Source organism: Pseudomonas sp. HP_01 (genome assembly GCF_055284355.1).
Window position 1 is genome coordinate 1 of sequence record NZ_JBTOPV010000012.1, and the last position, 115,343, is coordinate 115,343.

A 115,343-nucleotide genomic window follows, 5' to 3' on the forward strand; every position below is an offset into this window, starting at 1 on the left:
CCGTTCTGGGGGGGGGGGCCCGTGTTTGCGTCGTTGGGCACGCTGTTTCGGGGCCCCCACCTCCGCGGTGGGGGGCAAGCGCGCTCCTACAGGGCTCAGTTCAGGGTGATGCCGGGCGTCAGGCTGGCTGGCAGTGCCAAGGTTTCGGTCTCCAGCGAGGCCACCGGGTACGCGCAATAGTCCGCGGCGTAATAGGCGCTGGCACGATGGTTACCCGAGGCGCCGACACCGCCGAACGGTGCGGTACTCGCCGCGCCGGTCAATTGCTTGTTCCAGTTGACGATGCCCGCGCGGCTCTGCAGCCAGAACTGCTGATAGCGCGCCTGGGAATCCGACAACAACCCTGCTGCCAGCCCGTACTGAGTGGCATTGGCCTCTTCGATCGCGGCGTCGAAATCGGCGTAGCGAATCACCTGCAACAGCGGGCCGAACAATTCCTCATCCTCGCGATCAGCCACGTCGCTGACGTCGATGATGCCTGGAGTCAGCAGCGCCGATTGCGCAGTTGGCTGGGTCATTTCGAGCAAGGCCACTGCGCCGTTGGCCAGCATGACTTCCTGGGCATCGATCAGTGCTTGCGCAGCGGCAAGGGAAATCACCGAGCCCATGAACGGCGCGGGCTGTTGATCAAAGGCGCCGACCTGAATGGTGGAAGTCACCTCAACCAGCCGTGCGAGGAAGGCATCGCCCCACGCTCCTTCCGGCACCAGCAGGCGGCGGGCGCAGGTGCAGCGCTGGCCGGCAGAAATAAAGGCTGACTGAATCACGGTGTAGACCGCGGCATCGACGTCGGCGATCTGATCAACCACCAGCGGGTTATTGCCGCCCATTTCCAGCGCAAGAATCTTGTCCGGGCGACCAGCGAACTGTTGATGCAGGGAATTGCCGGTGCGGCTGGAACCGGTGAAGAACAGCCCATCGATGCCTGAATGGCCGGCCAGCGCGATGCCGGTGTCACGCGCGCCTTGCAGCAGATTGAGCACGCCCGCCGGCAGACCGGCTTCGATCCAGCATTGCACGGTCAGTTCGGCGACTTTGGGTGTCAATTCGCTAGGCTTGAACACCACGGTGTTGCCCGCCAGCAGCGCCGGTACGATGTGGCCGTTAGGCAAGTGACCCGGGAAATTGTAAGGACCGAACACCGCCACCACGCCATGGGGCTTGTGTCGCAGCACAGCGGTGGCGTCACCCAGGGGGCCGCTCTTCTCGCCGGTCCGCTCGCGGTAGCTCTGAATCGAGATCGCGACCTTGTTGGCCATGCTGGTCACTTCAGTCGCCGATTCCCACAGCGGCTTGCCGGTCTCCTCACCGATGCAACGGGCGATCTCATCGGCGCGGCGCTTCAGCGCAGCGGCGAACGCTTCGAGCACGGCAATGCGCTCGTCCAGACTGCGCGTCGCCCAGGCGGGAAACGCCTGACGGGCCGATTTGACCGCCGCGTCGACCTGTTCAGCCGTTGCGCTTTTGCCGGACCAGATCACCTGCTGGCTCACCGGATTCAGGGACTCGAATGCGTCGCCCTGCCCGTCCTGCCAGGCACCGGCAATGTACAAAGTGTTCATCAAATACTCTCCCGGGCAGGCGACAGTTGCACAGCGCGAACTTGATCACCGGCGCTGAGGCGCAAGCGCTTGGCCGTCTGCGGGTCGACCACCAGGGTGCCGGCGGCAAGACGCGCAGGCGCAGCGGTCACGCGGCAGTCTTCGCGCTTGCGGTTGTGAATAAGGAATGGCGTCGCATCGTCACCCGGCGTCCCGACCGCCAGCACCAGCGCCTGGCTGTCACGGACTGCGCGGATCTTGCTGGTTTCGCACTCGATGGCCGGGCCGGCGTCGAAAATGTCGACGTAACCCTGGTAACTGAAGCCTTCGGCCTTGAGCATCGCCAGCGCCGGTTCGGTGCTGACGTGTACGCGGCCGATGACTTCGCGCGCGGCCTCCGAAAGGAAGCAGCTGTACAGCGGAAACTTCGGCATCAGCTCGGCAATAAAAGCGCGGTTACCAACACCGGTGAGGTAGTCGGCCTGACTGAATTCCATTTTGAAGAAGTGTCGGCCCAGGCTTTCCCAGAACGGCGAATGACCCTGCTCGTCGGAGATGCCGCGCATTTCAGCGATGGTCTTGGTGCCGAACAGCTCCGGGAATTCGGCGATGAACAGCATCCGCGCCTTGGACAGCAAGCGGCCGTTGAGGCCGTTGCGGTAGTCGGCGTGGAGGAACAGCGAACACAGCTCGGAGTTGCCGGTGAGGTCGTTGGCCAGAAACAGTGTCGGGATCTCCCGGTAGATATTCAGCTCTTGGGAGGCGCTGACCGTCAGGCCGACTCGGTAGTTGTACCAGGGCTCGCGCAAACCCACTGCGCCGGCTACCGCAGAAATGCCCACGACTTTCTCGTCGTCATCCTCGAGCACGAACAGGTAATCAGCATCGCCCCGCCCGGCATCGCCACGGAAGGTCTTCTCGGCCCAGCCGACCCGGTGCGCCAGACGCTCTTCATTGGCCGGCAATGTGGTCAGACCTGCGCCGGTGCTGCGCGCCAGCTCGATCAGCGCCGGAAGGTCACTGCTGCGTACGGGACGAACGATCATGCTTTCTCCTCAAGCCGGTGATTCTACAATCCCCGGTGAACTCGCTAACCTGCTTTACGGCATCGGCCTGCCACTGCAGCACCGGTCGCCGTCGACTCATCTCGCCAAACGTGACCGGGCTGTCAGACCGCGACGATGCGCACGCTGGCGCCTTCGCCGACGCCCAGCGCTTCGGCCGCAGTCAGACTCAAAGCGACCGGCTTGCCGGGCACCCAGTCCAGCTCCAGCATCACGGCGCGGTAATCCTGCAACTGGCCATTGGAAACCAGATAAGGCCGCCCGCCCTTGACCGCATCACCGGTGCTGACCGTGTCGACCTTGACCGGCACGACGCGGCTCTGGGCGATGGAGCGAATGCCCGACACTCGCGCGTGCAGGGTCGGCCCGCCGTCGAAGATGTCGATGTAATGATCGGTCTCGAAGCCTTCGCGCATCAGGATGTCGAAGGTGATCTGCGCACGCGGATGGACCTGACCCATGGCTTCCTGCGCTTCGTCCGGCAGCAACGGCACATAGATCGGGTAATGGGGCATCAGCTCGGCAAGAAAGGTCCGGCTTTTCAGACCGCACAGGCGCTCGGCTTCGGCATAGTTGATGTCGAAGAAGTTGCGCCCGATGGCGTCCCAGAACGGTGAGTCGCCGTGGTCGTCGCTGTAGCCGACGATCTCGGTGACCACTGAATCGGCGAAGCGCTCCGGATGGCTGGCGACGAACAGCAGGCGGCCGCGAGAGTTGAGTTCCGACCACAGCGTGCCGACCAGTTCGGGCAGCACGTAGAAGCTGGTCAGCAGGCTGTTGCCCGTGAGGTCGTGGCACTGCGAAAGCACGTGAATCTTGTTGTGGATCTTCAGCTCGCGGGAGGCGTGGACGAAGGTTTCGTTGCGAAAGCTGTAGAACGGCTCGGAATAGCCCGCCGAGGCGACGATCCCGGAACAGCCCACCAGACGACCTGCTTCCGTGTCTTCGAGGACAAAGAAGTAGGTCTCTTCACCGTTGAAACTGACTTCCGCCGAGAACGACGCTTCGGACGCGGCAATCTTGTCACCCAGACGTCCAGCATCATCCGGCAGGGACGTGACACCAATCGGGCTGTCTGCCGCGAGTCGTTGAACCTCGCTCAGATCCGCCATTTGCGCGGGGCGCATCACCAGCATGGTGTCACTCCTTGAGAAAAAAATCGGGCCGGTTTAACGGCAATAAAAAAGGTCTGTCTGGCTACAACTCGTAGGAGTGAGCTTGCTCGCGATAGCGGTGGTCCAGCGAAACATCTGCATCTGACACAACGCTATCGCGAGCAAGCTCACTCCTACAGGGAAGGCGTACGCCAATCAGCCAAAGGGTGTGTCCCGGTAGACCGAAGGACTTACGCCCCGGTCAGCTTGGCCACCGCCCGTTCGAAACGGTTCAGGCCTTCCTCGATGTCGGCGTCTTCCACCACCAGACTCGGCGCGAAACGCACCACATCGGGACCGGCCTGAAGCACCATCACGCCTTCCTGCTCGGCGGCGTTGAAGAAGTCTTTGGCCTTGCCTTTCCAGGCCTCGGTCAACACACAACCGATCAGCAGACCCATGCCGCGCACCTGGCTGAACACGCCGTACTGGTGACCGATCTTCTCCAGACGGGCCTTGAACAGTTCATGTTTGGCCTTCACGCCGGCCAGCACTTCCGGCGTGTTGACCACGTCAATGACCGCTTCGCCCACTGCGCACGCCAGCGGGTTGCCGCCGTAGGTGGTGCCGTGAACGCCAACGGCCAGGTGCTTGGCGAGTTTTTCGGTGGTCAGCATGGCCGCCATCGGGAAGCCGCCGCCGATGCTTTTCGCGCTGGAGAGGATGTCCGGCGTCACGCCGTAATGCATGTACGCGAACAGATGACCGCTGCGGCCCATGCCGCTCTGCACTTCGTCGAAGACCAGCAGCGCTTTGTGGTCGTCGCACAATTTGCGCGCGCCTTGCAGGTATTCCAGTTCAGCAGGCAGTACACCGCCCTCGCCCTGGATCGGCTCCAGTACCACCGCGCAGGTCTTGTCCGAGACGGCGGCTTTCAGCGCGTCCAGGTCGTTGAAAGGGACGTGGGTAATGCCGGTGATTTTCGGGCCGAAGCCATCGGAGTACTTCGGCTGACCGCCGACGCTCACGGTGAACAGGGTGCGACCGTGGAAGCTGTTCAGGGCCGCGACGATTTCGTACTTGTCCGGGCCGTAAAGATCGTGGGCTACACGGCGGGCCAGTTTGAACGCGGCTTCGTTGGCTTCGGCGCCGGAGTTACAGAAGAACACGCGGTCGGCGAAAGTGGCATCGACCAGCTTCTTGGCGAGGCGCAACGCTGGTTCGTTGGTGAAGACGTTGGAGACATGCCACAGCTTGTTGGCCTGTTCGGTCAGCGCGCCGACCAGCGCAGGGTGCGCGTGGCCCAGCACGTTGACCGCGATGCCGCCTGAGAAATCAACCAGTTCGCGACCCGACTGGTCCCACACGCGAGAACCCTGACCGCGCACGGGGATAAACGCCGCCGGAGCATAGTTGGGAACCATCACCTGGTCGAAATCGGCACGTTGCACCGGTACTTGCTCAACGGACATCGGAGTCTCCTGAAGAGGGAACGCCTGCCTGGGACAGGCGAGCGATGGAAGGATTGTAAGGACTGATTCGGGCCGGACCTTGCCGCCAAGCGACAACTTCTTATAGCGCCAAACCGGCTTTTTACGGGGTTTTCGGCAATGCGACAAATTGCGTCACAAAGGCGCAGTTTAAACACTGCAGACCTGTAGGAGCGCGCTTGCCCGCGAAAGATTGATCAGGCGATAAAGATGCAGTGGGTGAACCAACGCCTTCGTGGGCAAGCGTGCCTCTACACATGAAGGTCGCAAAGCGGATTCACCCGCGCTCGGCCGGTACCGATGACAATTCGAACGGGCTGCTGCTGCGACGCTGGTTGCGGTCTTCGCGAGGGGTGGCGCCGAAGAAGTTGCGGTAGGCGCTGGAGAAATGCGGCCCCGAAGAGAACCCGCAGGACAGGCCGATCTGAATGATCGACTTGCTGGTCTGCATCAACATCTGCCGGGCCTTGTTCAGGCGCAGTTCGAGGTAGTACTGGCTCGGCACACGATTGAGGTACTGCTTGAAGATGCGCTCCAGCTGACGGCGCGACACGCACACGTGCTGGGCGATTTCGTCGGTGGTCAGCGGTTCTTCGATGTTGGCTTCCATCAACAGCACCGCCTGGGTCAGCTTGGGGTGGCTGGAACCCAGACGGTTCTGCAGCGGAATCCGCTGGCGCTCGCCGCCTTCACGGATGCGCTCCACCACCAGTTCTTCCGACACCGCGCCGGCCAGTTCGGCGCCGTGATCACGGGCCAGCACGGCCAGCAACAGATCCAGCACCGACATCCCGCCGCAAGCGGTCAGGCGATCGCGATCCCAATCGAACAGATGACTGGTGGCGATGACCTTGGGAAAGCGCTCGGCAAAATCGTCCTGCCAGCGCCAGTGCACCGCGGCACGGTAACCGTCGAGCAAGCCCAATTGCGCCAGCGGATAGACGCCCGCCGACAACCCACCGATCACGCAACCGGCGCGGACCAGTTGCTTGAGCGCGCCACCGAGGGCCGAGGACATGGGCGCCGGCGGCTCGTCGGCCAGCAGAAACAGCTTCTGAAACCCTTCCAGACGACCGACCCACGGCTCGCCCGGCAACTGCCAACCGGCGCCGTCAACGGGGGGTTCGGCCTGCAGAAACGACAGTTCGTAAACCACTTCGGGGTGAACGCGCTGAGCTACACGCAGGGCTTCCTCCGCCAGCGCCAGGGTCAAGGCTTTGGTGCCGGGCCAGATGAGAAATCCGATTCGATGGGCAGTCATGGCGTGCAATCCGAAACGTGTCGCTAAAAGGGGTCGCACGCCTGGCATGCGATGGGATTCTGTAACCGTCAGTCAATGGCTGCGGTCTGGATGACGCGCAGCATGAACCGTTCTGAAGCAAAACGCACCGCTCTCACGTGGCGGGCTGGCTACTTCAAACTGCCGGACAGGAACTGCTGCAAACGCTCGGATTTCGGATTGACCAGCACTTCACGGGGGTTGCCGGACTCCTCGACTAGGCCCTTGTGCAGGAAGATCAGCTGGTTCGACACTTCACGGGCGAAGCCCATTTCGTGGGTGACCACCACCATGGTCCGGCCTTCCTGGGCCAGCGCCTGCATGACTTTCAGCACGTCGCCGACCAGCTCGGGGTCCAGGGCGGACGTCGGTTCGTCGAACAGCATGACCTCCGGCTCCACCGCCAGCGCCCGGGCAATCGCCACGCGCTGCTGTTCGCCGCCGGACATATGCCCTGGATAAGCGTCCTTGCGGTGATAGACGCCGACCTTGTTCAGATAATGTTCGGCCTTTTCCAGCGCTTCCTTCTTCGGCACGCCGAGGACGTGCACGGGCGCTTCGATGATGTTTTCCATCGCGGTCATGTGCGACCACAGGTTGAAGTGCTGAAACACCATCGACAGGCGCGAACGCATGCGTTGCAACTGTTTCGGGTCAGCCGCCTTCAAGCCGCCGTTCTTGTTGGAGACCAGCTTGAGTTCTTCGTTGTTGAGCAGGATGCGGCCGGATTTCGGCTGCTCAAGCAAGTTGATGCAGCGCAGGAAGGTACTTTTACCCGAGCCGCTTGAGCCGATGATGCTAATGACATCGCCGGCCCTTGCGGTCAGCGAAACGCCTTTGAGCACTTCGTGACTGCCGTAGCACTTGTGCAGGTCCTGGACTTCCAGTTTGTTCATGATGTCGGTTCTCACAAGTAATCAGTCACTGAGCAGGCGGCCGCTGCGCAACGGTGTGCGGCCGGCCACTTTGGCCATCCAGAAACCCGGCTGGGCGTAACGCAGTTTTTCGATGGCGAACAGCACGCCGGCCGTACCGGCACACACGGTGGTGGCGCGATCAGTCAACGGGTCGATGACTTCGAACAGCGGTTCGCCGGGCTCGACCCACGCTCCCGCCGGACGTAAAAACGTCAGCACGCCGGGATGGGGTGCATAAATCATTTCGGTGCCTTCGAACGGCATGCCTTCGCAGGCTTCATGGCCGGGTTGCGGCCACTCGCCACCGATCAGGCCCTGCTCGGCCAGAAACGCCAGAATGCCTTCAGCGTAAGCCTCGGCTTCAGCCTTGCCGGTGTTGGTCTGGCCGCCCAGTTCCAGGGTGGTCGCCAGGCACGCCAGCGGAATCTGCGCGTCCGGAAACTGCTTGGACAAACGCAACCACGGCAGTGAACAGGCTTCGTCGAACGAACTGCCGCCGGAGTCTTCGGCCAGCAGCGCAACGGTTACGCCGAGATGCGCCGACAACGAACGCCATTGCGGCCAGTGCTGGGGCAAGGCGTACATGTGCAGCGAAGCGTCGGTGTCGCAATGCAGGTCCAGCACCACGTCGGCGTTGCAGGCATGACTGAGCAATACGCGCTGCATGCCGGCCAGTTCGCTGCCGGCAGGTGGCAATTGCTCGAGCACGTCGGCCATGGCCTGACGTATCAGTTTGACGTTGGCATGGGGGTCGTCGCCGAGCTTGCCCGCCAGCGCCAGGGCGACTGGCTCGCTCAACTCGGTGAAGTCACGATTGAAATTCTTGCCGCTGCCGTACTCGAAACGGCCCTGGTGGTTGCCCTGCAGCAACTGGCCCAGCCCGATCGGGTTGGCGACCGGCACCAGCTCGATGACGCCCTTGAGCAGACCCTGTTCTTCCAGCTGGGTCAGACGCTTCTTCAATTCCCAGGCGGTGCGCATGCCCGGCAACTCATCGGCGTGCAGGCTGGCCTGAATGTAGGCCTTGCGCTCGCCGTGGCCGAAACGGAACACGCTCAAAGTGCGCTGGGTGCCGAGGTTGCCCCACGGCAGAGGGTGATCGATGCGCTGCATATCAGTGCTTCCTCGGGGCGAGGTAACTGAGCCAGCGGCGCTCGGCCAGCTTGAACAGTTTCACCAGAATGAACGTCAGGCACAGGTAGAAAACGCCTGCGGTGATGTAGGCCTCGAACGGCAGGTAGAACTGCGCGTTGACCGCGCGCGCTGCACCGGTGATGTCCATCAACGTGACAATGGACGCCAGACTGGTGGTCTGCAGCATCATGATCACTTCGTTGCTGTACTGCGGCAGCGCACGGCGCAGGGCCGAAGGCAACAGGATCCGGCGGTACATCTTGGCTTTGGACATGCCCATCGCCCGCGCCGCTTCTATCTCGCCCGGCGGCGTGGATTTCAGGCTGCCGGCGATGATTTCAGCGGTGTAGGCGCTGGTGTTGATGGCGAAGGCCAGGCAAGCGCAGAAGGTCGCGCTCGACAGCCACGGCCACAGAATGCTTTCGCGCACCGCTTCGAATTGCGCCAGCCCGTAGTAGATCAGGAACAACTGCACCAGCATCGGCGTGCCGCGAATGACGTAGGTGTAGCTCCACGCCAGCAGATTGACCCAGGCGATTTTCGACACGCGCATCAGGCCCAGCGGCAGCGCCGCGAGCAGACCGAAAAACAGCGACAGCGCGAGCAGTTTGAGGGTAATCAGCAAGCCGCCGAAATACAGCGGCAGGCTTTCCCAGACGACGTTGTAATCGAAAATCATAGGTCTGCCACCCTTACGCCGGCCGAGTAACGTTTTTCGATGTAGCGCAGCACCAGCAGCGAGACACTGGTGATGACCAGGTACATGGCCGCGACTGCGAGGAAGAAAGTGAAGGGTTCGCGGGTGGCATCGGCCGCCTGCTTGGCCTTGAACATCATGTCCTGCAGACCGACCACGGAAATCAGCGCGGTGGCCTTGGTCAGTACCAGCCAGTTATTGGTGAACCCGGGGATCGCCAGACGAATCATCTGCGGCACCAGAATGCGGAAGAACACCCGACCACTGCTCATGCCGTAGGCCATGCCCGCCTCGGCCTGCCCTTTGGGGATGGCCATGAACGCGCCGCGGAAGGTCTCCGACAGGTACGCGCCAAAAATGAAACCCAGCGTGCCGATGCCGGCCACCAGCGGGTTCAGGTCGATGTAATCGTCATGACCGAGCAACGGCGCAATGCGGTTGATCAGGTCCTGGCCACCGTAGAAAATCAGCAGAATCAGCACCAGATCGGGAATGCCACGGATCACGGTGGAATACAGATCGCCCAGCCATGCCAGCCAGCGCACCGGCGACAGCCGCAATGCCACGCCGATCAGGCCGAGCACGATCGCCAGCGCCATGGAGCACAGAGCGAGCTGCAAGGTCAGCCATGCACCGTCGAGGATGACGGCTCCGTAACCTTTCAACATGTTGTTTGGCCCTCAAGCGCGGGATAGAAAAATGGCGCAATCAGTCGGTGCGGTGACCGGCTGCTTGCGCCATTGACGGCTTCAAACCACGTTACTTGCCGTAGATGTCGAAGTCGAAGTACTTGTCTTGAATGGCTTTGTATTTGCCGTTGGCACGGATGGCCGCGATGGCAGCGTTGAGCTTGTCCAGGTCAGCCTTGTCGCCTTTGCGCACGGCAATGCCGACGCCGTCGCCGAAGTAGTTGACGTCGGTGAAGGCCGGGCCGACGAACGCGTAGCCTTTGCCAGATTCGGTGTTCAGGAAGCCGTCCTGCAGCAAGGTAGCGTCAGCCACGGTGCCATCGAGACGACCGGCGCCGATGTCCAGGTAGACTTCGTTCTGCGAGCTGTACGGCTTGATTTCAGCACCCAGCGGGGCCAGGACTTCGCGGGCGAAACGCTCGTGGATCGAGCCACGCTGCACGCCGATGTTCTTGCCCTTGAGTTCGGTCAGGCCGTCGCTGACGACGGTGCCCTGCTTCATGACCAGACGGGCCGGGGTGTTGTAGTACTTGTTGGTGAAGTCGACGGACTTCTTGCGGTCTTCGGTGATGGACATCGAGGACAGGATGGCGTCGATCTTGCGCACTTTCAGCGCAGGGATCAGGCCGTCGAATTCCTGCTCGACCCACACGCACTTGACCTTCATCTCTTCGCACAGGGCGTTGCCGATGTCGTAGTCGAAGCCGACGATGCTGCCGTCCGGTGCCTTGGAGGCAAACGGAGGGTATGCCGCTTCGATGCCGATCTTCATGGGCTTTTCATCGGCGAATACGGGCTGTGCCAATACGGTCAGTGCCAGCGCACCCAGCAGCATGAGCTTTTTCATTTCTTGGAACTCCATCGGTATAACGCGACAAATGGCAGTGAGCGAGACGCTCAATGAACAGGAGGAATCAGAAATTGCGACGCGAGGTGCCGGCGGGTCTCTGGACCCGACAAGCCTTCGGCGAGTGGTCGGCATTTTAGCGGCAGGCTGAAAGTCGATATTTCTTCAATGCGACAACTAGTTACAGAAGCGCATGAAATCGTGATCAGGCCAATTGACATCCAAAAAGCTTTATGAAAGTGCCAGAGTTGGCAAACCTATCAACGAAGCAAATAACGCGCCCATTATTGGCAAAGCCTTATGATCCGGCAAGTCCAGCGTGGGAGCAGGTTGATTCGGGGCGATGAAATGCTTTGTTTTCGGGTGGAAAGGCCCCACGGCGGGGCGCCAGGTTACGAGAGCGGATGTGCGGTAACAAATCGATATTTCCCGATTCTCGTGGACGCCTAACGGCTTGAGATCAAGAGCGTCTGCCTGGGGGCAGACTGTTTCGCCTTCGGCGAGTTACTTTTAAAAAGCACTAAAAGTAACCAAAAGTGCCTGCTCCTGGTTTGGCCCTCCTTCGTCGGGTTCCCTCACTTCGACGACGCTCCGTGGGCCCGCGCCGAACGGGCATCCATGCCCTGACGGCGCTCTCGCCGCATCCATTCGGCTCTACCCACTGCGCGTCGTCTGCGTTCGGCCTGCACCCAAGTCGCGATTGGCGGTGTTTGGAATGTTTGTGTACGAAGATCAAAAGCAGATCAAAGGCTTCCCGGCTGAAGCCGGTCTACGGGGTACGCGGTGTGTCAGTTGATCGTTCCCCCGCTCCGCGTGGGAATGCATCCCTTGACGCTCCGCGTCACCTATCCAAGCCTAAATGCGCATCGTCTTCGGGACGCGGAGCGTCCGGGGCTGCGTTACCACGCGGAGCGTGGGAACGATCAGAAAAGGTATCGCATGCGTCCAGTGGGACTGGCCTCGACTGTAGGACCGGCTTCAGCCGGGAAGGCGTCGGTGTGTACACCCATAAATTGATGATTAACGAAATGGCCTCTTCCCGGCTAAAGCCGGTCCCACTAACGGCACCGAGTACACCCTTTGGGACCGGCTTTAGCCGGGAAGCTTTTGCTTTTGCCGTAGATCTGCTTTTTGATCTTCATACGCAGGCAGTCCAGACGACACAAATCGCGACTTTGGTGCAGGCTGAACGCAGGTCTCGCGGAGTGGGCCGAGCCGCAGGGATGCGTCGAGAGCGCCGTCAGGACAGGGATGTCCGTTCGGCGCGGGCCCACGGAGCGGGACCGGAGTGAGGGTATTCCGACGAAGGAGGAACCAAACCAAGAGCAAGCACCCTTGGTTACTTGGGGTGCTTTTCCAAGTAACTCGCCGAAGGCGAAACGTCTGCCCTTAGGCAGACGCTTTTGATCTTACAAAGCACGAAGGTCAGGCCGCAGTCATGGTCTTGTGCGTCTCCACCAGATGCGCCACCACACTCGGGTCAGCCAGCGTCGAGATATCGCCCAGCGCGTCGTACTCCCCCGTGGCGATCTTGCGCAAGATGCGTCGCATGATCTTCCCGGAACGAGTCTTCGGCAGACCCGGCGCCCACTGAATCACATCCGGCGAAGCGATCGGGCCGATCTCCTTGCGTACCCAGTTGCGTAATTCGATGCGCAACGCCTCGTCCGGCACCTCACCGCCATTGAGCGTGACGTAAACATAGATGCCCTGCCCTTTCAGATCGTGAGGCACACCCACGACAGCCGCTTCGGCGACTTTCGGATGCGCCACCATCGCGCTCTCGATCTCGGCGGTGCCCATGCGGTGGCCGGACACGTTGAGCACGTCATCGACGCGACCGGTGATCCAGTAGTAACCGTCTTCGTCGCGACGGGCGCCGTCACCGGTGAAATACATGCCGCGGAAGGTCTTGAAGTAAGTGTCGACGAAACGATCGTGGTCGCCGTACAGGCTGCGGGACTGACCCGGCCACGAGTCGAGAATCACCAGATTGCCTTCTGCCGCGCCTTCGATGAGGTTGCCCAAGTTATCCACAAGGGCCGGGATCACACCGAAGAACGGACGCGTCGCCGAACCCGGCTTCAGCGCGATCGCACCTGGCAGCGGGCTGATCAGAATCCCGCCGGTTTCGGTCTGCCACCATGTGTCCACAATCGGGCAATTCTTGTTGCCGACGGTGTTGTAGTACCAGTTCCAGGCTTCCGGGTTGATCGGCTCGCCGACTGAACCCAACAGACGCAGGCTCGAACCATCAGCACCTTCTACAGCTTTGGTGCCCTCGGCCATCATCGCGCGGATGGCGGTCGGTGCGGTGTAGAGGATATTGACCTTGTGCTTGTCGACGATTTTTGACACGCGGGTGATGTCCGGGTAGTTCGGCACGCCTTCGAATAGCAGCGTGGTCGCGCCATTGGCCAGCGGACCGTAGACGATGTAGCTGTGGCCGGTGACCCAGCCGACGTCGGCGGTGCACCAGTACACTTCGCCCGGACGGTAGTCGAACACGCGTTCGTGGGTCAGGGCGGCGTACAGCAGATAACCCGCCGTAGTGTGCAACACGCCCTTGGGCTTGCCGGTGGAGCCGGAGGTGTAAAGGATGAACAGCGATTCTTCGGCGCCCATTTCTTTCGGCGCGCAGGTGCTCGATGCCACGTCCAGCAGCGAGTGGTACCAGATGTCGCGGTGACGGTTCCACTCGATTTCGCCGCCGGTACGCCTGGCGACGATGACCTTCTGTACGCTCGCCGTTTCCGGGTTGGTCAGCGCACGGTCGACGTTGGCCTTCATCGGTGTTTTCTTGCCGCCACGCAGCCCTTCGTCCGCAGTGATCACCACTTTCGATTTGCAGTCGATGATGCGACCGGCCAGCGCTTCAGGCGAGAAACCGCCAAACACCACCGAGTGAATCGCACCGATGCGCGCGCAGGCCAGCATGGCCACCACGGCTTCGGGGATCATCGGCATATAGATAGTCACGACGTCGCCGCGATGGACATCCTGGCCGCGCAGCGCGTTGGCGAACTTGCAGACTTCTTCGTGCAGTTCACGGTAGGTGATGTTGCGGCTCTCGGAAGGATCGTCGCCTTCCCAGATGATCGCGATCGAATCGCCACGCTCGGCCAGATGGCGGTCGAGGCAGTTGTAGGAAACGTTCAAGGTGCCGTCGGCGAACCACTTGATGTCGACGCGGTGATCGTCGAAGGAGGTCTGTTTGACGGTGGTGAATGGCTTGATCCAGTCAAGGCGCTGAGCTTGTTCGCGCCAGAAGCCATCGGGATTGACCACCGACTGCTGGTACATCGCCTTGTAGGTCGCCTCGTCAGTCAGCGTATTGGCTGCCACTTCAGGGCGGACGGGGTACAGGGAAGCCGCACTCATCTTTCTTACCTCGGTGGAAATGTTGTTGTTTTATGACCCTGTTGTATCCGCCGATGGCTGCAAAGGCCATTCGACGATGGTCTTACCGCCCCCGAGCATAGCGCCGAAAGCAGGTGAAGTGCCCGGCTTCAGGCAAATCTTCATGTCCCGGCTACGACTAAAGAATCCACAGAGCGCGTGCCACCCACTCCACGCAGGGTGATTGTTGCCGTTTTGCTCAACAGACTTTATCAAAATGGTTTCTATATGAATTCAGAACAGGGGCATAGAATCCGTTCCGCCAACACGGCACATGATTGATAAATAACAGCTCCCCACACTGGACTGTCAATCAACTAAACCCACCCGGTCATTATCCGCTTCGCCCAGAGCCCCATAAGGGTCCTGTGAACCCTGCCGACCGCAGTTTCTGCGCCGCAGTGTCAATGAAGCAACTTAGAGGAACTCAGTAATGAAAGCTGCACTGGTTGTAATGGCTCTTTGTGGTTTCAGCGCCATGGCAATGGCAGAAGAATCCGGCGCTAAAGTGGCCGCCCAGCAACAGCGTGTCGAGGAATACACCTACTCCACCAAGCTGGATATCGCGAAAGTCATTTCGGTGGACGACGTGCCGAACGTCTGCCAGGTCGTCCCGCAGCACATGACCTACGAAGACTCCCAGGGCAAACGCCATGTGCTTGAGTATCAGGTCATGGGCAACGGTTGCAGCAACGGCTGATCGAGGTCCCACTGTTCATCGCCTCGCGAACCCTTTCCGCGAGGCGGTGAACGTTATCGTGCCTGCGCATTTTAAATGTTGCTTTCAATAACTATGTAATACCCGGCACCTCTTGAAATAACGAACGTCTCCTGACACCGGTTGCCAGTTATCACTGGGAACAGAACGTTCGACAGTTAATCAGGAAGTGCAATACATGAGTTCCCACCCTTATCACGAAACATCCACATTGATTCACCCGAGACTGCAACGTCTCAAGGCTGAAGATATAGTCCGGGTCAACGAGATTACCGGCCCCCAATCCATCGCGGTATCTTTGGGTGATGTATTCAAAGAATACCTGGCGGCTGATGCGGTCGTTGAGAAGACGCTGCGCGACAGGGATTTCCTCACTCTGATTCATCGCGTGCTCGGCTCCGCCGACGTGGAACGCTATATCAGCGGCATGCTGTACGAAGGCGATGTAAACACTGCCATTGACCCGCACACCCGAGTGGCGTTTTTCCAGACAGTGTGTCGCCTGGCCATTGAGCACGAGCGACCGGGCACACTGGATGCCGCGCTGACCGAGATTCACCAAAGCGCTTGCGCCTACAAAACGTTTTCCCTGGCCGATCGATTGTGGAGGTCGTTGCCGACACTTCGCCGTGTCGGCGCTTTGTGGGCAGCGGCATTCCTGCTGTATGACGACCTGGGCCATGGCGTCCCGGCGCCCGAGACAGTGCCTTTACCCCCACCCCTCGACCTGCACGGTTATCAAGACCTGAACGCAGTGGTCAGTCACCTCTTGGTTGATCAACCTGGGGACTCCCTTTGCATCAAGCTCCTGAAACTGCTGCCCATGGACCTGCTCACCATCAGCAGCGGTCAATTTCGCCCTGCCAGCCTCCGGGAAATCGCGGCGGGCGCCGATATGATCCCGGGCAGAGACGACAGAATGGCATTTTTCCCGGGTGCGATCCTGACCCACCCTGTGGATATTGCGCTCGATGCACTGTTGAACTGCGCGCCGTTTGCCGCCTTGCAGAACCGTCTGGTAGAAGCGCTGGAATGGTACAACCCTGAAGACAAGCACCTGGCGTCGCATTCGATGGCGCGGCAGCTGGCGATCCAGGCGTTGATCGACTGCATTTACCCGATCCATCAAAGGCGCATCGGTTACCTGCTTGATTTCCACCTGTTCGCCGAGGACAACGCCGACTGTTCGCTGTATGACATTCGCATCAATCTGGTCGACAGTCTGCGCAACACCCTGGGATGCCGGAACGCCGACGCGCAGATCATCATGCAATTGCTGGCGACGCGCTTTGCCCCGGAACTGCTGCTGACCGATGCACCCGATGACTTTCGCTACCAACCCGACCTGCGCTGGGCCAATCTTCGCCACGCCATGACACTGGACCGTGCCGCCCCGGGATCACGGACGTTCGCGCAGTGGGAGGCGCTGCCCGCACAGTTCGCGGCTGAGGCCAGGACTGAGGAAGCAAGGCTTCACGTTGCAACGACCCGACTTGACGCCATGATCGTGTGGAATCTGTACGAGAACCACATCGTCGAACAACCCCGTTACTCTGCCGACGACATCGCGCGCATGACCCGATACTTCGAGTCCGCCTGTGAGCGACAGGCACTCAACAATCCTCCCGATCGCCTCAATGATGCGCGACGATTGCTGATAGAAGCGGGCATCGAGCCCGATGCCATGATCAGGGGCTATGCCAACATCACCGAGCTGGAGGCTTACCTGGACAATGGTGCGGCGCATCGGCCTTCACGCCCTCCGGCGAAACCGCTTCCAGACCCCACGCTGCAGTTCCATCAGGCGTTTGATCGCTATTTGATTGAGGCACGACAGACGTACACGCACTTGATGACGCTGTTTCTGGACGAATTGCCGACGCTTCATCGCAACCGTCTGCTAAGCGCCGATATCGTCTGTTACGCGGTGGTATGGCGACATTACGTTGGCCCGATGGTGGGCGGAGTGCCCTCGGTCGGCAGCAGCCCTGCGGATGATTGGGAGGATTGCCGAGGCGGGCACGGCGGCCTGGTGCATGTCGTCCATGAAGGGCAGCACTGGGTGTACGAGCTGTTCCCAGAGCACTTCGGGTTTGAATGCACTGTCGTCGATCCCGGCAGGGTGATGCCGCTTGAAGATCCAAACCTGGCCGCCGAAGCATTGAACCTGTTGATGGCTCCCGACCATGAGCGCTACAACGGCGCCCCCCTGCCCTATGAAAAGTCCATCCTGTCGAAAGCGGTGCCGCTGATCCGTCGTCCCGGCACCGATAACCAGACCCACCTGGTGCAGGGCTTCGTCGACCAGATCTTCCTGCACCACAGCCAGGAATTGCGCGAAGCCTGCAAAGGCACGACCCGGCAGGAAACCTGGAAACGGCAACGCGAGTCGACCTCCGATGCGATGTATGCCTGGAAGCTGATCAAATCGGTGATCCCCATCGTCGGGTGCTTTGACGTCACTACCGGTGGCGACGCCGCCTCCTGCGTTGTCGACGTAGCCGGAGAGATCGGCACGGTCATGACCATCGCCGGACGCACACTCAAACCGCTGATCAAGCTGGGAAACAAACAGCGTGTCTGGTCGCCTCGTCCGCCTTCGCCGACCAGTCCCCGTCAGCAAAACGCGAAGTGGTTTCCCGGACAGGCCGTGGAACGCGCACGTTTCGAGCGCAGGGTGCATGCCGCCGGTGTCACCCTGGTCACTGGCAAGTTCTCCCAGCGCAATGGCATGTTCCAGCGCCTCTCCAACAGTGAAGCAACGCCTGATCCAGCCCTGATGTGGGCGAAGGTGGATAACGTCGACCAGGTCCTGGTACGAAACATCTCTGTCGATCAAACCCCGGACTACCGCTGGTGCAATCCCCGCGATCAAAAACCCTATGGCCCTCGACTCAGCCGCCATCCGGCTGCATGGACGGATGAAACACCGGTGTTTACCACCACCCAGAAGCACTTGCTGCCGGGCCAGTTTCCAGGCGCCGTGCACCTGAACGAAGTAGACGGGCATGGTTATGATCTGTCGGTGGCCGGAGGCCGAAACATCCATGTGGCGCGCCGGGGTCAATCAATGACTGATCTGATCATCGACGACGTCAGCTACCGCTTCGACGCTGACGGGCCATCCGGCATGCTGCGAAAAGTGGAATTGGAGGCACCCGCCGCGAGGCTCGGCCGACTGGATGAAGCGTCCTCTCACTGCGTAATCCGTCGCAGCCCGATGCAAGGGAGCTGTTCCGGCGCTGTGGTTCTGATCTCGACCACGCGCCCGGCAATGGACACGGCGCTTGAGCCACTCACGTTCGGTGAGCAGGCGAGCCATGCGTTCATGACCCGACGGTTCAGACCTGTATTGCGGTTTACGCCGATACGCGGACAAGCCACCCCGCAAAGGACTCACCTGCTGGTGGACGATGGCAAGGTCAGCACCTGGGTCAACGAAACGCTACCGGGACGAGGCGCACCGACTGTACCGATGACGGGGCACGACACACTTTCACCCCTGACCTCGGACGCCGCCGTTCACTTGGGTATCACCCTGCCGCTGCACTACCGGCCAACAGTTCAGGGCAGATTGATGAGGGACCGGATCCTCGGGCTGCCTGATGACCTTGATGACAACTGGCGCGTACGTATTAACCACGAGCTGCCGGTGGTGCAGCTCGATTCGATCTGCAAAACGGTCAACGACCAGCGTGAACTGCGTGCAATCCGGCTGACCCTCGAAGACGGTCAGTACTTGGCCGTTGAAGCCGACACTGGCCAGTTCTACAAAGCCAGGGAGCTGCCGGAGGCCGCGCAATTGACGTTTGCACGCATGACATCGGACGCGGATATCGAGGCGTACCTGACCTCCAGCGAGAGTTACCGCCTGGGCTCGGGGCGACGCACCCTCGGTCAGGACATGGATAACATCGCCCGCATGCTGTTTGAACTGGAGAGCCCCGGGGTCGACATGCAACGCGTCTATCGCCCCTACCGTCCCATCATGGAAAACCATGCCCGCAACATCCTCACGCGGGAAACGGCGCTGGAAAACTTCGTCACGCTGACCAAAAGCAGCATCGCCAACTTCAAACCCCTCGGCGAAGCTGACCCACTGACGCGTCTGCATGTTTCAGGCGTGCTCAATTCATTGTTGCCCGCGTCGGCGTCCAAACATGCCTGGACCCCGGTATCCGCTGCCGACGTTGGCTTGGAGACGACGGGCGAAAATATCCGCAGACACCTGAACACGACCAATCTGGCATTTCTGCTGGCTGAAACGGCGGACAGTAGGCGCCACGTGTATTACGCGCTGGCGGGGGGCAAGCGGGGCAGGAAACTGACGCTGCGTGTTCCCGAAACCGGTGAAGGCAGCTCCATGACGTTCATCGATGCGCGGGAACGCATGAGCAGCCAGCCGCCGAATCCGTCATTCACCAGCTTGCCGGTCCTGCGCACCGCACAAAAACTCAAGATTCGCGAGCATGATCGCTACCTCGACGCCGAACGCCTGATCGCCACGGCGTTCACGCAAGACATGCCGGCGGGAGCAGCCGTGACCAGGATGCATTTCTTCACGCTGATGGACACCTGCAATTCCTGCGGAGGATTCGTCCTGCCACGCCTGAAACTGGACTATCCGCAGGCAGACTTTTCCGTCAGCTACATCCTGCCCTACACCCCGCCAAGCTGATGGCCGAGCGTCAGCAGCGGGGTTGGTCGACAAACGTGAGCGGGCGCGCCGGGGACTCATGAGTCGCCGCTTCTGACGGATGAATACGCGCCTACGGTAGCTCGGGTTTCAGACCAAGACCGTAGTGACGTAGTTTGTTGGCGATTGTGGTGTGGGAAACGCCCAGACGTTTGCCCAGCAAGCGGCTGCTCGGGTGCTCCTCATGGAGCCGCTCGAGCAGCGCTTTTTCGAAGCGTCCGACGATGTCTTCCAGACTCCCGTCCAGCGAAAAACCACCCAAAGGCTGACGCCCGCCGTATTCGGGGAAGCGGATGTGCTGAGCCTTGATCCGCCCGCCCTCGCACAACGAAACCGCCTGAAACAAGACGTTCTCCAACTGCCGGACATTGCCAGGCCAATGGTACTGGCGCAGCCGGTCCAGCACCTCGGGACCGACTTTAGGAAGCGCACAGCCGATTTGCCGGCTGGCCTGATCCAGGAAGTGCTCGACCAGCGGCGCGAGACCGTCCAGACAGTCGCGCAGGGGTGGAATGTGCAGCGATAGCACGTTGAGCCGGTGGTAGAGGTCCTGGCGGAATTCACCCCGGGCGCAGAGTTCGGACAAGTCCACTTGCGTCGCGCAGATGATGCGCACGTCCAGATACACCTCTTCGTCGCTGCCTACCCGTCGAAAGCAGCCTTCTTGCAAATAGCGCAGCAGTTTAGCCTGCAACCGCGTACTCATTTCCGCGACGCCATCGAGAAACAGCGTGCCACCCGAGGTCAGTTCCAGCAGCCCCAACTTGCCTTCGGCGCGCGCACCCTCGAACGCGCCGGGGCCGTAGCCGAACAGCTCGGTCTCGGCCATGGATTCGGAAAACCCTGCGCAGTTGAGCGCCATCATGGGCGACTGGCCGCGCGGGCTGGCCAGGTGACAGGCCCGCGCCAGCAACTCCTTGCCAGTGCCGGTTTCGCCTTCGATCAGCAACGGCGCATCCAGTGGGGCCATGCGCCGGGCCTCCCGAACCACCGCCGCCATGACCTTCGAGCTCTGAAAAATACTGTCGAAACCGCGCAGCTCTTGCTTGCGCACGTTATAGATGTGCTCGCCGACCCGGTCGGCCCGGTGCAGTGTCAGCACGGCACCGGCCATGGCTTCGCTGTCTTCGTGCTCGGATTGCAGGGGTGCGATGTCCGCGAGAAAAATGTCGCCCTTCACTTTCACGCGCATGCCGTTGATGCGCGAGCGGTTGGCCCGCACCAGTTGCGGCAGGTCGAAGTCCTCGGCGTAACGGGACAGCGGGATGCCAGGCACCTCATCGACCCGCACGCCCAGCAACTGCGCCGCAGCGCGGTTCGCCGCCACGATGGAGCCGCCCATGTCGATGGACAGCACCGGGAATTCAAGGGCGCCAAGCAAGGCATTGAGCTCCATATGCCGACGTTCGCTGGGCATCAATCCCACACGCTTGACGCCGAACACCCCGGCGATGGTTTCGAATTTCGGCACCAGCGCCTGGAATTGCAGGTTGATCAGGTTTGGGCAGCGCAGGTAGATGGCGTCGCCATGCTCACCGCCCACTTCGCCACCGGAGACGTTGACGCCGTAGGCCACCAGCAGTTCGAGGATGTCGCGCAGGATGCCGACGCGGTTCTGACAATGGACTTTGATACGCATGGTTGGCTCGTGGACGTGGCATCGATTTCGGGGTGGCCCGAGTTTATCGTCAAGAATACGTTACAGCGCAAGGGCCTTTTGAAGCCATGCGCAGGATGTATTGAGGTTAAGCGCCTTAACCGTCACGATTTCTTTACGAATTGCGATACGCTGCTGCCCGGACTTCACGCTGGCACTGCCTACTGGAGACGCTAAATACGCTATCAATAGCTCCATCGGATTTATCCCCATATCGCTTCGCTCCCTATAAGAACAATCCATCAGGAGAGGCCCATGAGTACGCAGTATGTCGCCCGCGAGCCGGACGCCACGGGATTCATTGATTACACCGACGCCGAGCACAGCATCTGGAACACCCTCATCACCCGCCAGCTCAAAGTGGTCGAAGGCCGTGCGTGCCAGGAGTATCTGGATGGCATCGAGCAGCTCGCGCTGCCCCACGACCGTATTCCGCAGCTCGGTGAGATCAACCGCGTGCTGGGCGCAACCACCGGTTGGCAAGTCGAGCGCGTGCCGGCGCTGATCCCCTTTCAAACCTTCTTCGAGCTCTTGGCGAGCAAGCGATTTCCGGTCGCCACGTTTATTCGCAGTGAAGAAGAACTCGACTACCTGCAAGAGCCCGACATCTTTCACGAGGTTTTCGGACACTGCCCGTTACTGACCAACCCCTGGTTTGCAGAATTTACCCACACCTACGGCAAGCTTGGTCTGGCAGCCAGCAAAGAACAGCGCGTGTACCTTGCACGGCTGTACTGGATGACCATCGAATTCGGCCTGGTCGACACGCCCCAAGGGCGCAAGATCTACGGCGGCGGCATCCTCTCTTCGCCGAAGGAAACCGTTTACAGTGTGTCTTCAACCCCTGAACATCTGCCCTTCGACCCGGTTGAGGCCATGCGCACGCCCTATCGCATCGACATTCTGCAGCCGCTGTATTTCGTGCTGCCGGACCTCAAGCGTTTGTTCGACCTTGCCCATGAAGACATCATGGGCATGGCGCGCACGGCGGGTGAACTGGGCCTGCACGCGCCCAAGTTCCCCTTGAAAACAAAAGCCGCGTAAAACAAAAGCCGCCTGAAACAAAAGCGGCCTGATACATAAGCCGCCCGAACCCGATCAAGGAATCTCCAATGACCGCTCTCAACCAATCCCAGTGCGAAGCCTGCCGCGCCGACGCCCCGCAAGTCAGCGACGCCGAGCTGCCGGACTTGCTCAAGCAGATCCCGGACTGGAACATCGAGGTGCGTGACGGCGTCATGCAGCTGGAAAAAGTCTTTCTGTTCAAGAATTTCAAATTTGCGCTGGCGTTTACCAACGCGGTCGGCGAAATTGCCGAGGCCGAAGGTCACCACCCGGGTCTGCTGACCGAATGGGGCAAAGTGACCGTGACCTGGTGGAGCCATTCCATCAAGGGGCTGCACCGCAACGATTTCATCATGGCCTCCCGCACAGACGAGGTGGCCAAAAGCGCCGAGGGCCGTAAGTAAAATGCATTTCTCACAGATTCAGCGCGTACCGGACGATCCCATCCTGGGCCTGATTCAGGCCTACGCCAAAGACCCGAATCCGAACAAGTTCGACCTGGGCGTGGGCGTCTATAAAGATGCGCAGGGCCTGACCACCATTCCCCGCGCAGTGAAAATCGCCGAGCAACGGCTGGTCGACTCGCAGCCCACCAAGAGTTACATCGGTGGCCATGGCGAACCGCGTTTCGGCACGCTGATCTGTGAACTGGTCATGGGCGCCGATTCCCCGCTGATCGCCAGCAAACGCGTCAGCGCCACCCAGACACCCGGCGGTACCGGCGCGCTGCGATTAAGCGCCGACTTCATCGCCAATTGCCTGCCGGGCAAGGGCATCTGGCTGAGCGATCCGACCTGGCCAATTCACGAAACCATCTACGCCGCGGCGGGCTTGAAGGTCAGTCACTATCCCTACGTGGGCAGCGACAACAAGCTCAACGTGCCTGCCATGCTGGAGACGTTGAAGACCATTCCCGAGGGCGATGTTGTCCTGCTGCATGCGTGCTGCCACAACCCGACCGGGTTTGACCTGTCCCGTGATGACTGGCACGCAGTGCTGGAAATCGTGAAGCAACGCAACCTGCTGCCGCTGATTGACTTCGCGTATCAGGGTTTTGGCGACGGTCTCGATCAGGACGCCTGGGCAGTTCGCCTGTTTGCCAGCCAACTGCCTGAGCTGCTCATCACCAGTTCCTGCTCGAAAAACTTCGGGCTGTACCGCGAGCGCACCGGCGCCTTGCTGGTTTGTGCTGACACCACCGAGAAGCTGATGGATGTGCGCAGTCAGCTTTCCGCGACCGCTCGTAATCTGTGGTCGAACCCGCCGGACCATGGTGCCGCCGTGGTCGCCGAGATCCTGGGCGATCCTGAACTGAAAGCCCTGTGGGCTGAAGAAGTGGAAGAGATGCGCAGCCGCATTGCGCAACTTCGGGTCGGGCTGGTCGAGGCACTGACACCGCTGGGTCTGGGTGAACGTTTCGCCCACATCGGCGTGCAGCGCGGCATGTTTTCCTACACCGGCATGGACGACGATCAGGTAGCGCGTCTGCGTAACGAGCACAGCGTCTACATGGTGGCGGCGGGTCGAGCCAACGTCGCGGGAATCGACGCCATGCGACTGGATGAACTGGCAGCGGCGTTTGCGGCGGTTTGCAAGGACTGAGTCGCTCACCGGCCCGACGCTTTTCAAGGGCCGCGCGCATGTTGTAGGCACCCATCCCCACTACATGACCAGCGGCCCGCATTTAAAAGTCTGATTGTCATTTGTACTGCTGTATCCTCCCTGAGCGTTCTAGGACGCGCTGTTCAATTCAGCCGCAACACACTTGTGAGGAGCGACGATATGCATGAAATCCCGAACTTCCCCTTCCCAAGCCAGAATCAGCAAAGTGCAGCAGCCCGCCAGGAACTCGGTCAGCCGATCGAAATGAAAGCCAGCGGTAAACGCAACGACAGCAGCAAAGCCCAAAGCCCGCGCTGAAGGCCTGTTTAGCCACTGATTTTTCAGCCGCTAAATTTTCAGCCCCTACGGAAGAGCGTCTTCAAGGTGTATTTCCATAAGGGCTGAATCATTTGCGACAGGCTTCACCTCTGCTTGCCCCCTACATCAGCTCCGCCCATCCGCTACTCCCATGAAGTGCCGTGCCTCGATATCATGTGCCCTCGGCCGGACTCGAGCGTCTACGCTTCAACCCGATTGCCCCCTCGCTATTCTTTTCCGTCGTAACCGTGGATCTATGCCCATGCCAGACGCTTCGAGCGCTGCCCCTCAACGTCCTATGGCTGTCACGCTGCAGGTTGTTTCCATTGTCCTTTTCACCTTCATCGGCTACCTGAACATCGGTATCCCGCTGGCCGTATTGCCTGGCTATGTGCACACCGACCTTGGCTTCGGCGCCGTGGCTGCCGGGCTGGTGATCAGCGTGCAATACCTCGCGACACTCCTCAGCCGGCCCTTCGCCGGGCGCTTCATCGACACCCGAGGCCCGAAGAAAGCGGTGATCGTCGGCCTGTTCGGCTGCGGGTTGAGCGGCGTGTTCATGCTCTTCGCCGACTGGCTCGACGCCTGGCCGATGGTCAGCCTGATCAGCTTGTTCGTGGGGCGGCTGGTGCTCGGCAGCGCGGAAAGCCTGGTTGGCTCGGGCTCGATCGGCTGGGGCATCGGCCGCGTCGGCGCTGCCAATACGGCCAAAGTGATTTCATGGAACGGCATCGCCAGCTATGGCGCCTTGGCCATCGGCGCGCCGGTGGGGGTGTTGCTGGTCAATGCGTTGGGCCTGTGGAGCATGGGCGTCAGCATCATGCTGCTGGCGGCGCTGGGGATTTCCCTGGCCTGGAAGAAAACACCGGCACCGCTGGTGCACGGCGAGCGCTTGCCCTTCCTCCACGTGCTCGGTCGTGTACTGCCCCACGGCACCGGACTGGCGCTGGGTTCGATCGGCTTCGGCACCATCGCGACGTTCATCACGCTGTATTACGCCAGCCACACCTGGCCGAATGCAGTGCTGTGCCTGAGCCTGTTCGGCGCCTGTTTCATCGGCGCACGCCTGCTGTTCGGCAACCTGATCAATCGCATCGGCGGCTTCCGCGTGGCGATTGCCTGCCTGTCAGTGGAGACGCTGGGGCTGCTGCTGCTGTGGCTGGCGCCCAACCCGAATCTGGCATTGGCCGGGGCGGCGCTGACTGGATTCGGCTTCTCGCTGGTGTTCCCGGCGCTGGGCGTTGAGGCGGTGAATCTGGTGCCCCCGGCCAGCCGCGGTGCGGCCGTGGGGGCTTATTCTCTGTTCATTGACCTGTCCCTGGGGATTACCGGGCCGGTGGCCGGCGCCGTGGCGGCAGGCTTTGGCTTTGCGTCAATCTTCCTGTTTGCCGCGCTGGCGTCACTGAGCGGCCTGGGGCTGAGCGTGTATCTGTACAAGCATGCGAACGCGATGCGAGAAAAACCGGCTGCGCTGTGACGCGGCATTGACTGCGGTAGAGCCCCCGTCGCGCAGTTATTAATACAATCCCTGCGCGATTATCGCTGCCACAGCTCATCTGTCGGCAGATGCACCTGCGGTGCAGACATGTTTGACGAGAGCCGGCTTGCTGGCGACTTGATTGGGGCAGCGAAATTGCGTTGCCTGATCTGACGCGTTCGCCAGCAAGCCGGCTCCTACAGTGGGTCGGCGTCAAACCCCGAGTCCAAGGTGGATGCAAATCCGTAGGAGCCGGCTTGCTGGCGAATGCGGCGGGTCTGCAACGGTAGTGTGGTTTGAGCCGCCGCATTCGCGGGCAAGCGCGCTCCTACAGTGGGTCGGCGTCTGATTCCATGTTTGGGGTGCATGCAAATCGGAGCCGGCTTGCTGGCGAACGCGGTGGGTCTGCAACGGCAGTGTGGTTTGAGCCGCCGCATTCGCGGGCAAGCGCGCTCCTACAGTGGGTCGGCGTCTGATTCCATGTTTGGTGTGCATGCAAATCGGAGCCGGCTTGCTGGCGAACGCGATGGGTCTGCAACGGCAGTGTTGTTTGAGCCGCCGCATTCGCGGGCAAGCGCGCTCCTACAGTGGGTCGGCGTCTGATTCCATGTTTGGGGTGCATGCAAATCGGAGCCGGCTTGCTGGCGAACGGGGTGGGTCTGCAACGGCAGTGTGGTTTGAGCCGACGCATTCGCGGGCAAGCGCGCTCCTACAGTGGGTCGGCGTCTAATTCCATTTCTGGGATGAATGCAAATCCGTAGGAGCCGGCTTGCTGGCGAGCGCGGTGGGTCTGCGACGGCAGTGTTGTTTGAACCGGCGCATTCGCGGGCAAGCGCGCTCCTACAATGGGTCGGCGTCTGATTCCCTTTCTGGGATGAATGCAAATCCGCAGGCGCCGGCTTGCTGGCGAGCGCGGTGGGTCTGCAACGGTAGTGTGGTTTGAGCCGCCGCATTCGCGGGCAAGCGCGCTCCTACAGTGGGTCGGCGTCTGATTCCATGTTTGGGGTGCATGCAAATCCGTAGGAGCTGGCTTGCTGGCGAACGCGGTGGGTCTGCAACGGCTAGTACCCCCCCACACGATGATCAAAAATCGACCTTGCCCCGCCCTGCCTTGATCGACCCGCGCTTGGTTTTTGATTCCAGCCGGCGGGTCTTCGAGCCGAGGGTCGGCTTGGTCGGCCGGCGCTTCTTCTCGACCTTCCCCGCACTGATGATCAGCTCGCTCAAGCGTTCCAGCGCATCCGCACGGTTCTGTTCCTGCGTCCGGTATTGCTGCGCCTTGATGACCAGCACACCGTCGCTGGTGATGCGGCTGTCACGCAACGCCAGCAGGCGTTCCTTGTAGAACGGCGGCAGCGACGAGGCGTTGATGTCGAAGCGCAGGTGCATGGCGCTGGACACCTTGTTGACGTTCTGACCACCCGCCCCCTGGGCACGGATGGCGGTGAGCTCGACGTCGCTGTCCGGCAGGTGGATGTTGTTGGAGATGATCAGCATGGCAATCTGTGTCCTGGTTCGAAGCCGCCGCGACGTCACCGGCGGCTCTCGCCTTATTTGATGATCGACGTCCGCTGGGCCATAGACTCGCTATTGGCCCGGCGCTTGTTCTTGATCACATAAAACGCCCACATCGCCGCCAGCCAGACCGGGATCGCGTACACCGAAATCCGGATGCCCGGAATCATCAGCATGATCGCCAGAATCAGCACCACAAACGCCAGGCAGACGTAGTTGCCGTACGGGTACCACAGCGCCTTGAACAGCGGCTCCTGGCCGACCCGGTTCAGGTGCTGCCGGAACTTGAGGTGCGAATAGCTGATCATCGCCCAGTTGATCACCAGGGTGGCGACCACCAGCGACATCAGCAGCTCAAGGGCGTTTTGCGGCATCAGGTAGTTGAGCAGCACGGCAATCAGCGTCACCGCCGCCGACACCAGAATAGCCCGCACCGGAACGCCGCGACTGTCGACCCGCGCCAGTGACTGCGGCGCATCCCCCTGCTCGGCCATGCCAAAGAGCATGCGCGCGTTGCAATAGGTGCCGCTGTTGTAGACCGACAAGGCCGCCGTCAGCACAACGAAATTGAGAATGTGAGCCGCCGTCGTGCTGCCCAGCATCGAGAACACATGCACGAACGGGCTGCCGCTGTAGGCATCGCCGGACGCGTTGAGGTCAATCAGCAAGGCATCCCACGGCGTCAGCGACAGCAGCACCACCAGCGAGCCGATGTAGAAAATCAGAATCCGGTAGATGACCTGGTTGATCGCCTTCGGAATGATGGTCCGCGGCTGATCGGCCTCGGCTGCGGTGAAACCGAGCATCTCAAGGCCGCCGAACGAGAACATGATGAACGCCAGCGCCATGACCAGCCCGCTGACACCATGGGGGAAAAACCCGCCCCGATCCCACAGGTTGCTCACCGACGCTTGCGGGCCACCCTCGCCGCTGACCAGCAGATAACTGCCCAGGGCAATCATCCCCAGAATCGCCACGACCTTGATGATCGCGAACCAGAACTCAGCCTCGCCGAAGACTTTCACGTTGGCCAGGTTGATGACGTTGATCATCACGAAGAACACCGCTGCCGACGCCCAGGCCGGGACTTCAGGCCACCAGTACTGAATGTATTTGCCCACGGCGGTCAGTTCGGACATGCCCACCAGAATGTACAGGACCCAGCAGTTCCAGCCCGACAGAAAGCCGGCAAAGCCGCCCCAGTAGTTGTGGGCGAAATGGCTGAACGATCCGGCCACCGGCTCTTCGACGATCATTTCGCCCAGCTGGCGCATGATCATGAAGGCGATGAAGCCGCAGACGGCGTAGCCAAGGATCATCGACGGGCCAGCGGACTTCAGCACCCCTGCCGAGCCCAGGAACAGCCCCGTGCCGATCGCGCCACCGAGGGCGATCAACTGGATGTGACGGTTCTTCAGACCACGCTTCAAGTCACCCGAATGGGACATGTTTTCACTCATTGGCAAACCACCTTGGCGCGCTTGTCTGTGACGGAATCGAACCCGACGCGCTCATGACGCGGCGGAGGGAAACGGAGTGGGTAACCCCGAGGGCTTGGCGTCCATACGCCGGCGGATCACAGAAAAAAACGGGCGCGCATTGTACACCGCTCACATGTCGTTTGGCGGCGAAAGAATTCCCGGCTGAAGCCGGTCCCACAGGATGTGCATGACGCTTCTGTAGGACCGGCTTCAGCCGGGAAGCTGTCGCCACCTCCAGACCCGACACAATTCTGTCGCAAAAATAATTCTCCGAAATCGAAAGCTCCCTAACGTTGTTTTCGCTGCAAGTTTCAATAAGTCCGGCGAAATGCCAGCATTTTCCGGTCGATTTTTACTTTGCAACAGTCTGACTATTGCACTAGTTTTTTAGGTGCTTGCTGGCCACGAAGGTCAGTGTGCTTCCATGACGAGGACCCAGGGCTCAGGCCTTTCGTCCTCGCTGCATTCGGCAAGTACGTCATTCTCAGGAGATTCACCTATGCAAACAGTTGAACTGGCTCTGGAAGAAGAACTGCAATTGGACGATTGGTTTGAAGCACCGACTCATGATGCCGCTGTGGAAATGATGCAGGCTGACGCCGTTGTGCCGTTTGGCACCGCGATGTGGCCGTTCTAAAACAGCTGAAGGGCGAGCGTGGCTAACGCGTTCGCCCTCTTGTTTTAAGCATTCGCAGTGGAGCGCACTATGGATAACAGCAGCGCCATCGAACATTTCCTGTATTACCTGCAACGCCACCCCGCCGTTACCGGCATGACCACTCCCCAAGTACTACTGGCCCCTACACCGGAATACCGCAGCATCGTCGACGGCATTATCGAAAGCTCGACGGCGCGGGATTTCTTCCGGTTCAGCACTCTGCCGCTGGACACGTCCCCTATAAACGAACTGACAGAAGCCATCACCGATTCCGATCTCTTCGTCCTGTTCTACGATTCCTCAACGCTGCCCAATCCTCGCGCGGAAGGACCGCCGTTCATTCGCCAGTTGCAGGAGGTGATGTCGGCGCAGTGGAAGAAGTCTTTGCTGTTCAAGGATTACGGCGACTATTTCTACGACACGTTCAGCGTTGAGCCCGAGCGTATCGCGCAGCTGAATGCTGCACTCATCGACACCATGAACCAGGGCGAAACCCTCAGCTTCAGCGACGCCCACGGCTCCTACTTCGAGGCCCCACTGCGCGAACTGAAGAAGTGGACCAACATCAACGGCGTCGGCAACTACGACCTGGCACCCGGTGAGATCGCCACCCACAGCGAATCCATCAACGGCCATGTAAGGTTCATCGGCACGTTTCTCAGTACCATTCCTTTCGCACGCAAGTACGGAATCATCGAGTCGCCACTGGAATTGTGGATCGAGAATTCCGTTGTGACGCGCATTGCCACTGACATACCGGGGCTGGAGCACGACTTCAACAAATACCTGGACGCGAATCCCTCGAACCGGCGCATCGAAGAACTGGGGATCGGCACCAACGAAGGTGTCAGTCAGCTGTACGCGCGCAACGCAGGTTTCGAAGAGCGCCATTGCGGACTGCATCTGGGCTTGGGCGGCGGTGCCAAGGGCAGCCATCACATGGACCTGATTTTCAACGGCGGATCACTGGCCGTGGACAAGCGCGTGGTGTTTGACGGTAACGCCTACGTCGTCTGACCCGTAATCGCGCACAAAAAAACGCCAGTCTCTCGACTGGCGTTTTTCGTAGTGCAGACCGCTTTCACCGCTTCACAACGTTACTCTGGCTTGCGACGACCAAAGCCTGGACGCTGACCGGAGCCGCTTGGCGGACCGCGACGTTTGCCGGAGGGGGTCTTGTCGTCCACCAGACCGATGCCGGGACGCGAAGGCTTCGGCTTGGCCGGACGCTTGTTCATGTCGCTTGGACGTTCCGCGACCGGCGTGCCGCGACCGTTTTCGCCACGGGCGCCGTCGCCACGTGGATTGCCGCCACGGGCAGTGTCGCCACGGCCACCAATGGCCGGGCGCGGAGTGCGCGCCGGACGGCCGCTTTCCGCAGGCTTGCGCGCCGGGCGCTCGCCGTCAGCCAGACGCGGCTCGCGGGCTGGACGATCCGGGGACACCGCATCCTTGGCTGGACGAACCTGACGCACACGCTCGCCCTTGCCCAACGGACGGGAGGACTGGCGCTGCAAACGCTCCAGTTTGTCCTTGGTCTTGGCATTCATCTGCGGCATCGCGACCGGCGTCAGGCCGACCTCGGCGCTGAGGATGTCGACTTCCTGCTGACTCATTTCGCGCCAGCGACCCATCGGCAGGTCGGAATTGAGGAACACCGGACCGAAACGCACGCGCTTCAGGCGGCTGACCACCAGGCCCTGGGATTCCCACAACCGGCGAACTTCACGGTTGCGGCCTTCCATGACCACGCAGTGGTACCAGTGGTTGAAACCTTCGCCACCCGGCGCCTGCTGAATGTCGGTGAAACGCGCCGGGCCGTCTTCCAGCACCACGCCAGCCTTCAGCCGCGCCAGCATGTCGTCGTCGACTTCGCCACGGACGCGCACGGCGTACTCGCGGTCCATTTCGAACGAGGGGTGCATCAGGCGGTTGGCCAGTTCACCGTCGGTGGTGAACATCAGCAAGCCAGTGGTGTTGATGTCCAGACGACCGATGTTGATCCAGCGGCCTTCTTTCGGGCGCGGCAGGCGATCAAATACGGTCGGACGGCCTTCAGGGTCGTCACGGGTGCAGATTTCACCGTCCGGCTTGTTGTACATGACGACGCGGCGAACGGTTTCGGCGGCTTCTTCGCGGCGGATCACGCGACCGTCGACCGTGATGGCGTCGTGCAGATCGACGCGTTGACCGAGAGTGGCCTGAACGCCGTTAACCTTGATGCGGCCTTCGCCGATCCAGGCTTCAACGTCGCGACGGGAACCGACGCCAATGCGCGCCAGCACCTTCTGCAGTTTTTCGCCTGCTGGGCCGATCTCTTTGTCTTGCTTGTCTTGTTCACTCATCTGGGCACCTCCCGGTGTGTCGAATCAGGGCATGCGCGAGTGGGCATGGCCTGTGGCCCGGCTCTCTGGACGAAAGCGGCTCCGAATCAGAACAATTCTGAGGCGGAACGGGCAGAAAACTGAAATCCCTGGCGCGTGTGGATCGCCAAAAGGTCGCGAATCATACGCGCCTGACGCGCGTTGCGCATCAGAGACTAGATGAAAAAATCAGGCTGACTTCTTTTTCCGCCGACTGGCGCCCTTCAGCTTGATCAACCGCAAGGCCGACTCGGCGAGCACCGAGCGCTTTTCGTCCTTCTCCATCTTCTTCCAGGATTTGATCTCGCGCTTGCTGCGACCACAGCCCAGGCAAATATCATCGTCGAACTTGCAGAGGCTGATGCAGGGATTCTTGGTGCTCATGGGTTCGCCTGAATGAGGAATTGGGCGCTGCGCATCGTCCTGCCACAGCGTTCGTCACCGCGGATCTTCATCGTCCTGCGGCGGTTCTTCCAATTCAGACTCTTTATCGGCCTCATCGAGCAATAAATCGTCGAAGTCTGTTTTCAGGCCCTGCTCCATCGTATCCAGCTCGGCCAGCAGGCTGCGGAAACTGGTTTCATCCCGGGGCGCCTCAGGCTCTGCGTCGGGATCAACTTCCAGGCTGGCGTCGGCCAACGCCTGCAAGTGCGCGGGCACCGGCGCGTCGTCGAATTCCAGCACTGGCTCGCTTTCCATCTCGCGCAGGTCGGCCAGTGGCGGCAGTTCGTCGAGGTTCTTCAGGTTGAAGTGGTCAAGAAAGGCTTTGGTGGTGGCGAACATCGCGGGCTTGCCGGGCACGTCGCGGTAGCCAACGATCCTGATCCATTCACGTTCCATCAGGGTCTTGACGATGTTGCTGTTGACCGCCACGCCGCGCACGTCTTCGATTTCGCCCCGGGTAATCGGCTGGCGATAGGCGATCAGCGCCATGGTTTCCAGAAGAGCCCGTGAATAACGCTGGGGCCGTTCTTCCCACAGGCGCCCGACCCAGGGCGCGAACTTCTCGCGGATCTGCAAGCGATAGCCGGTGGCGACTTCTTTCAGTTCGAAGGCGCGGTTGTCGCAGGACTTGCCCAGCAACGTCAGCGCCTTTTTGAACACCGGCGGTTCGGGCCGTTCGCCCTCTTCGAACAGCTCGTAGAGACGCTCCAGGGACTGTGGTTTTCCGGAGGCGAGCAGAAACGCTTCGAGCAACGGCGCCAGATCGCGGGGTTCATTCAGGTTCATTGATCAGCTCTTGCTCTTTATTCGGCTCGCGCCCGCACATGAATAACGGCGAAGGCTTCGTTTTGCACGAGCTCCACCAGTTGCTCCTTGACCAGTTCCAGCACGGCCATGAACGTCACCACCACGCCCAGCCTTCCCTCTTCTGCCGTGAACAGCTCGGCGAAAGGCACGAAACCCGCGCCTTTCAAGCGCTCCAGCACATCACTCATGCGCTCGCGGGTGGACAGCGCTTCGCGGCTGACCTGGTGACTTTCGAACATGTCGCCACGGCGCAGCACGTCGGCCATCGACATGAGCAGCTCTTCGAGGGCGACGTCCGGCAACAACTTGCGCACCCGGGCTTCGGGCGCCTCAAGCCTTGGAACGACGACATCACGGCCCACACGAGACAGTTGATCGATGTTTTCGGCCGCCGCCTTGAACCGCTCGTACTGCTGCAAGCGACGGATCAGTTCGGCGCGGGGATCACCCTCTTCTTCCTCGGCCATTTCCGAGCGGGGCAGCAGCATGCGCGATTTGATCTCGGCGAGCATGGCCGCCATCACCAGATACTCGGCGGCGAGCTCCAGGCGCACGGTTTTCATCAGCTCGACATAGCCCATGTACTGGCGGGTGATTTCCGCTACGGGGATGTCGAGGATGTTGATGTTCTGTTTGCGAATCAGGTAAAGCAGCAGGTCCAGCGGGCCTTCGAAGGCTTCGAGGAACACTTCCAGCGCATCCGGCGGGATGTACAGGTCGACCGGCATCTGCGTGACGGCCTGACCGTAGACCATGGCAAACGGCAGCTCTTGCTGGGCGTTGGCCTGCGGGTCGATATGAGCGTCGGTCTGAGCCTCCAGGGTTTGCGCCTCGGTCACTCGACTTCGACCCCGAACGGCGTCGGATCGCCGCAACCCACACGCACCACCTGGGGCTCGCCATCGGTCAGGTTGACAACGGTCGAGGCCGAAATGCCGCCCTCGCCTGCGTCGATGATCAGGTCCACCTGATGCTCAAGGATCCCCCGCATTTCGTAGGGATCACTCATCGGAATGGTCTCGCCCGGCATGATCAGGCTGACGCTCATCAGCGGCTCGCCCAGTTCCTGCAAAAGCGCCTGCGCGATGGGATGACCCGGCACGCGCAAACCGATGGTGCGCCGCTTGGGGTGCAGGACCAGACGCGGCACGTCACGGGTGGCGCCGAGTATGAAGGTGTACGGCCCCGGCGTGTGGGCCTTGAGCACGCGAAACGCCGCCGTGTCGACCTTGGCGAACAACCCCAGCTGGGACAGGTCGCTGCACATGAGCGTGAAGTTGTGCTTGTCGTCGAGTTGACGCAGGCGACGGATGCGCTCGACGGCCGTCTTGTCGCCCATCTGGCAACCCAATGCGTAGGACGAATCGGTGGGATAAACCACCAGACCGCCCGCCCGGATGATTTCCACGGCCTGCTTGATCAGGCGCGCTTGCGGGTTTTCCGGGTGGACCTGGAAAAATTGACTCACGGTAATTTCCTGTTCAGACGGCAGTAGGCTGGTCATGTTTGAACCGACACCAAAGGGGCGGCAGGTCTTCGGGCAATGGGCGATAAACGCCGATTTCAGACCATGCGCCTGGGGCATGAAAATCACTGCCGGCACTGACCAGCAGACCGAACTCACGGGCCAGAATCGCCAGACTGCCGACTTGATCGGCAGGCTGCAGGCCGTTGACCACTTCTATTGCATGACCGCCGGCCTGGATGAAGTCGGCGACCAGCTTGCGACGCTTGCTGCGGGTGAAATCGTAATGCGACGGGTGCGCGAGGCTGACCCACGCCCCGGCGGCGCGCAGGGTCGCCACCGTTTGTTCAAGGGTCGGCCAGTGTTGCTTGACGTCGCCCAGCTTGCCAGCGCCGAGCCATTTGCGGAACGCCTCGGCGCGGTCCTTGACGAAACCCTGGTTGACCAGAAAGTCGGCAAAGTGCGGTCGGGCCGGCGCATTTCCGCTGTCGCCCAGTGCCTGCTGCACCGCACGCGCACCTTCGAGCGCACCGGGCATACCTTTCATCGCCAACTTGCGGCTTATTTCTTCGGCCCGCAACCAGCGGCCGGTGTGCAATTGCTCGATCGCCTCACGCAATTGCGGGGCGTCCACATCGAACCCATAGCCCAGCACATGGATGGTGGCACCACCCCAGGTGCAGGACAATTCGATGCCATCAATCAGCTGCATACCCAGCGCAACCGCCGCAGCACGGGCTTCGGGGAGGCCTTCGAGGGTGTCGTGATCGGTCAGCGCGAGGACTTTCACGCCGTGCTCGTGGGCACGTGCGACAAGTACCGCGGGCGCAAGGGCGCCATCGGAAGCGGTGCTGTGGCAGTGCAGATCGACGTTCATAGGGGCGCTTTCGCAGTCATTGATGTTTGTTATTATGCCGTCACATCCAGCTTCTGGCTCTTACTGTGAAACAATTCATCGACTTCATCCCGCTCATCCTGTTCTTCATCGTTTACAAAATCAGCCCGCAAGCCGTCGATGTCCTTGGCCACAGCTTCATGGTAGGCGGGATTTACAGCGCCACCGCGATGCTGATCGCCAGTTCCCTCGTGGTTTACGGCGTCCTTTATGTCCGTCAGGGCAAACTGGAAAAAAGTCAGTGGCTGACGCTGATTGCCTGTCTGGTCTTCGGTAGCCTGACCCTGGCGTTCCACAGCGAAACCTTCCTGAAGTGGAAAGCTCCGGTCGTGAACTGGGTCTTCGCGCTGATCTTCGCAGGCAGTCACTTCATCGGCGACCGTCTGTTGATTCAACGCATCATGGGTCACGCGCTGACCCTGCCGCAGGCGGTCTGGACCAAGCTGAACATTGCCTGGATCGTGTTCTTCCTGTTCTGCGGCGCAGCCAATCTCTATGTGGCGTTTACCTATCAAGAATTCTGGGTCGACTTCAAAGTGTTCGGCAGCCTGGGCATGACCCTGCTGTTCCTGGTCGGCCAGGGCATCTTCCTGGCTCGCCACATCCATGATGTCGACCCGTCTACCCAGACTTCAAACAAAAAAAGAGAGGACTGACATGCTCTACGCAATCGTGGCAACCGACGTCGCCAACTCGCTGGAAAAACGCCTGGCCGCGCGCCCTGCGCACCTTGAGCGCCTGAACGCAATGAAAGCCGAAGGCCGCATCGTCCTCGCCGGCCCGATGCCTGCGGTAGACAGCATCGACCCGGGCGCCGCAGGGTTTACCGGCAGCCTGATCGTCGCCGAATTCGAGTCACTCAAGGACGCTCAGGCCTGGGCTGAGGCGGATCCCTATGTGGCAGCGGGCGTCTACGCTGACGTGGTCGTCAAACCATTCAAACAAGTCCTGCCCTGATACATCAGTCGAGCGCCCGGCTCCGTACACCGAGCCGGACCGCCTTCAACCCGCTTTCCAAAGCTCACCCTTCGCACTGCCCTGCCGATAAGTTGCTAGAACCAAAGGCTTTGACTGCGGCTCAAAGAGGCACGGGCGGTCATGCCCTTGCGGGTGTGATCGAACAACAATGGTTTGTCGCAGGGGGCGCTCAGCAAGGGTGGCCCTCCAGTGCGGTATCTTTGCCAGCGGCTGGCGTAGACGTCGTCGGCAATGGCTAAATTGAGTGAGTCATGAGCGAGCTGTTACTTATTGATGATGACCAGGAGCTGTGTGAGCTCCTGAGCAGTTGGTTGAGTCAGGAAGGGTTTGCCGTGCGCGCCTGCCACGATGGCCAGAGTGCGCGCAAGGCGCTCGCCGAGTCCGCCCCCGCTGCGGTGGTGCTGGATGTGATGCTGCCCGACGGCAGCGGTCTGGAACTGCTCAAACAATTGCGCACCGATCACCCCGACCTTCCCGTGCTGATGCTGTCCGCTCGTGGCGAACCGCTGGACCGTATCCTGGGTCTGGAGCTGGGCGCTGACGATTACCTGGCCAAGCCATGCGATCCCCGTGAACTGACAGCGCGTCTGCGCGCGGTGCTGCGGCGCAGCCATCCGACGGCGGTGTCGTCGCAGATCGAGCTGGGCGACCTGTGCTTCAGTCCCGCACGGGGTGTGGTCACGATTGACGAGCAGGAATTCACCCTGACCGTTTCCGAAGCGCGCCTGCTTGAAGCCTTGCTCGGCCAGCCCGGCGAACCGCTGGAGAAGCAGGAGCTGGCGCAACTGGCCCTGGGCCGCAAGCTGACCCTGTACGACCGAAGCCTCGATATGCACGTCAGCAACCTGCGCAAAAAGATCGGCCCCCACGCCGACGGCCGCCCGCGCATCGTTGCCCTGCGCAGCCGTGGGTATTATTACAGCCTCTGACGACGGAGTTGGGAGCGGCAAGTTTCAAGCTGCAAGCTGCAAGCTGCAAGCTGCAAGCAACAGCGACAGCACAAGCAACAGCATCGGCAGCGACGCCGGACTGCTTTTGGCTTGAGGCTTGTGGCTTGCCGCTTACAGCTGGGCGCGCACTCGGTAGCAGGCACACTACGTCAACACGCCAGCGCGCCCCCTTTACCCAAGCTTTACCGACCCCTGACCTCGCTTGACCTTGATCTCCCTAAACTGGCCTCAACCGGCACAGAGCCGAAATCGAGACAAGGAGATTCACCATGCGCAAGACTTTGATGGCTTTGATGTTCGCCGCAGCCCTGCCTACCGTTGCAATGGCCATGCCTCCAGAAGGCGGCCCGATGGGTGGCCCTGGCGGCCCAGGCGGCCCAGGCGTCGATGGCCCGGGCATGCATCATCGCCACGGCCCGATGGAGAGACTCAACCTGACCCCGGAACAGCGTCTGCAAGTTGACCAGATGATGGGCGAACAGTGGCGCGGCCGCTCCGAGATCACCCACAAGTACCTGGCCAAGCTGTCGCCAGCCGATCAGAAGGCGATGATGGATGAACAGGAAGCTGCCCGGGCCAAAACCCAGTCCGGCATCCGCGCCCTGCTGACGCCTGAGCAACAGAAGACGTTCGACCAGATCCAGAAGGATGAAGCCCAGCGTCGTGCGGATCGCGCCGAGTTCGAAGCCTGGAAAGCGCAGAAAGCGCAAAAAACCCAGTAACCGGCTGCTGGCGCGGCATTACACTTCCCCCAACCCGACACGCTCCCCGGCGTGTCGGGTTTTCTATTTGACGAACCGGGTCGAGGGCAGCACGTGCGTTCATTGTTCTGGAGAATCCTGGCCAGCTTCTGGCTGGCGATCGCGTTAGTGGCGGGTCTGTCGATTCTGATGGGGCATGTGCTCAATCAGGACGCCTGGATTCTCAGCCGTCATCCCGGCCTGCACAATTTGCCGCAGAAGTGGGTGGAGCTGTACGAAGGCAAAGGCGAGAAATCTGCCCAGGACTATCTGCAAGACCTCAAGCGCAAATACCACATTGACGTTCAGGTGCTGAACGACAGCGGCGAAGCAGTGATTCCCGGCACCTTCCCGCCCCGCGCGGCGGCCTTTGAAGAGCGGCAGAATGACGACACGCGCCCACTGCCCTGGCGGCGCCTGACCACCGAATACACCAGTGATAAAACCGGGGAAACCTACCTGCTGATTTACCGGATTCCCCATCCGGAGCTGGACGCCTGGCACCGGGACAGTCTGGTCTGGCCGCTGAGTGCGCTGGGTATCGCGCTGGTGGTCCTGACGTTGTTCAGCCTGATGGTGACGCTGTCGATCACCCGCCCGTTGAGCCGTTTGCGGGGTGCGGTGCATGACCTCGGCCAGACCACTTACCAGCAGAACAGCCTGGCGCAGCTGGCCAACCGCCGCGATGAATTCGGCGTGCTGGCGAACGACTTCAACCGCATGGGTGCCCGCCTGCAAAGCCAGATCAGCAGCCAGCGCCAGCTGCTTCGCGACGTTTCCCATGAACTGCGCTCTCCCCTGGCCCGGCTGCGAATTGCCCTGGCCCTGGCCGAACGCGCCGAACCGGTCGAGCGCGACAAGCTGTGGCCGCGCCTGACCCGGGAGTGCGACCGGCTGGAAGAGTTGATCAGTGAGATTCTGGCCCTGGCACGACTGGACGCCGACATGGGCAGCGCCTCGGCGGTGGATTTGCCAGGGCTGTTGCACCATTTGCAGGCCGAAACCGAGATGGGCAGCGGCGAGCAGACGGTTTCGGTGTCGGTGCAGCCAGGCGTGCAGTTGCAGGGCTGGCCGAACGTGCTGGAACGGGCGCTGGATAATCTGCTGCGCAACGCGCTGCGTTTCAATCCGGCGGGTCAGCCGATCGAGTTGAGCGCAAGCGTCGATGGCGGTGAATTGCGGCTCAGCGTGCGGGACCACGGCCCCGGCGCCAACCCGGAGCATCTGGCGCAGCTGGGCGAGCCGTTCTATCGCGCGCCCAACCAGACTGCGCCCGGTTATGGGTTAGGGCTGGCGATCGCCAAACGCGCCGCCGAAAAGCACGGCGGAACGCTGGTGCTGGGCAATCACCCGGAGGGGGGATTCGTAGCCAGCATCGTGGTGCCCCGCGAGCTGACAGCTTTGCACGGCTGATTCGATGCTACCGGCTTAAGCGATTCTCAGTGGGACCGGCTTCAGCCGGGAAGAGGCCGGTGTAATCGCCCTCCATTTTGCAGTGTGACGCAGTACGCCTTCCCGGCTAAAGCCGGTCCCACTAACTAACCCTCCCACGCACTCACGAACCCGGCAACCTCCGGCTTCGCGGCTTCCCGTGGCGGGTTCAGCGGGGTGCCGAGGTAGAGGAAGCCGACAACTTCTTCTTCGGCTGTCAGACCCAGCCCTTCGGCTACGTGTCGGGAGTAGGACAAGTCTCCCGAGCGCCAGACCGCGCCGATGCCCATTGCGTAGGCGGCCAGCAGGATGCCGTGGGCAGCGCATCCTGCGGTGATCACTTGTTCCTTTTTCGGCACTTTGTAGTGGTCAGTCAACTTGGCTATCACCACGACCACCAACGGCGCGCGAAGGGGTCCGTTACGGGCCTTGTCCAGCGCCTTGGCCTCAACATCGCCGCCTTGGTCGACCAATGCCTGGGCCAACAGTTCGCCCATGCGGTTACGTGCATCGCCTTCGACGGTCAGAAAGCGATAAGGCCGCAAGACGCCGTGGTCAGGTGCGCGCAGGGCTGCACCGAAGAGGATCTCGCGTTGCTCGGCGTCCGGCGCGGGTTCGATCAAGCGGGGCACGGACACGCGATTAAGCAATACGTCGAGCGCTTCCATTAAGTCGTCTCCAGGAAAAATGACGGACCATTGTAGTGCCCTCGGTGCGGTCTTGAACTTCAATAACGATTAACCCGGGCAATTACTTACAACACTGTCGGAAATGCCTCGGTTTACACACACGGGCTCGCGAGTAGAATGGCCGCCCTCTCACTTCCTGATCAGAGCGATTGCATGGCGTTGCCGACCCTCCGCATCATCGGTTTCATTATCGGCATCTTCCTGATTACCCTGGCCATCGCCATGGTCGTGCCGATGATCACCCTGATGATCTTCCACCGCACCGCCGACATGCCGTCGTTTCTGTGGTCGAGCCTGATCACCTTTGTGTCCGGGCTTGCGCTGGTGGGCCAGGGCCGACCTGAACACGTGCACCTGCGCCCGCGGGACATGTACCTGCTGACGGTCAGCAGTTGGGTCATCGTCTGCATCTTCGCGGCGCTGCCGTTTCTGCTCACGCAACACATCAGCTACACCGACTCCTTCTTCGAAAGCATGTCCGGCATCACCGCCACCGGCTCCACCGTTCTCAGCGGCCTGGACACCATGTCCCCGGGCATCCTGATCTGGCGCTCGTTGCTGCACTGGCTTGGCGGCATCGGTTTTATCGGCATGGCGGTGGCGATTCTCCCGCTGTTGCGCATCGGCGGCATGCGCCTGTTCCAGACCGAGTCGTCGGACCGCTCTGAAAAAGTCATGCCGCGTTCGCACATGGTCGCCAAGTTCATTGTGCTCGTTTACCTCGGCATCACCGTGCTGGGCACGCTGGCGTTCTGGTGGGCCGGCATGAGCCTGTTCGACGCCATCAACCACGCGATGTCGGCGATCTCGACAGGCGGTTTCTCCACCTCGGATCAGTCCCTGGCGAAATGGCCGCAACCTGCCGTGCACTGGGTGGCGATCGTGGTGATGATCCTCGGCGCCCTGCCTTTCACCCTGTATGTCGCGACGCTGCGGGGCAATCGCGGGGCGCTGCTAAGGGATCAGCAGGTGCAGGGTTTCCTCGTCCTGCTGCTGGTGATGTGGCTGGTGATGACTGCCTGGTATTGGGCGACGACCGATCTGCCGTGGTATGACGCGTTGCGTCATGTCGCGCTGAACGTGACCTCGGTGGTGACGACCACCGGCTTTGCGCTGGGGGATTACAGCCTGTGGGGCAACTTCGCGCTGATGCTGTTCTTCTATCTGGGGTTCATCGGCGGATGTTCGGGGTCAACGGCTGGCGGCGTGAAGATCTTCCGCTTTCAGGTCGCCTACATCCTGCTGCGCGCCAACCTGCACCAGTTGATTCACCCTCGCGCAGTGATCAAGCAGAAGTACAACGGGCACCGGCTGGACGACGAAATCGTGCGCTCGATTCTGACCTTCTCGTTTTTCTTCACCTTCACCATTTGCCTGATTGCGCTGATGCTGTCGCTGCTGGGGCTGGACTGGATGACAGCGCTAACGGGCGCCGCCAGCACGGTGTCAGGCGTGGGGCCGGGGCTGGGTGAAACCATTGGCCCGGCGGGTAACTTCTCGACGCTGCCGGATGCCGCCAAGTGGATTCTGTCACTGGGCATGCTGCTCGGCCGACTGGAAATCATCACGGTGCTGGTGCTGTGCATCCCGGCGTTCTGGCGGCACTAGAACACTGCGGGCGGGGCAATGTGGTTGGCCGGGCCGTGAGAAATTTCGCGGCGCGCAGCGGGGGCTCGGCTAAGCTCAGCCGAGACCCTGTTCAGAGCACAGCCTTATGGAAACAGTGAAGCGTTTCGAGCGATTTGCAGATTTCTATCCGTACTACCTGCATGAACATCGGGACAGCACGTGCCGCCGTTTGCATTTCATCGGCACGAGTCTGGTCATCCTGATTCTGGCATTCGCCTTGCTCAGCGCTAGCTGGATGCTGTTGTGGATATTGCCGCTGGCGGGTTACACCTTCGCCTGGATCGGCCACTTCTTTTTCGAGAAGAACCGTCCGGCCACGTTCAAGCATCCGTTCTACAGCCTGCTCGGCGATTTCGTCATGTACAAGGACATGCTCAGGGGCAAAGTGCCGTTTTGACCGGCACCCGTTGGCGTCGCTTATGACGCCTTGCTGGCTCGCCATCTGAGCAACAAGCTGCCGGTTCAGACCGTCTCGCCCACTGGCTGTGCTGCTTCAGGGCTTTTGGCTTTGATGTGGGCGTCGGCCAACCGGAACAGCTCGATCGTCCCATCCCAGTGCTCGATCAAGGCCGTGCACGACTCCACCCAGTCGCCGCAGTTGAGGTACTCCACACCGCCCACCTGACGGATTTCGGCGTGGTGAATGTGCCCGCACACCACCCCGTCCAGCCCGCGCTTCACGCACTCATGGGCGATGGCTTCCTCAAAGTCGCTGATGAAACTGACAGCGGTCTTGACCTTGTGCTTCAGGTACGCCGACAGCGACCAATAGCCGTAGCCGTATTTGGCGCGCCAGTGGTTGAGCCAGCGATTGAGGGTCAGGGTGAATTCGTAGGCCGAATCGCCAAGAAAGGCCAGCCAGCGGTGGTAGCGCGTGATGACGTCGAACTGGTCACCGTGGATCACCAGGAGACGACGACCGTCGGCGGTCAGATGCACGGCTTCATCGACCAGCTGGATGTTGCCCAGAATGAGTTTTGAATAGCGGCGCAGGAATTCGTCGTGGTTGCCGGTGACATAGATGACTTCGGTGCCGCGCTTGCTCATGGTCAGCAGGCGGCGGATGACGTTGGTGTGGGCTTGCGGCCAGTACATGCCACCGCGCATCTTCCAGCCATCAATGATGTCGCCGACCAGGTACACCTTGTCGGCATGGTATTGCTTGAGAAATCCGGAGAGGTGTTCGGCCTGGCAGTCGCGGGTGCCCAGGTGCACATCGGAGATCCACAAGGTCCGGACACGTTGTTTACGACTGGGTTTCACGTTCTCGGCAATGCTCATGGACCATCTCCACTTAGGTTTCCCCAAGCGTGGACGTGGTCGGTGATATGAACATGACGGCCGTGTTTAGCTTTGATGACACGACATATCGGCTAACACTTTGCGGAATCCGCAGCCGATGCGCGTTCAGGTGTCCAGGCCGACGTGACGATCGTTGTGCCCCAGGTCCCGGGCCGGATCGATCTGGTCGCGGACCCGCTGCTTGAGAATCTTGGCCTCGGGAAAACCGCCGTCGGCCTTGCGCTCCCAGATCTGCACACCATCGCAGGTGATGCGGAACACGCCGCCGGTGCCAGGGATCAACGACACCTTGCCGAGATCATCGGTGAAGGTGCTCAACAATTCCTGAGCCAGCCAGGCGGCGCGCAACAGCCATTGGCACTGTGTGCAGTAGGTGATGGTGATTTCAGGCTTGGCAGACATCGGTCAGCCCAACCCTGCCAGCAAATCACGGGCGGTTTGCTGCGGGCCGTCGTCGGAGCCGTCGATCACTTCCTGCAACAGCCGACGGGCCTCGTCGACATTGCCTTCATCGATCAGCACCTGCGCCTCATTGATCTTGCTCAGCGGCTCTTCGTCCAGACTCAGCAGATCGAATCCGCCCTCCTCGATCATGAAACTGTCGAGAAAAGCGTCGTCCAGCAAATCGTTGTTGCTCTGCACGACGGCTGCCGGACCCGGCTCGAACTGCACGTCCATTTCCGGCGGCGTTTCCTCTTCGGCGAAATCGCTGAGGAACTGCTCTTCCGGCATCTCGAAAACCTCAGGCAGTTGCGTGAGGTCGGACGAGAAGGAGGTGTCCAGTTCAGGTTCAACTTCAGGTGCGGGCGCAGGCTTGCGGGGAGCAGGTGTGCTGTCGAACGGATCGACCAGATCCCAGTCGGCGTCCATGGAGAGGTCGTCGAGGTTGAGCTGGAAATCGTCGGCAGGGTCAACCGGGTTCAGCGATGCGGCCGCATTTTCGTCCAACTGAGCGGAGTCCGTCAGGCTGAGGTCTGGCGAGTCGTCTGATGTTTGACTGGCCGAGACTGTTTGGCTGGCCAGCACCGCAGCAGCGCCAAGGGCCGCGGCCGGGACTGGGGTCGAGGTCATGGCAGGCGACGCGACTGGCGCGGCAGGCGCAACGGGCTCCGGCTTCAGTTTCGGGTAACGATCACGGATGTCCTGCAGCTTCTGCGCGTCGATACCCTGGCTCAGCAGGACTCTTTCTTCCTCGTCGTACGCTGGCGCGTCACCCTGCTCGCCGAGCAGTTCAAGGATGCGCAGGCGAACATCGGTGCGCTCAGGTTGTTTGTCCAAAGCATCGCGCAGAATGGCCAGCGCTTCAGCGAAGCGGCCGTAGGCGATGTAAATGCTCGCACCATCCAGCGCGTCGGTAGCGGCACCGGCCAGGCGTTGGCCGGCAGGCGCTGACGAGGCCGGACGCGCAGCGGTAACGGCCGGCACTTCGAAGACTGGCGTGACCGTAGCAGCAGACCTGACCACCGGCTCTACCGGCACAGGCTCGAGGGCCTGCTGATTTTTGATCCGGTTGCGACGCACCGACCAGGCCAGCGCGAGGAGCAGCAGTATCACCAACAGCGCTGCCAGGACCGACGTCCAGGGGAAGTCATCCTCGGCGGCAACCGGAACCGGCGTCGGCGCTTGTACAGGAGTGGCTACTGGAGCGGGTGCAGCTGGTGTGACAGCTGGCGTCGTCGCCACCGTCGAGGCCGCGGGAGCAACTGGCGCAGACGCAGGCTTGGCCGACTGCGCCTTGAGTTCGGCAAGTTGGGTCTGCAGTTCGATGATCTGCCTGTCCTTGTCGGCCTCTTCGACGGTGGAGGTCTGAACCTGCTGCTTGAGGTCGTCCAGCGTCTTGTTCAACTGCTGGTTTTCCAGCGCCGCCGCCGACAACTGATCGCTGGCCTTCTGGTTCGCTGTGGTAGACGTCGGGGTGGAGGCCGCAGCCGAGTTGCTGCTGCCTGCAACAGCAGACGCACTGGCGGTCTTCGGTTCAACGGCATTGTCCGGCAGCAACAGGCTCTGCCCGACCTTCAACTGGCTGCGCTCACCATTGGGAAACGCCTGCGGATTGAGCGCTACCACGCCTTTTATCAACTCGGCAGAAGAGCCCTTGCTGCCTGGCGCCTGTACCTGACGGGCAATACCCGCCAGGGTGTCGCCGGACACAACCGTGTAATGCTTGCCCTGTCGAGCCTGGGGCGGCGCGACCGGCAGACGCGAGTCATCATTCTTCGCGCTGGCGGCCGGCGATTGAGTGCGGCTGCGCGTCGCGGCAAGCCCTGTTGGCGATGTCGGCGGATCAAGCAGTACGGTGTATTCATGCAGCTGGTCGCCGTTCGGCCGCACCAGCCTGACAAGGAAATTCAGATACGGCTCGGTGACCGCCTTGTGCGATTCGATGTGAATCACACTGCGGTTGCCACGGATCACTGGAGTAAAACGCAGATCGTTGAGAAAAAAGACGCGCTCTACGCCAGCCTTGGCAAAGGCCTCGGGCGGTGCGAGCCCGACGACGATTTCTTCGGGACTCATTCCACCCGCTTCAATCAATTCGACATCGGCGTTGAACGGTTGCCCGAGGGCAGAATGCAGGCTGATTTCGCCCAGACCCAGCGCAGCCGCTACGGAGCTGTGCAGCAACGCGGCCGAGGCCAGCCCGATGGCGAGCAAACCCGAACGAAGACCTGACTGAACACGAAGGGGCGCACCCCCTCCGCGACGACTACCGGCCTGAAAACTCTTCAGCATGCGAACCCTTTTGAAGACGAGGCAGGCGTCCCTGCACATTCGGTACGCCCGGACACGTCATCCGGGCAGTATCAGTATGGGTGCAAATAGAACAGGATGTTTCGCCCGCATCAATGTATTTGTCGCAGGCGTTCGCGTGGTTTTCAGGATTTTTCAAGATTGGCGAGGATTTTCGAATGAACGCGCATGCACAGGTGCAGTTCTTCCTCATTGATACCGGCAAAAAGCTCATGGCGCAGGGCGGTGGCGATGGTTTCGATTTTCTCGATCAACGGGCGCGCGGTGTCGCAGAGGACGATCTTTTTCGCCCGACGGTCTTCGAGCACCGCCTGCCGTAGCACCAACCCCTGATTTTCCAGACTGTCCAGCAGCCGGGCCAGGGTCGGGCCTTCAACCCCCACGCTCTGGGCCAGCTCACGCTGGGTCGGCGGCGTTTTGAAACGGGCCAGATGCAGTAAAACCAGCCAGCGCGCCTGGGACAATCCCAGATCAGCAAGCCGGCGATCCAGTTCCGCACGCCAACCCCGGGACATATGGGCCAACTGCATGCCAAAGCGGTGTTCTTCGGTTAACGGCATAGGTAACTCGATGGTTAAAGGCAATTCCTAATTAATAGGCAGCTAACCATGGAGCCCGGCATGAGGCAAGCGCCTGGGCGTGGTGATTCGTCGCAGAGACTCAGGCGTGCCGGGATGCGGCGGGTACGCCTTGGAATTGCCTGCAACTGTGCAGCCGGGCGTGATGGCCGCGGCTTAAACCTCAAACTCCGACTGCAACGCCGCGCGCACGCAATACAGCACGCCTTCGGGAACGCGCCCGGTGAACAGTTCGGCGATGGCGGCGACAGGGGGCAGCTCGCCCTCACCGTCGAGAAATGCATCCTGAATCTCGGTCATCAGATCCTCGGGCAGGTCCAGGGCCTGATCCAGAGAAAGCTGCTGTTTGCCAATCGCTTCGGCAAGCATCGTGTAGACGTTTTTCTCCGAGCATTGCAGCTGCCCGGCGATTTGCATCGGGGTCATGCCGGCGCGGGCAAGGCTGATGAGTTCGTGCCGTACATCGGTGACCACTCGTGGCGCCGGCCCAGCGCCGCCGAGCACTTCGAGGAACGCCTCGCCATAACGCTCCAGCTTGCGAGCGCCGACACCGCTGACCCGGCCCATTTCGGCCATGGTGCCGGGCTGGCTGCGGAGCATTTCCAGCAAGGTCGAATCGGGAAAGATGACGTAAGGCGGCACGCCATGCTCTTCCGCCAGCTTGCGCCGCAATGTGCGCAGCGCCTCCCACTGTTCACGCTCTTCGCCGCGCACCAGTTGGCTCGCCGGGCTGCCGGAAGCTTTCGCGGTGGTCTGGGGTTTCAGGTCACGGCGCAGCTGCAAGGTGACTTCGCCACGCAACAGCGGCCGGCAGGTGTCACTCAGGCGCAAGCCGCCGTAGCCTTCCAGGTCAATGTCAGCCAGACCGCGCGCCACCAGCTGTCGGAACAATGAACGCCATTCACCTTCGCTGCGGCTCTTGCCGACACCGAACACCGCCAGCTTCTGATGACCGAAGCTCTGAACCTTGTCGTTTTCCTTGCCCAGCAAAACATCGACCAGATGGCCCACGCCGTAGCGCTGGCCGGTCCGATAGATCGCTGAAAGCGCCTGTCTCGCGGGTTCGGTTGCGTCCCAGGTCTGCACGCCGTCGACGCAGTTGTCACAATGCCCACACGGGTTGGGCATGATTTCATCGAAGTAGGCGAGCAGCGACTGACGCCGGCAGCGGGTTTCTTCACACAGCGCCAGCATGGCGTCGAGCTTGTGCTGCTCGACGCGCTTGTGGCGCTCGTCGCCTTCGGAGTTCTGCAGCATCTGCTTGAGCATCAGCACGTCCTGCAGACCGTACGCCATCCACGCATCGGCAGGCAGACCGTCGCGCCCTGCCCGGCCAGTCTCCTGGTAATAGGCTTCCAGGGATTTGGGCAGATCCATGTGCGCAACGAAGCGCACGTTGGGTTTGTCGATGCCCATGCCGAACGCGATCGTGGCGACCATGATCAGCCCTTCCTCATTAAGGAAGCGCCGTTGGTTGCCAGAGCGGGTTTCGATGGGCAAGCCGGCGTGATACGGCAGCGCCGGGTAGCCGTTGTCGCTGAGGAACGCTGCGGTCTCTTCGACCTTTTTGCGCGACAGGCAATAAACGATGCCGGCGTCACTGCGCCGCTCGGACAGGAACGCCAGCAACTGCTTGCGCGGCTGTTCCTTGGGCACGATGCGGTAAAAAATATTGGGCCGGTCGAAGCTCGACAAAAAGCGCTCGGCGTTCTGCAGGTGCAGACGCTCGACGATCTCTTCGCGGGTGCGCTTGTCGGCCGTCGCGGTCAGGGCGATGCGCGGTACGTCCGGAAACAGCTCGGCGAGTTGCCCCAGTTGCAGGTATTCAGGACGGAAATCATGACCCCATTGCGACACGCAGTGGGCTTCATCGATGGCGAACAGGGCGATCTTGAGGTTCTGCAAAAACGACAGCATGCGCGGCTGAACCAGACGCTCCGGGGCCAGGTACAGCATCTTGATTTCGCCCAGACGAATGCGGTTGGCGAGGTCCCGCTGCTGCTCGGCGCTGAGCGTGGAGTTCAGCGCGGCAGCTGAAACACCGAGTTCTTCCAGCGTTGCTACCTGATCGTCCATCAACGCGATGAGCGGCGAGACCACGACCGCGAGGCCGTCGCGCAAGAGGCCCGGCACCTGGAAACACAGGGATTTGCCACCGCCGGTGGGCATCAGCACCAATGCATCACCGCCACTGGCCACGCGCTCGATAATGGCACCCTGGCGACCACGGAAGCTGTCGTAGCCGAAGATGTCTTTAAGTACGCGTTGTGCCTGGTCGAGCATAAATACCCCGGATGGTGCCGCAACAGCGGTCGAGAATCGCTGTGGAAATCGCAAAGCGCGGCAGTATACCGGAGCGCTCCGACAGATTGGACAGCGGCGACACCGGCGGTCGAAATTAACCCGAATACCGATTCCAGTGGCCTCGCCGCTGGCGCCGGGCGCCCTCAGGGCCTAGAATTCAGCATCGTTTATTCCCAAGGTAGTCTGTCAATGTCCTTCGCTGAGCAATTACACCGCCTGCAAGCCTTCCTCGATGCCGATGAGCTGCATGACGAAGCGCTGGACTATGTAGCCGCCCACGGCTATCTCACCGCGCTGTCCATTTGCGCTGAAACCGTACCGGATCGCGAGTGGATCGATGCACTGTTCGCAGAGCCGCCGCACTACACCGACGCGGCGCAGCTCGAGGAAATCGAGGGCACCCTGATCCAGCTGAAGGCGCACATTGCTCGCCAGCTGGCATCGGACGAAGAATTTGAATTGCCGTGCGATCTGGACCTGGGCGATGACCCGGATGACTCCGAGCTGCGCGGCTGGTGCATCGGTTTCATGGAAGGCGTGTTCCTGCGTGAGTCGGCCTGGTTCGAGAACGACGAAGAGGAAGTCAGCGAGATGCTGCTGCCGATCATGGTCGGTTCCGGTCTGTTCGATGAGCAACCAGAGTTTGCGGACATCGCTGCCGACGCCAACCTGATGGACGACATGATCGTACAGATCCCGGAAGCGCTGACCGCACTGTATCTGCTGCTGCAAGCCCCGGATGAAAAGCCGGCGATCCTCAAGCCGCGCCACCACTAAGACCGGCTCTAAAGCCCCGCCTTCACCGGGTGAAACACGTACGAGCCGTACTCCGGCTCGTACGGCCCCTGCCCCCCGCTACTTGTGTTTCTTGTCACTCTTCTTGAATGCCGCCTCGATCGCTTCGTTGATCGTGCGCAGTACCTTTACCCGCGCCCAGCGTTTGTCGTTGGCCTCGACCAGCGTCCACGGGGCGATTTCAGTGCTGGTGCGATCCACCATGTCACTCACTGCCTCACGGTAAAGCGGCCACTTGCTGCGGTTGCGCCAGTCATCCTCCGTGATTTTGTGGCGTTTGAACGGCACCTTCTCCCGCGCTTGAAAACGCTCCAGCTGGGTTTTGTCGTCGATCGCCAACCAGAACTTCACCACCACGGTCCCGAAGTCCGTGAGCTGCTCTTCGAAGTCGTTGATCTCGCTGTAAGCCCTCAACCAGTCGGCCTCGGAGCAAAAGCCTTCAACCCGCTCGACCAGCACACGCCCATACCACGAACGATCAAATACAGTGAATTTTCCCCGCGCGGGAATCTGCCGCCAGAATCGCCACAAATATGGCTGAGCCAGTTCGTCCTGACTGGGCGCGGCGATTGGCACGATGTGGTACTGCCTTGGATCGAGGGCTCCAGCGACACGTTTGATCGCGCCGCCCTTGCCCGCAGCATCGTTACCTTCGAACACCGCCACCAGTGCGTGACGGCGCATGCGCTTGTCGCGCATGAGCCCGGAAAGCCGCGCCTGTTCGGTGATCAGTTGCTCGTCGTAATCGTCTTTTTCCAGCGCCAGTGTCATGTCGAGGTTATCGAGCAGGCTTAGCTCATTGCTGTTGTTGGGCAAAGGGCCGAGTCCGACAAGATGGGTTGCCCCTTCAGGCGTCTTCAGGGCGTTTTGCAAACCTTCGAGCAGCAACCGGCCGACGGTCAGGCTGCGGTAGTTCGGGTCGACGCCTTCGATGACGTGCCAGGGCGCATAGTCGCGACTGGTTCGGCGCAGCACGCGCTCGCCAAAACGCACAAAGCGGTCGTAAGTCTTAGATTGCTGCCAGTCCAGCGGGCTGATGCGCCAACTGTGCAGCGGGTCATCCTTGAGGGTTTTGAGGCGCAGCTTCATCTGCCGCTTGGACAGATGAAACCAGAATTTGAAGATCACCGCGCCTTCGTCAACCAGCATCTTTTCCAGTCGCTCGGCACCGTTGATGGCCTGGTCCAGCACCGGGTCCTTGAACCGCTTGTGCACCCGGCCCTGAATCATCTGGCTGTACCAGTTCCCGAAAAACACACCGATGCGGCCCTTCGGCGGCAACTGGCGCCAGTAACGCCAGACCGGGGGATGGGCCAGCTCTTCGTCGGTTTGCTGGTCGAAGGTGCGTACTTCGATGTATCGCGGGTCCATCCAGTCGTTGAGCAGTTTGACGGTCTCGCCCTTGCCGGCACCTTCGATGCCATTGATCAATACGATGATCTGGCGCTTGCCTTGCTCATGCAGTTCGTACTGGGCCTCCAGTAGCGCTTCGCGCAAGGCCGGGACTTCTGCGTCGTAGGTTTCGTCGTCGATGGTGTGGCCGATTTCAGCGGATTCGAACATTCAAGGCTCCCTTCAGGATCGCTCAAGACTGGCAGGCGACAGTGCCGATGCAGGTATGACCCCTAACTGTTGCGATGGATCAATGCGGGTGGGACATTCGGTCGCGGGCAGAGACAAGATGGCTGCCATGGGCAGCCACCTCGTGTCGCAGGTTACCAGCCCGCGCGGTATAGATCCGTGAGTTGGCGGAGCATCAGTGCTTCGGCGGCCTCGCGTTCGGCAATGAGCGCCAGCCCCTGTCGGTGATAGTCGTCCGGATCGACCGGCGGGTGTTGCTCCAGCGCGAGCATGCGCTCGCGCACTGAAGCACTGGACAGCTCCAGACCTTCACGGTGCTCCGAGCGCAGCCGCGCATTCCACTGCCGATTCTCAACGGCGAACTGCAAGAACGCCGGCCCGCGTTCGGCTTCCAGTACGTGACGCCGGGCATCCAGCAACGCGCCACGATCCACTGCCGCCAGCCGCTCCCAGGCCATGCGGTAAGGCTGCCCTGGAAGCCCGAGATCGTTCGCCAAGCCTATTCGGTAAGCGAGCCTTACCTCAGCGTGGTCCACCGGCCGGCCGAGGCTCTCGCGCCTTGCAATCTCGGCGTCGGCGATCGCCTGCACCTCGTTGAGCCGAAAGAGCTGGCGAATGACGCCCAGCAATGCCTCCGTGCGCTCGGACTCAGCAAGCCCGAGCAGCGCACCATGACCGTACACCGTCACCTGGATGTCACTGAAGATCAGCCGCGCACCGTCCTGACAGGTTTGATTGGCACCGAACAGGCGGTCATTGGCCATGACCTCAAGCTGGCTTCGCAACGTGGCATCCTGCGCGGCTGTTTCCAGCACGGTCAGAACGTCGCCTGCGAGCTCGGCATGGAACTGGCGGAAGTCCGGGGTCTCCTGCAAACGCTGCAGTAACACCAACAAATGAGGCGCGTCGGCCGCCTGCTCCACCCGCTCCCATGCCGCCAGCAGACGGGCGTTCAACACATCTTCACCTGGCTGTAACCAAATCTGCGCCGACGCCTCGGGAACATTGCGGCTTGACCCGGCGCGGTGGCCGTGGTGCTCGCCGTCGTCGTCCGATGAGTCGGAGTCAGTTTCCATCCGGGCGCCTTCCACGTGAATCTCGCGGATGTTCTCGGGAAAGTCGTAATCCAGCTGATAGCGATGGCCGTAGCCGGTATCGTTGCGCCAGTAAGCCTCCAGTGCCTCGTGGGTGAAAGGGTTGTTGTAGGCGTAAATCACCGTATGCCGGTTGTGATCCGTCGGGTTCTCGATGACCTCGGCGGCGATTTCAGTGATGTGGTTATCGCTGATATCCAGCTCGTTGAGGCCCAGCGACTGGGTCCATTCCGGCCAATGAGTAAGGCCCGTGTTGTTGATCCACAAGGTCGACAGGCGAAGACGGCTGGTGTCGGTGAGTTCACCCAGATAAGTGCCGGCCAGGCTCAACGAGGTGAGTGCCTGAATATCCATCAGCCTGTCCATCACTGGCTGGGCGATCGGCCATGGCATGTTTTCCAGAGACAGGTGTTCCAGATACTGAAGCTGCGGCAGAACGCCGGGCAGCTCGGTGAAACTGCCCTGCACGTTCAGGCGCGTCACATTGGGGAAATTCGCCAGGAAAGCATCGGCAGCAGCGCTGTCCAGCACGACGTTGTTCAGCTCGATCTGGGTGATGGTCGCGTAGAAATCCGGCAATGGCGGCAGCTCCGGAATGGCGACGCGCTCCAGCGTCAGCCAGCGAGAACCTCGGGGTGCCGTATCGTGGCTGTAGCGCCACGCCCGGCCCAATGCGTTGGCCACGCGACGCCGCGCCATGCGTTCCCCGTCATTGAGCAGCACGCTCATGTCGTCCGCCTCGGCCCAGGCGATCAGGCTGACATGCAGTTGATCGTAAGTAGCAATACGGACACGGGTTGCGGCCAGCAATTGTTCCAGTGGGCGAGCCCGTCGCGCCATGCTGCGCACCTGCTCCGCCAACTCCACGCTCTCCGGATAAAGATGGGTCATCGCCTGGAGCAGTTGCTGTTCGGTCGTGCGACCGCCAGCCGGCAGCATGGTACCGCGCCCGCTGAGGGGGTAGCCGATACGCCCGTCGGGCAAGCGCTGCGGCGGATTGAACCGTGTTGGAAATGTCCACTCCCCCAGTTGCTCAGCGGCCCATTTCGGTTGCGAGCGGACCCAGTCGAAGACATTGCGCTTCAACGCGCGTACCTGGGTGTCAGCATCGTTCAGCCCCATCACTCGACGGCTGTCCTCGGGCAGCACCTGCAGAAGCGCAGCAAACAGGCTGCGTGGTTTTGCCGGTGAGTCGCCGTCACTTCCCTGAAACCCTTTGTCGCTTCGGACCAGAACGCGTCGTCGCTCGGCGTTTTCAGCGCCAACACTGTCAAGCAACGGCCCCGCCGCACTGCCGTCGCGAATCTCGATACGCAGGTCGGCGGGCCATCCCGGAAAGGTTGCGAGGCTGCGCAATGTCAGGCGTTGCAGATCGCGGTTGACCGTGCTCGGCGTCAGGAAGAAGCCTTCCAGCGCGCGGCTCATCCGGTTCTGACGCAAGTGAATGCGAGCCTTGCCGGCCACCTCTAGCGGGATGCGTTGAGTGTCCGACATGGCGAGCTTTTGCTCGGCGCTCATTTCTGCAACCAGCGACTGTCCTGCAGACAATGTGAGGGAAGGAAAATCGCGCCTGAGCAGGAGAATCAGCGGATCATTCGACTGTTCGCTGGCGCGGTATGCCGCCTCGAATGACTCACTCGACTCTGCCGCCTGCAGACTCAACCGGAACCGCTTGGCAGTGTCGAGCAATTCCGCTGGTGCGGGGAGGCGCTCGATGTGCAGGGCTGCCAGGCGTTCCTCGTCCACGCCGCTGACCGCCATGATGCGGCTGACCGCCTTGTCATCGATGTCCGCGAACGCCGGATGCAGGCGGCGCAAAGCCACGCTGACGTCGGTCAGGCGCAGACGGCCGGCAGCGTCACGGGCGGGCACGCTACGCGTGATGAAGGACGGCGGCTGCGATGCTGCTTCTGCTGCCATTGCGCCGGCCGCCGCACCGGCGGCACCCAACACCCCCATCAATGCCAGGTTTTGCGCCACATTGCCCAAATGGTCCAACGCTTCATCCATGTCGCCATGGTGCCACGCGTCAATGCCTTCGAAGGTCTCGTCCAGCAATTGCGCACCTGCGACCAGCAGCATGGTTTCGCCCAGGCCGGGAACGAACAGCGCCGCTATATTCAGCCCGTCCATGCCGTAGTCCAGCCATTCAGCGAGACGTTGATCGCGGGTTTTGCGGTCCTCGTCGTCAGTAGGGACGGCCAGTACGCGAGCGTCGTCCTTCACTTGCAGCATGTGATGAAGATAGAAAACATCACCCAGCGCGCCGCCCACCTCAATGGCTTCCAGATCGAGAAAAGCATTCTGATCCACCTCGGAAACGCTGATCAGCTGTCGGTGAAAACCTTTGCCACGGGCCACACTGTGCAGAACATGGGGCGCCAGTCGCTCGTGCAGACGCCTGAAGAAGGCCGACTTGCTGCGCTCGGGAATGAACCGGTCGAAGTACCGCTGATAAGCCTCAGAACGCAGTTTGGTCCTCAGCGTCTGTGTGAAATGTTCCAGCGACGGATAGGACTGAACCGCATTATCCGGCTCTCCGGGCAGGTACACCGTGCAGCGACTTTGCTCTGCGACCTTGAACAGCAACGCCCCCCGCAATTTGCAGCCCAGCAGTTGCAAGGTACAGACCTGAGACGCCGGGCCGATGAAGTCGAGCCGCAACAGCGCCTGGTATTGCGCCTCGTCGATCGCACCCTTGAGGCGCGCGATATGACAATCGACTCGCAGGGCCAGACGCGCGCGTTCGATGATGCGCGCCTTGATGTCTTTGCTGTCCAGGCTGCCTGCCAAACCGGGCCGCGCCACGGGGTGCAGCACATGCCGCAGGTGTTGCTGGTACTGGCCGCCCAGGTCCAGCCGACGGCACAGCTCGATGAATCGACCGGGACGTACGTTCAAAGGATGCACGCTTCCTGCCGCCGTCAATGCCTCTGGCGTGCCACGCACGATGGCTGAGGTGCTTTCGCGATCTGTCTCACCGACTTCGGCGGCCTCAAAATTCTGCAACGCGGCCGCCAGCAGCGAACGGGTGCTGGAGCCCTGCGGTGCGGCCCGCCCCGTCAGCCCGTCGCGCTGGAGCCGGGCGTGGAAGAAATGGTCACGGTCAACATCCAGACCCGGCCCGAATTCTGCGTCCAGGGCCTGGGTCAGCAGAGGGCGGGCAAATGCCGGCAGGTCCTGAATATGCTGGATGACCTGATTGAGGTCTTCCCGAGCGGCCTGCGCACGGGTCATGTCCTGGCGCAGGGCGTTGCGCATCGCCGGCGTGGCCTGGATGAACCAAAGGGGGAGTGTGTTCTGAATGAATGTGGAAGTGAGAGCCTGTCTGGCGGTGTTCATCTTACGTCCTTGTTATTGCGTGTGATCAAAGGCGCACAGATAAACAGGAACGAGCCCGCAAAGTGGCATACATATGTAGTGCACGGCCCACCGGACGCTGGAGTAACATCGCCACCTTGCCTGCTCCGAGCCGAACATGACCACCACTGCCCCCACCCCGATCGTCGATGCCCAGATCGCCCACGCCCGGATTGACTGGGACGAACACGGCAATCCCCATTCGCGGGTGTTCTCCGACGTTTATTTCTCGACCGAATCGGGCCTGGATGAAACCCGCCATGTCTTCCTGACCCAGAACGAGCTGCCCGAGCGCTTTGCCGCTTTACCGGCGGGCGGTCGACTGGTGATCGGCGAAACCGGTTTTGGTACCGGGCTGAATTTCCTGTGTGCCTGGCAGCTGTTCAACGCCAACGCAGTGGCAGACGCCCGCCTGCATTTCGTCAGCGTCGAGAAATACCCGCTGAGCCGTGCTGATCTTCAGCGCGCATTAGGTTTGTGGCCCGAGCTCAAGGCGCTGGCGGATCAGTTGCTGGGCCGATATGTGGCGGTGCATCAGGGCTTTCAGCGACTGGTGTTCGATGGCGGCCGCGTCACGCTGACCTTGCTGATCGGCGACGCGCTGGACATGCTGCCGCAACTCGACGGGCAGATCGACGCGTGGTTCCTGGACGGCTTCGCGCCTGCGAAAAACCCGGAAATGTGGACGCCCGAGCTGTTTGCCGAACTGGCGCGGCTGGCGGCACCGGGTTCGACCATCGCCACGTTCACCAGCACCGGCTGGGTGCGCCGGTCCCTCAACGCAGCCGGTTTCAAAATGAAGCGCGTGCCGGGGATCGGTCACAAGTGGGAAGTGCTTAAAGGCCGCTTCATCGGCTGGCCTGCAGACGTGCCAACGCCTCCGCCCATCAAGCCCTGGTTTGCCCGGCCCCGATCAACCCTCCCTTCACCTGGCTACCCTCGCACAGCGTTGGTGATTGGCGCCGGACTGGCCGGGTGCGCCACGGCGGAGAGTCTGGCGGCGCGCGGCTGGCAGGTCAGTCTGCTGGAGCGCCATGGGGATCTGGCGCAAGAAGCGTCGGGCAACCCACAAGGCGTGCTTTACCTGAAGCTGTCGGCCCACGGCACCGCGCTGTCGCAGCTGATCTTGAGCGGATTCGGCCACACCCGCCGATTGCTGGAACGCCTGCAGCGGGGCCTCGACTGGGACGATTGCGGGGTCCTGCAGCTGGCTTTCGATGAGAAAGAGCAGGCGCGCCAGGCGCAACTGGCCGCGGCGTTCCCCGACGATCTGCTGCATGTGCTGAATCGGGCCGGCGCCGAGTCGCGGGCGGGTGTCGTGCTGGACAGCGGCGGCTTGTTTTACCCGCAAGGCGGCTGGGTGCATCCGCCAGCGCTGTGTCGCGATCAGGCAAGCGCCAACAACATTCAACTGCTGACCCACAACGATGTGATTGGGCTGCGGCGCGACGGGGCGCTGTGGCAGGCATGGGATGGCGAGCGTCTGCTGGCCTGCGCTCCAGTCGTCGTACTGGCGGGCGCAGCCGAGATCAAACGCTTTCCGCCCAGCGCGGACCTGCCACTCAAACGTATTCGAGGGCAGATCACCCGACTGGCTGCGACTCCCGAAAGCCAGGCGTTGACAACGGTCGTCTGCGCCGAGGGTTACGTGGCGCCCGCACGCAGCGGCGAACACACCCTGGGCGCGAGTTTCGCCTTCAACAGCGATGACCTGACGCCGAGCACGGCTGAGCATCTGGACAATCTCGAACTGCTGCGGGAAATATCCGAAGACCTGACCGAGCGGCTGAACGCCAACGGTTTGCCCGCCGAGGACCTGCAAGGTCGCGCCGCATTTCGCTGCACCAGCCCGGATTACCTGCCCATCGTCGGGCCACTGGCGGACCGGGCGGCGTTTCTTCAAGCGTACGCCGTGCTGCGCAAGGACGCCCGCCAGACGCCGGACACCGATTGCCCCTGGCTCGACGGCCTGTACGTCAACAGCGGTCATGGCTCTCGCGGCCTGATCACGGCGCCGCTGTCCGGGGAACTGATCGCCGCCTGGCTGGATGACGAACCGCTGCCTCTGCCGCGAAGCGTGGCCGAAGCCTGTCACCCCAACCGGTTCGCGCTGCGCGGGCTGATTCGCGGAAAGTAGGAAAGCCGGTGGCCTCCGATGTCCAGGCGCGGGTCGCCGCCATCCGACGCAACTTCTTCTCCCTTCGGAAGATCAACTGTCTCGCCAGCTACATCGGCTCCGGCCAAACCGTTATTCTCCAGCCCATCCCTCCATTCAGGTGCGTGTCGATGCTGCAAGTCCAGGGTGTGTTCAAGAGCTATGCCACGGCCCAGGGCCCATTGGCCGTTTTACGTGGCGCAGACCTGCAACTGGATCAGGGCGGCAGTCTGGCGTTGATGGGTGAGTCGGGCAGTGGCAAGAGCACGCTTTTGCATCTTGTGGCCGGCCTGGACTCTGTGGACAAAGGCAGCATCGAGGTCGCCGGGCAGCGTCTCGACCAGATGAACGAAGCGCAACTGGCTAACTGGCGGCGTACGGAAATCGGTCTGGTGTTTCAGCAGTTCAACCTCATCGGCAGCCTGAAGGTCGAAGACAACCTGGCGTTCCAGGCGCGCCTGGCCGGGCGCTATCAGCCTGAATGGCAGGCCGAACTCACTGAACGGCTAGGCCTGGGCGCGCTGCTCAAGCGCTACCCCGAGCAACTTTCGGGCGGCCAGCAACAGCGCGTAGCGATTGGCCGCGCCCTCGCCTCGCGCCCCGCGCTGCTGCTCGCTGACGAACCTACGGGTAACCTCGACGAAGCCACCAGCGATGAAGTGCTGCAGCTGCTGCTGGACCTTCTGGCCGACAGCACAACCAGTCTGTTGATGGTCACCCACAGCCCGCGAGTGGCGGCGCGACTGCAGCGTCAGGCCGTGTTGCATCTGGGTCGCCTGGTCAGCGAAGGCGGACGTTGAGATGTCGGTCTTTTACTGGACGTTGAAAGCGCTGCTGAGCCACTGGCGGCGACATCCCGTGCAGTTTTTCAGCGTACTGACCGGCCTGTGGCTGGCGACCAGCCTGCTCACCGGCGTGCAGGCGCTGAACAGTCAGGCCCGTGAAAGCTACGCCAAGGCCAGCCAGATGATTGGCGGCGAGCCGCAGAAGGTCCTCGTCTCACCCAACGGAGCGAACTTTTCCCAGGAACTGTTCGTGACGCTGCGCCGCGCCGGATGGCCGGTCTCCCCCGCACTGCGAGGGCGGATCAACCTCAAGGAAGCGCCGGAGCAGCGTCTGACCGTGCTCGGCATCGAGCCGGTCTCGCTACCAGTGAACACCGCACTGGCCGGACAATCCCTGGAAACCGCGCAGATCGTCGACTTCTTCACCCCGCCCGGAGCGACCTGGATTTCGCCGCAGACCCTCACCGCCCTCGGTCTGCATGAAGGCCAGCAGCCGGTCACCGACGCCGGCAAGGTACTGCCGCCATTGCGGGCGAAAACCGACATGGCGCCGGGCGTACTGCTCATGGACATCGGTTTCGCCCAGCAACTGCTCAACCAGCCGAATCAGATCTCGCGGCTGGTGCTGCCCAGGGATTTTGCCGACAACGCCCCCGCCCTGCCGCCCGAGCTGAACGGAGAACTGGTGCTGCGCAAGAGTGGCGAAGACAACGACCTGGGCAGGCTGACTGAAAGCTTCCACCTGAACCTGGACGCGTTGGGCTTTTTATCGTTCGTGGTCGGGCTGTTCATCGTGCACGCCGCCATCGGTCTCGCGCTGGAACAGCGTCGCGGGCTGCTGCGTAACCTGCGCGCCTGCGGTGTCAGCGCGCGCGGGTTGATGGTGAGTCTGGTGGTCGAGCTGGGCGTGCTGGCATTGCTCGGCGGCATCGCTGGCGTCATCAGTGGTTACTGGCTGGCGAGCGCGCTGTTGCCCGATGTCGCAGCGAGTCTGCGCGGGCTTTACGGCGCTGAAGTCGCCGGGCACCTGAACCTGAGCGTCTGGTGGTGGCTGAGCGGTTTGGGTGTCAGCCTGCTCGGCGCGTTTCTCGCCGGGGCCAGCAGCCTGCTGCGTGCGGCGCGTCTGCCCTTGCTGGCGCTGGCGAACGCGCAGGCGTGGCATGAAACCCACGCCAGGTGGCTGCGACGCCAGGGCTGGGTCGCCGGGATTTCAGCCCTGATTGCGGTATCAGCCGGGCTATTCGGCGACAGCCTGGCGCTGGGTTTCGTGTTGATGGCAAGTCTGTTGTTGAGCGCGGCGCTGGGGTTACCGGTACTGCTTAATCTGCTGCTCAACGCACTGTTGGGCCGGAGCCGTTCGGTGCTGGGTCAGTGGTTTCTCGCGGACTGCCGCCAGCAATTACCGGCCCTGAGCCTGGCGCTGATGGCCTTGCTACTGGCAATGGCGGCGAACATCGGCGCGGGCAGCATGACGTCGGGGTTCCGTCAGACGTTCACCCACTGGCTGGAGCAACGCCTCAGCGCCGAGCTGTACATTAATCCGCAGAATCCGGCTCAGGCCGCGCCGTTGCAGCAGTGGTTGAGTCAGCAACCGCTGACGTCGGCGGTGCTGCCCAACTGGCAGGTTTCGCTGCAGCTGCATGGCTGGCCAGCCGAGCTGTATGGCGTGATCGATCATCCGCACTACCGCCAGCACTGGCCGCTGCTGGAATCCGCGAGCGGGGATGCCTGGAAGCAACTGGCGCAGGAAGACACGCTGATGCTGAGCGAACAGTTGGCTCGCCGCCTGGACGTCAGCGTTGGCGATGAAGTCAAACTGCCCGCGCCGGATGGGCCATGGCCGCTGCGCGTCGTCGGCATCTATGCCGATTACGGCAATCCAAAGGGCCATGTTCTGGTGAATGCCGACCACTTGCTCAAGCACTGGCCTCAGCTGACGCCCAACCGCTTTAACCTGCGCATCGATCCCAAAGCCATCCCGCAACTGCTGCGTGTGCTGCACAACAAGTTCACCATCGACGACAACCGCATCGTCGACCAGATCCAGCTCAAGGCCTGGTCGCAACAGGTGTTCGAACGCACCTTCGCCGCCACGGCAGCGTTGAACAGCCTGACGTTGATGGTCGCCGGCGTGGCGCTGTTCATCAGTCTGCTCACCCAGAGCCAGAGCCGCCTCGCGCAACTGGCGCCCTTATGGGCGCTGGGCGTGACGCGACGTCAGCTGATGCTGCTCAACCTGGCGCAGACCTGGTTGCTGGCGGTGCTGACGCTGGTGCTGGCGATTCCGCTGGGGCTACTGCTGGCCTGGTGCCTGGACGCCGTGATCAACGTGCAAGCGTTCGGTTGGCGCCTGCCGCTGCAAGTGTTCCCTATGCAGCTGTTGCGCCTGACGCTGCTGGCGATGCTTGCCACACTGCTGGCCTCGGCCTGGCCGCTTTACCGCTTGTACCGCACCCGCCCCGCTGATTTGCTGAGGACTTTCGCCAATGAAGGTTAAAGCCCTGCCCCTGGTCATTGTTCGCCTGGGGATTGTGGTCTTGCTGATGCTCGGCCTGATACTGAGCGGCTGCGACGACAAACCCGAAGAAGAAAAGGGCTTCGCAGGCCTTGCCGACGATGCGTCGAGTTACGCGCAGGTAACGCCGGACAAGCGCTTCGTGTTTCCCGACGATCACGGCCCCCACGATGATTTCCGCATCGAATGGTGGTACGTCACCGCCAATCTCAAGGATGCCGACGGCCAGTCATTCGGCGTGCAATGGACGCTGTTTCGCAACGCCCTGCCCCGCGCAAAAGGCTTGCAAGGCGACGGGGCTGGCTGGAGCAACCGCAATCTGTGGATGGGCCATGCTGCCGTGACATCCGAGGACGATCACTTCGCAGCGGAACGCTATGCCCGCGGTGGCGTGCAGCAGGCCGGTGTGACACTGGCCCCTTTCGCGGCCTGGATCGATGACTGGTCCTTTGCTAGCCAGTCCGGCAACGATGATCCGCTGGCGGACATGCAGTTGCAGGCCAGCGGCCCGCAATTCAACTATCGCCTGCACCTGAAGGCCACCAAGCCTTTGGTGCTGCAAGGCAAACAGGGCTTCAGCCAGAAGTCCGAGCAGGGTCAGGCGTCGTATTACTACAGCCAGCCGTTTTTTCAGGCGGACGGCAGCATCGAGATCGACGGCAAAACCTATCAAGTGTCAGGGCCCGCATGGCTGGACCGGGAGTGGAGCAGCCAGCCGCTCACGGATAACCAGACAGGCTGGGACTGGTTCTCGCTGCATCTGGGGGATGGCGCCGAGGTCATGCTTTATCGCATGCGACAAAAAGACGGTGAACCCTACCTGACCGGAACATGGATCAACGTTGACGGCAGCACCGAACAACTGACGGCGAAGGACATAGAACTGGCCCCGGAAGACACGACTGACGTTGAAGGCCGTGACATGCCCACACGCTGGTCGGTAAAAATCCCGTCCAAAGCCGTGGACATCGCCGTCGAAGCGCTTAACCCGCAGGCATGGATGAACTTGCAGATTCCCTATTGGGAGGGGCCGGTCACCCTGAGCGGTAGCCACGAGGGTGTGGGATATCTGGAGATGACAGGTTATTGAGGCGCGGGAGGGCCAGGATCGGCTCGATGGCCACCCAACCACATCACCCATGCCCGGCTCACCGCCACCAGCAGCCGCTGCGACGGACCAAATCATTCCTCTAAAGTTTCCTGACTGCTGCCGATAATTAAGCAATCGGATAGTGAATCAAACACCCCAACCCCCGTCAGGCCAGGACGCCTGCTTCAATAGCGTCTGGAGCCTCGATGTCTACATTAAGCTTGAAAGATATGCAGCTGGATCTCGAAGATTCCGCCGCCTACTTTGACTCTCTGTCGCAATTCCTCGAGGGTCATGCCATGTACTTGAAGGCTCAAAAAGTTGTGTGCCGGCAGGAGGACCTCATGCTTCTCGAGAGTCATGCCGGCAACCTTGCAAACTCTGTGAGTTACATCAAAAGCGCTGCTTTACGGATCGCCAGACGCGCCCTCTAGCTCGGGCGAGACAAGCACCTCCCGCAGGCATATGTCTGGTGCGCCATCGCCGAAGTCACATTGCTCATGTTATCCCCTCCCCTCGGCGCGGCCCGCAAAGTGCCGCGTCTGTTCACCTCTTCCTGAACCCCTTGCCGTCTGCCTCCGAGGCCAAGTCTTGAGCACACGAAGGGCGCGTCCAAACAAGGCTCGCAAGGTTTTTATTGAACGATCCAGCCCTGCCGGTACTCGATAAAGCTAGGCCGCTGACGGCAGCGCGCCCTGATTACGTGGTCGCGCCGGAAGGAAGCGGGCTCGTGCCAGGGCTGTATATCCGCGCCGGGACAGGGCCCAAACGTTACTGGCTGAGTGCATTGCGCAGGCTTGGGATTAGACAGCGCAGGACGCACGACGCGCCATATGTACGCAACCACGTGCCTGATGTCCGGTATGAACCCGGCATTCATCGCCGCGCAATCCCAGTAACGCCAAACACGCCGAAAACATAAAGGGTTTAGGACAGATGTGCGGATTAGCTGGCGAACTACGCTTTGACAATCAACCTGCGGATCTCGCCGCAGTAGAACGTATCACCCACCATCTCGCGGCTCGCGGCCCGGATGCGTGGGGGTTTCACAGCCAGGGGCCGGTTGCCCTCGGCCATCGCCGATTGAAAATCATGGACCTGTCGGACGGCTCGGCGCAGCCGATGATCGACAGCCATCTGGGCTTGTCCCTGGCCTTCAACGGCGCCATCTATAACTTCCCGGAACTGCGTGCCGAGCTCGAAAGCCTTGGCTACCAGTTCCATTCAGGCGGTGACACCGAAGTCCTGCTCAAGGGCTATCACGCCTGGGGCGCCGACATGCTGCCCAAGCTCAACGGCATGTTCGCGTTCGCCATTTGGGAGCGCGATAACAGAAGCCTGTTCATCGCCCGCGACCGTCTTGGTGTAAAGCCGCTGTACCTGTCGCGCACCGACAAGCGCCTGCGTTTTGCCTCTGCCCTGCCCGCTCTGCTGAAAGGCGGCGACATCAGCCCGATGCTCGACCCGGTCGCGCTCAATCACTACCTGAACTTCCATGCCGTGGTGCCAGCGCCGCGCACCCTGCTGGCAGGTGTTGAAAAACTGCCGCCGGCGTCGTGGATGCGCGTGAGTGCCGAAGGCAAGGTTGAACAGCAAGTCTGGTGGACGCTGCCCTATGGCCCGCGCGCCGACGAAGCGAATCTGACCCTCGAAGACTGGCGCGACCGTGTGCTCGACAGCACCCGCGAAGCCGTTGCCATCCGTCAACGCGCTGCGGTGGACGTTGGCGTGCTGCTGTCGGGCGGCGTCGACTCGAGCATGCTGGTGGGTCTGTTGCGTGAAGTGGGCGTGAAGGATCTGTCGACCTTCTCCATCGGCTTTCAGGACGCGGGCGGCGAACGCGGCGATGAATTCCAGTACTCGGATCTGATCGCCAAACACTACGGCACCAACCATCACCAGTTGCGCATCAAGGAAAGCGAGATCATCGAGCAACTGCCCGCCGCGTTCCGCGCGATGAGCGAGCCGATGGTCAGCCACGACTGCATCGCGTTTTATCTGCTGTCCCGCGAAGTCGCCAAGCATTGCAAAGTGGTTCAGAGCGGTCAGGGTGCAGACGAATTGTTCGCCGGCTACCACTGGTACCCGCAAGTGGACGGTGCCAGCGACCCATACGCTGCCTATCGTGATGCGTTCTTCGACCGTAGCTACGCTGAATACGCCGAGACCGTTGCGCCGAAGTGGCTGACCGCGAACGACGCCGCCGGTGACTTCGTGCGCGAGCACTTCGCGATGCCGGGCGCTGATGCGGCCGTGGACAAAGCCTTGCGACTGGACAGCACCGTCATGCTGGTGGACGACCCGGTCAAACGCGTCGACAACATGACCATGGCCTGGGGCCTGGAAGCACGCACGCCGTTTCTGGACTATCGACTGGTCGAGCTGTCGGCACGGGTGCCTGGCCGCTTCAAATTGCCGGACGGTGGCAAGCAGGTGCTAAAAGAAGCCGCGCGTCTGGTGATCCCTTCCGAAGTCATCGACCGCAAGAAAGGCTACTTCCCGGTGCCGGGCCTGAAGCATCTGGAAGGCAACACGCTGAACTGGGTTCGCGATCTGCTGCTCGATCCGAGCCAGGACCGTGGCCTGTTCAACCCGGTCATGCTCGACAAACTGCTGACCGATCCGCAGGGTCAATTGACGCCATTGCGCGGCTCCAAGCTGTGGCAGCTCGCAGCGCTGAACCTGTGGCTCAGCGAACAAGGACTCTGACCGATGAAAGCCAACGCTTCGATTCATAACCAGCGTTTGCTGCGCGGCCAGGCGCCGTCGTACGAGCGCTTGCAGGCTCGCCTTGCCGGAGACGGCGGCACGCCTGAGACAGAACCGCTGGCTCTGCATTGTGGCTGGGGACGGCTGCTGATCGGCCATACCTACCCTGACCCGGCGTCTCTCGCCCAGGATTTGATCAACGAAAAACAGGGCGAGCGCGACATCGCCTTGTATGTTGCCGCCCCGCAACAGGTGCTGGCGCAATCACCGCAACAGTTGTTCCTCGATCCGTCGGACACCTTGCGCCTGTGGTTCAGCGATTACCGCCCGGCCCAGCGCGTGTTCCGTGGTTTCAGGATTCGCCGGGCGCAAAGCGAGGGCGACTGGACGTCGATCAACAATCTGTACATTGCCCGTGGCATGTTGCCCATCGACCCCCATCTGCTGACCCCGCGTCATCAGGGTGGCCCGGTTTACTGGATCGCCGAAGACGAAACCACCAACGCCGTCATCGGCAGCGTGATGGGCCTGAACCACCAGAAGGCCTTCAACGATCCCGAAAACGGCAGCAGCCTGTGGTGCCTGGCGGTTGATCCGCAATGCACGCGACCTGGCGTCGGCGAGGTGCTGGTTCGGCACCTGGTGGAACACTTCCAGAGCCGGGGTCTGGCGTATCTGGATCTGTCGGTGCTGCATGACAACGATCAAGCAAAAAGCCTGTACGCCAAACTGGGTTTCCGCAACCTGCCGACCTTCGCCATCAAGCGTAAAAACGGCATTAACGAAAAGCTGTTTCTCGGCCCCGGCCCCCAGGCGGACTTCAATCCGTATGCCCGGATCATCGTCGAAGAAGCCCATCGTCGCGGCATCGAGGTGCAAGTAGATGACGCCGAAGCGGGACTCTTCACGCTGATCCATGGCAGTCGCCGCGTGCGTTGCCGTGAGTCGTTAAGCGACCTGACCACGGCCGTCAGCATGACGCTGTGCCAGGACAAGCGCATGACCCAGAAGACGCTGAAAGCGGCAGATCTGGCAGTGCCGGTGCAGCAGTTGGCCGGCAACGGCGACGATAACCTGGCGTTTCTTGAAGAACATCAGCGCGTGGTGGTCAAGCCGGTCGATGGCGAGCAAGGTCAGGGCGTGGCCGTAGACCTGCGCACCATTGAAGACGTCCAGGCGGCGGTCGAACGTGCTCGCCAGTTCGACAGCCGCGTGCTGCTCGAGAGCTTCCACGAAGGCCTCGACCTGCGCATTGTCGTGATCGGTTTTGAAGTGGTGGCTGCCGCGATTCGGCGTCCGGCCGAGATCATCGGCGATGGCCGTCACACCGTGGCTCAGTTGATCGAGGCGCAGAGCCGCCGTCGGTCCGCAGCCACGGGTGGCGAGAGCAAGATCCCGGTGGACGATGAAACCCACCGCACCGTTGAGGACGCAGGCTTCAGTTTCGACAGCGTGTTACCGGCCGATCAGCGTCTGGCCGTGCGTCGGACTGCGAACCTGCACACCGGCGGCTGCCTGGAAGACGTCACCACGATTCTTCACCCGGTGCTGAAGGACGCCGCCATGCGAGCCGCGCGCGCCCTCGACATCCCGGTGGTCGGTCTGGACCTGATGGTCCCCGCCGCTGATCAGCCGGAGTACGTGTTCATCGAAGCGAACGAGCGCTGCGGCCTGGCCAATCACGAGCCACAACCGACCGCCGAGCGTTTCGTCGACTTGTTGTTTCCCCACAGCCAGCCTGCCCATGGCTAAGGCGCAATCCCTGTAGCCGTGAGCTTGGCCGCGACCGGTCTGGCCGAACGATGCATTCGTTGCCACCGGATCGAACCCGCGAGCGAGCCCGTTAACAGTCCACTTTGCGTCACACATCGAGGTTCCTATGACGACTGCAAACATCCATGAACCGGATCTGAATTACCTGCAAAAAGTCCTGCTGGAGATGCTCGCGATCCCGAGCCCCACCGGTTTCACCGACACCATCGTGCGCTATGTCGCCGAGCGCCTGGAAGAACTGGGCATTCCATTCGAACTGACCCGGCGCGGCACCATCCGCGCTACCTTGAAAGGCAAACAGAACAGCCCCGACCGCGCCGTTTCCGCGCACCTGGACACCATCGGTGCCAGCGTTCGTGAAGTCAAAGACAACGGTCGACTGGGCCTTGCACCGGTCGGTTGCTGGTCCAGCCGCTTTGCCGAAGGCAGCCGCGTCAGCGTGTTCACCGACAATGGCGTGATTCGCGGCAGCGTGCTGCCGTTGATGGCGTCCGGGCACGCGTTCAATACGGCCGTCGACACCATGCCCATCAGTTGGGACCACGTCGAAGTGCGCCTGGACGCCTACAGCGCGACCCGCGCGGATTGTGAGTCGGTGGGCATCAACATCGGCGACTTCGTGGCGTTTGACCCGTTGCCCGAGTTCACCGACAGCGGGCACATCAGCGCTCGCCATCTGGACGACAAGGCCGGCGTCGCCGCCCTGCTCGCGGCGCTCAAAGCCATCGTTGACAGCGGCGTCGAACCCCTGATCGATTGCCACCCGCTGTTCACCATTACCGAAGAAACCGGCAGCGGCGCTGCGGGCAGCCTGCCGTGGGACGTCAGCGAGTTCGTCGGGATCGACATCGCCCCCGTTGCGCCCGGTCAGCACTCCAGCGAACACGCGGTCAGCGTGGCGATGCAGGATTCCGGCGGCCCGTACGACTATCACCTGTCGCGGCACTTGCTGCGTTTGGGCGAGCAAAACGATCTGTCCGTGCGCCGAGACCTGTTCCGCTATTACTACAGCGACGCGCATTCGGCGATCACGGCCGGGTACGACACCCGCACTGCCCTGCTGGCCTTCGGCTGCGACGCGACACACGGCTATGAACGCACGCACATCGATAGCCTGAGCACGCTAAGCCGTCTGCTTGCCGCCTACATCATGAGTCCGCCGGTGTTTGCCAGCGACGCACATCCGTCCAACGCGTCGCTGGAAAATTTCAGCCATCAGCTGGAGCACGATGCGCAGATGGAAAGCGACACACGGGTGCCGCCGGTGGATACGCTGGTGGGACAGCGGTAGCCTGCCCGCACGGGGCGCGATAGCATCGCCGCCCCGTGTACTTTTTGTGATTGCCGAGAAACCTATGCTGATCCCCTACGACCAACTCGAAGCCGACACCCTGACGCGCCTGATCGAGGACTTCGTGACCCGCGATGGCACTGACAACGGCGACGATACCCCCCTCGAAACCCGCGTGCTGCGGGTGCGCCATGCGCTGAGCAAAGGTCAGGCGGTGATTTTCTTCGACATGGACAGCCAGCAATGTCAGCTGATGCTCAAGCATGAAGTACCAAAGGAATATTTCGAGGAATAGGCCACCTTGCACCTGCCGCAGCACCGCGATAGCCACCGAATTGAGTTCATCTGCCCGGCGACCGGTTGGCCAGGTTCTGCAACCGTGACGCGATTCGTCGGATAACTTCTGCCCGATGAATCCTGATGCTGCGCGGCGCATTGATTCCCAGGCGAACCTGATTACCGCTGATGCCCAACACCTTCACGGTGATCTCATCGCCGATGTTGAAGGTCTCTCCGATTTCCCGCGTCAATACCAGCATACGTCCTACTCCTTGGCTGTAACCGAAGAAGCAGGTTGACCCTCAGACCCAGGCGCTTCAATGCGCAAGGGCAAAATCAGTAACGCCCTTCAATCCTTCAAGAACATGGCTTACAGACGCTTCCTACGCGCCAGGGCATCTCCGGCCTGCACATCAGAGAAAGGTCCGGCAGAGGTCAGTTCATTACTCTGACACGAAAGATCAAGCGCGAAAGATCAGGCGGCTGACCAGCGCGGGCCAAGCAGAATAATGGTCGCGCCGATCACGCACAGGCCGACGCCGATCCAGTCCGACGTCAAAGGACGAACACGTTCGATAACGCCTAGCCAGGCAATGGACGCAATGATGTAAATGCCGCCATAAGCCGCGTAGGCCCGCCCGGCATACGTGGCTTCTACCCGGGTCAGCAGGACGGCGAACAATGTCAGGCTGATCAGCGCCGGAATGACCCACAGCGCGCTCTTGCCTTGGCGCAGCCACATCCAGAAGGCATAACATCCGGCAATCTCGAACAGCGCGGCAAGGAAAAACCACAGGTAATTGAGCACGATGAGCATCGTCCAGGTCAGCCGGAAAGTGCCGGCAACCCTATCAGAAAAGCTCCTTCACAGAGATTTGATTCAGCTGCCGGGCTTCGCCTTGGCGCGCATTTTCTCCGCCATGGTGGCCATCTCGTCGTACAGCAGCTGAGGATTTTTCTGCTTGAGCTGCCAGGCCATTCGCCCTTGCTCATGGGGCAGGATCATGAACTCGCCGTTGGCTACCTGCTGGTAGATGTAATCGGCGATATCCGTTGCGCTGATGGGCGAGCTCTCCAGCAACTTTCCGACCTGGGCTTTCATCGCCGGCGTGGGGCCGCGAAAGGAATCCAGCAAGTTGGTCTGGAAGAACGACGGACACACCACGTGCACGCCGATTTCCTGCTGGCGCAGCTCGATCAGCAGGCTCTCCGACAGCGCGACCACACCCGCCTTGGCGACGTTGTAATTGCTCATCGCCGGGCCCTGCATCAAGGCAGCCATGGACGCGATGTTGATGATCTTGCCTTTGCTCTGTTCCAACAGCGGCAAAAACGCCTTGCAGCCCTTGACGACCCCCATCAGGTTGATTGCGATCTGCCAGTCCCAATCCTCCAGGGACAATTCGCCGAAGAACCCACCTGAAGCGACCCCGGCGTTGTTGACGATCACATCGATGCCGCCGAATTTCTGCTCGCAGGCTTGGGCAAATGCGGTGAGCTGGCTGTAGTCCCGAACGTCACAGCGCTGTACGAAACCGTCCCCACCCGCTTCGCGCACCAGGCGCAGGGTTTCCTGAAGGCCGCTGTCACTGACATCCGACAGCGCCAGCTGCCACCCTTCGCGCGCCCAACGCAGCGCGATCTCGCGTCCCAGCCCGGACCCTGCGCCGGTGATCATGATGCGATTGTGCATAGCAGACGCCTTGTCGGTTATGAAGAAGTAGCCAGAGTGTAAACAGGAGGATTGTCCGACAAACCCTTCATCAGGGCGCTGAATATGAGAGGCAAACCGATGCTTTGAATGGATCACCACTCTTTTGGATGTATTTAGGCAGTTGGGTGTTTGATGGGCAGCGAGTTATATCGAACTTGGTGACCCGTTAGTTACGGCTTGGTTCCACACTAAGCGGCGTTAGTTTTTGCGCATTTTTGATCAGCATTTTAAGCAATCACGTTTTTTCGCTAAACGCGCAAGGCTATGGTTTCTTTGTTTTTTTTGGGGATGTTAATTTTTATTTCTGCCGCTCAGAACCTTTTGATTAGTCCGGCAGTCGGATCCATCAAGCAGCACAATGATTAGCCGTAGTGGCAACCTCTTGAACTGCATAGCCATCTTCCAAGAACACTAGAAGGAACTCGTCATGGGCATCGGCACAATTCTGATCATCATCCTTATCCTGCTGTTGGTTGGCGGACTTCCGGTTTTCCCGCACTCCCGAAGCTGGGGCTACGGTCCGTCGGGCATCATCGGTACGATTCTGGTGATCCTGCTGATATTGGTGTTGCTGGGCAGGATTTAACTGCCAGGCTGGCATTAAAAAAGAACCGCGCTCAGGCGCGGTTTTTTTTGTGTTTTTTTTGGAGCGGATCTGCCTGGGGGCAGATTGTTTCGCCTTCGGCGACTTACTTTTGAAAAGCACCAAAAGTAAGCAAAAGTGCCTGCTCTCGGCTTGGCCCGACTTCGTCGGGTTCCCTCACTCCGACGACGCTCCGTGGGCCCAAGTCGCGATTGGCGGTGTTTGAGCGTTCTGTGCAGGAAGATCAAAAGCAGATCAACAGCTTCCCGGCTGAAGCCGGTCCCACAGGGTGTACGGTGTGCTTTTTTAGTGGGACCGGCTTTAGCCGGGAAGAGGCTGGTTTGAACGCTATGAATTCAGAAACTTACGCTCACCCGTTAGCTGCTACCACTGGATTTTTAGGGGTGCAGGGAGAGTGAGGGTTTACAGCAATCGAACAGGACGTTCTGGGGAAGCTAGGGCGTAACCGTCCGGGCAACACGCCTTCCTGATGCCATCGCTTAAGGCGATGGTGTCCACCTAAATTTAAGTGGACACCATTTTTAGCCTTTTTAAGCGGACGCCCATGCCACAAGAACGCCGTTCCTATTCCAAGTCCTTTAAGGCCCAGGTCATCGCCGAGTGCGCGCAGGCTGACACCTCGATTGCCAATGTCGCCTTGACCCACAACCTCAATGCAAACCTTGTCCATAAATGGATTCGGGTGCATGCGCAGAAAAACCTGGCACTGCAAACTGCCTTTATTTCGGTCAAGGCATTGTCTTCGACAGCGGCCCCTCAAACTCTTCCGGCCACGATTCAAATCGAAGTGCCTCATTCAAAAGGCGTAGTCGTGGTGAGTTGGCCGGCAGAAAATGCAGCGGCATGTTCCGCTTTTCTGCGAGACCTGCTGCGATGATTCGCATCGACACCATCTGGCTCGCCATTGAGCCCATGGACATGCGCGCCGGCACTGAAACCGCGCTGGCGCGAGTTGTCGCGGTGTTCGGTGCGGCGAAGCCGCACTGTGCTTATCTGTTCGCCAACCGCCGCGCCAATCGTATGAAAGTGTTGGTGCATGACGGCGTGGGGATTTGGCTTGCAGCCCGGCGCTTGAATCAAGGGCGCTTCTTTTGGCCAGGCGTGCGGCACGGCTCTGAAGTCGAGTTGGATGCCGAGCAACTTCAAGCCTTAGTGCTCGGTTTACCTTGGCAACGCGTCGGTTCCGGAGGAGCCATCACGGTGCTCTAACTCGCCTGCCATGGCCTGCTTGCCAGCGCAATTGGCCCATCAGTCCATCGCCGCCCATAGCCCTCTCTGGCAAAATCGGCGGTATGACTTCGCATCCGAATCTCGATCAATTAAACCCTGAAGAACTGCGTGCTTTGGCTGCGCAGTTGATCCAGCGCGTCGAGACGATGGACAAGCAGATCAATCATCAAAAGTCGGTCAACGAGAAACTGGCCCACGAGATTGCGCTGCTCAAACGCTTTAAATTTGCCAAGCGCAGCGAGCAACTAAGTCCGGATCAAGCCAGCTTGCTCGACGACCTGATCGACACCGATATTGCCGCCATTGAAGCTGAGCTTGAAGCACTGCAACCGGCGCTTGTTGAAGGCAAAGTACGCCAGCAACCCAAGCGCGCTGCGCTGCCAGCGCAGTTCCCTCGCACGCTGATCCATCACGAACCGGAAAACAGCCACTGCCAATGCGGCTGCGCCCTCAAACGTATCGGTGAAGATGCCAGCGAAAAGCTCGACTACACACCGGGCGTCTTCACTGTCGAGCGCCACATCCGTGGGAAATGGGCCTGCGAGCAGTACGAAACGCTGATCCAGGCGCCGGTACCGGCGCATGTCATCGACAAAGGCATACCGACAGCGGGCCTGCTGGCCCACGTCATGGTGGCCAAATTTGCCGACCATCTGCCACTGTACCGGCAGGAGAAAATCTTCGGCCGCGCCGGACTGCCTATTGCTCGCTCGACCTTGGCGCAATGGGTGGGTAACTGCGGCGTGCAATTACAGCCGCTGGTTGATGCGCTGCGCGAAGCCGTGCTGACGCACGGTGTCGTCCACGCCGACGAAACCCCGGTACAAATGCTGACGCCAGGCGCGAAGAAAACGCATCGCGCTTACGTCTGGGCCTTTGCCACCAGCCAGTTCTCCGATCTGGCGGCAGTTGTTTACGACTTCAGCCCGAGCCGCGCTGGCGAACATGCCCGAAACTTCCTGGGCAACTGGAACGGCAAGCTGGTCTGCGATGACTTCGCTGGCTACAAGGCAGGATTTGAGCTGGGCGTTACGGAGATCGGCTGCATGGCCCATGCACGGCGCAAGTTCTTCGACCTGCACGCGACCAACAAGAGCCAAATCGCCGAAAAAGCACTGCACTACATCGCGGCCTTGTACGAAGTTGAGCGAGAGGTTCGCGAACTGGAACTCGGCGACCGACATCGAATACGGCGAGAGAAAGCTGCGCCAATCATCGACGCACTTCATACCTGGATGATCGCCCAAAGGCAGCTTGTGCCGGAGGGATCGGCCATCGCCAAAGCCTTGGGTTACAGTCTCAAACGCTGGATAGCACTGACGCGCTATCTCGATGATGGTGCTGTGCCCATCGATAACAACTGGTGCGAAAATCAAATCCGGCCGTGGGCACTTGGGCGTTCAAACTGGCTGTTTGCAGGCTCTTTACGCAGCGGCAAGCGCGCGGCTGCAATCATGAGTCTGATCCAATCGGCACGGCTCAATGGGCATGATCCTTATGCGTACTTAAAAGATGTCCTCAATCGCCTGCCGACGCAGCGGGCGAGTGAGATTGCCGAGTTGTTGCCTCATAATTGGATGCGTCCGTAACTCACTCAAGATGGGCTCGGCAGAGGCTCATGACTTAAAACAAGGACGGTAAGAAAAATCATGAAAACGAATCTCATCGTGGTTGGTAATGAGCCAAATCCCGAGCTTGAGGAAGCAATTAGCGTTGGTTTGAATGCATTCAATGATCAGATAACTGGCTCAAATGATCGCAGTCCACTGACGGTGATTGTCAGAGACCCGAATACGAAAGAGGCCTTGGGAGGAATCATCGGAAGATCGTCTCTAGGGCTGGCGTTTCTCGATCTCTTTCATCTTCCAGACTCTCTCCGTGGATCGGGTTTAGGGACGAAAGTCCTGAGAGCGTTCGAGGATGAGGCGCGTAGCCGGGGATGTCGCTCTGCCGTGCTTTACACCATTAGCTTCCAGGCACCTGGTTTTTACGAAAAAAACGGGTGGATACGTTTTGGGGAAATAGCCTGTGACCCAGAAGGTGCGAGTCGTGTTTTTATGAGCAAAAAGCTCTGACGGCCAGATTAAAATCGCCACCAGTAGAAATGTAACTGGTTGCAAGGCGTGATCGCCATACGCTTACTGCGCACCTTCGTTCGATTGCTGGCCTGAACGGGTCGCCAGCTTGTGAGCTTCATCCGCATTTTCGGAGACATGGTGAATGCTGACAGTAAGTTCCTCGACAGTTGCCGCCATCATCGATGGCGGAGGTTGATTGCTCCTGGATAGAACCAGATAGTTGCTCGGATGCGCCCGAAACTTACTGTACAGCGACGACCAACTGATTCGCCGCCAAGCTGATTTGCTGGATCATCTCCCGGAGCCGGATCTGCATACGTGCGAAGGCTTTCGGCAGCTCATCATGGCTGATGGTATATATAGCCGTATCAAGTTTGCCATTGGCAATAGCCGTAGCAGCGTCAATCGCGAGCTGCAAGCGTGCAGTAGTGCTGCGACCCAAAGTGGTCGCTAGGGCAACGGATAGAACCGCGGCCACAACGCCCCCCCAAATTAGGATCATCAAGGCTTGATGCTTTGCATCCGCCATTGCCTGGTTTCGGGCATCTAAGTCCAGTCATCAATGCAGCTGAACTCGCTAGGAACAACCTAGATGTCTGGTCAAAACTGCCTTGGAAAACCTGGCGCCGATCATCCGGCTTTTCTACGGGGTAGCTGCCCTCCCTACCGATACCATCGGTCAGCGCTAATGCCCTATCTTCTCCGGGCCCGAAATACTTCAGCGTGGCAGCGACGATTCGCAGCCCACTAGACGTGGTATTGGATACCTCGCTTTGGCAGGCTTCGGCGCTTCGAATGAATCCCGACTCAACTTACTGTGATAACCGCATTCAGGATCAACACCACAACCAATCCGACCACAGCCACAATAGATTGAACCACCGAGATAGTCTTCGTTGCTTCTCCCATTGTCATGCCAAAAGACTCCTTTACCATCCAGAAGCCTGCATGATTCGCATAATTGAAAAACAGCGAACCACAGCCGATGGACAATGCTAGCAAGGGCAAGTTAAGGGTGGGATCAGCACCCGCAAGCGGCGCCAGCAAGCCTGCAGCGCCTACGATACCCACAGTTGCGGAGCCAGTAGAAACCGAGAGCAACATCGCAATCAGCCAACCCAGGATTAACGGAGGGAAGGCAGACTGCTGGGTCAGGTGCACGATAGCATCGCCTACCTTGGCACTGGTTAGCATCTCCTGAAATGCTCCGCCTCCTGCAATGATCATGATGATGGAGGCAATAGGCTTGAGACTTTTACCCAGCGAATCACGCACCTTTTCGGCGTCGCCACCGCGCGCTAGAACTAGGCTTGCGCCGGCGAAAAGCACGCCTAAGAGCATGGATATCAAAGGGTTTCCCACGAAACTGGCCATTTGCAGCATCGCATTGCCCTTGGGCAGCACCATCTCGGCGACGGCATTGATCAGCATCAGGATCGCCGGTAGCAAGGCTGCCAGTACGCCGAGCCAAACGCCGCGGCGGGGTTGACTGTCGGCTCTTTCGGCCAGCGTGAACTGATCAAGTAATGCCTGATCAGGCCTGGTGCTCATACGCTTCGAAATGAACGCGCCGTAAAGGGGGCCGCCCAGAATCATTGCTGGAATAGCCGCGATGAAGCCGTAGAGCATTGTGGGCCCCACTGAGGTTTTGAGCGCAGCGATGGCCGTCAACGGGCCTGGGTGCGGCGGTACCATGCCATGCATAGCGGCGAGCGCCGAAATCACTGGAACACCCACATACACATACGCCGAGCCTTTGAAGCGAGCCTGGCTTTCCAGCTTTCGCGCCACACTGAATATCAGCGGCAGCATGATCACCAAACCCACCTCGAAAAACATAGGTATGCCAATTACAAATGCAACCATCATCATTGCCCAAGGGATCATGCGATCCGAGGTGCGCTTCAGGATGACCTCGGCCAGTTGCTCCGTGACGCCAGCATCAGCCAGGATCTTGCCTAGCATCGCGCCTAGCGCGATTACAATCCCGACTGCGCCCAGTGTCTTTCCGGCACCGGTGATCAAGTGCGCGACGATACTTTCTGGCTGCATTTGAGTGGCAAAGCCCACACCAACAGAAACGACCATCAGGGCCAAAAGCGGGTGCATCTTGAGTCGCGACACGATCAGTGCCACCAGCACCAAGACGCTGACAAGCGCGGTCATTAAAAGCTGTATATCCAGGGTAGTCATGAAATTATCTCAGTTGGGCAGGCGCTGAGGCTGCACTCAGTGTTTGAAAAACGGGTTCGAGTCGCAACGTTTAACGAGGCACGCAAAAAACTAAAAAACGCCTGAGTGCCTCCGCCTACAACACCCGCTTCAGGAAAGGCAAGCACTTCGCAGCCTGCTGCTATGTCACTGCTGTCAGGTAGCTTAGTGATGAGGCCAAAATGGGCACTAGCGGGAGCGCCCCAAAGGTTAAGGCCTCGGATTTCCTGCAAGCGAAGGGCAATTGCCAAGTGAGCATCTAAACCTCCAACGTCTTGAGCAGTTATCCACCGAAACGGCCGAGTTTTTTTATGCTCACGGGGAGCTAATTGGCTATACCAACCGAACATGGTTCTTATCCTTATGGTTGAGCGTAAAGCGGCAAAAAATCAGGTGTGGCTGGCTAGATATGAACTCTCAGCGGATGTCTACGCTGTAGCGAAAAAATTTGGCATGCCCGTGGGAGCGACGCCACTCTAGTGGGGTGTCGGCGTAGTCACGCGCCAGCCGCTCGATCACCACAACCGGGCTGCTGACAGGGATTTGCAATAACTGAGCGTGCACGTCGTCTACGGACTGGGCAGTGAGCGACTCTTCGGCATAAGCCACCACCTGCCCACAGAACTTTTCGTAGATTGGGTAGAGCAGTGGCCCCTCGACAGCGAGATTGATGTCCAGAAGCGGCCGAAAGCGTGCAGACGGTAGCCAGATCTCCTCGGCGAGAAACGGCTGACCATCGAGCAGTCGAACACGGATGATGCGAATGACCGGCGCGTCGGCGGATAATCCCAAAGCTTGGGCGACCTCTAGAGGTGCTGATAAAGGCTCTATGGAAAAAATGCGGCTTTCCGGTATCTGTCGCTCGCCGGCGGCTGTCTGGAAACGAAAGAAACGAAACAGCGAGGATTGAAACTGAGGCCGACGGACAAACGTGCCGCGGCCTTGTTGACGCTCGAGCAGACCTTCATTGACCAGCGCATCCACCGCTTTGCGCACGGTACCCGTCGACAGCCGGTATTCAGTTGAAAGCGCCGCCTCCGTGGGAATAGCTTCGCCAGGCCGCCAGTGATTAGTTGCAATCTGCTGGGCCAAGTGGTCATGAAGGCGTTGATAAAGCGGCAAACGAGTATCTTTGGACAGAGCATGCATTGACCGATTCGCTTTGTTGTATGGTCATATATATGAATTGTAACCAACTATTTCACCGATGATAAGAGCTTGTCAATAGCACTCTTCTATTTTGATCGAGCAGGCAAATACTGGCGATCAAGCGCGCCTTGACCGCATGTTTGGCTTGAACTGATAGGGGGCACCAGACTGTATTCGTGACTAGAATGTCTGCACGAGCAGATCTGAAGCAGCAGGTCTGAGCGATTTCCTTCGCGGGGCAATGTCGACATCGCCGCAACCGCAGATGGCCTCGGGCCGCCACGCGTTTGTCGCGGAGAGTGGCGCACTGCGGTCGATCAGAAGTCCCCCACTTGACTCCAGGCTGTTTTCCGGAATCGGTCAGGATGATACCCGCGCATGTCATCGACAAAGGCATACCGACATAGGGTCTGCCGGCCCACGTCATGGTGGCCGAGTTCGCTGATCATTTGCCGTTGTATCGTCAGGAAAAAATCTTCGGCCGCGCCGGGCTGCCCATCGCCCGTTCGACCTTGGCGCAATGGGTAGGCAACTGCGGCGTGCAACTTCAGCCGCTAGTCGATGCGCTGCGCGAAGCCGTGCTGACGCACGGCGTCGTCCACGCCGACGAGACGCCGGTACAAATGCTGACGCCTGACGCTAAAAAAACTCATCGCGCTTATGTCTGGGCCTATGCCACCAGCCAGTTCTCCGACTTGGCGGCGGTCGTTTACGACTTCAGTCCGAACCGCGCTGGCGAACATGCCCGAGCCTTCCTGGGTCGTTGGAACGGCAAGCTGGTCTGCGATGACTTTGCAGGCTACAAGGCAGGCTTTGAACTGGGCGTTACGGAGATCGGCTGCATGGCCTATGCCCGCCGAAGTTCTTCGACTTGCATGCGACCAACAAGAGCCAGATCGCCGAAAAAGCGCTGCGCTACACCGCGGCATTGTACGAAGTTGAACGAGAAGTCCGCGAGCTGGACCGGGTGATCGACAGCGAATACGGCAGGAAAAAGCAGCGCCAATCGCCGACGCACTTCATACCTGGATGATCGCCCAGAGGCAGCTGGTGCCTAAGGGGTCGGCCATAGCCAAAGCGTTGGATTACAGCCTCAAACGCTGGATAGCGCTGACGCGCTATCTCGATGACGGAGCTGTGCCCATCGATAACAACTGGTGCGAGAATCAAATCCGGCCGTGGGCTCTTGGTCGCTCGAACTGGCTGTTCGCGGGATCGTTACGCAGCGGTAAACGTGCCGCGGCGATCATGAGTTTGATCCAATCGGCGCGACTCAACGGCCATGATCCGTATGCTTATTTGAAGGACGTCCTCACGCGCCTGCCGACACAGCGGGCAAGTGAGATTGCGGAGCTACTACCGCATAGGTGGCGACCGGTTTAGTTGCGCAAGACGGGATGCCCGGACGCACTTCCAACTGGTGCCATTACCGTTCTACTTAGCCTTTATGCTGGTTATCCATGCATTCCTCCCTACAGCTTCGCCCGGTTCAGCCGATAGTTTTCGTACCAAGAGAAGCGCGGCAATTCGATCCTGTAACGAAGGAGAGTAAGCGGCTTTTGAGGAAGATCTCTTGGAATGCTTTCATTACCTCATAACCATAAATGAGAGATGGGCACTTTTTAACGCCTAAGAAAGCACTCACAGACCTTGAGTGATCGAGAACCCGATGAATTTATTAGCGCCTGCCCTGTTCGTTACCAACCGTGTTCGATTCCCCATGAAATTCGCAATTTTGGGATTTATTGTCCTGATTCCTCTGCTCCTGCTAGGCACCCGGGTGATGCTTTCACTGAACACGAGCATCACGGGCATCAAGCATGAACAGGTGGGTCAACAATACTTGTTGGACGTCACCCCTATCCTGCGTCTAACCATGATTCAGAGGGCGCTGACACACGGCATGCTCAGCGGTGACACCAACGCAGTAGCCAATGCAGCACGCAATGCTGAAAAGCTTAACGATGCCTATGCGACTCTTGCTGCGCAGGACGCAAAATTTAGCACCCAACTGGCAACGACAGACCGAGTTCAGACGTTGCGTACCGCTAGTGTGCAGCTGGTTGAACGCGCTAAAGCAGGCGAAGCACCTTTGGTGATCTTTTCCGCGTGGAACGACCAGTTAACCGACCTAATGAATTTCGTTTACTACATTACGGCCACTTCCGGCATGATTTTGGACGAAGAAGCAGGTTCGTTGTACCTCATCGATCTAAGCTCTATACGTCTACCTCGGCAAATAAATCTGGTCGGACAGATTCGCGGTCTGGCCAGCGGTTTTAGCGCTGACCGTCCTCTGGACGACACCACTCGTATTTTTGCCCAGACTTTGTTGAAACAGGAGCTGCTAATGCGTCAAGAGTTGCAGCAGAGCCTTTCGCTGCTTCGCCGAGAAGAGCCTAAATTATCTGGTGTAGTTCAGCCGTCTGTAACAACAGCCATTACCGACCTGGAAAATCTGCGTAAAGACCTGGTGGACTACCTTGATCCGAGCAAGCGCTCAACCGTGAATGCCAACACCTTGGGCGAGCGTGGAAACGCCGCCGTTGCTCAGTTTTACAAAGCTCAGGATCAGATGCAGGAATCGCTGCGAATTCGAATTGATGAGCGTCTGAATACACTGAGTAATGAGCGTACTTTCGGCACTGAGCTATTTATCGCCATTGCGATACTGCTGCTCTATGCGTTCGTCGGCATCTACAAGGCTCTGCGGATTGGGGTTGATGAGCTCCTAGCTGTGACGGCACGTATTGCTCAAGGCGATCTGAGCGCGCGCGTCCGAATCAACAGCCACGATGAAATCGGTGATGTAGGCGAGGGACTTAACCGCATGGTAACGGCCTTCTCTGGCTCACTGAGCCAGGTGGAGCGTAGCTCGCATTCAGTCTCAGATGCGGCAAAGCGACTAGAGATCTCCATAGGCCAAGCCAAAGCCTCAATGAACTCACAACAGGCTGAAACCGAGCAGGTTGCTACTGCCATCAACGAAATGACCGCGAGCGTTGCCGACGTAGCCCAGAATACCGAGGGCGCAGCACGTGCCGCTGAATCTGCAAGCAGTGCGTCTAACGACGGCTTGAAAGTTATGATTGAAACAAGTGCCGCTATTGAGGCGTTGGCCAACGAAGTGGAGCTCAGTGCAAGCAAAGTCGAAGCGTTAGCGACACACAGCAAAGAAATCGGTGGTGTCATCGAGGTCATCAGTACCATCGCGGATCAGACTAACCTGCTGGCCCTTAACGCGGCCATCGAGGCGGCGCGAGCTGGCGAGCAAGGCCGTGGTTTCGCGGTCGTGGCTGACGAAGTGCGGACTCTGGCCTCGCGCACACAAAACTCCACAGAAGAAATTCGACGGATCATCCAACAGTTGCAAGGCGCTACTGATGCCGCTGTTCAACAGATGAAGGCTGGACAAACCCGAGCTAGGGAATGCATTCAGGCAGCGAGCCAAGCGTCTGGCAGCCTGAACCAGATCAATGAAGCAGTAGACGGAATTGTGGGCATGAACACTCAGATTGCAAGTGCGGCGGTGCAGCAACATTCGGTCTCAGAGGATATCAATCGCAACGTCATCGGCATTCGAAACAGCAGTTTAATCGTCATGGAAGGCGTAGAGGACAACGCCGTAACGGCTGACGAGCTTTCATTGCTCGCTAATGAACTTCGCAGCGTAGTCGGCAAGTTTAAGTTATCCAGCAACGCTTGAAAGGAATCTCAAGCGTTTCAATTGTTGATAGCACGAGAAAGTGCTTTGACCGGGTCTGACTGGGGTGATGATGCCCGGCAGTCCCTGATCGACGTTGAGGGCTGAGCTTCATCGTTGCGCAATCTAGTAAAACAATAGAGCCAGCTACGCTAGATGACTTGCCCGGACGGTTACTCTTTCTTGGTGTCTTTCTTTTCAGAAGACTTCGAAAGAGTCGAGGCCGCCGCTGATTTCTTTTCCGGTGATGACTTTTTGTCCTTCAAATCCTTGCTGGCTTTCGAAGCTTCACCTTTGGTTTTCTTGTCGTCTTTAGCCACGTTAACCACCTCTCGAAGAGTGCCGGTATTAGCACAAGGCCTGTGGGAATCTCCACACGCTAATCATTAGGCGAACCCGCTTAAAGCGGTTCAATCTTTTTTAAGCGCTGAACGCAAAAATGACATCTGCGTCAGATCACAACACCGCGACCATGGCCACCCATGGCAAAGGCAGGTCGATTTGACCCACACAACCCGCAAGCACCGGGAGCGCTGTTGATTCCATCAGCGGCTGCCCATGCAGTTTGAGCAGCGCCTCGCGCTGGCACCATGCTTCGGTAAAGGCGAGCGTGCGTTGGGTATCGGGCGTTGCGAGCAATTGGCAGGTTGTGGTGGGGCCGAGGTAGTCCTTTGAGACGATGAGCCAGTCTGGTACGTCCTGGGTTTTCATGAGATCAACGCCCACCGGCCCTTGCAGATTGACGGCAGCGAGGGACAGGCCAGCTTCGTGGCTGATCGACAGGCCAGGCTCCAGCGCGCCGTCGAGGATCACCCGGGGAGGCCTTCCGGGCACGCTAACGAAGGTGATGTCACAAGGTTTGAGGTCAAGCCACTCGCCCAGTGCATCACGCAGGTGCGTGCGGATGCCCAGCCTTGCCTGCGCCCTTGATGCACCCGGATCGGTGGTGATACTGATTAGTAACAGGTCGGTATCCACGTGCAGCCGGGCCAACTGGCCGGGTAGCACATTGACCACCCGCCGCTTGCCATTCATGACGTCGACCGCCTCTACACTCATGCCCTGCCAGGCTCTGCAGGGCATCCGACCCAGCGGCTGCCGGCCGGGATGTGTTCGCCTTTCATCACCAGTGTCAAAGCACCCAAGTGCGCATCACATCCCACCACCGCGCTGTAAAGCACGGCGCTGCGCGGGCCCATATAGACGCGTTCGCGGATGTCGACAAGGTCGATTTTCATGACCCGGTCTTCGAACAGGTGAGTCTGTGGGCAAACCGCCGCGTTCAATTCACTGTGCGCACCGACCTTGACGCAGTCAAATTCGGTGATGTCGGTGGTATCCATGTACACGCCTTTGCCAATCCTGCAGCCGAGCATGTTGAACGCCAGTGGCAACCAGGGTGTGCCGCGCACATAGCGCATGAAGTTGGGCACGGCCATGCCTTCGTAGAGGCTGGTAATGCCTTCCGACAGCCACACGAATGGCGTCCACATCGGATCGGCACGTTTACGATAACGACCGATGACCAGCCATTTCAACGTGGCGACCAGCAGGAAATTACCCACGCTGTATGCGAGGCCAATCAAGGCCAGATAAGTGATAACCGTGCCCCAGCTTCGCTCATCGACCAACGGCATCAGGTAAAGGATGACGGTGTAGCCAACGGCTATGGTCATCGCATTCGGTGTCACGATACGCGTCGCTTCGATCAAGCCACGGGCCAGCCGGCGCAGAGGTGACGGCTTGAAGGTGAGCGAGTCGGGATATCCCGAGAGCTGTTCACGGGCCGGCAGATTGATCGGCGGCGAGCCAAGCCATGTGTCGCCGTTGGCCAGCTGACTATTGGGTGGTGTGCTGGAGTGCACGCCGATGAGGACGTTCTCCGGAAGTACGGTGCCATCGGCGATATAACTGCCATTACCCACAAAACTGCGGTTTGAGACGACAGTGGGTTGCATGGTCATCCAGCCACCATCTATGTGCTCGTCGCCCAGCATCACGGCGTCGGCGATGAAGGTCTCATCACCGAGGGTGAGCATGTCGGGGATCACGCCCTGCGCACTGGATATCTCGGCGTTACGGCCCACCTTCGCACCGAGCAATCGGTACCAGAACGGCGCGTATACCGTGGCGTACATGCCGGACAGCACATTCAAGCTCGCCTCCTGAATATGGCTGACCAACCACTTGGCACAGTAGGTGTTGCTGTGTACCGCGTAGCGGCCTGGCTTCAACCGCGGCAGTGCAATCCAGCGCAACGCGGCAGAGGCCAGTGCCGTGAAGACGATCAGCACGGCACTGGCCGGCAACGCCAGGATGAAATAACGGACGATCTGACTGCTTACGCCCCAGTTTTCCAGCCAGGTCAGTGTGTGGTGGGTATCGAACGTGTCCATCAGGAAGAAAGTTGGAAACACCGGGATGAAAAACAGCGTGGCTATCAGCAGGATTCCCGCGCTGAAAAACATGGCTTCTGCACCAAGGCGGGCTTTGCTCACTACGGGTCGGGCAGGTTGCCGGCGGGTATCGAATGAGCCTCTGTCACGTGCCGGAGAACCTTGCCAAATGCGCCCGGCCGGCACCTCGCGACCATCGGCCAGAGCCGACTGCGCTTCCAGATGACCAAATGGCCCCACGCCGGTATTGCCTTCCATGATCACGTACGAGCCAACACAGGCGTTGGCCTGCACCTTGATCTGCCCCAGGTGCAACTGGCCTCGTTCGACCCTCGCGTTTTCGAAGCTGACGCCGTTACCGATACTGACCCCATCGCCGATCTCTAGAAGGTCAGGGGCACGAATACCGATCCCGCCAATAATCACGTCTTTGCCGATCTTGGCTCCCAAGGCACGCAACCAGACCGGATAAAGAGACGAACCACTCAGTAAATAAAGCGGTGCCGACTCAACCATTCGGTCGGCAGCCCACCACCGAAAATAAGTGACGCCCCATAGCGGATAAACACCGGGTTTGAGGCGCCCGGCGATCAGCCATTTGCCCGTGAGCGCGATCATGAATTGCACCACCGTGGCGACCAGGAAGATCATGATCGACGCGAGCGTTGCCATAGTCACGGAGTCGCCGGGGGATCCGGTGAGGCAGTGGTAGGTGAAGAACGGTGCCAGCCACTGGGTCATGCGCAGGCTGACCATTACCGGCAAAGTGAGCGCTTGTGCCACGCCACAACGCCAGCGGCGCCAGGCCGAGGGTGGCGTCCATTCGGTCGGGGCTTCGGTTTCTTCCGGAGTCAGGTCAAGCACTGCGCTGATGGCGTCAAGCCGACGTTGTTGATAGATATCGCGTACGGTGATGTGGGCGAAGCGTGGGTGGGCGCGCAGGGCTGATGCCAGGCGTGCAGCAAAAAATGAATGGCCGCCCAGATCGCTAAAAAAATCTGCATCGCGGCGAATCGGAACGCCTGGAAACAGCTTTGTCAGCTCTGCGAACAACACCACTTCGCTGGCAGTTTCTGCGACATCGGATTCAGTGCTGGTAGCGCTTGTATCGACCTCCAGAGGTCGCGCCTTTAGCGCTTTGCGATCTATCTTGCCGGACGTCAGCCGCGGCATGCTCTCGAGCAGTTCAACATATCCAGGCACCATGTAGGACGGCAACTTTGCCTGGGCGGCTTTGCGCAAGGCACTGGTGAACGCAGCGGGTGGCTCATCATCACAGACGACGTAGGCGATCAGTTGGTCGAGCCCGCGGTGGTTGCGCAGCAACACAGCGACGGTGCCAACGCCCGGCTGCAGAGCCAGTAACGACTCGATCTCGCCGAGTTCGACACGAAAACCTCTGATTTTGACCTGATCGTCCGCACGCCCAAGGCAGTGCACCTGGCCTTCATGATCAATGCGCGCCAGATCGCCCGTGCGGTAAATGCGGGCGTCATTCGGGCCGGTGGACCAAGGGTTGGGCAGAAATTTTTCTTGGGTCAGGTCCGGCCGTCCGAGATACCCCTCAGCCACTCCAGGCCCGACAATACACAGCTCACCGGTCTGACCGCGTGGCAGCAGCACCGGCTGGCAGTCGCTCTCAAACCGGGCTTCTTGCGCGATCACCAACAACCCGTAGTTGGGCAGTGGCTGACCGATGCTGACCGGGCGGCCGGGCAAGAGGCGAGACAAACTGGCGGACACTGTCGCTTCGGTAGGCCCATAGGTGTTGAACATCTGCCGGTTCGGCTTTGACCAGCGATCCACGAGGGATTCGGGGCACATTTCGCCGCCAAGGTTGATCAGGCGCAAGCCAGGCACGTCCTCACTGAATAGCGCTAACAATGTTGGTACGGCATGCAATACGCTGATGCGCTGCTGGTTCAGCAGGCGCGGCAGGCTCTCCGGGTCGCCACTGGTTTCCTTCGGGCCAATCCACAGGGTTGCGCCGACCAGATAGGAGATCCAGATCTCCTCAAACGACATATCGAACGCCACCGAGAAACCTTGGTACACGCGGTCACTGGCATTCACGCCAAGTATGGCGTTCTCGCTACGCAGGAAATGGCAGATGCTGCGCTGGGAAATCAGAATGCCTTTCGGTTTGCCGGTGGAGCCCGAGGTGTAAATCACGTACGCAGGATGATCGGGCATCGCGCCAGTGCGCCGCAGAAGTGGTGCATCTGTCTGCACGAGTAGCGATTCGGCGGTCCAAACCGTCATACCGATGTCACTCAGTTGTGGCTTGAATGCGTCGCAGCTGAGTACGCCCACTGCATTCGCATCCTCCATGCACACTTGCAGCCGCTCCACCGGCGTGTCTTGGTCCAGCGGCAGCCAGGCTGCACCCGACTTGGCAATACCCGCCTGCATAACCAGCAGCTCAATGCCTCTGGGCAACCACAAACCGACGATTTGGCCGGGCCGCACCCCCGCTTCGATCAGCGCTGCGGCGACGCGGTCTGCCTGATAGTCCAACTGCGCATAGTTGATCTGACGTTCGCCAAAGATCAGCGCGATCTTTTCCGGGTGACGCCTGGCGGTGGCCTCCAGCAGATCGGCCAACACTTCCTCGCGCAGCAACTCGGGCTGAAACGGACCGTACATGACGTCTGGCAGCGGTTCGTCGTGCAACAACTTCAACGGGGTCATATTATTCATGGCGCAACTCATTCGCTCGTGTGGAATAGATGCCTTGGGGTACTGGCTTAGGAGCACGAAACTGGGAGTACTGGAGTTATGAAGCCTGTCGGGCAGAACGAGGCGTCCGTTGTATTTCATTTTTAATAACGTTATTTGAACACTGCGTGCTTCTTTAAAACGACAGCGCTACCGGCAGCGCACTGTCTCAAGTTATGGCTGTACACAACTTGAACGAAGTGGCGAAGTGGCGAAGCGCTGAAGGTGACTCAGCGACAGGCAGGAGGGGGACAAGGCAGCCAAAGGAGGATCATCGCAGCAGCTTTGCCGTTAACGGCCCCACAGGACAGGCCGAACGGCAAAGGGGCCTGCATTCGTGCCCGTGCCGGGTTTCGCCGACGGCGCCCTGATCTGAGCGTTTTCAAAACAGGGTTTAATAGGGACGTGCCGAAAAAGAGCGCAGTGAGCATGAAGTTAACGGTTTTAGCAGGCAGCCGATATTTTATCTAATACGAATGATTCAACTATAAGTATGAAGCGTGATGCAGCAGGCATGACAAGGGAGCCGAAGTCATACAACTTCTAGCGAACCCGCCTCACAGGTTGCGAAACGGCAACCCGTTATGCGGCATTAACTCTGTGAGTTCGTCGCGCGACTGAGGCTGACGACATAAACCACTGCCGCTGTTTCGCAGAGTTGCCCGGTAGCGCAGGCTCAGAACGAGGGTTTTCGTTGTGCCCGGAGCGAGCGTTTTTCCAGCACACACAAAAACGCCCCGAATCATCGGGGCGTTTCCACAACAGCACTACCTCACATCAATGCGACACCGCACCACTGGCCCCCAGGCCCGTCTGCGAACGCACAAACTGCGGGAAGAACAACGCACGCTCACCCTCCGCCGCCTTCGACTTATCCGTGATCGAGAAAAACCAGATCCCGACAAACGCAATCGCAATCGAAAACAACGCCGGATACTCGTACGGGAAAATCGCCTTCTCGTGATGCAGAATCTGCACCCAAATGGTCGGCCCGAGCACCATCAACACCACCGCACTGACCAGGCCCATCCAGCCGCCAATCATCGCGCCACGAGTGGTCAGGTTCTTCCAGTACATCGAAAGCAACAACACCGGGAAGTTACAGCTCGCCGCAATCGAGAACGCCAGGCCCACCATGAACGCGATGTTCTGACTTTCGAACGCAATACCCAACAGGATCGCCACGACCGCCAGCGCAACCGTGGTGTACTTCGACACACGGATCTCGTCTTTCTCGTTGGCCTTGCCCGCCTTTATCACACTGGCATACAAGTCGTGGGACACCGCCGAAGCACCGGCCAGGGTCAGACCCGCCACCACAGCAAGGATGGTCGCGAACGCCACCGCCGAGATAAAGCCCAGGAACAGACTGCCACCGACCGCATCGGCCAAGTGAACCGCTGCCATGTTGTTGCCGCCGAGCAGCGCGCCCGCCGCGTCCTTGAACGTCGGATTGGTGCTGACCAGCAGGATCGCGCCAAAACCGATGATGAAGGTCAGGATGTAGAAGTAGCCGATGAAACCGGTCGCGTAGAGCACCGACTTACGGGCTTCCTTCGCATCACTCACGGTGAAGAAGCGCATGAGAATGTGTGGCAGGCCTGCGGTGCCGAACATCAGCGCCAAACCCAGCGAGAACGCCGAGATCGGATCTTTCACCAGACCGCCCGGGCTCATGATCGCTTCACCTTTCGGGTGAACCTTCACCGCTTCCGAGAACAGCACGTTGAAGTCGAAGTTGACGTGCTTCATCACCATCAACGCCATGAACGACGCACCGGAGAGCAGCATCACCGCCTTGATGATCTGTACCCACGTGGTCGCCAGCATGCCGCCGAACAGCACATAAAGGCACATCAGGATACCGACGAGCACCACCGCCACCGCATAGTCCAGACCGAACAGCAGCTGGATCAGCTTGCCGGCGCCAACCATCTGAGCGATCAAGTAGAACGCCACGACCACCAGCGAACCGCAGGCGGACAAGGTGCGGATTTCCTTCTGCTTGAGGCGATAGGACGCCACGTCAGCGAAGGTGTACTTGCCCAGGTTGCGCAGGCGTTCGGCGATCAGGAACAGGATGATCGGCCAGCCGACAAGGAAGCCGATGGAGTAGATCAGACCGTCGTAGCCGGAGGTGTACACCAGCGCGGAAATCCCCAGAAAGGACGCCGCCGACATGTAGTCACCGGCGATGGCCAGGCCGTTCTGGAACCCGGTGATCTTGCCGCCTGCCGAGTAGTAGTCTGACGCTGTCTTGTTCTTTTTCGACGCCCAATACGTGATGTAGAGAGTGAAACCAACGAAGACCACAAACATGATGATCGCCGACACGTTCAACGGTTGCTTCTGCACCGCACCAGTCAGCGCTTCGGCTGCCCATAGTGTTGGTGCGAAAGCAGCAAGGCCGAAGGCCGCAAGCAGGCGCCGGATCATTGCTGTGCCTCCTTCAGGATCGCGTTGTTCAGGTCATCGAATTCACCGTTTGCACGGCGAACGTAGATGGCGGTCAGAACGAACGCGGACACAATCAGCCCGACGCCGATCGGCATGCCCCACGTAATGGTTGATGTGGCGCTGAGTTTAGCGCCGAGAATCTGAGGCCCATACGCAATCAAAAGGATGAATGCGGCATAGAGCCCAAGCATGATTGCCGAGAGAATCCAGGCGAATCGTTCCCTTTTCGAGACCAGCTCCTTGAAGCGCGGGCTGTTCTGAATCGAGAGGTAAATGCTGTCGTTCATTGTTTTTGTCCTCGCAGCACAGATGGATGTCACGGTTTGCACTTTAGTCCGCTCTGCGTTGCACTCCAGACGACCTTAGTATTAGAACGACATTAGTTGATGTTCGAAGGATTGCCTCTTTTACGCGCCGTTGATTGCACAGTGGAGTGAAGGCAATAAAAAACCGCCTGGCGATGGCTCGCCAGGCGGTTCGGTAAGACGTTAAATCTTTGTGACCGATTACTTACCGGTCCACTCCTTGACGCGATCCGGGTGCTTGGCAACCCAGTCCTTGGCCGCCGCTTCAGGCTTGGCGCCGTCCTGGATGGCGAGCATGACTTCGCCGATTTCATCCTTGCCGGACCACTGGAATTTCTTCAGGAATTCCGCAACGTCCGGGGCCTTCTTCGCCAGATCCAGGCTGCCGATGTTGTCGACGGTTTCAGCCGCACCGTAAACGCCCTTCGGGTCTTCGAGGAACTTCAGCTTCCACTTCGCGAACATCCAGTGCGGCACCCAGCCGGTGACGGCGATGGATTCCTTCTTGTTCTCGGCGCGGGTCAGCTCGGCGATCATGCCGGCGCCGGAACTGGCCTGGAGCTTGTAACCGTCCAGGCCATAATCCTTGATCGCCTGATCGGTCTTGATCATCACGCCTGAGCCGGCGTCGATGCCGACGATTTTCTTCTTGAAAGAGTCGTCGGTCTTGAGGTCCGCCACCGAGTTGGCTTTCACGTACTCAGGCACGATCAGGCCGATTTTTGCGTCCTTGAAGTTGGGGCCGTAGTCGGTGACCTTGTCCTTGTTCTTGGTCCAGTACTCGCCGTGGGTCACGGGCAGCCAGGCAGACAGGATCATGTCCAGTTTGCCGGTCGCGACGCCCTGCCACATGATCCCGGCCGCCACGGCCTGCAGTTTCACCGGGTAACCCAGTTTTTGCTTGATCACCTCGGCGGCGACGTTGGTGGTGGCAACACTGTCGGACCAGCCATCGACGTAACCGATGCTCAGCTCGGGTTTGGCGTCGGCGTGGGCCAGCGTGGAACTGATGGCCAGTGCCAGCGCGGCACCGACACCCAGGATTTTTCGCATCGTCATTTTCACTTCCCCGGTAGTCCAGAACCCGACAGCGGTCGGGCGTCGTTAACGTTCTTATAACGTCGCTCTCGCGCCCTGGTTCGGGGCGAGCACGCGTTTCACGCTTTCACCACGTGCCTGCGCAGACGCAATCGCTGCGTGGACGATTGATCATCAACTCCCATACACCTTGTGCCTTTCCTCCCAGCGACACCCAGCCACCCGGTAAACGACATCACCGGGCCATCAACGACAGACAGGTCGTAAAGAGCCTGGCGACTCGTCCGGAAATTGCATGATTTGCAAAAGCGCTGAGCGAATGGGTTGTGTAGGAGCGTGGCTTGTCCCGCGATCTGGCGCGCAGCGGCAGCAATGCAATGAATGCGGTGTGTCAGCGAGAATGGCGTCGCGAGGTTCAACGACTGCTCCGCAGGCGATCGCGGGACGAGCCACGCTCCTACAGATGTAACCGCATCATCTTGCTACTATGCCGACCTTCGCCCCACTTCGGCCCCGTCATGTCCGCAACGTCCCGCTCGCCTGTCGTCCTTTACCTGTTCTCCTGTGTGATTGCCCTGCTTGGCCTGTGCGGCTACTGGTACTGGCTGGGCAAGCCGGTGATTCTGCCGGACGCCGCCACGCCGACCCACAAACTGCAATGCGCGTCCTACACGCCGTTTGACAAGGACCAATCGCCTTTCGATCAGCCGTTCACCCTGCGCCCTGCACGCATGGACGCTGACCTGGCGTTGCTGGCGACGCGCTTCAATTGCATCCGGACCTACTCGATGACCGGCATGGAGGCGCTTCCCGACATCGCTCGCAAGTACGGCCTCAAGCTGATGCTCGGCGCCTGGGTCAATGGCAATCCGGTGGACACGGCCAAGGAAATCAAGGCGCTGGTGACGGCCGCGAATACCCACCCGGATGTGGTGACGGCAGTGATCGTCGGTAACGAAAGCCTGTTGCGCAAGGAAGTCACCGGCGCTCAATTGGCCAAACTGATTGGTCAGGTGAAAGCGCAGGTCAAGCAGCCGGTTACCTACGCGGACGTCTGGGAATACTGGCTGCAATACCCGGAAGTCGCCCCTGCCGTGGATTTTCTGACGATCCACCTGCTGCCGTACTGGGAAGACGACCCCACCGGCATCGACGAAGCCTTGGCACACGTCGCACAGATCCGCGAAACGTTCGGCAAAAAGTTCGCGCCCAAGGACATTCTCATCGGCGAGACCGGCTGGCCCAGCGAAGGCCGCCAGCGTGAAACAGCGCTGCCCAGCCGGGTCAACGAGGCCAAATTCATTCGCAGTTTCGTCGCCATGGCCGAGCAGCACGGCTGGCACTACAACCTGATCGAGGCCTTCGACCAGCCGTGGAAGCGCCAGTCCGAAGGCGCAGTGGGCGGTTACTGGGGGCTGTTCGATGCCGATCGCCAGGACAAAGGCGTGCTGGCCGGGCCGGTGTCGAACCTGCCGTTGTGGCCATTCTGGCTGGCGGTGAGTGGCGCAATCGCCCTGCTGGCGCTGGCGTGGGCGGGTCGTGTCAATCGCCCACGCAACGCGCTGATGCTGCCATTGCTGGCGGCGTTCGCCGGTTGCTGCATCGGTACCTGGGGTGAACTGGCCCGGGTGACCAGCCGCTTTGCCGGCGAATACGTGTGGGCAGTGGCACTGGTGGCGCTGAATCTGCTGGTACTCGCCCACGCAGCGCTGGCGTTGTCGGCGCGTTCAGGCTGGCGCGAACGCGTGTTCGCCTGGCTGGACGCCCGGGCCGGATGGTGGTTGTACGCCAGCGGGTTCGCGGCGGCAGTGATGATGCTGGCGATGGTGTTTGACCCGCGCTACCGCAGCTTCGCGACCGCGACGCTGTGGCTGCCCGCGCTGGTCTATCTGATCCGCCCGGTGGCAGCACCGCGCCGTGAGATCGGCCTGCTGATGTTCATCATCGGCGCCGGCATCGTGCCGCAGCTGTTTCGCGAAGGCCTGAGCAATCCCCAGGCGTGGGCGTGGGCGGCGGTGAGTCTGCTGATGGCGCTGGCACTGTGGCGCAGCGTGCGCATCGGCGCTCCGGTCAAGGCGCCGAAGAGCGCCGCCAACGCTGTGTAACCGTGTGTGCGGCGGGACGGATACATTGTGTTACCGCCGAGGGACTAAAAAGCGCCAAGGCGGGTAACACGGAAACAGAATTCCGTTACACATGGGGGGTTCCGAATAATCGGATTTCGCAATCCCTTGATTTAAGAGGGATTTCAAAAGTTGGCACGCACCCTGCTATATCTCCTGCATAACAAGAACAAAATGTGAAAACCCAATAAAAATAAGATGAATCGGCTCTGACATAACAAGAACAACGGCACAGAGACGCAGCCAACAGATTTTTTTGGAGTAGAAACGCTTTACCGAGGCCCCGGCCTCGCAGCCCGACCGAGAATAATAAAACTACCCTCAGGTAGCGGCCAGAACGGGTTGGATCACCTCTCGCAGAAGAGGAATCAAAGCAGGTCAGCGCTCAAAAAAATACGTTTGCTCTTGTATCCCGTATGGGGATCACCGAAGACGCTGTAGAGGGACCGGTTGCCAATAACAACAACAGACCGCCCTACAACAATAAGAAAGAGCACGTGCAACGATTTAAAGGGGAGCCTCGGCTCCCCTTTATGCTGTCTGGCATTCGGCTTTTGAGGCCAGGCCCGTTGTGAGGTCAGGCCCGTTGACTACGCACCAGCCGCAACCCGGCAATCACCACCGCGAACACCGCCAGACTGGCCGTGTACAGCACCAGCGCGAGTATCCCCAGCAGCAAGCCAACGACCGCGAGCGCTCGGCCGGGCCGACGTGGCACAAAAAACGCGATCAGAGATGCGATCAGCGCGCCCCATCCGAACACACCGAAGTGAATCAACAGGCCCAGGTTGGAGCGCAACTGGCACTGCCATTTAGACGCCTCGTCAGCGCAGGCTCCTACCCATTGCACGTCTTCCATCAGGCCGTAGCGCAGTCCGTAACTGACGGCCAGCCACAGCACCAGCATAAAAAAAAGCATCACCAACGGCAGACGACGGGACACGACACACTCCAGAAAATAACCAACGGCGCGCAGCATAGCCGCAGCCAGCCAGGCAAAACCATACGGGCAATAAAAAGCACGAGCAGACAGGGCAGAAGTGCCATAACCTGTATCGTCGCAGAGGGTCATGCAAGAGTCACTTGCCGTCACGGCACTTTGGCATTACACCCGTGTCATAGCCTGCGTATTTCAACAGCACATCATTCCCAAGGGATTCAGTCATGCTTCGTTTTCTGCGCCTCGCCGCCTTATCAGGCGGCCTGTTTTTGAGTGCGTCCGTGATGGCGGTCGATATCGATCCGTCCAGCTATGGCTTCCCCCTGACCAATCCGTTCGAAGCGACCATCGCCACGACCCCAGCGGATTTGCGTGCCAAGGTGCCTGAAGACGCCGACATCGATCAGGACGATTACAGCCTCACCATGCGCCCGGAGCGTGAGTTCACACTGCCGGACAACTTCTGGGCCGTGAAGAAACTGCGTTATCGCCTCGCCAAACAAGACCACCCTGCGCCGCTGATCTTCCTGATCGCCGGCACCGGCGCGCCTTATAACAGCACCCTGAACGAATACCTGAAGAAGCTTTACTACGGCGCGGGTTACAACGTCGTACAGCTCTCGTCGCCCACAAGCTACGACTTCATGAGCGCCGCCTCGCGTTTCGCCACCCCTGGCGTCACCAAGGAAGACGCCGAAGACTTGTACCGCGTCATGCAGGCCGTTCGCGCCCAGCAGTCAAAACTGCAGGTCACCGAGTATTACCTCACCGGTTACAGCCTCGGCGCACTGGATGCAGCGTTCGTCAGCAAACTTGACGAAACCCGCCGCAGCTTCAACTTCAAGAAAGTGCTGCTGATCAACCCGCCGGTGAACCTGTACACGTCGATCACCAACCTCGACAAAATGGTTCAGACCGACGTTAAAGGCATCACCAACAGCACCACCTTCTATGAACTGGTGCTGCAGAAGCTGACCCGCTACTTCCGCGAAAAAGGCTACATCGATCTGAACGATGCCCTGCTGTATGACTTCCAGCAGTCCAAGCAGCACCTGTCCAACGAACAGATGGCGATGCTGATTGGTACCTCGTTCCGCTTCTCCGCCGCCGACATCGCCTTTACATCTGACCTGATCAACCGCCGCGGCCTGATTACTCCGCCAAAGACACCGATCAGCGAAGGCACCAGCCTGACGCCGTTCCTCAAGCGCGCGCTGCAGTGCGATTTCGACTGCTACGTGACCGAGCAGGTCATCCCGATGTGGCGTGCCCGCACCGACGGTGGCAGCCTGCTGCAGCTGATTGATCAGGTCAGCCTGTACGCGCTGAAGGATTACCTGGCGAGCAGCAAGAAGATCGCGGTGATGCACAACGCCGACGACGTGATCCTCGGCCCGGGCGACCTCGGTTTCCTGCGCAAGACTTTTGGCGATCGCCTGACCGTTTACCCTTACGGCGGTCACTGCGGCAACATGAACTATCGCGTCAACAGCGACGCCATGCTGGAGTTTTTCCGTGGCTAAACGTCTATTGCTTATCGCCGCCCTCCTCTGCGCTGGCGCCGTCCACGCGGCCGACGCGCCGATCGTTTCCCAGGCAGCCCCGGTCAAGCGGATCGATAACCCGGATGGGTTCACCGAGCCTTTGAAGTCCCTGAAATTCAACCCGGGTCTCGACGCTCAGGAGTTCGAGCGCTCGTCGCTCAACGCGCTGAATGTCTATGATCCGCTGGAGTCCTGGAACCGTCGGGTCTACCACTTCAACTATCGCTTCGATGAGTGGGTGTTCCTGCCGGTGGTCAACGGCTACAAATACGTGACACCGAGCTTCGTGCGTACCGGCGTCAGCAACTTTTTCAGCAACCTTGGCGATGTGCCGAACCTGCTGAACAGTCTGCTGCAGTTCAAGGGCAAGCGTTCGATGGAAACCACCGGCCGCCTGATCGTCAACACCACCCTGGGCATTGCCGGGCTGTGGGACCCGGCGACCATGATGGGCCTGAAGAAACAGAGCGAAGACTTCGGTCAGACCCTGGGTTTCTACGGCGTACCGGCAGGCCCGTACTTGGTGTTGCCGATCCTCGGCCCGTCTAACCTGCGTGACACTGGCGGACTGGTCTTCGACTTCACGGCTGAATCGCAGATCAACTTCCTCAACGTCGCCCAGGTCAGCGAAGACCATCCTGAGCTGTACCTGCTGCGCGCCATCGACCGTCGCTACACCACCAGCTTCCGCTATGGTCAGATGGACTCGCCGTTCGAGTACGAGAAAGTGCGTTACGTGTACACCGAAGCCCGCAAGCTGCAGGTTTCCGAGTAACGTGACCTGAACGCTGCCGGCACTGCTGGCAGCAAAACCTGTAGGACCGGCTTCAGCCGGGAAGAGGCCCGTCGGCACGCCATCAAATTCGTGGTGTTAATGCCGGCGTCTTCCCGGCTAAAGCCAGTCCTACAAGTGCGCGGTCCGGCCGGTGGCGATATGTCGGATCTTCGGGCCTCTTCGCGAGCAAGGTGGAGCGCCACCCCCGGTCACTCCTGCATGGACAGCGTTTGGCGCGCCACCTCACTCCTTGCGGATGGTGGGGGTCTCCTGGAGTCTTGGGAATAAAGCCCGCAACCCATCGCCAAACCCGATCATTCCCCCGCAAAAACGTCACCCATCCATCGCTTCAACAGGCCTACCATAGGCGCCATTCCCCCTCTGCCGGAGTGAGCCCCATGACTCAATTTCGTAAAGTGCTGTCGATCCAGGCCGGCCAACCGACGTCCGACGGTGCTGGCGTCAAGCTGACCCGTGTATTCGGCGGGCCAGGCATTGAATCCTTCGACCCCTTCCTGATGCTCGACGAATTCGGCTCCGAAAACCCCGACGAGTACATCGCCGGCTTTCCGCCACACCCCCATCGCGGGTTCGAGACCGTGACCTACATGCTCGAAGGCCGCATGCGCCACGAAGACCACATGGGCAACGTCGGCCTGCTGCAGGGCGGCGGCGTGCAGTGGATGACCGCTGCGCGCGGGGTCATTCACAGCGAGATGCCCGAGCAGGAAGAAGGCGCCATGCGCGGCTTCCAGCTGTGGCTCAACCTGCCGGCCAAATCGAAGATGGGCGATGCCGGTTACGACGACATTCAGCCCGAGCGCATTCCGCGCATCACCACCCATAAGGGCGTCGACGTGGTGGTGATCGCAGGTCAGTTCGACGACGGCCAGACGTCCCAGGCAGGCGCCGTGCAGCGTCCGGACACCGAGCCGCAGTATTTCGATTTCCACATGCCCGCCGGCAGCCAGATCAGCCCGCGCGTCGCCGAGGGCCATCGCGTGCTGCTGTATGTGTACGAAGGAGAAGTCGAGATTGCCGGGCAGCCACAGAAACTCAGCCAGAGCCGTCTCGCGCGGTTGTCGGAAAGTGGTGAGATTCAGCTGAGCAGCCAAACGGGCGCCCGCGTGCTACTGATCGCTGGCAAGCCGCTGGGCGAACCGATCGTGCAATACGGCCCGTTCGTGATGAACAGCCGTGAAGAAATCGAACAGGCCCTGCGGGATTTTCGGGATGACAAACTGACCGCGTGAACGCCTCTTACAGTGCAGGAGCGCGCTTACCCGCGAATGGGGTATGCCTGCAATAGATATGGTGAATGACACACCGCCATCGCGGGCAAGCGCGCTCCTACAATGAGCTGCGGCCGCATTGAATCACCGGGGCAGCGACTCACTCCAGCCGCAAGAACCGCCTCAACTCTTCCTTCTGGGCCATCGCGTCGCGGCGGCCCAGTTCGATGAGCTCGCTGCAATAACCCGACTCGAACAGCAGGTAGCTCAGCACCCCGGCGCCGCTGGTCTTGGTTGCACCCGGGCCGCGCAGAAATGTGCGCAGCGCCGGGGGCAGTTCGCGGCGATGACGGGCGGCGATTTCGTCGATGGGCTGGCTGGGGGAAATCACCAGCACTTCAACCGGCGCCAGGGACTGAATGGGCGTCGACTCGGACGCCAGAGGCGAGGGAACACTCGGTGACGGCAACATACGGCTGACCAGATTCAGCCGCTCCAGCAACTCAATGTCACTCTCAAGACTGTCAATGAACGTGCTGTTGAGCATGTGCCCGCCGATCTGCGCAAGGCTCGGCTGCGTGCCACGGACCGCGCGCTGTACAGCGGGATTCGCGCCGGGGCCACGGGGGTTGCCGCTGACGCCCACCACCAGAACGCGGTTAGCGCCCAAGTGCAACGCCGGACTGATCGGCGCCGACTGCCGCACCGCGCCGTCGCCAAAATATTCCTGCCCCAGCTTCACCGGCGCGAACAGCAAGGGAATCGCCGAACTGGCCAGCAGATGGTCGATCGTCAAGCGCGTCGGCAGGCCGATCCGGCGATGCCGCAGCCAGGATTCGATGGTGCCCCTGCCCTGATAAAACGTGACAGCCTGCCCCGATTCATAACCAAAGGCAGTGATCGCCACCGCGCGCAGATGCTTTGCTTCAATGGCTTCCTGGATGCCGTCGAGGTTGAGCCGCGCAGTCAGCAGATCCTTCAGCGGTGAACTGTTGAGCAGCGCCACCGGCACCTGTTGCCGACCGATGCCCAACAGGCTGCGACCGAAGAACCGCGCGGCCTGCCGTACGACGCCGGGCCAGTCACTGCGCAGCACTTGATGGCTGCGAAAGCCCTGCCAGAAGTCAGTGAGTTCGTGGATCGCAGTACGAAACTGCGCGGCGCCGCTGGCCAGCTTCACCGCGTTGATCGCCCCGGCGGAGGTGCCGACGATGACCGGAAAAGGGTTTTTGGCGCCGACGGGCAACAGGTCGGCGATGCCGGCGAGCACGCCCACCTGATACGCCGCGCGGGCGCCGCCGCCGGACAGGATCAGCCCGGTGATGGGCTCGATGCCGGGAGACATCGCTGAGGCATCGTGCACCGTTTGTTGTTCTGTGGCGCTTGTCGTCATGGGCTCTCAGCTCTTGGTTTCAGCCACGCTTCTTGTACAACTTCGGCTCACCCGGCGGCCGACTCTTGAAGCGACGGTGCGCCCACAGGTACTGCTCGGGGCATGCGGTGACGGCGCGCTCAACCCATTGGTTGATGCGAATGCAGTCCGCCTCGTCGCTCTCCCCCGGAAAATCGCTGAGCGGCGGATGGATCACCAGCTTGTAGCCACTGCCGTCAGCCAGACGCTCCTGAGTGAACGGCACGACCAGCGCATGGCCGAGTTTGGCGAACTTGCTGGTGGCCGGCACGGTGGCCGCCTGAATACCGAACAGCGGCACGAAGATGCTCTGCTTGGCGCCGTAGTCCTGATCAGGCGCATACCAGATCGCCCGGCCCTTGCGCAGTTGCTTGATCATGCCGCGCACGTCTTCGCGCTCAACGGCAATGGAATCCATGTTGTGCCGCTCGCGGCCACGCCGCTGCACGTAGTCGAACAGCGCGTTCTTGTGCTCGCGGTACATGCCATCGATGGTGTGCTGCTGACCCAGCAGGGCCGCGCCGATTTCAAGCGTCGTGAAGTGCAGCGCCATGAGGATCACGCCATGGCCGTCCAGCTGCGCCTGTTTTAAATGATGAAGGCCTTCGATGTGCGCCAGGCGCGCGAGACGGGGCTTGCTCCACCACCAGCTCATGGCCATTTCAAAAAAGGCGATGCCCGTGGAGGCGAAGTTTTCCCTGAGCAGGCGTTTGCGCTCGGCTTTGGAATACTGGGGGAAACACAGTTCGAGGTTACGGGCAGCAATGATCCGCCGATCGGTCGCCTGGTAATACATGACCCAACCCAGCGCACGGCCGATCACCAGCAACACGCGAAACGGCAACTGCACGATCAGCCAGAGCACGCCCAGCCCCAGCCACAGCAGCCAGAAGCGGGGATGAAGAAAGTGAGCTCGAAAACGCGGGCGATCCATTAAAGCTTCCGTCAGGACAAAGGCGGGCATTCTACATCGGTTCGCGCGGATCGTGCCCCCGTCGGTTGCGCCTCCCTTGCGGCTGGCGGGCGTTATCGTTATAAGTCTCGGCACTTTTAGCGACAAGCCGCTGTATGCCGACATGAGCCAAATCGAATTGCAAGACAAGGATCCCGTGTTTCAGCTGAAGGGCAGCATGCTGGCCATCACTGTGCTGGAACTGGCGCGCAACAACCTCGAAGCGCTGGATCGTCAACTGGCGGCCAAAGTCGCCCAGGCGCCTAACTTCTTCAGCAATACACCGCTGGTGCTGGCCCTCGACAAACTGCCGCCGGATGAAGGCGCGATCGATCTGCCGGCAATGATGCGCATCTGCCGCCAGCACGGGCTGCGCACCCTGGCCATTCGTGCCAACCGAATTGAAGACATCGCCGCCGCCATTTCCATCGATCTGCCGGTGCTGCCGCCTTCAGGCGCGCGCGAACGACCCCTCGATCCGACGGAAGGCGAGGTCAAAAAGAAGCCGGAAATCATTGAAAAGCCGCCCGAGCCGCTGATCAAGCCGACCAAGATCATCACGGCGCCTGTGCGCGGTGGTCAGCAGATCTACGCCCAGGGCTCTGACCTGGTGGTGATTTCCTCGGTCAGTCCCGGCGCCGAACTGCTCGCGGACGGCAACATTCACGTGTACGGCCCGATGCGCGGCCGCGCGCTGGCGGGGATCAAGGGCGATACCAAGGCACGGATTTTCTGCCAGCAAATGGTCGCCGAACTGATCTCCATCGCCGGCCAGTACAAGGTGTCCGAAGACCTGCGCCGGGATCCCCTCTGGGGCGCTGGTGTGCAGATCAGTCTGTCCGGGGACGTGTTGAACATCACCCGTCTTTAACGGATACTGCGCCATTTTTAAGCCACTCTGATTCGTCGCGAAAACGACGCGAAGGCACCGGGACGTTCGGGATATTTTTTTGTTCTCCCGAACAGGAATTCCTTCACGGGTTCCGATCACCGCCCTCGCCCGCTTTAGTTGCGCCGTCACGAGGGGCTCTTCAGGGACTCAACGTCCTTTTCCTCTAGGGGTGATACACCTTGGCCAAGATTCTCGTGGTTACATCCGGCAAGGGTGGTGTGGGCAAGACCACCACCAGCGCCGCCATCGGTACCGGTCTCGCACTGCGCGGCCACAAAACGGTCATCGTCGACTTCGACGTCGGCCTGCGTAACCTTGACCTGATCATGGGTTGCGAGCGTCGCGTCGTTTATGACTTCGTCAACGTAGTGAACGGCGAAGCCAACCTGCAGCAAGCGCTGATCAAGGACAAGAAGATCGAAGGTCTTTACGTCCTCGCGGCCAGCCAGACCCGTGACAAAGACGCGCTGACCAAGGAAGGCGTTGAGAAAGTCCTGATGGAACTCAAGGAAACCTTCGAGTACGTCGTCTGCGACTCCCCTGCCGGTATCGAAACGGGCGCTCACCTGGCGATGTATTTCGCCGACGAAGCCATCGTCGTGACCAACCCGGAAGTGTCCTCGGTACGTGACTCGGACCGCATGCTGGGCCTGCTGGCCAGCAAGTCCCGTCGCGCCGAGCGTGGTGAAGATCCGATCAAGGAGCACTTGCTCCTGACCCGTTACAATCCTGAGCGCGTGAGCAAGGGCGAGATGCTGGGCGTTGAAGACGTCAAGGAAATCCTCGCCGTGACCCTGCTGGGCGTGATTCCGGAATCCCAGGCCGTACTCAAGGCGTCCAACCAGGGCGTTCCGGTCATCCTCGATGACCAGAGCGATGCCGGCCAGGCGTACAGCGATGCCGTTGACCGTCTGTTGGGCAAGGACCGTGAGCACCGCTTCCTGGACGTACAGAAAAAAGGATTTTTCGAACGCCTGTTCGGGGGTAACTGATGAGCATTTTTGACTTCTTTCGTGCCAACAAAAAGCCCAGCACCGCGTCGGTAGCGAAAGAGCGTCTACAGATCATCGTGGCGCATGAACGCGGCCAACGCAGCACCCCGGATTACCTGCCCGCCTTGCAGAAGGAGTTGGTCGAGGTGATCCGCAAGTACGTCAACATCGGTAACGATGACGTGCATGTCGCCCTTGAAAACGACGGCAGCTGCTCGATTCTGGAACTGAATATCACCCTGCCTGATCGTTGATCGAGAAGGCAGTCGCCACGGCGGCCCGGTTGCCTGACTCCCTTTGCGGAATCAGGCAACCGCGCCGCCGTTGGCGTTCCTGAAGACCTGTTTTTTGCGCCACGATGACTGTCTTGATCGTGCTGCGCCTGTTTGAGTGATGAGGCGTTCAATGCCGCTGTCCAACGTTCATATCCTCCATCAGGACGACGCTGTCCTGGTGGTGAACAAACCCACCCTGCTGCTCTCAGTCCCTGGTCGCGCTGACGATAACAAGGACTGTCTGATTACCCGCTTGCAGGAAAACGGCTACCCCGAAGCGCGCATCGTCCATCGGCTGGACTGGGAGACGTCGGGGATCATTTTGCTGGCCCGTGACGCGGACACCCACCGTGAGTTGTCCCGGCAGTTTCATGACCGCGAGACGGAGAAGGCCTATACGGCGCTGGCGTGGGGCCAGCCAGACCTGGACAGCGGCAGTATCGATTTGCCGTTGCGCTACGATCCGCCGACCAAGCCGCGTCACGTGGTGGATCATGAGTTCGGCAAGCATGCGTTGACGTTCTGGAAGGTGCTGGAGCGGTATGACACCCATTGCCGGGTTGAGCTGACGCCGATCACAGGGCGGTCGCATCAGTTGCGGGTGCATATGTTGTCGATTGGGCATCCGTTGCTGGGCGACGGTTTGTATGCGCATCCGGATGCGCTGGCGGCCTATCCGCGGTTGTGTCTGCATGCGAGCATGTTGGCGTTTACCCATCCTGCGACGGGCGAGCGGGTTCGGTTCGAGTGTCCGGCGCCGTTTTGATCGTTGTTGCGGCTCTGCCTAACGGCAGAGCTGTTTCGCCTTCGACGGCTTACTTTTGAAAAGCACCAAAAGTAAGCAAAAGTGCCTGCTCCTGGTTGGGCCCGACTTCGTCGGGTTCCCTCACTCCGACGATGCTCCGTGGGCCCGCGCCGAACGGACATCCATGTCCTGACGGCGCTCTCGCCGCATCCATGCGGCTCGACCCACTCCGCATCGCCTGCGCTCGGCCTGCATCAAAGTCGCGTTTTGCGGTGTCTGGATCTTTTGTGTAGGAAGATCAAAAAGCACAGCAACAGCATTCGCGAGCAAGCTCGCTCCCACAGGGAAAGGGGCGGTCTGCAAAACTACCAGCGCACATACTGGCCTCTTCCCGGCTAAAGCCGGTCCTACCAAGAAATCGCATGCATCCAGTGGGATTAGCCTCGACTGTGCGATTGGCGCCGACTGTAGGACCGGCTTCAGCCGGGAAGCTGTTGATCTTACGATCGTGCCCACGCTCTGCGTGGGTATGCATCCGAGGACGCTCCGCGTCCATTCCCGGCTAAAGCCGGTCCCACTAAAAAGCACACTGCGTCCCCCGCGTAGGACCGGCTTCAGCCGGGAAGCTTTTGATCTTGATTTTGATCTTCAACCACAAGAATCCCAGACGACATCAATCGCGACTTGGGTGCAGGCTGAACGCAGGTCTCGCGCAGTGGGCCGAGCCGCATGGATGCGGCGAGAGCCGCCCCCCGCCATGGATGGCGGATGGCGGCGGGCCCACGGAGCGAGACCGGAGTGAGGGTACTCCGACGAAGGAGGAGCCCAACCAGGAGCACGAGCCCTTGGTTACTTGGGGCTTTATCAAGTAACTCGCCGAAGGCGAAACAGTCTGCCCCCAGGCAGGCGCTCTTGATCTTAAGGATCTTGATCTTGATCTTGATCTCGATCAAAACCCCTTTTGGCCTGTAAACTCCCGCCCATTGCTGCCTGGAGTAACCTATGCGCGAAGAGTTGAATCAGGGCCTTATCGATTTCCTGAAGGCCTCCCCCACCCCCTTTCATGCCACCGCAAGCCTCGTCCAACGCCTCGAAGGCGCCGGCTACCAGCGCCTCGACGAACGCGAGCCCTGGTACACCGAAGCGGGCGGCCGCTACTACGTAACCCGCAACGACTCCTCCATCGTCGCCTTCAAACTCGGCCGCCTGTCGCCCCTCACCGGCGGCATTCGCCTCGTTGGCGCCCACACCGACAGCCCGTGCCTGCGCGTCAAACCGCAACCCGAACTGCAGCGCCAGGGCTTCTGGCAACTGGGCGTCGAAGTCTACGGCGGCGCCCTGCTTGCCCCGTGGTTTGACCGCGACCTCTCCCTCGCCGGCCGCGTCACCTTTCGCCGGGACGGCAAAGTCGAAAGCCAGCTGATCGACTTCAAACTGCCGATCGCGATCATCCCCAACCTCGCGATCCACCTCAATCGCACCGCCAACGAAGGCTGGGCGATTAACCCGCAGACCGAACTGCCACCGATCCTGGCCCAGGTCGCCGGCGATGAACGTCCCGACTTCCGCGCCCTGCTGACCGATCAACTGGCCCGCGAACACGGCCTGAACGCTGACGTCGTCCTCGACTACGAACTCAGCTTCTACGACACCCAAAGCGCCGCCGTCATCGGCCTCAACGGTGACTTCATCGCTGGCGCCCGGCTCGACAACCTGCTGTCCTGCTTCGCCGGGTTGCAAGCGTTGCTCAATGCCGACGGCGACGAAACCTGCCTGCTGATCTGCACCGACCACGAAGAAGTCGGCTCCACGTCCGCCTGCGGTGCAGACGGGCCGATGCTGGAGCAAGTGCTGCAACGTCTACTGCCGGAAGGTGACGATTACGTCCGCACCATTCAGAAATCCCTGCTGATCTCCGCTGACAATTCCCACGGCATACACCCCAACTACGCTGAAAAGCACGACGCCAACCACGGCCCGAAACTCAATGCCGGCCCGGTGATCAAGGTCAACAGCAACCAGCGCTACGCCACCAACAGCGAAACGGCCGGCTTCTTCCGTCATTTGTGCATGGCCGAAGAAGTGCCGGTGCAAAGCTTCGTCGTGCGCAGCGACATGGCCTGCGGCTCGACCATCGGCCCGATCACGGCGGGCCACCTCGGTGTGCGGACCGTCGATATCGGCCTGCCGACCTTCGCCATGCACTCGATCCGCGAACTGGCGGGCAGTCAGGATCTGGCGCATTTGGTGAAGGTGCTGTCGGCGTTCTATGCGAGTGCCGAGTTGCCTTGATCTCAAACAACTCTTGAAAGCAGGCCGATCCATGTCCTTCACGGGTCATGGAAACGGCCTGCACCTCGCGCTGTCCCGGACTTCACAATTCCCCCTCGCCACACCCCCTCTCCCCTCGTAAACTCATCCGCCTCTGCTTGCCCCGGCACGGCTCCCACACCGCGCCACCCCAAGCGCCTGTCTATTCGAGGTTTGTTTCCAGGTGATCGTTCCCACCCGCCTTTCCGTTCTCCCCCGCCTGTTTTTGCTTTGCCTGCTGGCGCTGTTCCCGTTTGCGTTGACCCACGCCGCGGGCCTGCCAAGCCTGCTCAGTGGCGGTGACAAAACGCAGCCTCAGGCTCAGGAGCCACTGGGGCAGTCCCTGGATGAGGTGATCACGTCGCTGGAAAACGATCAACAGCGCAGCAAGTTGCTCGATGACTTGAAGAAACTGCGGGACGCGACCAAGAAAGCGCAGCCGACCGTTGAGCAAGGCGTATTGGGCCTGATCGGCAGCTCGCTTGCCGAGCTGGAAAAACAGTTCACCGGCACCGACAGCCCGCTCAGCCGCTGGGCGGACGAGGCGGGGCTGGCGGAGGACGAGTTGATGGCGCTGATGCTGCCGGCCAACCAGTGGTGGCCGATCATCTGGGGCTTTGCCGTGGTGCTGGCGATCTGGGGGTTGCTGGCGGCGGCGTTGATCTGGCTGAGCCACAAGGTGCGCTTGCGTTTCGGCCTTTCCGCCGAACTTCCGCAGCACCCGCGCCTGTCGGACATGCTGCGCTTCGCGCTGCGCAAGCTGGGGCCGTGGCTGGTGGCGCTGGTCATCACGATCTACCTGAGTTACTCGCTGCCGCCATCGCTCGGCCGGGATCTGGCGATGGTGCTTGCTTACGCGCTGGTGGTCGGCACGCTGTTCTCGGCGGTCTGTGTCATTGCGTTTTCACTGCTGGACGGACCGCACCGGCATCGGGCGCTGTACATCCTGCGGCATCAGGCGTTTCGGCCGCTGTGGTGGATCGGCAGCTTTGCCGCGTTCGGCGAGGCGTTGAGCGACCCGCGCCTGGTCGCCAGCCTTGGCGTGCACCTGGCGCACACCGCCGCGACCCTGGCCAATGTCATGGCCGCGTTGTCCACCGGCCTGTTCATCATTCGCTTCCGGCGCCCGATCGCGCACCTGATCCGCAACCAGGCCTTGGAGCGTCGCCTCAAACGCCGCGCCCTGAGCGACAGCATCGAGGTCCTCGGCACGTTCTGGTACCTGCCAGCGCTGGTGCTGGTGGGCGTTTCCCTGTTCGCCACGTTCTTTTCGGCGGGCGACACCAGTACCGCATTACGTCAGGCCCTGATCTGTACCGTGCTGCTGGTGATGTGCATGGTCATCAACGGCCTGGTGCGGCGTCATTCACTCAAGCCAAGCCACGCTCACAAGCGTCATGCGCTGTATTCGGACCGCCTGAAAAACTTCTTTTATACCGTCGCGCACTTGCTCATCTGGCTGGTGTTCATAGAACTCGGCCTGCGGGTCTGGGGGCTGTCGTTGATTGGTTTCGCCGAAGGTGACGGCCGCGACATCAGTCTCCGATTGATCGGGCTGGCGGCGACGCTGATGTTTGCCTGGCTGATCTGGATTCTCGCGGACACGGCGATCCACCACGCCCTCACCCGCTCGCGCAAAGGCCTGGCCAATACCCGCGCGCAGACCATGATGCCGCTGATTCGCAACGTGCTGTTCGTGACCATTTTCATCATCGCGCTGATCGTCGCCCTGGCGAACATGGGCATGAACGTGACGCCGCTGCTGGCGGGTGCGGGTGTGATCGGTCTGGCCATCGGCTTTGGCGCGCAGTCACTGGTGGCGGACCTGATCACCGGGCTGTTCATCATCATCGAAGACTCGCTGGCCATCGACGATTACGTGGACGTCGGCGGCCACCTGGGCACCGTGGAAGGCCTGACCATCCGCACCGTGCGCCTGCGCGACATCGACGGCATCGTCCACACCATTCCGTTCAGCGAGATCAAGAGCATCCAGAACTACTCCCGGGAGTTCGGTTACGCGATTTTCCGCATCGCAATTCCAGCGAACATGAACATCGACGACGCGCTGAAGATGGTCCGTGACGTCGGCCAGAAGATGCGCACCGACCCACTGCAACGGCGCAACATCTGGTCGCCGCTGGAGATTCAGGGGGTGGAGAGTTTCGACTCGGGTAACGCCATTCTGCGCGCGCGCTTCAAGACCGCGCCGATCAAGCAATGGGAAGTGTCCCGGGCGTTCAATCTGTCGCTCAAAAGGTATCTGGACGAGTCCGGCATGGACCTGGCGACCCCGCGTCTGAACGTGCAGGTCAGCACTACTGGCGGGCGTGTGAACAAAGTGCGCGAGAAGAAGGACGATGCTTCGGTATAAGTCGGCCTAGATATCCGCGACCACCGCGCTCACGTGAATTGCGTCATGGCGCCAGTATTCCAGGTCACAATCGATCAGCCGTCCGCGCTGGTCGTGGTTGACCCGGGCAATGCGCAGGCCCGGGCTGCCGATGGAGACTTTCAGCGCACCCGCCGCTTCCACGGGTAACGCCGTGGGCACCATCTCGAAACGCACCTGGCCGTAGCGAATGTCGTAATGGCGGGCGTAGAGCTCGGTCAGCGACTGGTTCAGGTCCAGCTCGAGAATCTGCGGGAAGTACTCAGGATTGAGGTAATGCTCGACGTACAGCACCAGTCGCTCATCAATGCGGCGGGCGCGGCAGATCTGGATCACACTCGACAGCGCCGGCAATTGCAGCAAACCGCAAATCACGGCGGAGGCCGGTTGCAGCCGCGCGGAAATCACCTGGGTCGCAGGCACTCGGCCCTGGGCCTGAACCATTGCGTGAAAGTGGCTGCGCCGCATCAGGTCATAGGCCAGTCGCGGCGGTGAAATGAACCAGCCCCGCCGCTCCTCACGGTAGATCAAGCCCCTGGCCTCCAACTGCACCAGCGCCTCGCGCAAGGTGATGCGTGTGGTATCGAAGACCTCGCTCAACTTGCGTTCAGCCGGCAACTTACTGCCCGGCGGCAATAGACCGTGTTCGATCTGTTCTTGCAGCGCGTTGCAGATGGTCGTCACCGCTCGGGGCATTTCTTCGCGCATTGCGTTACCTATCTGGACTAGACCAGCGCTATTTAAGGGCAGCGTCGCTCGCCGCCTGGCCCGTCTTGGTGCTCCAGAGCCTAGGCAGCGGAGATGACCGTTGCGTGACATTCCAGCAAGCCGCGGCGGTAACATCGGCGCTCAGGAAATCATCAGGGCCTTTCAGATCAGGCGCTTGAGCATGGTCTACGCTCATTTCACAGCGATCGCCGGGGCTCGGACTTGCTTCAGCAAGAGTCGGTCCAGACACGAAAGCGTCATGTTACTGGCCTAACTTGGCTCAGGTATTGCTGACCTAGACCAACCATCCGCAACGACCACTTCTATGAGTCCGTCGAGAAGTGCACAAAGGAGCTTCGAATGAAACACCTTTTGCTGGCATCACTCCTGGGTTCGGCCATCGCGCTGAGCACTTCGGCCATGGCCGCCGACACCGACCTCAAAACCCTCGAAGCCGCCGCCAAGGCCGAAGGCGCGATCAACAGCGTGGGCATGCCCGATGACTGGGCGAACTGGAAAGGCACCTGGACCGACCTGACCGCCAAGTACGGTCTGGTGCACATGGACACCGACATGAGCTCGGCCCAGGAAGTGGCCAAGTTCGATGCGGAAAAAGACAACGCCAGCGCCGACATCGGTGACGTGGGTGCCGCCTTCGGCCCGATTGCTGTCGCGAAGGGCGTGACCCAGCCCTACAAGCCGAGCACCTGGGCACAGGTGCCGGATTGGGCCAAGGATAAAGACGGTCACTGGGCGCTGGCCTACACCGGCACCATCGCTTTCATCGTCAACAAAAAACTGCTGCATGGCTCCGACGTACCTACCAAATGGGCTGACCTGAAAAACGGCAAGTACAAGGTCACCATCGGTGACGTCAGCACCGCGGCCCAGGCTGCCAACGGTGTGCTGGCCGCTGCAATCTCCATGAAAGGCGATGAAACCAACCTCGCGCCGGGCCTGCAACTGTTCACCGAACTGGCCAAGCAGAAGCGTCTGGGCATTAACAATCCGTCGATTCAGTCGATGGAAAAAGGCGAAGTGGAAGTGGGCGTGGTCTGGGACTTCAACGGCCTGAGCTACAAGGCCAAGATGACCAATCCTGACGACTACGTCGTGCTGATCCCGTCCGACGGTTCGGTGATCTCGGGTTACACCACGATCATCAACAAATACGCCAAGCACCCGAACGCCGCCAAGCTGGCCCGTGAATACATCTTCAGCGACGACGGCCAGATCAACCTGGCAAAAGGCAACGCGCGCCCGATCCGCGCCGAACACCTGACGCTGCCGCCAGAGGTGCAAGCCAAGCTGCTGCCTAACGAGCAGTACAAGAACGTGACACCGATCAAAGACGCTGCAGCGTGGGAAAAAACCTCGAAGGCCCTGCCACAACAGTGGAACGAGCAAGTCATCGTCGAGATGCAGTGATCCTCAACTGCTAATGCAGGCCCCTTGCAGGAGTGAGCTTGCTCGCGATTTCGGTGTGTCAGTTTACCTGTCTGTCGCAGGCATACCGCGATCGCGAGCAAGCTCACTCCTGCAGTAATGTTTGGGGATCCACCCTCCGGAGCGGCCCATGAAGCACAACGTCATCCTCATCCTGCTGGACGGCCTGAGTTACAGCGTGGCGCAACATGCGATGGGGCATTTGCTGGCCTACCGAAATGCAGGCCGCGCGGCGTTGTACAAACTCGAATGCGAACTGCCGTCGCTGTCACGCCCGCTGTATGAGTGCATCCTGACCGGCGTGGCGCCCATCGACAGCGGCATCGTGCACAACCAGGTTTCCCGACTTTCCAACCAGCGCAGCGTGTTCCATTACGCCGCCGACGCCGGACTGACCACCGCCGCCGCGGCGTACCACTGGGTCAGCGAGCTGTACAACCGCAGCCCGTTCATTGCCGCACGCGACCGCCACACCGACAACGCCGACCTGCCGATCCAGCACGGTCACTTCTACTACGTCGATCACTACCCCGATTCCCACCTGTTCGACGACGCCGAGCATCTTCGAACGGCCCACGCGCCTAGTTTCCTCTTCGTCCACCCGATGAACATCGATGACGCCGGCCACAAGCACGGCCTCGACACCCCGCAGTACCGCAACAGCGCACGCTCCGCCGACATCATCCTGGCCGAGTACCTGCAGCGCTGGCTGGATGCGGGCTATCAAGTGCTGGTGACCGCCGACCACGGCATGAACAACGACCGCTCGCACAACGGCGTGCTGCCGGAAGAACGTGAAGTCCCGCTGTTCGTGCTCGGTGACGCCTTCAGCCTCAACCCGGAAGCGCGACCGAAACAGACCGAGATCTGCGGCACCGTCTGCGAGCTGCTCGGCGTGCCCCATGACAAACCTGTGTGCAGAGAGGTGCTCAAGTGAATTCACAAAGCCGCGGCAAATGGCTGGCGCTGTTGTGCCTCGTGCCCTTTGCGGTGTTCTTCATCGCCTTTCAGATCGCGCCGCTGGCCTGGGTGGCGATCAACAGCCTGCAATCGGACGCCGGCTGGGGCATCGACAACTTCGTCAAGGCGTTCAACTCGCGCTTCTACCGTCAGGCCATGCAGTACAGCCTGGAGATCAGTTTCTGGTCGAGCCTGATCGGCATCGTCATCGCGATTCTCGGCAGTTATTCCCTGCGCAAAGTGCCGTCGCGCCTGCGGGATTTCGTCAGTGCGTTCGCCAACATGACCAGTAACTTTTCCGGGGTGCCGCTGGCGTTCGCCTTCATCATCCTGCTCGGTTTCAACGGCGCGCTGACGCTGATTCTGAAACAGGCCGGGATCATCGATGACTTCAACCTGTACTCGAAAACCGGCCTGATCATTCTGTACACCTACTTCCAGATCCCACTGGGCGTGCTGCTGCTCTACCCGGCCTTCGACGCGCTGCGGGAAGACTGGCGCGAGTCGGCGTCACTGTTGGGTGCCAGCGGCTGGGACTTCTGGCGGCACATCGGGATTCCGGTGCTCACGCCCGCGCTGCTCGGCACCTTCGTGATCCTGCTGGCCAACGCGCTGGGTGCCTACGCCACGGTGTATGCGCTGACCACCGGCAACTTCAACGTGCTGCCGATCCGCATTGCGGCGATGGTCGCGGGTGACATCACCCTGGACCCGAACATGGCCAGTGCCCTGGCAATGATTCTGGTGGGGATGATGACGCTGGTCACGGTGGTGCATCAGTGGTTGTTGAAGAGGAGCTACCATGTCTCGCGCTGAACGCCGCCCGCCGGGGCTTTACCACCGCGTCGTGGTGTACCTGCTGTTTCTGATTCTGCTGACGCCGTTGCTGGGCACCTTTGTGTATTCGATCGCCACCAGTTGGTCGGCGACGATTCTGCCCGATGGCCTGACCTACAAATGGTACGTCGCGCTGTGGAGCGACCCGCGTTTTCTGCGCGCGTTCGGTCAGTCGTTACTGGTGTGCGTCGGTGCCCTGGCGCTGTCGGTGGTGCTGATTCTGCCGCTGCTGTTCGTCGTGCATTACCACTTTCCCAAGCTCGACGCGCTGATGAACATCCTCATCCTGCTGCCCTTCGCGGTGCCGCCAGTGGTGTCGTCGGTGGGCCTGTTGCAGCTTTACGGGTCGGGGCCGCTGGCGATGGTCGGTACGCCGTGGATTCTGATCGGCTGCTACTTCACCGTGGCACTCCCCTTCATGTACCGGGCGATCACCAACAACCTGCAGGCGATCAATCTGGTCGACCTGATGGACGCAGCGCAGTTGCTCGGCGCCAACACCTTTCAGGCCGCGTTTCTGGTGGTGCTGCCGAACCTGCGCAAGGGCCTGATGATCGCCCTGCTGCTGTCGTTCTCGTTCCTGTTCGGCGAATTCGTGTTCGCCAATCTGCTGGTCGGCACCCGCTACGAAACCCTGCAGGTTTACCTCAACAACATGCGCAACAGCAGCGGTCACTTCAACAGCGCGCTGGTGATTTCCTACTTCTTTTTCGTACTGCTGCTGACGTGGGCGGCCAACCGACTGAACAAGGACAAAGACTGATATGAGCTTCGTCAGTGTCGAAAACCTGCAGAAGAATTACGGCAGCACAGCGGTCTTCAGCAACATCAATTGCGAAATCCACAAGGGTGAATTCGTCACCCTGCTCGGCCCGTCTGGCTGCGGCAAGTCCACCCTGCTGCGCTGCATCGCCGGGCTGACGTCGGTGACCAGCGGCAGGATATTCCTCGACGGCAAAGACCTGGTGCCGGTGTCGCCGCAAAAGCGCGGCATCGGCATGGTGTTCCAGAGCTATGCGCTGTTCCCCAACATGAACGTGGAGCAGAACGTCGCGTTCGGCCTGCGCATGCAGAAAGTCAGTGCCGACGAAATGAAGCAGCGGGTGGCCGAGGTGCTCAAGCTGGTGGAGCTGAACGAGTTCGCCACGCGCTATCCGCATCAGCTGTCGGGCGGGCAATGTCAGCGTGTGGCATTGGCGCGATCCTTGGTGACCCGCCCTCGCCTGCTGCTGCTCGATGAGCCGCTGTCGGCCCTCGATGCGCGCATCCGTAAGCACCTGCGCGAGCAGATCCGCGCCATTCAACAGGAGCTGGGCCTGACGACGATTTTCGTGACCCACGATCAAGAAGAGGCGCTGACCATGTCCGACCGGATCTTCCTCATGAATCAGGGCCGGATCGTGCAGAGTGGCGACGCCGAAACCCTGTACACCGCGCCGGTCGACGCCTTCGCCGCCGGCTTCATCGGCAACTACAACCTGCTGGAAGCCGACGCCGCCAGCCGCTTGATGCAACGTCCGATCAACAGCCGCGTGGCGATTCGCCCGGAAGCGATCCAGTTGAGCCTGACCGGCTCGCTGGAAGGCGAAGTGCGCAGCCACAGCCTGCTGGGCAACGTGATCCGCTATCGCGTCGAAGCCCGGGGCGTGGAACTGGTGGTCGACGTGCTCAACCGTTCGGCCAGTGACTTGCACCCGAACGGCCAGCGCGTCACCCTGCACATCGAAGCGTCGGCGTTGTGTGAAGTCGCATGAATTCAACGCCAACCCTGTAGGAGCGCGCTTGCCCGCGAATGGGGTGGGTCAGCACCTTAGATGCCCCTTGATCCAACGCATTCGCGGGCAAGCGCGCTCCTACAAGGGGACTGCGCAAGTATCAAAAAAGAGGACAGCTTTAATGGCTTTAGCAATTTTCGATCTGGACGAAACCCTGATCCACGGTGACTGTTCAAGCCTGTGGAGCGAGCAGATGGGGCGGCTGGGCTGGGTCGATCCCGAGTGGTTCATGAAGAAAGACCACGAACTGATGGAAGCCTACGGCAAAGGCGAACTGGCCATGGAAGACTACATGGCCTTCAGCCTGGACCCGATGGTCGGCCGCACGCCGGAGGAAGTGGATTTTCTCGTAGGGCCCTGGGTCGAGGATTACATCGAGCCGATCATTTTCAGCGATGCCACCAAGGCCATCGCCGAGCACCGCGCCGCCGGTGATCGCATTCTGATCATCTCGGCGTCGGGTGTGCATCTGGTCAAGCCCATTGCCGAGCGCATCGGCGTTGATGAAGTGCTGGCCATTGATCTGGACGTCGCCCACGGCGTCTACACAGGTAAAACCAGCGGCGTGCTCACCTACCGCGAAGGCAAGATCACCCGCCTGATGGCGTGGCTGGACCAGGAAGGCGAGAACCTTGAGGGGGCGAGTTTCTATTCGGATTCGCGCAATGATCTGCCGCTGCTGCAGAAGGTGGACTTCCCCCATGCGGTGAATCCGGATCCGGTATTGCGTGAAGCGGCGGAAAAAGCTGGATGGCCGATTCACCACTGGAAGTAATCCAGCCAGTGCGCTCAAGGGAACGCAGTATTTAGGAGTGAGCTTGCTCGCGCTGAGGCGGGTGCATCCGCCAAATGTTCAGCGGCTGCCATGCAGTCTTCGCGAGCAGGCCCCCACAGGTTAAGCCCTGCGGATCAGCAGGCTCTCACACCAGACTGTCGTCGATCACCAGCACGACCTTTCCCGACACCTGATTGGTCGCCAGCTCGGCGTAGGCCGCTTCCGCTTCACTGATCGGAAAACTGCGCGCCAGTTGTGGCTTCAGCCGGCCTTCGGTGAACAGCGGCATGACGTGCTGGCCCAGGTCGCTGAGCAGGTCAGCCTTGAACTGGTCGTCGCGGCTGCGCAGGGTCGAGCCGAGGATATGGATGCGCTTGCCCAGCACCTTTGCAAAGTCCAGCTCGGACTTGCTTCCGCCCATCAAACCGATCAGCACCAGGCGACCATCAATGCCTAGCACCTTCAGATTCAGCGCGGCGTAGTTGGCGCCCACCGGGTCCAGAATGACGTTGAACGGCGCGAAGTCGTTAAGCGCATCAAGGTTCTCGTTGCGCAGCACGCCGCCCTGGGCACCAAGCGCTTCGCAATACGCCAGCCGCTCCGCCGAGCCCACGGTGACCCATACCGGGTTGCCGAAGGCCTTGCAAAGCTGAATGGCGGCTGAACCAACGCCACTTGCCCCAGCGTGCAGCAACACTTTTTCGCCGGGCTTGAGGCCGGCCAACTGAAACAGATTCAGCCAGGCGGTGGCGTACACCTCGGGAATCCCCGCCGCTTCGTGCAGTGAAATCCCCTCGGGCACCGGTAGCACATGCCGTGCATCGACCACCACTTCTTCAGCCATTGCCCCGCCCGCAACCAGCGCGCACACGCGGTCGCCGACTTCCCAGGCGCAGCCCGTGCCAACTTCCGCAATCACACCGGAACATTCCATGCCGAGGATTTCCGTGACACCCGGCGGTGGCGGGTAATGCCCCGAGCGTTGCAGCAAATCGGCACGATTGAGTCCCGCTGCTGCGACCTTGATGCGGACTTGTCCTACATCCAGAGTCGGCGATGGTGCTTCAACCCATTCCACACGACCTTCAACGCCTTGCAATGCTTTCACGGTGCCTCCATAGTGAGTCTTGACTGAGCCCGATGTGCCTCACGGCCACCGGGCTTTTTGCATTATGCGACCGTGTTCTGACCGAACCGGCGACCTCCAAAGACGGCCTAATATGCGTTATCAATTGTCCCCGCGTCGAATCAGCATGAAGCATTTTTTACCCAGCACCACCCTTGCATTACTCATTGGCCTGACTGTCCTGCCAATGTCGGCCAGTTCGTTCGCCGCCAACAGCTGGGATAATCTTCAACCTGATCGCGATGAAGTCATCGCCAGTCTGAATGTCGTGGAGCTGCTCAAGCGCCACCATTACAGCAAGCCGCCGCTGGACGACAAGCGTTCGGAAATCATCTATCAGAGCTACCTCAAACTCCTCGATCCTGCGCGCAGCTACTTCCTCGCCAGCGACATCGCCGAGTTCGACAAGTGGCGTTTCCAGTTCGACGACTTCCTCAAGAGCGGCGACCTGGCCCCAGGCTTTACTATCTATAAGCGTTATCTGGACCGCATCAAGTCGCGTCTGGATTTCGCCTTGGCGCAGCTGAGCAAGGGCGTCGACAAGATCGACCTGAACACCCAGGAAACCTTGCTGGTTGATCGCAAGGACGCCCCTTGGGCCAAGAACGAAGCCGAACTCGACGACCTATGGCGCAAGCGCGTCAAGGACGAGGTTCTACGCTTGAAGATCGCCGGCAAAGACCCGGCGAAGATTCAGGAAACCCTGACCAAGCGCTATAAAAACCAACTCGCGCGTCTGGGCCAGACCCGCAGCGAGGACGTGTTCCAGGCGTACCTGAACACCTTCGCGATGTCCTACGATCCGCACACCAACTACCTGTCACCTGACAGCGCGGAAAACTTCGACATCAACATGAGCCTTTCCCTTGAAGGGATCGGCGCTGTCCTGCAGAGCGACAACGACAACGTCAAGATCGTCCGCCTGGTGCCGGCCGGCCCCGCCGCCAAGACCAAGCAAGTGGCGACCGCCGACAAGATCATCGGCGTCGCCCAGGGCGACAAAGAGATGGTCGACGTGATCGGCTGGCGTCTGGACGAAGTGGTCAAACTGATTCGCGGTCCGAAGGGCTCGGTCGTGCGTCTGGAAATCGTCCCGGCCAGCAATGCGCCAAGCGACCAGACCACCAAGATCGTGTCGATCACTCGCGAAGCCGTGAAGCTCGAAGAGCAAGCAGCGAAGAAGTCGATCCTGCACCTGAATCAGGACGGCAAGGATTACAAACTGGGCGTCATCGAGATCCCTGCCTTCTACCTGGACTTCAAGGCCTACCGCGCCGGCGATCCCGAGTACAAGAGCACGACCCGCGACGTCAAGAAGCTGCTGACCGAATTGCAGTCGGAGAAAGTTGACGGCGTTGTGATCGACCTGCGTAACAACGGCGGTGGTTCGCTGCAGGAAGCCACCGAGCTGACCAGTCTGTTCATCGACAAAGGCCCGA

93 protein-coding genes and 4 pseudogenes (1 of these 97 running past the window's edge) are annotated in these 115,343 nt (G+C 60.4%); 52 read left to right on the top strand and 45 right to left on the bottom strand.

Annotated elements, in window-relative coordinates:
- Positions 1 to 95 precede the first annotated feature (95 nt).
- From astD to acs, 11 genes are all read right to left on the bottom strand, one after another.
- Positions 96 to 1,565 carry a succinylglutamate-semialdehyde dehydrogenase gene (gene astD, locus ACYAR8_RS08715; RefSeq protein ID WP_463579665.1) on the bottom strand — a complete coding sequence of 490 codons (1,470 nt, stop codon included), beginning with the start codon at positions 1,563 to 1,565 and terminating at the stop codon, positions 96 to 98.
- Positions 1,562 to 2,587, bottom strand: a complete 1,026-nt coding sequence (gene astA / locus ACYAR8_RS08720; protein WP_074890341.1) for an arginine N-succinyltransferase — start codon at positions 2,585 to 2,587, stop codon at positions 1,562 to 1,564. Before astA ends, astD begins: the two co-directional genes overlap by 4 nt.
- Before the next feature lie 122 nt (positions 2,588 to 2,709).
- Entirely contained in the window at positions 2,710 to 3,741 is a 1,032-nt protein-coding gene (gene aruF / locus ACYAR8_RS08725; protein WP_074890339.1) for an arginine/ornithine succinyltransferase subunit alpha, read from the bottom strand.
- Between the two features lie 209 nt (positions 3,742 to 3,950).
- Positions 3,951 to 5,171 carry an aspartate aminotransferase family protein gene (locus ACYAR8_RS08730; RefSeq protein WP_074890337.1) on the bottom strand — a complete coding sequence of 407 codons (1,221 nt, stop codon included), beginning with the start codon at positions 5,169 to 5,171 and terminating at the stop codon, positions 3,951 to 3,953.
- Between the two features lie 295 nt (positions 5,172 to 5,466).
- The gene (gene argR / locus ACYAR8_RS08735; RefSeq protein WP_074890336.1) at positions 5,467 to 6,450 is read right to left on the bottom strand and encodes a transcriptional regulator ArgR; all 984 of its coding nucleotides are present in this window, start codon (positions 6,448 to 6,450) and stop codon (positions 5,467 to 5,469) included.
- Between the two features lie 149 nt (positions 6,451 to 6,599).
- Entirely contained in the window at positions 6,600 to 7,364 is a 765-nt protein-coding gene (locus ACYAR8_RS08740; protein WP_074890334.1) for an ABC transporter ATP-binding protein, read from the bottom strand.
- A gap of 21 nt (positions 7,365 to 7,385) precedes the next feature.
- A complete protein-coding gene (locus tag ACYAR8_RS08745; protein WP_463579666.1) occupies positions 7,386 to 8,498 on the bottom strand; it encodes a succinylglutamate desuccinylase/aspartoacylase family protein in 1,113 nt (370 codons plus the stop codon).
- 1 nt (position 8,499) lies between these two features.
- A complete protein-coding gene (locus ACYAR8_RS08750) occupies positions 8,500 to 9,198 on the bottom strand; it encodes an ABC transporter permease (RefSeq protein ID WP_122537547.1) in 699 nt (232 codons plus the stop codon).
- Complete coding sequence (locus ACYAR8_RS08755; RefSeq protein WP_463579667.1) at positions 9,195 to 9,884, bottom strand: ABC transporter permease; 690 nt, start codon at positions 9,882 to 9,884, stop codon at positions 9,195 to 9,197. Before ACYAR8_RS08755 ends, ACYAR8_RS08750 begins: the two co-directional genes overlap by 4 nt.
- A 91-nt stretch (positions 9,885 to 9,975) precedes the next feature.
- Positions 9,976 to 10,752 (bottom strand): ABC transporter substrate-binding protein, encoded by a 777-nt coding sequence (locus tag ACYAR8_RS08760; RefSeq protein WP_369304629.1) that lies wholly within the window; start codon positions 10,750 to 10,752, stop codon positions 9,976 to 9,978.
- A 1,425-nt stretch (positions 10,753 to 12,177) separates the two neighbouring features.
- On the bottom strand, positions 12,178 to 14,133 hold the full coding sequence (gene acs / locus ACYAR8_RS08765; protein WP_133773335.1) for an acetate--CoA ligase: 1,956 nt from the start codon (positions 14,131 to 14,133) through the stop codon (positions 12,178 to 12,180).
- Positions 14,134 to 14,584: 451 nt separating this feature from the next.
- Here acs and ACYAR8_RS08770 point away from each other — a divergent pair, with 451 nt between their 5' ends.
- Entirely contained in the window at positions 14,585 to 14,851 is a 267-nt protein-coding gene (locus tag ACYAR8_RS08770; protein ID WP_074890321.1) for a DUF2790 domain-containing protein, read from the top strand.
- Between the two features lie 196 nt (positions 14,852 to 15,047).
- Positions 15,048 to 19,547 (top strand): deaminase domain-containing protein, encoded by a 4,500-nt coding sequence (locus tag ACYAR8_RS08775; RefSeq protein WP_463579668.1) that lies wholly within the window; start codon positions 15,048 to 15,050, stop codon positions 19,545 to 19,547.
- Between the two features lie 91 nt (positions 19,548 to 19,638).
- Here the strand turns inward: ACYAR8_RS08775 and ACYAR8_RS08780 are convergent, their stop codons facing one another.
- Positions 19,639 to 21,204: a sigma-54-dependent transcriptional regulator gene (locus tag ACYAR8_RS08780; protein ID WP_463579669.1), complete on the bottom strand. Its 1,566-nt coding sequence runs from the start codon at positions 21,202 to 21,204 to the stop codon at positions 19,639 to 19,641.
- Between the two features lie 273 nt (positions 21,205 to 21,477).
- On the opposite strand from ACYAR8_RS08780, the gene phhA reads away from it, so the two are divergent.
- From phhA to ACYAR8_RS08805, 5 genes are all read left to right on the top strand, one after another.
- Positions 21,478 to 22,266 carry a phenylalanine 4-monooxygenase gene (gene phhA / locus ACYAR8_RS08785; RefSeq protein ID WP_108121451.1) on the top strand — a complete coding sequence of 263 codons (789 nt, stop codon included), beginning with the start codon at positions 21,478 to 21,480 and terminating at the stop codon, positions 22,264 to 22,266.
- 68 nt (positions 22,267 to 22,334) lie between these two features.
- Positions 22,335 to 22,691, top strand: coding sequence for a 4a-hydroxytetrahydrobiopterin dehydratase (locus ACYAR8_RS08790; protein WP_074890313.1), 357 nt, complete (start codon positions 22,335 to 22,337; stop codon positions 22,689 to 22,691).
- Between the two features lies 1 nt (position 22,692).
- Positions 22,693 to 23,889 (top strand): amino acid aminotransferase, encoded by a 1,197-nt coding sequence (locus tag ACYAR8_RS08795; protein ID WP_463579670.1) that lies wholly within the window; start codon positions 22,693 to 22,695, stop codon positions 23,887 to 23,889.
- Between the two features lie 180 nt (positions 23,890 to 24,069).
- Positions 24,070 to 24,207 (top strand): hypothetical protein, encoded by a 138-nt coding sequence (locus ACYAR8_RS08800; RefSeq protein WP_166650518.1) that lies wholly within the window; start codon positions 24,070 to 24,072, stop codon positions 24,205 to 24,207.
- Positions 24,208 to 24,469: 262 nt separating this feature from the next.
- Entirely contained in the window at positions 24,470 to 25,684 is a 1,215-nt protein-coding gene (locus ACYAR8_RS08805) for an MFS transporter (RefSeq protein WP_463579671.1), read from the top strand.
- Between the two features lie 1,083 nt (positions 25,685 to 26,767).
- Here the strand turns inward: ACYAR8_RS08805 and arfB are convergent.
- Positions 26,768 to 27,181, bottom strand: coding sequence for an alternative ribosome rescue aminoacyl-tRNA hydrolase ArfB (arfB, locus tag ACYAR8_RS08810; RefSeq protein ID WP_065986956.1), 414 nt, complete (start codon positions 27,179 to 27,181; stop codon positions 26,768 to 26,770).
- 53 nt (positions 27,182 to 27,234) lie between these two features.
- Entirely contained in the window at positions 27,235 to 28,659 is a 1,425-nt protein-coding gene (locus ACYAR8_RS08815; RefSeq protein ID WP_463579672.1) for an amino acid permease, read from the bottom strand.
- A 520-nt stretch (positions 28,660 to 29,179) separates the two neighbouring features.
- On the opposite strand from ACYAR8_RS08815, the gene ACYAR8_RS08820 reads away from it, so the two are divergent.
- Positions 29,180 to 29,317, top strand: coding sequence for a hypothetical protein (locus ACYAR8_RS08820; protein ID WP_163022139.1), 138 nt, complete (start codon positions 29,180 to 29,182; stop codon positions 29,315 to 29,317).
- A 69-nt stretch (positions 29,318 to 29,386) separates the two neighbouring features.
- Complete coding sequence (locus tag ACYAR8_RS08825; RefSeq protein WP_074890307.1) at positions 29,387 to 30,355, top strand: M29 family metallopeptidase; 969 nt, start codon at positions 29,387 to 29,389, stop codon at positions 30,353 to 30,355.
- 80 nt (positions 30,356 to 30,435) lie between these two features.
- On the opposite strand, the gene rluB is transcribed toward ACYAR8_RS08825, so the two are convergent.
- The 6 genes from rluB to ACYAR8_RS08855 form a co-directional block, all read right to left on the bottom strand.
- Positions 30,436 to 31,683, bottom strand: coding sequence for a 23S rRNA pseudouridine(2605) synthase RluB (rluB, locus tag ACYAR8_RS08830; RefSeq protein WP_463579673.1), 1,248 nt, complete (start codon positions 31,681 to 31,683; stop codon positions 30,436 to 30,438).
- Between the two features lie 207 nt (positions 31,684 to 31,890).
- A complete protein-coding gene (locus ACYAR8_RS08835; protein WP_065986946.1) occupies positions 31,891 to 32,085 on the bottom strand; it encodes a DUF1289 domain-containing protein in 195 nt (64 codons plus the stop codon).
- A 54-nt stretch (positions 32,086 to 32,139) separates the two neighbouring features.
- A complete protein-coding gene (gene scpB, locus ACYAR8_RS08840) occupies positions 32,140 to 32,931 on the bottom strand; it encodes an SMC-Scp complex subunit ScpB (protein WP_108121456.1) in 792 nt (263 codons plus the stop codon).
- A gap of 17 nt (positions 32,932 to 32,948) precedes the next feature.
- The gene (locus ACYAR8_RS08845; protein WP_175514173.1) at positions 32,949 to 33,647 is read right to left on the bottom strand and encodes a segregation and condensation protein A; all 699 of its coding nucleotides are present in this window, start codon (positions 33,645 to 33,647) and stop codon (positions 32,949 to 32,951) included.
- A gap of 140 nt (positions 33,648 to 33,787) precedes the next feature.
- Complete coding sequence (locus ACYAR8_RS08850) at positions 33,788 to 34,420, bottom strand: L-threonylcarbamoyladenylate synthase (RefSeq protein ID WP_108121457.1); 633 nt, start codon at positions 34,418 to 34,420, stop codon at positions 33,788 to 33,790.
- 13 nt (positions 34,421 to 34,433) lie between these two features.
- Positions 34,434 to 35,294, bottom strand: a complete 861-nt coding sequence (locus ACYAR8_RS08855; protein WP_108121459.1) for a PHP domain-containing protein — start codon at positions 35,292 to 35,294, stop codon at positions 34,434 to 34,436.
- 65 nt (positions 35,295 to 35,359) lie between these two features.
- Between ACYAR8_RS08855 and ACYAR8_RS08860 the strand changes: the two genes are divergently transcribed.
- From ACYAR8_RS08860 to ACYAR8_RS08885, 6 genes and pseudogenes are all read left to right on the top strand, one after another.
- Positions 35,360 to 35,968 carry a septation protein A gene (locus tag ACYAR8_RS08860; protein ID WP_463579674.1) on the top strand — a complete coding sequence of 203 codons (609 nt, stop codon included), beginning with the start codon at positions 35,360 to 35,362 and terminating at the stop codon, positions 35,966 to 35,968.
- 1 nt (position 35,969) lies between these two features.
- Entirely contained in the window at positions 35,970 to 36,269 is a 300-nt protein-coding gene (locus tag ACYAR8_RS08865; RefSeq protein WP_108121460.1) for a YciI family protein, read from the top strand.
- A gap of 161 nt (positions 36,270 to 36,430) precedes the next feature.
- A pseudogene (locus tag ACYAR8_RS08870) lies at positions 36,431 to 36,534 on the top strand (translation initiation factor 2); the annotation flags it as partial.
- A 7-nt stretch (positions 36,535 to 36,541) separates the two neighbouring features.
- Positions 36,542 to 37,219 (top strand): response regulator transcription factor, encoded by a 678-nt coding sequence (locus tag ACYAR8_RS08875; RefSeq protein WP_074890298.1) that lies wholly within the window; start codon positions 36,542 to 36,544, stop codon positions 37,217 to 37,219.
- A gap of 290 nt (positions 37,220 to 37,509) precedes the next feature.
- Positions 37,510 to 37,962, top strand: coding sequence for a Spy/CpxP family protein refolding chaperone (locus tag ACYAR8_RS08880; RefSeq protein WP_074890297.1), 453 nt, complete (start codon positions 37,510 to 37,512; stop codon positions 37,960 to 37,962).
- 93 nt (positions 37,963 to 38,055) lie between these two features.
- Complete coding sequence (locus tag ACYAR8_RS08885) at positions 38,056 to 39,393, top strand: sensor histidine kinase (RefSeq protein ID WP_074890295.1); 1,338 nt, start codon at positions 38,056 to 38,058, stop codon at positions 39,391 to 39,393.
- A 125-nt stretch (positions 39,394 to 39,518) separates the two neighbouring features.
- Here ACYAR8_RS08885 and ACYAR8_RS08890 read toward each other — a convergent pair whose 3' ends face one another.
- Positions 39,519 to 40,079, bottom strand: coding sequence for an NAD(P)H nitroreductase (locus tag ACYAR8_RS08890; RefSeq protein ID WP_108121974.1), 561 nt, complete (start codon positions 40,077 to 40,079; stop codon positions 39,519 to 39,521).
- A 174-nt stretch (positions 40,080 to 40,253) separates the two neighbouring features.
- Between ACYAR8_RS08890 and ACYAR8_RS08895 the strand changes: the two genes are divergently transcribed.
- Together ACYAR8_RS08895 and ACYAR8_RS08900 are read left to right on the top strand one after the other, a co-directional pair.
- Positions 40,254 to 41,708, top strand: a complete 1,455-nt coding sequence (locus tag ACYAR8_RS08895; protein WP_463579775.1) for a TrkH family potassium uptake protein — start codon at positions 40,254 to 40,256, stop codon at positions 41,706 to 41,708.
- Positions 41,709 to 41,814: 106 nt separating this feature from the next.
- Complete coding sequence (locus ACYAR8_RS08900) at positions 41,815 to 42,126, top strand: Mpo1-like protein (protein WP_074890290.1); 312 nt, start codon at positions 41,815 to 41,817, stop codon at positions 42,124 to 42,126.
- 65 nt (positions 42,127 to 42,191) lie between these two features.
- On the opposite strand, the gene ACYAR8_RS08905 is transcribed toward ACYAR8_RS08900, so the two are convergent.
- The 5 genes from ACYAR8_RS08905 to recQ form a co-directional block, all read right to left on the bottom strand.
- Positions 42,192 to 43,010: a UDP-2,3-diacylglucosamine diphosphatase gene (locus ACYAR8_RS08905; protein ID WP_074890288.1), complete on the bottom strand. Its 819-nt coding sequence runs from the start codon at positions 43,008 to 43,010 to the stop codon at positions 42,192 to 42,194.
- Positions 43,011 to 43,136: 126 nt separating this feature from the next.
- Complete coding sequence (locus ACYAR8_RS08910; RefSeq protein ID WP_463579675.1) at positions 43,137 to 43,433, bottom strand: Rdx family protein; 297 nt, start codon at positions 43,431 to 43,433, stop codon at positions 43,137 to 43,139.
- Between the two features lie 3 nt (positions 43,434 to 43,436).
- Entirely contained in the window at positions 43,437 to 45,764 is a 2,328-nt protein-coding gene (locus ACYAR8_RS08915) for a FimV/HubP family polar landmark protein (RefSeq protein ID WP_463579676.1), read from the bottom strand.
- Between the two features lie 143 nt (positions 45,765 to 45,907).
- Positions 45,908 to 46,342, bottom strand: coding sequence for a MarR family transcriptional regulator (locus ACYAR8_RS08920; RefSeq protein WP_074890282.1), 435 nt, complete (start codon positions 46,340 to 46,342; stop codon positions 45,908 to 45,910).
- Between the two features lie 174 nt (positions 46,343 to 46,516).
- Positions 46,517 to 48,643, bottom strand: coding sequence for a DNA helicase RecQ (gene recQ, locus ACYAR8_RS08925; protein ID WP_108121984.1), 2,127 nt, complete (start codon positions 48,641 to 48,643; stop codon positions 46,517 to 46,519).
- 210 nt (positions 48,644 to 48,853) lie between these two features.
- Between recQ and ACYAR8_RS08930 the strand changes: the two genes are divergently transcribed.
- Positions 48,854 to 49,441 carry a UPF0149 family protein gene (locus ACYAR8_RS08930; protein ID WP_074890277.1) on the top strand — a complete coding sequence of 196 codons (588 nt, stop codon included), beginning with the start codon at positions 48,854 to 48,856 and terminating at the stop codon, positions 49,439 to 49,441.
- Positions 49,442 to 49,519: 78 nt separating this feature from the next.
- Here ACYAR8_RS08930 and pap read toward each other — a convergent pair whose 3' ends face one another.
- Complete coding sequence (gene pap / locus ACYAR8_RS08935) at positions 49,520 to 51,022, bottom strand: polyphosphate:AMP phosphotransferase (protein WP_108121986.1); 1,503 nt, start codon at positions 51,020 to 51,022, stop codon at positions 49,520 to 49,522.
- 152 nt (positions 51,023 to 51,174) lie between these two features.
- Complete coding sequence (locus tag ACYAR8_RS08940) at positions 51,175 to 55,476, bottom strand: dermonecrotic toxin domain-containing protein (RefSeq protein ID WP_463579677.1); 4,302 nt, start codon at positions 55,474 to 55,476, stop codon at positions 51,175 to 51,177.
- Between the two features lie 136 nt (positions 55,477 to 55,612).
- Between ACYAR8_RS08940 and mnmC the strand changes: the two genes are divergently transcribed.
- From mnmC to ACYAR8_RS08985, 9 genes are all read left to right on the top strand, one after another.
- On the top strand, positions 55,613 to 57,631 hold the full coding sequence (mnmC, locus tag ACYAR8_RS08945; RefSeq protein ID WP_463579678.1) for a bifunctional tRNA (5-methylaminomethyl-2-thiouridine)(34)-methyltransferase MnmC2/FAD-dependent 5-carboxymethylaminomethyl-2-thiouridine(34) oxidoreductase MnmC1: 2,019 nt from the start codon (positions 55,613 to 55,615) through the stop codon (positions 57,629 to 57,631).
- A gap of 149 nt (positions 57,632 to 57,780) precedes the next feature.
- Entirely contained in the window at positions 57,781 to 58,449 is a 669-nt protein-coding gene (locus ACYAR8_RS08950) for an ABC transporter ATP-binding protein (RefSeq protein WP_074890266.1), read from the top strand.
- 1 nt (position 58,450) lies between these two features.
- Positions 58,451 to 60,931, top strand: coding sequence for an ABC transporter permease (locus ACYAR8_RS08955; RefSeq protein ID WP_463579679.1), 2,481 nt, complete (start codon positions 58,451 to 58,453; stop codon positions 60,929 to 60,931).
- The gene (locus ACYAR8_RS08960) at positions 60,921 to 62,039 is read left to right on the top strand and encodes a lipocalin-like domain-containing protein (RefSeq protein WP_463579680.1); all 1,119 of its coding nucleotides are present in this window, start codon (positions 60,921 to 60,923) and stop codon (positions 62,037 to 62,039) included. Before ACYAR8_RS08955 ends, ACYAR8_RS08960 begins: the two co-directional genes overlap by 11 nt.
- A gap of 206 nt (positions 62,040 to 62,245) precedes the next feature.
- Positions 62,246 to 62,473, top strand: a complete 228-nt coding sequence (locus ACYAR8_RS08965; RefSeq protein ID WP_463579681.1) for a hypothetical protein — start codon at positions 62,246 to 62,248, stop codon at positions 62,471 to 62,473.
- A 502-nt stretch (positions 62,474 to 62,975) separates the two neighbouring features.
- Positions 62,976 to 64,748: an N-acetylglutaminylglutamine amidotransferase gene (locus ACYAR8_RS08970; RefSeq protein WP_074890255.1), complete on the top strand. Its 1,773-nt coding sequence runs from the start codon at positions 62,976 to 62,978 to the stop codon at positions 64,746 to 64,748.
- Between the two features lie 3 nt (positions 64,749 to 64,751).
- Positions 64,752 to 66,500: an N-acetylglutaminylglutamine synthetase gene (gene ngg / locus ACYAR8_RS08975; protein WP_463579682.1), complete on the top strand. Its 1,749-nt coding sequence runs from the start codon at positions 64,752 to 64,754 to the stop codon at positions 66,498 to 66,500.
- A gap of 127 nt (positions 66,501 to 66,627) precedes the next feature.
- Positions 66,628 to 67,812: an osmoprotectant NAGGN system M42 family peptidase gene (locus ACYAR8_RS08980; protein ID WP_074890250.1), complete on the top strand. Its 1,185-nt coding sequence runs from the start codon at positions 66,628 to 66,630 to the stop codon at positions 67,810 to 67,812.
- A 64-nt stretch (positions 67,813 to 67,876) separates the two neighbouring features.
- Positions 67,877 to 68,107, top strand: coding sequence for a YheU family protein (locus ACYAR8_RS08985; protein ID WP_065986890.1), 231 nt, complete (start codon positions 67,877 to 67,879; stop codon positions 68,105 to 68,107).
- A 46-nt stretch (positions 68,108 to 68,153) separates the two neighbouring features.
- On the opposite strand, the gene csrA is transcribed toward ACYAR8_RS08985, so the two are convergent.
- The 3 genes from csrA to ACYAR8_RS09000 all read right to left on the bottom strand — a co-directional run bounded on the left by csrA (position 68,154) and on the right by ACYAR8_RS09000 (position 69,784).
- A complete protein-coding gene (gene csrA, locus ACYAR8_RS08990) occupies positions 68,154 to 68,351 on the bottom strand; it encodes a carbon storage regulator CsrA (RefSeq protein WP_074890247.1) in 198 nt (65 codons plus the stop codon).
- A gap of 215 nt (positions 68,352 to 68,566) precedes the next feature.
- Positions 68,567 to 68,899 carry a YnfA family protein gene (locus ACYAR8_RS08995; RefSeq protein ID WP_074890245.1) on the bottom strand — a complete coding sequence of 111 codons (333 nt, stop codon included), beginning with the start codon at positions 68,897 to 68,899 and terminating at the stop codon, positions 68,567 to 68,569.
- A gap of 72 nt (positions 68,900 to 68,971) precedes the next feature.
- Positions 68,972 to 69,784 carry an SDR family oxidoreductase gene (locus tag ACYAR8_RS09000; RefSeq protein ID WP_463579683.1) on the bottom strand — a complete coding sequence of 271 codons (813 nt, stop codon included), beginning with the start codon at positions 69,782 to 69,784 and terminating at the stop codon, positions 68,972 to 68,974.
- A gap of 448 nt (positions 69,785 to 70,232) precedes the next feature.
- Between ACYAR8_RS09000 and ACYAR8_RS09005 the strand changes: the two genes are divergently transcribed.
- The 5 genes from ACYAR8_RS09005 (at position 70,233) to ACYAR8_RS09025 (ending at position 73,714) form a co-directional block, all read left to right on the top strand.
- The gene (locus ACYAR8_RS09005; protein ID WP_020290439.1) at positions 70,233 to 70,391 is read left to right on the top strand and encodes a DUF3309 family protein; all 159 of its coding nucleotides are present in this window, start codon (positions 70,233 to 70,235) and stop codon (positions 70,389 to 70,391) included.
- A 562-nt stretch (positions 70,392 to 70,953) separates the two neighbouring features.
- Positions 70,954 to 71,286: an IS66-like element accessory protein TnpA gene (tnpA, locus tag ACYAR8_RS09010; RefSeq protein ID WP_146175925.1), complete on the top strand. Its 333-nt coding sequence runs from the start codon at positions 70,954 to 70,956 to the stop codon at positions 71,284 to 71,286.
- Positions 71,283 to 71,618, top strand: coding sequence for an IS66 family insertion sequence element accessory protein TnpB (gene tnpB, locus ACYAR8_RS09015; RefSeq protein ID WP_158273383.1), 336 nt, complete (start codon positions 71,283 to 71,285; stop codon positions 71,616 to 71,618). Before tnpA ends, tnpB begins: the two co-directional genes overlap by 4 nt.
- A gap of 83 nt (positions 71,619 to 71,701) precedes the next feature.
- Positions 71,702 to 73,228, top strand: a complete 1,527-nt coding sequence (gene tnpC / locus ACYAR8_RS09020) for an IS66 family transposase (protein ID WP_463579684.1) — start codon at positions 71,702 to 71,704, stop codon at positions 73,226 to 73,228.
- Positions 73,229 to 73,288: 60 nt separating this feature from the next.
- Positions 73,289 to 73,714 (top strand): GNAT family N-acetyltransferase, encoded by a 426-nt coding sequence (locus tag ACYAR8_RS09025; protein ID WP_108122010.1) that lies wholly within the window; start codon positions 73,289 to 73,291, stop codon positions 73,712 to 73,714.
- A 66-nt stretch (positions 73,715 to 73,780) separates the two neighbouring features.
- Here the strand turns inward: ACYAR8_RS09025 and ACYAR8_RS09030 are convergent.
- From ACYAR8_RS09030 to ACYAR8_RS09040, 3 genes and pseudogenes are all read right to left on the bottom strand, one after another.
- A pseudogene (locus ACYAR8_RS09030) lies at positions 73,781 to 74,258 on the bottom strand (methyl-accepting chemotaxis protein); the annotation flags it as partial.
- A 266-nt stretch (positions 74,259 to 74,524) separates the two neighbouring features.
- Positions 74,525 to 75,910 carry a GntT/GntP/DsdX family permease gene (locus ACYAR8_RS09035; RefSeq protein ID WP_108122012.1) on the bottom strand — a complete coding sequence of 462 codons (1,386 nt, stop codon included), beginning with the start codon at positions 75,908 to 75,910 and terminating at the stop codon, positions 74,525 to 74,527.
- A 435-nt stretch (positions 75,911 to 76,345) separates the two neighbouring features.
- Positions 76,346 to 77,077: a GntR family transcriptional regulator gene (locus ACYAR8_RS09040; protein WP_108122014.1), complete on the bottom strand. Its 732-nt coding sequence runs from the start codon at positions 77,075 to 77,077 to the stop codon at positions 76,346 to 76,348.
- 368 nt (positions 77,078 to 77,445) lie between these two features.
- Between ACYAR8_RS09040 and tnpC (ACYAR8_RS09045) the strand changes: the two are divergent.
- The 3 genes and pseudogenes from tnpC (ACYAR8_RS09045) to ACYAR8_RS09055 form a co-directional block, all read left to right on the top strand.
- Positions 77,446 to 78,460, top strand: a pseudogene (gene tnpC / locus ACYAR8_RS09045) (IS66 family transposase); the annotation flags it as partial.
- A 1,192-nt stretch (positions 78,461 to 79,652) separates the two neighbouring features.
- Positions 79,653 to 79,907: pseudogene (locus ACYAR8_RS09050) on the top strand (HAMP domain-containing protein); the annotation flags it as partial.
- A gap of 159 nt (positions 79,908 to 80,066) precedes the next feature.
- Entirely contained in the window at positions 80,067 to 80,783 is a 717-nt protein-coding gene (locus ACYAR8_RS09055) for a methyl-accepting chemotaxis protein (protein ID WP_370445645.1), read from the top strand.
- Between the two features lie 170 nt (positions 80,784 to 80,953).
- Here ACYAR8_RS09055 and ACYAR8_RS09060 read toward each other — a convergent pair whose 3' ends face one another.
- The 6 genes from ACYAR8_RS09060 to ACYAR8_RS09085 form a co-directional block, all read right to left on the bottom strand.
- A complete protein-coding gene (locus tag ACYAR8_RS09060) occupies positions 80,954 to 81,100 on the bottom strand; it encodes a hypothetical protein (protein WP_178086370.1) in 147 nt (48 codons plus the stop codon).
- A gap of 136 nt (positions 81,101 to 81,236) precedes the next feature.
- A complete protein-coding gene (locus ACYAR8_RS09065) occupies positions 81,237 to 81,839 on the bottom strand; it encodes a 4'-phosphopantetheinyl transferase family protein (RefSeq protein ID WP_463579685.1) in 603 nt (200 codons plus the stop codon).
- Positions 81,836 to 85,876 carry a Pls/PosA family non-ribosomal peptide synthetase gene (locus ACYAR8_RS09070; protein ID WP_463579686.1) on the bottom strand — a complete coding sequence of 1,347 codons (4,041 nt, stop codon included), beginning with the start codon at positions 85,874 to 85,876 and terminating at the stop codon, positions 81,836 to 81,838. Before ACYAR8_RS09070 ends, ACYAR8_RS09065 begins: the two co-directional genes overlap by 4 nt.
- Positions 85,877 to 86,671: 795 nt before the next feature.
- The gene (locus tag ACYAR8_RS09075; RefSeq protein ID WP_463579687.1) at positions 86,672 to 88,330 is read right to left on the bottom strand and encodes a cation acetate symporter; all 1,659 of its coding nucleotides are present in this window, start codon (positions 88,328 to 88,330) and stop codon (positions 86,672 to 86,674) included.
- Positions 88,327 to 88,638 carry a DUF485 domain-containing protein gene (locus ACYAR8_RS09080; protein ID WP_108122019.1) on the bottom strand — a complete coding sequence of 104 codons (312 nt, stop codon included), beginning with the start codon at positions 88,636 to 88,638 and terminating at the stop codon, positions 88,327 to 88,329. The genes ACYAR8_RS09075 and ACYAR8_RS09080 overlap by 4 nt, the downstream gene beginning before the upstream one ends.
- Before the next feature lie 219 nt (positions 88,639 to 88,857).
- Entirely contained in the window at positions 88,858 to 89,715 is an 858-nt protein-coding gene (locus ACYAR8_RS09085; protein ID WP_074890231.1) for a glycine betaine ABC transporter substrate-binding protein, read from the bottom strand.
- Positions 89,716 to 90,212: 497 nt separating this feature from the next.
- Between ACYAR8_RS09085 and ACYAR8_RS09090 the strand changes: the two genes are divergently transcribed.
- Positions 90,213 to 91,799: a glycoside hydrolase family 17 protein gene (locus tag ACYAR8_RS09090; protein ID WP_463579688.1), complete on the top strand. Its 1,587-nt coding sequence runs from the start codon at positions 90,213 to 90,215 to the stop codon at positions 91,797 to 91,799.
- A gap of 595 nt (positions 91,800 to 92,394) precedes the next feature.
- Here ACYAR8_RS09090 and ACYAR8_RS09095 read toward each other — a convergent pair.
- Complete coding sequence (locus ACYAR8_RS09095; protein ID WP_463579776.1) at positions 92,395 to 92,760, bottom strand: hypothetical protein; 366 nt, start codon at positions 92,758 to 92,760, stop codon at positions 92,395 to 92,397.
- A 221-nt stretch (positions 92,761 to 92,981) separates the two neighbouring features.
- Between ACYAR8_RS09095 and ACYAR8_RS09100 the strand changes: the two genes are divergently transcribed.
- From ACYAR8_RS09100 to ACYAR8_RS09110, 3 genes are all read left to right on the top strand, one after another.
- Positions 92,982 to 94,280: a serine/threonine protein kinase gene (locus ACYAR8_RS09100; RefSeq protein ID WP_074890225.1), complete on the top strand. Its 1,299-nt coding sequence runs from the start codon at positions 92,982 to 92,984 to the stop codon at positions 94,278 to 94,280.
- Positions 94,273 to 95,076, top strand: a complete 804-nt coding sequence (locus tag ACYAR8_RS09105) for an MlaA family lipoprotein (RefSeq protein ID WP_074890223.1) — start codon at positions 94,273 to 94,275, stop codon at positions 95,074 to 95,076. Before ACYAR8_RS09100 ends, ACYAR8_RS09105 begins: the two co-directional genes overlap by 8 nt.
- A gap of 398 nt (positions 95,077 to 95,474) precedes the next feature.
- Entirely contained in the window at positions 95,475 to 96,329 is an 855-nt protein-coding gene (locus ACYAR8_RS09110; protein ID WP_463579689.1) for a pirin family protein, read from the top strand.
- Positions 96,330 to 96,468: 139 nt separating this feature from the next.
- Here ACYAR8_RS09110 and ACYAR8_RS09115 read toward each other — a convergent pair whose 3' ends face one another.
- Both ACYAR8_RS09115 and ACYAR8_RS09120 read right to left on the bottom strand, forming a co-directional pair.
- Positions 96,469 to 97,653 carry a patatin-like phospholipase family protein gene (locus ACYAR8_RS09115; protein WP_108122025.1) on the bottom strand — a complete coding sequence of 395 codons (1,185 nt, stop codon included), beginning with the start codon at positions 97,651 to 97,653 and terminating at the stop codon, positions 96,469 to 96,471.
- 67 nt (positions 97,654 to 97,720) lie between these two features.
- Positions 97,721 to 98,653 carry a lipid A biosynthesis lauroyl acyltransferase gene (locus ACYAR8_RS09120; RefSeq protein WP_463579690.1) on the bottom strand — a complete coding sequence of 311 codons (933 nt, stop codon included), beginning with the start codon at positions 98,651 to 98,653 and terminating at the stop codon, positions 97,721 to 97,723.
- Between the two features lie 142 nt (positions 98,654 to 98,795).
- Between ACYAR8_RS09120 and minC the strand changes: the two genes are divergently transcribed.
- The 6 genes from minC to ACYAR8_RS09150 all read left to right on the top strand — a co-directional run bounded on the left by minC (position 98,796) and on the right by ACYAR8_RS09150 (position 106,259).
- Complete coding sequence (gene minC / locus ACYAR8_RS09125; protein ID WP_074890214.1) at positions 98,796 to 99,542, top strand: septum site-determining protein MinC; 747 nt, start codon at positions 98,796 to 98,798, stop codon at positions 99,540 to 99,542.
- A gap of 200 nt (positions 99,543 to 99,742) precedes the next feature.
- Entirely contained in the window at positions 99,743 to 100,555 is an 813-nt protein-coding gene (gene minD, locus ACYAR8_RS09130) for a septum site-determining protein MinD (protein WP_037013830.1), read from the top strand.
- A complete protein-coding gene (gene minE / locus ACYAR8_RS09135; protein ID WP_037013831.1) occupies positions 100,555 to 100,809 on the top strand; it encodes a cell division topological specificity factor MinE in 255 nt (84 codons plus the stop codon). The genes minD and minE overlap by 1 nt, the downstream gene beginning before the upstream one ends.
- A 151-nt stretch (positions 100,810 to 100,960) precedes the next feature.
- A complete protein-coding gene (locus ACYAR8_RS09140; RefSeq protein ID WP_463579691.1) occupies positions 100,961 to 101,596 on the top strand; it encodes an RluA family pseudouridine synthase in 636 nt (211 codons plus the stop codon).
- Positions 101,597 to 102,577: 981 nt separating this feature from the next.
- A complete protein-coding gene (locus ACYAR8_RS09145; RefSeq protein WP_074890571.1) occupies positions 102,578 to 103,867 on the top strand; it encodes a M18 family aminopeptidase in 1,290 nt (429 codons plus the stop codon).
- A 202-nt stretch (positions 103,868 to 104,069) separates the two neighbouring features.
- Positions 104,070 to 106,259 carry a mechanosensitive ion channel domain-containing protein gene (locus ACYAR8_RS09150; protein ID WP_463579692.1) on the top strand — a complete coding sequence of 730 codons (2,190 nt, stop codon included), beginning with the start codon at positions 104,070 to 104,072 and terminating at the stop codon, positions 106,257 to 106,259.
- A 6-nt stretch (positions 106,260 to 106,265) separates the two neighbouring features.
- On the opposite strand, the gene ACYAR8_RS09155 is transcribed toward ACYAR8_RS09150, so the two are convergent.
- The gene (locus ACYAR8_RS09155) at positions 106,266 to 106,985 is read right to left on the bottom strand and encodes a UTRA domain-containing protein (RefSeq protein WP_074890572.1); all 720 of its coding nucleotides are present in this window, start codon (positions 106,983 to 106,985) and stop codon (positions 106,266 to 106,268) included.
- A gap of 360 nt (positions 106,986 to 107,345) precedes the next feature.
- On the opposite strand from ACYAR8_RS09155, the gene ACYAR8_RS09160 reads away from it, so the two are divergent.
- The 6 genes from ACYAR8_RS09160 (at position 107,346) to ACYAR8_RS09185 (ending at position 112,778) form a co-directional block, all read left to right on the top strand.
- Entirely contained in the window at positions 107,346 to 108,413 is a 1,068-nt protein-coding gene (locus ACYAR8_RS09160) for an ABC transporter substrate-binding protein (protein ID WP_463579693.1), read from the top strand.
- Positions 108,414 to 108,561: 148 nt separating this feature from the next.
- On the top strand, positions 108,562 to 109,368 hold the full coding sequence (locus tag ACYAR8_RS09165; protein WP_463579694.1) for an alkaline phosphatase family protein: 807 nt from the start codon (positions 108,562 to 108,564) through the stop codon (positions 109,366 to 109,368).
- The gene (locus ACYAR8_RS09170) at positions 109,365 to 110,207 is read left to right on the top strand and encodes an ABC transporter permease (protein WP_463579696.1); all 843 of its coding nucleotides are present in this window, start codon (positions 109,365 to 109,367) and stop codon (positions 110,205 to 110,207) included. The genes ACYAR8_RS09165 and ACYAR8_RS09170 overlap by 4 nt, the downstream gene beginning before the upstream one ends.
- The gene (locus ACYAR8_RS09175) at positions 110,194 to 110,991 is read left to right on the top strand and encodes an ABC transporter permease (RefSeq protein WP_463579697.1); all 798 of its coding nucleotides are present in this window, start codon (positions 110,194 to 110,196) and stop codon (positions 110,989 to 110,991) included. The genes ACYAR8_RS09170 and ACYAR8_RS09175 overlap by 14 nt, the downstream gene beginning before the upstream one ends.
- A 1-nt stretch (position 110,992) precedes the next feature.
- Positions 110,993 to 111,982, top strand: coding sequence for an ABC transporter ATP-binding protein (locus ACYAR8_RS09180; RefSeq protein ID WP_463579698.1), 990 nt, complete (start codon positions 110,993 to 110,995; stop codon positions 111,980 to 111,982).
- Between the two features lie 142 nt (positions 111,983 to 112,124).
- Positions 112,125 to 112,778 (top strand): HAD family hydrolase, encoded by a 654-nt coding sequence (locus tag ACYAR8_RS09185; protein ID WP_463579699.1) that lies wholly within the window; start codon positions 112,125 to 112,127, stop codon positions 112,776 to 112,778.
- A 145-nt stretch (positions 112,779 to 112,923) separates the two neighbouring features.
- On the opposite strand, the gene ACYAR8_RS09190 is transcribed toward ACYAR8_RS09185, so the two are convergent.
- Complete coding sequence (locus ACYAR8_RS09190; RefSeq protein ID WP_463579700.1) at positions 112,924 to 113,886, bottom strand: NAD(P)H-quinone oxidoreductase; 963 nt, start codon at positions 113,884 to 113,886, stop codon at positions 112,924 to 112,926.
- Positions 113,887 to 114,031: 145 nt separating this feature from the next.
- Between ACYAR8_RS09190 and ACYAR8_RS09195 the strand changes: the two genes are divergently transcribed.
- Positions 114,032 to 115,343: the 5' portion of a carboxy terminal-processing peptidase gene (locus ACYAR8_RS09195; RefSeq protein WP_463579701.1), read on the top strand. It continues 770 nt past the right edge of the window; only the first 1,312 of its 2,082 coding nucleotides appear in the window; it begins with the start codon at positions 114,032 to 114,034; the stop codon falls past the right edge of the window.

Excerpts from the sequence above, each read along its gene's own strand:
- astA (WP_074890341.1), bottom strand. The coding sequence starts at position 2,587 with ATGATCGTTCGTCCCGTACGCAGCAGTGACCTTCCGGCGCTGATCGAG.
- aruF (WP_074890339.1), bottom strand. The coding sequence starts at position 3,741 with ATGCTGGTGATGCGCCCCGCGCAAATGGCGGATCTGAGCGAGGTTCAA.
- ACYAR8_RS08730 (WP_074890337.1), bottom strand. The coding sequence starts at position 5,171 with ATGTCCGTTGAGCAAGTACCGGTGCAACGTGCCGATTTCGACCAGGTG.
- argR (WP_074890336.1), bottom strand. The coding sequence starts at position 6,450 with ATGACTGCCCATCGAATCGGATTTCTCATCTGGCCCGGCACCAAAGCC.
- ACYAR8_RS08740 (WP_074890334.1), bottom strand. The coding sequence starts at position 7,364 with ATGAACAAACTGGAAGTCCAGGACCTGCACAAGTGCTACGGCAGTCAC.
- ACYAR8_RS08745 (WP_463579666.1), bottom strand. The coding sequence starts at position 8,498 with ATGCAGCGCATCGATCACCCTCTGCCGTGGGGCAACCTCGGCACCCAG.
- ACYAR8_RS08750 (WP_122537547.1), bottom strand. The coding sequence starts at position 9,198 with ATGATTTTCGATTACAACGTCGTCTGGGAAAGCCTGCCGCTGTATTTC.
- ACYAR8_RS08755 (WP_463579667.1), bottom strand. The coding sequence starts at position 9,884 with ATGTTGAAAGGTTACGGAGCCGTCATCCTCGACGGTGCATGGCTGACC.
- ACYAR8_RS08760 (WP_369304629.1), bottom strand. The coding sequence starts at position 10,752 with ATGAAAAAGCTCATGCTGCTGGGTGCGCTGGCACTGACCGTATTGGCA.
- acs (WP_133773335.1), bottom strand. The coding sequence starts at position 14,133 with ATGAGTGCGGCTTCCCTGTACCCCGTCCGCCCTGAAGTGGCAGCCAAT.
- ACYAR8_RS08770 (WP_074890321.1), top strand. The coding sequence starts at position 14,585 with ATGAAAGCTGCACTGGTTGTAATGGCTCTTTGTGGTTTCAGCGCCATG.
- ACYAR8_RS08775 (WP_463579668.1), top strand. The coding sequence starts at position 15,048 with ATGAGTTCCCACCCTTATCACGAAACATCCACATTGATTCACCCGAGA.
- ACYAR8_RS08780 (WP_463579669.1), bottom strand. The coding sequence starts at position 21,204 with ATGCGTATCAAAGTCCATTGTCAGAACCGCGTCGGCATCCTGCGCGAC.
- phhA (WP_108121451.1), top strand. The coding sequence starts at position 21,478 with ATGAGTACGCAGTATGTCGCCCGCGAGCCGGACGCCACGGGATTCATT.
- ACYAR8_RS08790 (WP_074890313.1), top strand. The coding sequence starts at position 22,335 with ATGACCGCTCTCAACCAATCCCAGTGCGAAGCCTGCCGCGCCGACGCC.
- ACYAR8_RS08795 (WP_463579670.1), top strand. The coding sequence starts at position 22,693 with ATGCATTTCTCACAGATTCAGCGCGTACCGGACGATCCCATCCTGGGC.
- ACYAR8_RS08800 (WP_166650518.1), top strand. The coding sequence starts at position 24,070 with ATGCATGAAATCCCGAACTTCCCCTTCCCAAGCCAGAATCAGCAAAGT.
- ACYAR8_RS08805 (WP_463579671.1), top strand. The coding sequence starts at position 24,470 with ATGCCAGACGCTTCGAGCGCTGCCCCTCAACGTCCTATGGCTGTCACG.
- arfB (WP_065986956.1), bottom strand. The coding sequence starts at position 27,181 with ATGCTGATCATCTCCAACAACATCCACCTGCCGGACAGCGACGTCGAG.
- ACYAR8_RS08815 (WP_463579672.1), bottom strand. The coding sequence starts at position 28,659 with ATGAGTGAAAACATGTCCCATTCGGGTGACTTGAAGCGTGGTCTGAAG.
- ACYAR8_RS08820 (WP_163022139.1), top strand. The coding sequence starts at position 29,180 with ATGCAAACAGTTGAACTGGCTCTGGAAGAAGAACTGCAATTGGACGAT.
- ACYAR8_RS08825 (WP_074890307.1), top strand. The coding sequence starts at position 29,387 with ATGGATAACAGCAGCGCCATCGAACATTTCCTGTATTACCTGCAACGC.
- rluB (WP_463579673.1), bottom strand. The coding sequence starts at position 31,683 with ATGAGTGAACAAGACAAGCAAGACAAAGAGATCGGCCCAGCAGGCGAA.
- ACYAR8_RS08835 (WP_065986946.1), bottom strand. The coding sequence starts at position 32,085 with ATGAGCACCAAGAATCCCTGCATCAGCCTCTGCAAGTTCGACGATGAT.
- scpB (WP_108121456.1), bottom strand. The coding sequence starts at position 32,931 with ATGAACCTGAATGAACCCCGCGATCTGGCGCCGTTGCTCGAAGCGTTT.
- ACYAR8_RS08855 (WP_108121459.1), bottom strand. The coding sequence starts at position 35,294 with ATGAACGTCGATCTGCACTGCCACAGCACCGCTTCCGATGGCGCCCTT.
- ACYAR8_RS08865 (WP_108121460.1), top strand. The coding sequence starts at position 35,970 with ATGCTCTACGCAATCGTGGCAACCGACGTCGCCAACTCGCTGGAAAAA.
- ACYAR8_RS08875 (WP_074890298.1), top strand. The coding sequence starts at position 36,542 with ATGAGCGAGCTGTTACTTATTGATGATGACCAGGAGCTGTGTGAGCTC.
- ACYAR8_RS08880 (WP_074890297.1), top strand. The coding sequence starts at position 37,510 with ATGCGCAAGACTTTGATGGCTTTGATGTTCGCCGCAGCCCTGCCTACC.
- ACYAR8_RS08890 (WP_108121974.1), bottom strand. The coding sequence starts at position 40,079 with ATGGAAGCGCTCGACGTATTGCTTAATCGCGTGTCCGTGCCCCGCTTG.
- ACYAR8_RS08895 (WP_463579775.1), top strand. The coding sequence starts at position 40,254 with ATGGCGTTGCCGACCCTCCGCATCATCGGTTTCATTATCGGCATCTTC.
- ACYAR8_RS08900 (WP_074890290.1), top strand. The coding sequence starts at position 41,815 with ATGGAAACAGTGAAGCGTTTCGAGCGATTTGCAGATTTCTATCCGTAC.
- ACYAR8_RS08905 (WP_074890288.1), bottom strand. The coding sequence starts at position 43,010 with ATGAGCATTGCCGAGAACGTGAAACCCAGTCGTAAACAACGTGTCCGG.
- ACYAR8_RS08910 (WP_463579675.1), bottom strand. The coding sequence starts at position 43,433 with ATGTCTGCCAAGCCTGAAATCACCATCACCTACTGCACACAGTGCCAA.
- ACYAR8_RS08915 (WP_463579676.1), bottom strand. The coding sequence starts at position 45,764 with ATGCTGAAGAGTTTTCAGGCCGGTAGTCGTCGCGGAGGGGGTGCGCCC.
- ACYAR8_RS08920 (WP_074890282.1), bottom strand. The coding sequence starts at position 46,342 with ATGCCGTTAACCGAAGAACACCGCTTTGGCATGCAGTTGGCCCATATG.
- recQ (WP_108121984.1), bottom strand. The coding sequence starts at position 48,643 with ATGCTCGACCAGGCACAACGCGTACTTAAAGACATCTTCGGCTACGAC.
- ACYAR8_RS08930 (WP_074890277.1), top strand. The coding sequence starts at position 48,854 with ATGTCCTTCGCTGAGCAATTACACCGCCTGCAAGCCTTCCTCGATGCC.
- pap (WP_108121986.1), bottom strand. The coding sequence starts at position 51,022 with ATGTTCGAATCCGCTGAAATCGGCCACACCATCGACGACGAAACCTAC.
- ACYAR8_RS08940 (WP_463579677.1), bottom strand. The coding sequence starts at position 55,476 with ATGAACACCGCCAGACAGGCTCTCACTTCCACATTCATTCAGAACACA.
- mnmC (WP_463579678.1), top strand. The coding sequence starts at position 55,613 with ATGACCACCACTGCCCCCACCCCGATCGTCGATGCCCAGATCGCCCAC.
- ACYAR8_RS08950 (WP_074890266.1), top strand. The coding sequence starts at position 57,781 with ATGCTGCAAGTCCAGGGTGTGTTCAAGAGCTATGCCACGGCCCAGGGC.
- ACYAR8_RS08955 (WP_463579679.1), top strand. The coding sequence starts at position 58,451 with ATGTCGGTCTTTTACTGGACGTTGAAAGCGCTGCTGAGCCACTGGCGG.
- ACYAR8_RS08960 (WP_463579680.1), top strand. The coding sequence starts at position 60,921 with ATGAAGGTTAAAGCCCTGCCCCTGGTCATTGTTCGCCTGGGGATTGTG.
- ACYAR8_RS08965 (WP_463579681.1), top strand. The coding sequence starts at position 62,246 with ATGTCTACATTAAGCTTGAAAGATATGCAGCTGGATCTCGAAGATTCC.
- ACYAR8_RS08970 (WP_074890255.1), top strand. The coding sequence starts at position 62,976 with ATGTGCGGATTAGCTGGCGAACTACGCTTTGACAATCAACCTGCGGAT.
- ngg (WP_463579682.1), top strand. The coding sequence starts at position 64,752 with ATGAAAGCCAACGCTTCGATTCATAACCAGCGTTTGCTGCGCGGCCAG.
- ACYAR8_RS08980 (WP_074890250.1), top strand. The coding sequence starts at position 66,628 with ATGACGACTGCAAACATCCATGAACCGGATCTGAATTACCTGCAAAAA.
- ACYAR8_RS08985 (WP_065986890.1), top strand. The coding sequence starts at position 67,877 with ATGCTGATCCCCTACGACCAACTCGAAGCCGACACCCTGACGCGCCTG.
- csrA (WP_074890247.1), bottom strand. The coding sequence starts at position 68,351 with ATGCTGGTATTGACGCGGGAAATCGGAGAGACCTTCAACATCGGCGAT.
- ACYAR8_RS09000 (WP_463579683.1), bottom strand. The coding sequence starts at position 69,784 with ATGCACAATCGCATCATGATCACCGGCGCAGGGTCCGGGCTGGGACGC.
- ACYAR8_RS09005 (WP_020290439.1), top strand. The coding sequence starts at position 70,233 with ATGGGCATCGGCACAATTCTGATCATCATCCTTATCCTGCTGTTGGTT.
- tnpA (WP_146175925.1), top strand. The coding sequence starts at position 70,954 with ATGCCACAAGAACGCCGTTCCTATTCCAAGTCCTTTAAGGCCCAGGTC.
- tnpB (WP_158273383.1), top strand. The coding sequence starts at position 71,283 with ATGATTCGCATCGACACCATCTGGCTCGCCATTGAGCCCATGGACATG.
- tnpC (WP_463579684.1), top strand. The coding sequence starts at position 71,702 with ATGACTTCGCATCCGAATCTCGATCAATTAAACCCTGAAGAACTGCGT.
- ACYAR8_RS09025 (WP_108122010.1), top strand. The coding sequence starts at position 73,289 with ATGAAAACGAATCTCATCGTGGTTGGTAATGAGCCAAATCCCGAGCTT.
- ACYAR8_RS09035 (WP_108122012.1), bottom strand. The coding sequence starts at position 75,910 with ATGACTACCCTGGATATACAGCTTTTAATGACCGCGCTTGTCAGCGTC.
- ACYAR8_RS09040 (WP_108122014.1), bottom strand. The coding sequence starts at position 77,077 with ATGCATGCTCTGTCCAAAGATACTCGTTTGCCGCTTTATCAACGCCTT.
- ACYAR8_RS09055 (WP_370445645.1), top strand. The coding sequence starts at position 80,067 with ATGACCGCGAGCGTTGCCGACGTAGCCCAGAATACCGAGGGCGCAGCA.
- ACYAR8_RS09065 (WP_463579685.1), bottom strand. The coding sequence starts at position 81,839 with ATGAGTGTAGAGGCGGTCGACGTCATGAATGGCAAGCGGCGGGTGGTC.
- ACYAR8_RS09070 (WP_463579686.1), bottom strand. The coding sequence starts at position 85,876 with ATGAATAATATGACCCCGTTGAAGTTGTTGCACGACGAACCGCTGCCA.
- ACYAR8_RS09075 (WP_463579687.1), bottom strand. The coding sequence starts at position 88,330 with ATGATCCGGCGCCTGCTTGCGGCCTTCGGCCTTGCTGCTTTCGCACCA.
- ACYAR8_RS09080 (WP_108122019.1), bottom strand. The coding sequence starts at position 88,638 with ATGAACGACAGCATTTACCTCTCGATTCAGAACAGCCCGCGCTTCAAG.
- ACYAR8_RS09085 (WP_074890231.1), bottom strand. The coding sequence starts at position 89,715 with ATGACGATGCGAAAAATCCTGGGTGTCGGTGCCGCGCTGGCACTGGCC.
- ACYAR8_RS09090 (WP_463579688.1), top strand. The coding sequence starts at position 90,213 with ATGTCCGCAACGTCCCGCTCGCCTGTCGTCCTTTACCTGTTCTCCTGT.
- ACYAR8_RS09100 (WP_074890225.1), top strand. The coding sequence starts at position 92,982 with ATGCTTCGTTTTCTGCGCCTCGCCGCCTTATCAGGCGGCCTGTTTTTG.
- ACYAR8_RS09110 (WP_463579689.1), top strand. The coding sequence starts at position 95,475 with ATGACTCAATTTCGTAAAGTGCTGTCGATCCAGGCCGGCCAACCGACG.
- ACYAR8_RS09115 (WP_108122025.1), bottom strand. The coding sequence starts at position 97,653 with ATGTCTCCCGGCATCGAGCCCATCACCGGGCTGATCCTGTCCGGCGGC.
- ACYAR8_RS09120 (WP_463579690.1), bottom strand. The coding sequence starts at position 98,653 with ATGGATCGCCCGCGTTTTCGAGCTCACTTTCTTCATCCCCGCTTCTGG.
- minC (WP_074890214.1), top strand. The coding sequence starts at position 98,796 with ATGAGCCAAATCGAATTGCAAGACAAGGATCCCGTGTTTCAGCTGAAG.
- minE (WP_037013831.1), top strand. The coding sequence starts at position 100,555 with ATGAGCATTTTTGACTTCTTTCGTGCCAACAAAAAGCCCAGCACCGCG.
- ACYAR8_RS09140 (WP_463579691.1), top strand. The coding sequence starts at position 100,961 with ATGCCGCTGTCCAACGTTCATATCCTCCATCAGGACGACGCTGTCCTG.
- ACYAR8_RS09145 (WP_074890571.1), top strand. The coding sequence starts at position 102,578 with ATGCGCGAAGAGTTGAATCAGGGCCTTATCGATTTCCTGAAGGCCTCC.
- ACYAR8_RS09155 (WP_074890572.1), bottom strand. The coding sequence starts at position 106,985 with ATGCGCGAAGAAATGCCCCGAGCGGTGACGACCATCTGCAACGCGCTG.
- ACYAR8_RS09160 (WP_463579693.1), top strand. The coding sequence starts at position 107,346 with ATGAAACACCTTTTGCTGGCATCACTCCTGGGTTCGGCCATCGCGCTG.
- ACYAR8_RS09165 (WP_463579694.1), top strand. The coding sequence starts at position 108,562 with ATGAAGCACAACGTCATCCTCATCCTGCTGGACGGCCTGAGTTACAGC.
- ACYAR8_RS09175 (WP_463579697.1), top strand. The coding sequence starts at position 110,194 with ATGTCTCGCGCTGAACGCCGCCCGCCGGGGCTTTACCACCGCGTCGTG.
- ACYAR8_RS09180 (WP_463579698.1), top strand. The coding sequence starts at position 110,993 with ATGAGCTTCGTCAGTGTCGAAAACCTGCAGAAGAATTACGGCAGCACA.
- ACYAR8_RS09185 (WP_463579699.1), top strand. The coding sequence starts at position 112,125 with ATGGCTTTAGCAATTTTCGATCTGGACGAAACCCTGATCCACGGTGAC.